Source organism: Rossellomorea sp. ABR4_012, assembly GCF_056159545.1.
Map to the genome: position 1 here is coordinate 461,373 of NZ_JBSWVK010000002.1, position 115,343 is coordinate 576,715.

Annotated in this window: 107 protein-coding genes and 2 pseudogenes (1 of these 109 only partly in view); 86 read left to right on the forward strand and 23 right to left on the reverse strand. The window is 44.5% G+C overall.

The genetic code is table 11. The features are described 5' to 3' along the window. The 6 genes from ACXAFV_RS11915 to rbsB all read left to right on the forward strand — a co-directional run. Positions 1–124, forward strand: partial view of a LacI family DNA-binding transcriptional regulator gene (locus ACXAFV_RS11915; protein ID WP_475126712.1) — the 3' portion only. The gene continues 854 nt to the left of window position 1, outside the view; only the last 124 of its 978 coding nucleotides appear in the window; the start codon falls outside the window, past its left edge; its stop codon occupies positions 122–124. A gap of 5 nt (positions 125–129) precedes the next feature. Next, positions 130–1,020, forward strand: a complete 891-nt coding sequence (gene rbsK, locus ACXAFV_RS11920) for a ribokinase (RefSeq protein WP_475126714.1) — start codon at positions 130–132, stop codon at positions 1,018–1,020. Further along, entirely contained in the window at positions 1,017–1,403 is a 387-nt protein-coding gene (rbsD, locus tag ACXAFV_RS11925; RefSeq protein WP_475126716.1) for a D-ribose pyranase, read from the forward strand. Before rbsK ends, rbsD begins: the two co-directional genes overlap by 4 nt. 80 nt (positions 1,404–1,483) lie before the next feature. Beyond that, positions 1,484–2,974, forward strand: coding sequence for a sugar ABC transporter ATP-binding protein (locus ACXAFV_RS11930; RefSeq protein ID WP_475126717.1), 1,491 nt, complete (start codon positions 1,484–1,486; stop codon positions 2,972–2,974). Further along, the gene (gene rbsC / locus ACXAFV_RS11935; RefSeq protein WP_475126718.1) at positions 2,967–3,923 is read left to right on the forward strand and encodes a ribose ABC transporter permease RbsC; all 957 of its coding nucleotides are present in this window, start codon (positions 2,967–2,969) and stop codon (positions 3,921–3,923) included. The genes ACXAFV_RS11930 and rbsC overlap by 8 nt, the downstream gene beginning before the upstream one ends. Positions 3,924–3,933: 10 nt before the next feature. Continuing rightward, positions 3,934–4,875, forward strand: coding sequence for a ribose ABC transporter substrate-binding protein RbsB (gene rbsB / locus ACXAFV_RS11940; protein ID WP_475126719.1), 942 nt, complete (start codon positions 3,934–3,936; stop codon positions 4,873–4,875). Between the two features lie 516 nt (positions 4,876–5,391). Here the strand turns inward: rbsB and ACXAFV_RS11945 are convergent. Beyond that, the gene (locus ACXAFV_RS11945) at positions 5,392–6,189 is read right to left on the reverse strand and encodes a LysM peptidoglycan-binding domain-containing protein (protein ID WP_475126720.1); all 798 of its coding nucleotides are present in this window, start codon (positions 6,187–6,189) and stop codon (positions 5,392–5,394) included. Between the two features lie 313 nt (positions 6,190–6,502). Between ACXAFV_RS11945 and ACXAFV_RS11950 the strand changes: the two genes are divergently transcribed. From ACXAFV_RS11950 to ACXAFV_RS11970, 5 genes are all read left to right on the forward strand, one after another. Next, positions 6,503–7,996 carry a spore germination protein gene (locus tag ACXAFV_RS11950; RefSeq protein WP_475126721.1) on the forward strand — a complete coding sequence of 498 codons (1,494 nt, stop codon included), beginning with the start codon at positions 6,503–6,505 and terminating at the stop codon, positions 7,994–7,996. A gap of 31 nt (positions 7,997–8,027) precedes the next feature. Then, positions 8,028–9,140, forward strand: a complete 1,113-nt coding sequence (locus ACXAFV_RS11955) for a GerAB/ArcD/ProY family transporter (RefSeq protein WP_475126722.1) — start codon at positions 8,028–8,030, stop codon at positions 9,138–9,140. Further along, positions 9,133–10,260 carry a Ger(x)C family spore germination protein gene (locus ACXAFV_RS11960; RefSeq protein WP_475126724.1) on the forward strand — a complete coding sequence of 376 codons (1,128 nt, stop codon included), beginning with the start codon at positions 9,133–9,135 and terminating at the stop codon, positions 10,258–10,260. Before ACXAFV_RS11955 ends, ACXAFV_RS11960 begins: the two co-directional genes overlap by 8 nt. Positions 10,261–10,460: 200 nt before the next feature. Continuing rightward, a complete protein-coding gene (locus tag ACXAFV_RS11965) occupies positions 10,461–10,877 on the forward strand; it encodes a YbaN family protein (protein ID WP_475126725.1) in 417 nt (138 codons plus the stop codon). Positions 10,878–11,242: 365 nt separating this feature from the next. Next, positions 11,243–12,244 (forward strand): HD domain-containing protein, encoded by a 1,002-nt coding sequence (locus tag ACXAFV_RS11970; RefSeq protein WP_475126726.1) that lies wholly within the window; start codon positions 11,243–11,245, stop codon positions 12,242–12,244. Positions 12,245–12,315: 71 nt separating this feature from the next. Here the strand turns inward: ACXAFV_RS11970 and ACXAFV_RS11975 are convergent, their stop codons facing one another. Together ACXAFV_RS11975 and ACXAFV_RS11980 are read right to left on the reverse strand one after the other, a co-directional pair. Continuing rightward, positions 12,316–12,810, reverse strand: coding sequence for a L,D-transpeptidase family protein (locus ACXAFV_RS11975; protein ID WP_475126727.1), 495 nt, complete (start codon positions 12,808–12,810; stop codon positions 12,316–12,318). 82 nt (positions 12,811–12,892) lie between these two features. Then, entirely contained in the window at positions 12,893–13,345 is a 453-nt protein-coding gene (locus ACXAFV_RS11980) for a CBO0543 family protein (RefSeq protein WP_475126729.1), read from the reverse strand. 128 nt (positions 13,346–13,473) lie between these two features. On the opposite strand from ACXAFV_RS11980, the gene ACXAFV_RS11985 reads away from it, so the two are divergent. After that, positions 13,474–14,013, forward strand: a complete 540-nt coding sequence (locus ACXAFV_RS11985; RefSeq protein WP_475126730.1) for a GNAT family N-acetyltransferase — start codon at positions 13,474–13,476, stop codon at positions 14,011–14,013. A gap of 112 nt (positions 14,014–14,125) precedes the next feature. Further along, entirely contained in the window at positions 14,126–14,725 is a 600-nt protein-coding gene (locus ACXAFV_RS11990; RefSeq protein ID WP_475126732.1) for a GNAT family N-acetyltransferase, read from the forward strand. 133 nt (positions 14,726–14,858) lie between these two features. Here the strand turns inward: ACXAFV_RS11990 and ACXAFV_RS11995 are convergent, their stop codons facing one another. Beyond that, positions 14,859–15,059, reverse strand: a complete 201-nt coding sequence (locus ACXAFV_RS11995; protein WP_475126733.1) for an IDEAL domain-containing protein — start codon at positions 15,057–15,059, stop codon at positions 14,859–14,861. A gap of 283 nt (positions 15,060–15,342) precedes the next feature. Then, on the reverse strand, positions 15,343–15,705 hold the full coding sequence (locus ACXAFV_RS12000) for a hypothetical protein (protein WP_475126734.1): 363 nt from the start codon (positions 15,703–15,705) through the stop codon (positions 15,343–15,345). Between the two features lie 285 nt (positions 15,706–15,990). Here ACXAFV_RS12000 and ACXAFV_RS12005 point away from each other — a divergent pair, with 285 nt between their 5' ends. From ACXAFV_RS12005 to ACXAFV_RS12015, 3 genes are all read left to right on the forward strand, one after another. Further along, complete coding sequence (locus ACXAFV_RS12005) at positions 15,991–16,500, forward strand: GrpB family protein (RefSeq protein WP_475126735.1); 510 nt, start codon at positions 15,991–15,993, stop codon at positions 16,498–16,500. Positions 16,501–16,532: 32 nt separating this feature from the next. Further along, positions 16,533–16,970: an NUDIX hydrolase gene (locus ACXAFV_RS12010; RefSeq protein WP_475126737.1), complete on the forward strand. Its 438-nt coding sequence runs from the start codon at positions 16,533–16,535 to the stop codon at positions 16,968–16,970. Positions 16,971–17,155: 185 nt separating this feature from the next. Further along, positions 17,156–17,461: a hypothetical protein gene (locus tag ACXAFV_RS12015; protein WP_475126738.1), complete on the forward strand. Its 306-nt coding sequence runs from the start codon at positions 17,156–17,158 to the stop codon at positions 17,459–17,461. A gap of 541 nt (positions 17,462–18,002) precedes the next feature. On the opposite strand, the gene ACXAFV_RS12020 is transcribed toward ACXAFV_RS12015, so the two are convergent. Further along, complete coding sequence (locus ACXAFV_RS12020) at positions 18,003–19,553, reverse strand: hypothetical protein (protein ID WP_475126739.1); 1,551 nt, start codon at positions 19,551–19,553, stop codon at positions 18,003–18,005. Positions 19,554–19,779: 226 nt separating this feature from the next. Here ACXAFV_RS12020 and ACXAFV_RS12025 point away from each other — a divergent pair, with 226 nt between their 5' ends. From ACXAFV_RS12025 to ACXAFV_RS12055, 7 genes are all read left to right on the forward strand, one after another. Beyond that, the gene (locus ACXAFV_RS12025; RefSeq protein ID WP_475126740.1) at positions 19,780–21,360 is read left to right on the forward strand and encodes a bifunctional metallophosphatase/5'-nucleotidase; all 1,581 of its coding nucleotides are present in this window, start codon (positions 19,780–19,782) and stop codon (positions 21,358–21,360) included. 253 nt (positions 21,361–21,613) lie between these two features. After that, positions 21,614–22,525: an alpha/beta fold hydrolase gene (locus tag ACXAFV_RS12030; RefSeq protein WP_475126741.1), complete on the forward strand. Its 912-nt coding sequence runs from the start codon at positions 21,614–21,616 to the stop codon at positions 22,523–22,525. Positions 22,526–22,552: 27 nt separating this feature from the next. Continuing rightward, a complete protein-coding gene (locus ACXAFV_RS12035; RefSeq protein WP_475126743.1) occupies positions 22,553–22,882 on the forward strand; it encodes a hypothetical protein in 330 nt (109 codons plus the stop codon). Between the two features lie 120 nt (positions 22,883–23,002). Then, a complete protein-coding gene (locus ACXAFV_RS12040) occupies positions 23,003–23,704 on the forward strand; it encodes a DUF2711 family protein (RefSeq protein WP_475126745.1) in 702 nt (233 codons plus the stop codon). A gap of 54 nt (positions 23,705–23,758) precedes the next feature. Next, positions 23,759–24,160, forward strand: coding sequence for a VOC family protein (locus ACXAFV_RS12045; protein WP_475126747.1), 402 nt, complete (start codon positions 23,759–23,761; stop codon positions 24,158–24,160). Between the two features lie 219 nt (positions 24,161–24,379). Continuing rightward, positions 24,380–26,047, forward strand: a complete 1,668-nt coding sequence (locus ACXAFV_RS12050; protein WP_475126749.1) for an FAD-binding dehydrogenase — start codon at positions 24,380–24,382, stop codon at positions 26,045–26,047. A 286-nt stretch (positions 26,048–26,333) separates the two neighbouring features. Then, a complete protein-coding gene (locus ACXAFV_RS12055; RefSeq protein WP_475126750.1) occupies positions 26,334–26,498 on the forward strand; it encodes a hypothetical protein in 165 nt (54 codons plus the stop codon). 416 nt (positions 26,499–26,914) lie between these two features. On the opposite strand, the gene ACXAFV_RS12060 is transcribed toward ACXAFV_RS12055, so the two are convergent. After that, on the reverse strand, positions 26,915–27,850 hold the full coding sequence (locus ACXAFV_RS12060) for an iron-hydroxamate ABC transporter substrate-binding protein (protein ID WP_475126752.1): 936 nt from the start codon (positions 27,848–27,850) through the stop codon (positions 26,915–26,917). Between the two features lie 229 nt (positions 27,851–28,079). On the opposite strand from ACXAFV_RS12060, the pseudogene ACXAFV_RS12065 reads away from it, so the two are divergent. From ACXAFV_RS12065 to ACXAFV_RS12100, 8 genes and pseudogenes are all read left to right on the forward strand, one after another. Beyond that, a pseudogene (locus tag ACXAFV_RS12065) lies at positions 28,080–28,505 on the forward strand (hypothetical protein). Between the two features lie 94 nt (positions 28,506–28,599). Beyond that, positions 28,600–30,051, forward strand: coding sequence for a spore germination protein (locus ACXAFV_RS12070; protein ID WP_475126753.1), 1,452 nt, complete (start codon positions 28,600–28,602; stop codon positions 30,049–30,051). A gap of 157 nt (positions 30,052–30,208) precedes the next feature. Then, a complete protein-coding gene (locus tag ACXAFV_RS12075) occupies positions 30,209–31,747 on the forward strand; it encodes an MDR family MFS transporter (RefSeq protein ID WP_475126754.1) in 1,539 nt (512 codons plus the stop codon). A 172-nt stretch (positions 31,748–31,919) separates the two neighbouring features. Beyond that, on the forward strand, positions 31,920–32,444 hold the full coding sequence (locus ACXAFV_RS12080; protein WP_475126756.1) for a phosphatase PAP2 family protein: 525 nt from the start codon (positions 31,920–31,922) through the stop codon (positions 32,442–32,444). Positions 32,445–32,511: 67 nt separating this feature from the next. Further along, a complete protein-coding gene (locus tag ACXAFV_RS12085) occupies positions 32,512–33,675 on the forward strand; it encodes a glycosyltransferase family 4 protein (RefSeq protein ID WP_475126757.1) in 1,164 nt (387 codons plus the stop codon). Between the two features lie 212 nt (positions 33,676–33,887). After that, positions 33,888–34,757, forward strand: coding sequence for a hypothetical protein (locus ACXAFV_RS12090; protein ID WP_475126758.1), 870 nt, complete (start codon positions 33,888–33,890; stop codon positions 34,755–34,757). A 150-nt stretch (positions 34,758–34,907) separates the two neighbouring features. Next, positions 34,908–35,483, forward strand: coding sequence for a DUF4256 domain-containing protein (locus ACXAFV_RS12095; RefSeq protein ID WP_475126760.1), 576 nt, complete (start codon positions 34,908–34,910; stop codon positions 35,481–35,483). Between the two features lie 389 nt (positions 35,484–35,872). Beyond that, positions 35,873–36,652, forward strand: coding sequence for a nitroreductase family protein (locus tag ACXAFV_RS12100; protein WP_475126762.1), 780 nt, complete (start codon positions 35,873–35,875; stop codon positions 36,650–36,652). A 254-nt stretch (positions 36,653–36,906) separates the two neighbouring features. Here the strand turns inward: ACXAFV_RS12100 and ACXAFV_RS12105 are convergent, their stop codons facing one another. Continuing rightward, the gene (locus ACXAFV_RS12105; protein WP_475126764.1) at positions 36,907–37,191 is read right to left on the reverse strand and encodes a 2'-5' RNA ligase family protein; all 285 of its coding nucleotides are present in this window, start codon (positions 37,189–37,191) and stop codon (positions 36,907–36,909) included. An 83-nt stretch (positions 37,192–37,274) separates the two neighbouring features. Beyond that, complete coding sequence (locus tag ACXAFV_RS12110; protein ID WP_475126939.1) at positions 37,275–38,180, reverse strand: NAD(P)-dependent oxidoreductase; 906 nt, start codon at positions 38,178–38,180, stop codon at positions 37,275–37,277. A 259-nt stretch (positions 38,181–38,439) separates the two neighbouring features. Here ACXAFV_RS12110 and ACXAFV_RS12115 point away from each other — a divergent pair, with 259 nt between their 5' ends. Continuing rightward, a complete protein-coding gene (locus tag ACXAFV_RS12115; protein ID WP_475126765.1) occupies positions 38,440–40,125 on the forward strand; it encodes a glycoside hydrolase family 13 protein in 1,686 nt (561 codons plus the stop codon). 144 nt (positions 40,126–40,269) lie between these two features. On the opposite strand, the gene ACXAFV_RS12120 is transcribed toward ACXAFV_RS12115, so the two are convergent. After that, positions 40,270–40,887, reverse strand: coding sequence for a TetR/AcrR family transcriptional regulator (locus tag ACXAFV_RS12120; protein ID WP_475126766.1), 618 nt, complete (start codon positions 40,885–40,887; stop codon positions 40,270–40,272). A 187-nt stretch (positions 40,888–41,074) separates the two neighbouring features. Between ACXAFV_RS12120 and ACXAFV_RS12125 the strand changes: the two genes are divergently transcribed. Further along, complete coding sequence (locus tag ACXAFV_RS12125) at positions 41,075–41,833, forward strand: SDR family oxidoreductase (protein WP_475126767.1); 759 nt, start codon at positions 41,075–41,077, stop codon at positions 41,831–41,833. A 153-nt stretch (positions 41,834–41,986) separates the two neighbouring features. On the opposite strand, the gene ACXAFV_RS12130 is transcribed toward ACXAFV_RS12125, so the two are convergent. After that, complete coding sequence (locus ACXAFV_RS12130) at positions 41,987–42,109, reverse strand: hypothetical protein (protein WP_475126769.1); 123 nt, start codon at positions 42,107–42,109, stop codon at positions 41,987–41,989. Positions 42,110–42,359: 250 nt separating this feature from the next. Here ACXAFV_RS12130 and ACXAFV_RS12135 point away from each other — a divergent pair, with 250 nt between their 5' ends. The 8 genes from ACXAFV_RS12135 (at position 42,360) to ACXAFV_RS12170 (ending at position 46,686) form a co-directional block, all read left to right on the forward strand. Continuing rightward, a complete protein-coding gene (locus tag ACXAFV_RS12135) occupies positions 42,360–42,737 on the forward strand; it encodes a hypothetical protein (protein ID WP_475126771.1) in 378 nt (125 codons plus the stop codon). After that, positions 42,734–43,225 (forward strand): hypothetical protein, encoded by a 492-nt coding sequence (locus ACXAFV_RS12140; RefSeq protein WP_475126772.1) that lies wholly within the window; start codon positions 42,734–42,736, stop codon positions 43,223–43,225. The genes ACXAFV_RS12135 and ACXAFV_RS12140 overlap by 4 nt, the downstream gene beginning before the upstream one ends. Before the next feature lie 99 nt (positions 43,226–43,324). After that, positions 43,325–43,531, forward strand: coding sequence for a hypothetical protein (locus tag ACXAFV_RS12145; RefSeq protein ID WP_475126773.1), 207 nt, complete (start codon positions 43,325–43,327; stop codon positions 43,529–43,531). A 37-nt stretch (positions 43,532–43,568) separates the two neighbouring features. Then, positions 43,569–43,739, forward strand: a complete 171-nt coding sequence (locus ACXAFV_RS12150; RefSeq protein ID WP_475126775.1) for a hypothetical protein — start codon at positions 43,569–43,571, stop codon at positions 43,737–43,739. Positions 43,740–43,960: 221 nt separating this feature from the next. Continuing rightward, positions 43,961–44,347 (forward strand): GntR family transcriptional regulator, encoded by a 387-nt coding sequence (locus ACXAFV_RS12155; protein ID WP_475126941.1) that lies wholly within the window; start codon positions 43,961–43,963, stop codon positions 44,345–44,347. Next, on the forward strand, positions 44,344–45,246 hold the full coding sequence (locus ACXAFV_RS12160) for an ABC transporter ATP-binding protein (RefSeq protein WP_475126777.1): 903 nt from the start codon (positions 44,344–44,346) through the stop codon (positions 45,244–45,246). Before ACXAFV_RS12155 ends, ACXAFV_RS12160 begins: the two co-directional genes overlap by 4 nt. Continuing rightward, positions 45,224–45,970 carry a hypothetical protein gene (locus ACXAFV_RS12165; RefSeq protein ID WP_475126778.1) on the forward strand — a complete coding sequence of 249 codons (747 nt, stop codon included), beginning with the start codon at positions 45,224–45,226 and terminating at the stop codon, positions 45,968–45,970. The genes ACXAFV_RS12160 and ACXAFV_RS12165 overlap by 23 nt, the downstream gene beginning before the upstream one ends. Further along, positions 45,967–46,686, forward strand: coding sequence for a hypothetical protein (locus ACXAFV_RS12170; protein ID WP_475126779.1), 720 nt, complete (start codon positions 45,967–45,969; stop codon positions 46,684–46,686). Before ACXAFV_RS12165 ends, ACXAFV_RS12170 begins: the two co-directional genes overlap by 4 nt. 168 nt (positions 46,687–46,854) lie before the next feature. On the opposite strand, the gene ACXAFV_RS12175 is transcribed toward ACXAFV_RS12170, so the two are convergent. Next, entirely contained in the window at positions 46,855–47,361 is a 507-nt protein-coding gene (locus ACXAFV_RS12175) for a GNAT family N-acetyltransferase (protein WP_475126781.1), read from the reverse strand. Between the two features lie 245 nt (positions 47,362–47,606). Between ACXAFV_RS12175 and ACXAFV_RS12180 the strand changes: the two genes are divergently transcribed. From ACXAFV_RS12180 to ACXAFV_RS12220, 9 genes are all read left to right on the forward strand, one after another. Then, positions 47,607–49,082 carry a protein adenylyltransferase SelO gene (locus tag ACXAFV_RS12180; RefSeq protein WP_475126783.1) on the forward strand — a complete coding sequence of 492 codons (1,476 nt, stop codon included), beginning with the start codon at positions 47,607–47,609 and terminating at the stop codon, positions 49,080–49,082. 166 nt (positions 49,083–49,248) lie between these two features. Further along, complete coding sequence (locus ACXAFV_RS12185) at positions 49,249–49,632, forward strand: DUF2269 family protein (protein ID WP_475126784.1); 384 nt, start codon at positions 49,249–49,251, stop codon at positions 49,630–49,632. A gap of 215 nt (positions 49,633–49,847) precedes the next feature. Further along, positions 49,848–52,910, forward strand: a complete 3,063-nt coding sequence (locus tag ACXAFV_RS12190) for an efflux RND transporter permease subunit (protein WP_475126785.1) — start codon at positions 49,848–49,850, stop codon at positions 52,908–52,910. 807 nt (positions 52,911–53,717) lie between these two features. Further along, a complete protein-coding gene (locus ACXAFV_RS12195) occupies positions 53,718–53,906 on the forward strand; it encodes a hypothetical protein (RefSeq protein ID WP_475126787.1) in 189 nt (62 codons plus the stop codon). A gap of 314 nt (positions 53,907–54,220) precedes the next feature. Further along, entirely contained in the window at positions 54,221–55,498 is a 1,278-nt protein-coding gene (locus ACXAFV_RS12200; protein WP_475126789.1) for an MFS transporter, read from the forward strand. Continuing rightward, positions 55,455–56,075 (forward strand): TetR/AcrR family transcriptional regulator, encoded by a 621-nt coding sequence (locus ACXAFV_RS12205; RefSeq protein WP_475126790.1) that lies wholly within the window; start codon positions 55,455–55,457, stop codon positions 56,073–56,075. The genes ACXAFV_RS12200 and ACXAFV_RS12205 overlap by 44 nt, the downstream gene beginning before the upstream one ends. Positions 56,076–56,227: 152 nt before the next feature. Next, positions 56,228–56,380, forward strand: a complete 153-nt coding sequence (locus ACXAFV_RS12210) for a DUF3934 family protein (RefSeq protein ID WP_475126792.1) — start codon at positions 56,228–56,230, stop codon at positions 56,378–56,380. A 200-nt stretch (positions 56,381–56,580) separates the two neighbouring features. Further along, positions 56,581–56,781 carry a cold-shock protein gene (locus ACXAFV_RS12215; protein ID WP_032086164.1) on the forward strand — a complete coding sequence of 67 codons (201 nt, stop codon included), beginning with the start codon at positions 56,581–56,583 and terminating at the stop codon, positions 56,779–56,781. 80 nt (positions 56,782–56,861) lie between these two features. Then, positions 56,862–58,307, forward strand: coding sequence for a DEAD/DEAH box helicase (locus ACXAFV_RS12220; protein ID WP_475126794.1), 1,446 nt, complete (start codon positions 56,862–56,864; stop codon positions 58,305–58,307). A 30-nt stretch (positions 58,308–58,337) separates the two neighbouring features. Here ACXAFV_RS12220 and nei read toward each other — a convergent pair whose 3' ends face one another. Then, complete coding sequence (gene nei, locus ACXAFV_RS12225) at positions 58,338–59,180, reverse strand: endonuclease VIII (protein WP_475126795.1); 843 nt, start codon at positions 59,178–59,180, stop codon at positions 58,338–58,340. A 196-nt stretch (positions 59,181–59,376) separates the two neighbouring features. On the opposite strand from nei, the gene ACXAFV_RS12230 reads away from it, so the two are divergent. From ACXAFV_RS12230 to ACXAFV_RS12250, 5 genes are all read left to right on the forward strand, one after another. After that, positions 59,377–60,321: a TRM11 family SAM-dependent methyltransferase gene (locus ACXAFV_RS12230; protein WP_475126797.1), complete on the forward strand. Its 945-nt coding sequence runs from the start codon at positions 59,377–59,379 to the stop codon at positions 60,319–60,321. A gap of 150 nt (positions 60,322–60,471) precedes the next feature. Then, on the forward strand, positions 60,472–61,137 hold the full coding sequence (locus ACXAFV_RS12235) for a serine/threonine protein kinase (protein ID WP_475126799.1): 666 nt from the start codon (positions 60,472–60,474) through the stop codon (positions 61,135–61,137). 178 nt (positions 61,138–61,315) lie between these two features. Then, positions 61,316–62,812 (forward strand): amidase family protein, encoded by a 1,497-nt coding sequence (locus ACXAFV_RS12240; protein ID WP_475126800.1) that lies wholly within the window; start codon positions 61,316–61,318, stop codon positions 62,810–62,812. A 309-nt stretch (positions 62,813–63,121) separates the two neighbouring features. Next, positions 63,122–64,147: a Delta(5) desaturase DesA gene (gene desA / locus ACXAFV_RS12245; protein ID WP_475126802.1), complete on the forward strand. Its 1,026-nt coding sequence runs from the start codon at positions 63,122–63,124 to the stop codon at positions 64,145–64,147. A gap of 68 nt (positions 64,148–64,215) precedes the next feature. After that, on the forward strand, positions 64,216–64,704 hold the full coding sequence (locus tag ACXAFV_RS12250) for a response regulator (RefSeq protein WP_475126804.1): 489 nt from the start codon (positions 64,216–64,218) through the stop codon (positions 64,702–64,704). Positions 64,705–64,753: 49 nt separating this feature from the next. Here ACXAFV_RS12250 and ACXAFV_RS12255 read toward each other — a convergent pair whose 3' ends face one another. Beyond that, entirely contained in the window at positions 64,754–65,260 is a 507-nt protein-coding gene (locus ACXAFV_RS12255; RefSeq protein ID WP_475126806.1) for a ferritin-like domain-containing protein, read from the reverse strand. Positions 65,261–65,531: 271 nt separating this feature from the next. Here ACXAFV_RS12255 and ACXAFV_RS12260 point away from each other — a divergent pair, with 271 nt between their 5' ends. Further along, positions 65,532–66,404: an AraC family transcriptional regulator gene (locus tag ACXAFV_RS12260; RefSeq protein WP_475126808.1), complete on the forward strand. Its 873-nt coding sequence runs from the start codon at positions 65,532–65,534 to the stop codon at positions 66,402–66,404. Positions 66,405–66,576: 172 nt separating this feature from the next. Here ACXAFV_RS12260 and ACXAFV_RS12265 read toward each other — a convergent pair whose 3' ends face one another. Both ACXAFV_RS12265 and ACXAFV_RS12270 read right to left on the reverse strand, forming a co-directional pair. After that, positions 66,577–67,329 (reverse strand): phosphorylase family protein, encoded by a 753-nt coding sequence (locus tag ACXAFV_RS12265; RefSeq protein ID WP_475126810.1) that lies wholly within the window; start codon positions 67,327–67,329, stop codon positions 66,577–66,579. Between the two features lie 238 nt (positions 67,330–67,567). Continuing rightward, positions 67,568–68,059, reverse strand: coding sequence for a hypothetical protein (locus ACXAFV_RS12270; protein ID WP_475126811.1), 492 nt, complete (start codon positions 68,057–68,059; stop codon positions 67,568–67,570). 98 nt (positions 68,060–68,157) lie between these two features. Here ACXAFV_RS12270 and ACXAFV_RS12275 point away from each other — a divergent pair, with 98 nt between their 5' ends. From ACXAFV_RS12275 to ACXAFV_RS12345, 15 genes are all read left to right on the forward strand, one after another. Next, positions 68,158–68,739: a vWA domain-containing protein gene (locus ACXAFV_RS12275; protein ID WP_475126812.1), complete on the forward strand. Its 582-nt coding sequence runs from the start codon at positions 68,158–68,160 to the stop codon at positions 68,737–68,739. Positions 68,740–68,891: 152 nt separating this feature from the next. After that, entirely contained in the window at positions 68,892–69,653 is a 762-nt protein-coding gene (locus ACXAFV_RS12280; protein WP_475126813.1) for a MerR family transcriptional regulator, read from the forward strand. 380 nt (positions 69,654–70,033) lie between these two features. Then, the gene (locus ACXAFV_RS12285) at positions 70,034–70,282 is read left to right on the forward strand and encodes a hypothetical protein (protein ID WP_475126815.1); all 249 of its coding nucleotides are present in this window, start codon (positions 70,034–70,036) and stop codon (positions 70,280–70,282) included. 107 nt (positions 70,283–70,389) lie between these two features. Further along, positions 70,390–71,634: a DUF418 domain-containing protein gene (locus ACXAFV_RS12290; protein WP_475126816.1), complete on the forward strand. Its 1,245-nt coding sequence runs from the start codon at positions 70,390–70,392 to the stop codon at positions 71,632–71,634. A gap of 226 nt (positions 71,635–71,860) precedes the next feature. After that, positions 71,861–72,061, forward strand: a complete 201-nt coding sequence (locus ACXAFV_RS12295; RefSeq protein ID WP_032086162.1) for a cold-shock protein — start codon at positions 71,861–71,863, stop codon at positions 72,059–72,061. Positions 72,062–72,224: 163 nt separating this feature from the next. After that, complete coding sequence (locus tag ACXAFV_RS12300; RefSeq protein ID WP_475126817.1) at positions 72,225–72,899, forward strand: response regulator transcription factor; 675 nt, start codon at positions 72,225–72,227, stop codon at positions 72,897–72,899. Further along, entirely contained in the window at positions 72,896–74,278 is a 1,383-nt protein-coding gene (locus ACXAFV_RS12305) for a sensor histidine kinase (RefSeq protein WP_475126818.1), read from the forward strand. Before ACXAFV_RS12300 ends, ACXAFV_RS12305 begins: the two co-directional genes overlap by 4 nt. A 114-nt stretch (positions 74,279–74,392) precedes the next feature. After that, complete coding sequence (locus ACXAFV_RS12310) at positions 74,393–75,475, forward strand: ABC transporter permease (RefSeq protein ID WP_475126819.1); 1,083 nt, start codon at positions 74,393–74,395, stop codon at positions 75,473–75,475. Beyond that, on the forward strand, positions 75,475–76,158 hold the full coding sequence (locus tag ACXAFV_RS12315) for an ABC transporter ATP-binding protein (RefSeq protein WP_475126820.1): 684 nt from the start codon (positions 75,475–75,477) through the stop codon (positions 76,156–76,158). The genes ACXAFV_RS12310 and ACXAFV_RS12315 overlap by 1 nt, the downstream gene beginning before the upstream one ends. A 213-nt stretch (positions 76,159–76,371) precedes the next feature. Further along, positions 76,372–76,833, forward strand: coding sequence for a CopY/TcrY family copper transport repressor (locus ACXAFV_RS12320; protein WP_475126822.1), 462 nt, complete (start codon positions 76,372–76,374; stop codon positions 76,831–76,833). A 31-nt stretch (positions 76,834–76,864) separates the two neighbouring features. Continuing rightward, positions 76,865–77,080: a heavy-metal-associated domain-containing protein gene (locus ACXAFV_RS12325; RefSeq protein ID WP_475126823.1), complete on the forward strand. Its 216-nt coding sequence runs from the start codon at positions 76,865–76,867 to the stop codon at positions 77,078–77,080. A 19-nt stretch (positions 77,081–77,099) separates the two neighbouring features. Next, the gene (locus ACXAFV_RS12330; protein WP_475126824.1) at positions 77,100–79,556 is read left to right on the forward strand and encodes a heavy metal translocating P-type ATPase; all 2,457 of its coding nucleotides are present in this window, start codon (positions 77,100–77,102) and stop codon (positions 79,554–79,556) included. 15 nt (positions 79,557–79,571) lie between these two features. Next, positions 79,572–79,856, forward strand: coding sequence for a glutaredoxin family protein (locus ACXAFV_RS12335; RefSeq protein ID WP_475126825.1), 285 nt, complete (start codon positions 79,572–79,574; stop codon positions 79,854–79,856). Positions 79,857–80,289: 433 nt separating this feature from the next. Next, complete coding sequence (locus ACXAFV_RS12340) at positions 80,290–81,114, forward strand: DUF6612 family protein (RefSeq protein ID WP_475126826.1); 825 nt, start codon at positions 80,290–80,292, stop codon at positions 81,112–81,114. Between the two features lie 195 nt (positions 81,115–81,309). Then, on the forward strand, positions 81,310–82,239 hold the full coding sequence (locus ACXAFV_RS12345; protein WP_475126828.1) for a methyl-accepting chemotaxis protein: 930 nt from the start codon (positions 81,310–81,312) through the stop codon (positions 82,237–82,239). Positions 82,240–82,326: 87 nt separating this feature from the next. Here the strand turns inward: ACXAFV_RS12345 and ACXAFV_RS12350 are convergent, their stop codons facing one another. From ACXAFV_RS12350 to ACXAFV_RS12370, 5 genes are all read right to left on the reverse strand, one after another. Further along, complete coding sequence (locus ACXAFV_RS12350) at positions 82,327–83,316, reverse strand: LacI family DNA-binding transcriptional regulator (RefSeq protein WP_475126830.1); 990 nt, start codon at positions 83,314–83,316, stop codon at positions 82,327–82,329. Positions 83,317–83,409: 93 nt separating this feature from the next. Continuing rightward, entirely contained in the window at positions 83,410–85,047 is a 1,638-nt protein-coding gene (locus ACXAFV_RS12355; RefSeq protein WP_475126832.1) for a glycoside hydrolase family 13 protein, read from the reverse strand. A gap of 314 nt (positions 85,048–85,361) precedes the next feature. After that, the gene (locus ACXAFV_RS12360; protein WP_475126834.1) at positions 85,362–86,180 is read right to left on the reverse strand and encodes a carbohydrate ABC transporter permease; all 819 of its coding nucleotides are present in this window, start codon (positions 86,178–86,180) and stop codon (positions 85,362–85,364) included. Between the two features lie 32 nt (positions 86,181–86,212). Next, on the reverse strand, positions 86,213–87,112 hold the full coding sequence (locus ACXAFV_RS12365) for a carbohydrate ABC transporter permease (protein WP_475126835.1): 900 nt from the start codon (positions 87,110–87,112) through the stop codon (positions 86,213–86,215). 257 nt (positions 87,113–87,369) lie between these two features. Next, positions 87,370–88,602, reverse strand: a complete 1,233-nt coding sequence (locus ACXAFV_RS12370) for a sugar ABC transporter substrate-binding protein (RefSeq protein WP_475126837.1) — start codon at positions 88,600–88,602, stop codon at positions 87,370–87,372. Positions 88,603–88,988: 386 nt separating this feature from the next. Between ACXAFV_RS12370 and bglX the strand changes: the two genes are divergently transcribed. The 7 genes from bglX (at position 88,989) to hflX (ending at position 101,705) form a co-directional block, all read left to right on the forward strand. Continuing rightward, the gene (bglX, locus tag ACXAFV_RS12375; RefSeq protein ID WP_475126839.1) at positions 88,989–91,154 is read left to right on the forward strand and encodes a beta-glucosidase BglX; all 2,166 of its coding nucleotides are present in this window, start codon (positions 88,989–88,991) and stop codon (positions 91,152–91,154) included. A gap of 18 nt (positions 91,155–91,172) precedes the next feature. Next, positions 91,173–94,505, forward strand: coding sequence for a GH36-type glycosyl hydrolase domain-containing protein (locus ACXAFV_RS12380; protein ID WP_475126840.1), 3,333 nt, complete (start codon positions 91,173–91,175; stop codon positions 94,503–94,505). A 275-nt stretch (positions 94,506–94,780) separates the two neighbouring features. After that, complete coding sequence (locus ACXAFV_RS12385) at positions 94,781–95,290, forward strand: mismatch-specific DNA-glycosylase (RefSeq protein ID WP_475126841.1); 510 nt, start codon at positions 94,781–94,783, stop codon at positions 95,288–95,290. A gap of 313 nt (positions 95,291–95,603) precedes the next feature. Next, positions 95,604–96,974 carry a DUF2254 domain-containing protein gene (locus tag ACXAFV_RS12390; protein ID WP_475126842.1) on the forward strand — a complete coding sequence of 457 codons (1,371 nt, stop codon included), beginning with the start codon at positions 95,604–95,606 and terminating at the stop codon, positions 96,972–96,974. A 238-nt stretch (positions 96,975–97,212) separates the two neighbouring features. Then, entirely contained in the window at positions 97,213–98,412 is a 1,200-nt protein-coding gene (locus ACXAFV_RS12395) for an iron-containing alcohol dehydrogenase (protein ID WP_475126843.1), read from the forward strand. A gap of 69 nt (positions 98,413–98,481) precedes the next feature. Continuing rightward, positions 98,482–99,939 (forward strand): CoA-acylating methylmalonate-semialdehyde dehydrogenase, encoded by a 1,458-nt coding sequence (locus ACXAFV_RS12400; protein ID WP_475126845.1) that lies wholly within the window; start codon positions 98,482–98,484, stop codon positions 99,937–99,939. Positions 99,940–100,439: 500 nt separating this feature from the next. Further along, complete coding sequence (hflX, locus tag ACXAFV_RS12405; RefSeq protein WP_475126942.1) at positions 100,440–101,705, forward strand: GTPase HflX; 1,266 nt, start codon at positions 100,440–100,442, stop codon at positions 101,703–101,705. An 81-nt stretch (positions 101,706–101,786) separates the two neighbouring features. Here the strand turns inward: hflX and ACXAFV_RS12410 are convergent, their stop codons facing one another. After that, entirely contained in the window at positions 101,787–102,167 is a 381-nt protein-coding gene (locus tag ACXAFV_RS12410) for a DUF2512 family protein (RefSeq protein WP_475126846.1), read from the reverse strand. A gap of 143 nt (positions 102,168–102,310) precedes the next feature. Here ACXAFV_RS12410 and ACXAFV_RS12415 point away from each other — a divergent pair, with 143 nt between their 5' ends. The 5 genes and pseudogenes from ACXAFV_RS12415 to ACXAFV_RS12435 all read left to right on the forward strand — a co-directional run bounded on the left by ACXAFV_RS12415 (position 102,311) and on the right by ACXAFV_RS12435 (position 107,743). Next, the gene (locus ACXAFV_RS12415) at positions 102,311–102,994 is read left to right on the forward strand and encodes a response regulator (protein WP_475126848.1); all 684 of its coding nucleotides are present in this window, start codon (positions 102,311–102,313) and stop codon (positions 102,992–102,994) included. A gap of 2 nt (positions 102,995–102,996) precedes the next feature. Further along, a complete protein-coding gene (locus ACXAFV_RS12420; RefSeq protein WP_475126849.1) occupies positions 102,997–104,001 on the forward strand; it encodes a sensor histidine kinase in 1,005 nt (334 codons plus the stop codon). Between the two features lie 104 nt (positions 104,002–104,105). Beyond that, complete coding sequence (locus ACXAFV_RS12425) at positions 104,106–104,867, forward strand: ABC transporter ATP-binding protein (protein WP_475126850.1); 762 nt, start codon at positions 104,106–104,108, stop codon at positions 104,865–104,867. Beyond that, a complete protein-coding gene (locus ACXAFV_RS12430) occupies positions 104,857–106,800 on the forward strand; it encodes an ABC transporter permease (protein WP_475126852.1) in 1,944 nt (647 codons plus the stop codon). Before ACXAFV_RS12425 ends, ACXAFV_RS12430 begins: the two co-directional genes overlap by 11 nt. Positions 106,801–106,949: 149 nt before the next feature. Continuing rightward, positions 106,950–107,743 (forward strand): annotated as a pseudogene (locus tag ACXAFV_RS12435) (SDR family oxidoreductase). 367 nt (positions 107,744–108,110) lie between these two features. Here the strand turns inward: ACXAFV_RS12435 and ACXAFV_RS12440 are convergent. Continuing rightward, a complete protein-coding gene (locus ACXAFV_RS12440; RefSeq protein WP_475126854.1) occupies positions 108,111–108,824 on the reverse strand; it encodes a Crp/Fnr family transcriptional regulator in 714 nt (237 codons plus the stop codon). Between the two features lie 293 nt (positions 108,825–109,117). On the opposite strand from ACXAFV_RS12440, the gene shc reads away from it, so the two are divergent. The 3 genes from shc (at position 109,118) to ACXAFV_RS12455 (ending at position 115,272) form a co-directional block, all read left to right on the forward strand. Further along, positions 109,118–110,992 (forward strand): squalene--hopene cyclase, encoded by a 1,875-nt coding sequence (gene shc, locus ACXAFV_RS12445; RefSeq protein WP_475126855.1) that lies wholly within the window; start codon positions 109,118–109,120, stop codon positions 110,990–110,992. Positions 110,993–111,307: 315 nt separating this feature from the next. Then, positions 111,308–114,388, forward strand: coding sequence for a GNAT family N-acetyltransferase (locus ACXAFV_RS12450; protein WP_475126856.1), 3,081 nt, complete (start codon positions 111,308–111,310; stop codon positions 114,386–114,388). A gap of 122 nt (positions 114,389–114,510) precedes the next feature. Next, positions 114,511–115,272, forward strand: coding sequence for a class I SAM-dependent methyltransferase (locus ACXAFV_RS12455; RefSeq protein ID WP_475126857.1), 762 nt, complete (start codon positions 114,511–114,513; stop codon positions 115,270–115,272). The last annotated feature ends 71 nt before the right edge of the window (positions 115,273–115,343 follow it).

Here is a 115,343-nt window from a genome sequence, read left to right on the forward strand (position 1 = left end):
CTACGAAATGGGGCGCGAGGCAGCTCAGCTGCTCATCAACATCATCAAAAAAGAAAAAGGCATTGAAAAAACGATTCAGATGCCTGTTGAACTCATAGAAAGAAACACGACCCGAAAGGAATGAAGATCATGAAAAAACCAAAGATAGCGGTCATCGGCAGTTCATCGATGGACCTGGTTGTCACATCCAAACGACGTCCGATGGCAGGGGAGACCGTGCTTGGGGAGTCCTTTGAAACGGTTCCCGGAGGTAAGGGCGCAAATCAGGCGGTGGCAGCAGCCCGCCTTGGAGCAGAAGTCCATATGATCGGGTGCGTCGGGGATGACGCCTATGGAAAGGAAATCCTCGAAAATCTGAAATTGAATGGTGTCCATACCGGTTATGTGAAACCGGTTACACATCAGAAAAGCGGAACAGCTCACATTATTTTAGCGGAAGGGGATAACAGCATCGTCGTCGTTAAAGGGGCGAACGATTTCGTCACCCCGAACTATGTGAAGGAAGCCCTGTCCCTTTTAAAAGAATGCGACCTTGTGATGATCCAGCAGGAAGTGCCGGAAGAAACGGTCATCGAGACGGCCCGTTTATGTGATGAAATCGGAGTTCCGCTTTTATTGAACCCTGCTCCTGCCAGGGAGATTCCTGATGAGGTTGTTGAAAAAGCAGCTTATTTGACTCCGAATGAACATGAAGCAGACCTATTATTTAACGGACTTGAACTCTCGAAGGCGCTCGCCAAATACCCGAACAAACTGTTCATCACGGAAGGAGCGGCAGGTGTCCGTTATCATGACGGCAAACAGGAAGTGCTTGTCCCTTCATTTCCTGTAAAAGTGGTCGATACGACAGGAGCTGGTGATACGTTCAATGCGGCATTCGGAACGGCGATCGCAGAAGGACGCGAACTGAAAGAAAGCCTTCGTTTTGCCAATCGTGCGGCTTCGATATCAGTCACCGGATTCGGTGCGCAGGGCGGTATGCCGACAAGGGATGAAGTGGAAAGGGGGCTCCAAGAATGAAACGGAACGGAATGCTGAACAGTCACATCTCGAAAGTGCTCGCAGACCTCGGCCACACCGATACCATCGTGATTGCCGATGCCGGGCTGCCGGTTCCGGCTGGGGTGAAAAAAATCGACCTGTCCTTGAAGGAGGGGGTTCCAACTTTTCTTGATGTGGTGAAGGTGTTTAAAGAAGAAATGGTCGTTGAAAGAGTGACGGCTGCCGAGGAAATCGGGCAGAACCAAACCGTTCACGAGGAACTCAAGACGTTTATGAGAAGTATTGAATACATTTCGCATGAATCATTGAAAGGTCGATTGAAGGACGCGAAAGCAGTGATCCGCACGGGCGAAGTCACGCCTTATGCGAACTGTATCCTTCACGCTGGCGTTACTTTTTAAAAAGTGGTTTGATCACCCCGCGAGTGAAATCATGCAGGGCTGATTGAACAGAGTTTTTTAATTAAAAGGGGTGACAACACATGCAGATCAACATGGAAAATATCCACAAGGCCTTTGGGAAGAATAAAGTGCTCGAAGGTGTCGGCATTCACATCAAGGATGCGGAAGTTCACGCCTTGATGGGCGAAAATGGTGCAGGTAAATCGACGCTGATGAACATCCTGACGGGACTTCATAAAAAAGATCAAGGATCCGTTCAAATCGACGGCAGGGAAAAAACATTCCAAAACCCGAAAGAGGCAGAAGAGTTCGGCATCGCGTTCATCCACCAGGAACTCAATATCTGGCCGGAGTTGACGGTGCTTGAGAACTTATTCATCAATAAGGAACCGGTTACACATTTCGGTCTCATTCAAACGAAAAAAATGAAAGCGATTGCGAATGAGCAGTTCGAGAAGCTGTCTATCTCCATTCCGTTGAATAAAGAAGCAGGGCAGTGTTCAGTCGGAGAGCAGCAGATGATCGAGATTGCCAAAGCGTTGATGACGGATGCAAAAGTCATCATCATGGACGAGCCTACCGCGGCCTTGACGGACAGGGAAATTGAGAAGCTGTTCGATGTGATTCGTTCATTGAAGGAATCGGGCGTGTCCATCGTTTACATCTCTCACCGGATGGAGGAGATTTTCACGATATGCGATACAATCACCGTGATGCGGGATGGCCGGACGGTCGACACGACGCCGATCTCTGAGACGAACTTTGATGAGGTCGTTCGCAAGATGGTCGGGCGTGCACTCACCGACCGATTCCCTGCACGGGATGCGAAGCCCGGCGACTCAATACTCGAGGTGAAAAACCTTACGAGAAAAGGAGTTTTTGAGAATGTGAGTTTCGATGTCCGTGCAGGGGAAATCGTAGGCGTATCGGGACTGATGGGCGCAGGACGGACAGAAATCATGCGAACCATCTTTGGTCTTGACGGTAAGTATGACGGAGACATTTTTGTAAATGGAAAGAACGTGAAGGTAAAGAATCCGAGCCAGGCTGTGGAGCTGGGACTCGGTTTCATCACAGAAGACCGGAAAGAAGAGGGGCTGGTACTCGACTTCCCGATAAAAGACAATATCGTCCTTCCGAGTTTATTTAGTTTTACAGAAAAAGGGATGATCCAATCGAAGCAGGAGCAGGAATTCGTAGATATGCTCATCAAACGCTTGACGATCAAAACGGAATCTTCCCACACCGCAGCAAAGAACCTGTCCGGTGGAAATCAGCAAAAGGTCGTCATCGCGAAATGGATCGGGATCGGTCCGAAGGTTCTCATCCTTGATGAACCGACCCGGGGTGTGGATGTCGGAGCGAAGCGTGAAATCTATCAATTGATGAACGAGCTGACGGACCGCGGGGTAGCGATCATCATGGTTTCTTCCGAGCTGCCTGAAGTGCTCGGGATGAGCGACAGGATCCTCGTCGTCCATGAAGGAATGGTTGCAGGTGAATTATCCAGGGAAGAAGCCGATCAAGAAAAAATTATGACACTGGCAACAGGAGGTCGAATCAATGAATAATGCACTGAAAAGTACAAACCATGTAGGAAGTGTGATGCAGAAACTTGGGCCATTCATGGGGCTGCTCGTTTTATTTGTGACGGTATCCGTGATGAATCCAAGTTTTCTTGAACCATTGAACTTATTGAATTTATTAAGACAGGTTGCCATTAACGCACTGATTGCATATGGCATGACATTTGTTATCCTGACAGGCGGGATCGATTTGTCTGTCGGATCCATCCTTGCCCTATCAAGTGCCTTGATGGCGGGAATGATGGTGTCAGGCATCGACCCGATCCTGGCAATCCTGATCGGATGTCTCTTAGGGGCAGTGATGGGTGCGATCAACGGACTGCTCATCACGAAAGGGAAAATGGCTCCCTTCATCGCCACGCTTGCGACGATGACGATGTTCCGCGGCCTGACCCTCGTGTACACGGATGGAAATCCGATAACGGGACTTGGCGAGAGCTATGCGTTCCAGCTGTTCGGTAGAGGGTATTTCCTTGGAATTCCGGTCCCGGCAGTCACAATGTTTCTTACATTTGCCGTCCTTTGGGTGATCCTGCACAAAACGCCGTTCGGGCGCAAAACATATGCAATCGGAGGAAATGAAAAAGCAGCCTTGATTTCAGGTATTAAAGTGTCGCGTGTGAAAGTGATGGTGTACTCGTTGGCCGGTCTGCTTTCAGCACTTGCCGGGGCGATCCTTACATCACGCTTGAATTCTGCGCAGCCAACGGCCGGTACATCATATGAACTTGATGCGATTGCGGCCGTTGTCCTTGGCGGGACAAGCCTTTCCGGAGGACGCGGCCTCATTGTCGGTACACTGATCGGTGCCTTGATCATCGGAACATTGAACAATGGCTTGAATTTACTGGGTGTGTCATCCTTCTTCCAAATGGTCGTCAAGGGTGTCGTCATCATCATCGCCGTTCTGATTGATCGAAAGAAAGCAGCATAGGAGGATGATCATGAGAAAATTACTCGTATTAATGATGAGCTTGTCTCTCTTATTCCTTGGCGCTTGCTCTTTGCAGCCGCCGGAATGGGCGAAACCGGACGGGAAGAAGAAAGATCCGGAAGACATTAAAATCGGTTTATCCGTTTCGACCTTAAATAACCCATTCTTCGTTTCGATTAAAAATGGTGTTGAAAAGGAAGCGGAAGCACAGGGGATGGACGTCATCGTCGTCGATGCCCAGAACGATGCGGCCAAACAAATCAATGATGTGGAAGATTTGATCCAGCAGGGGGTCGATGTCCTGCTCATCAACCCGACCGATTCTTCCGCGGTTTCAACCGCTGTCCAGTCAGCCAATAGCATCGGCATCCCAGTCATCACCCTCGACCGTTCCGCGGAAAAAGGCGAGGTCGAGACACTGGTCACATCCGATAATGAAAAAGGCGGCGAAATGGCAGGCGAGTATATTTTAGAACAGCTCGGTGAAGGTGCGAAAGTAGCTGAACTCGAAGGAGTGCCTGGGGCATCGGCTACACGTGAGCGGGGCAAAGGGTTCCACAATATCGCGGATGAAAAGCTCGATGTCGTGGCAAAACAGACCGCCAACTTCGACCGGACGGAAGGATTGAACACGATGGAAAACATTCTTCAAGGAAATCCGGATGTCAAAGCGGTGTTTGCGCATAATGACGAGATGGCGCTAGGGGCGTATCAGGCCATTCAAAGCTCCGGCCGCGATGTCCTCGTCGTCGGTTTTGACGGGAATGACGACGCACTGAACAGCATCAAAAAAGGAAACCTATCTGCAACCGTCGCTCAGCAGCCGGTCGAAATCGGTAAGCTTGCCGTCCAGGCGGGAGCGGATGTTTTGCAGGGGAAAAAGGTTGAAGAATTGATTCCGGTTCCGTTGAAGCTTGTGACGGAGGAAACGGGTGTGGAAGGTGAAGAGTGACCTTGGGCTGTGACCAGCGATACATTGAGTCGCCGATAAAGAAAATTCGACAAGTGGCACGTATTTCGGGGGAAGTGGCTTGTAAATTTCGTATTTGGCTCGTAAATCTGAAAAGTGGCTTGTATATTTTAGATTTGGCTTGTAAATCTATTAAACTCGATTGAATCCGCCAAATACACTCTCTCATTCCAAACAAAGCAAAGGGATCGGACCCCTTTGCTTTGTTTTTTTGTTATAAGATCCTTATATGTCCTTTTTCTATCTAAAATCAAAAATATGCTCAGTTTTTACGTCGGGAAAAAGTCCGGGAGCCCTGCCCCATACAGGCTATTGGTTGTCACTACTTGCCCCGGGTACGTTGGCTATTGGTTGTCTGGGCCTGCCCTCCGGAACGTTAAAGCTCCAGCGTGGCGGGAATCTGGTCCCCCAAATCGTCCTACACAAAAAAACCTCAGAGCCCATCGCCCTGAGATTTTATATTAGGCTAACCCTCACTCACTCTCACATTCTTCTCTATTAAAAATACACTCTAATTTTAACAAGATCCTGAATGCTGCCATCTTTAGCACTTCTGCTATACACCCAGAGTTCTCCTGTATCAGAGGTTGGCTGGCGGTCAAATGGAAGAGCTGCCCTGAAGAAACCATAGGCTGGCGCCCCTTCATCCGTCATAGCAAAACGTTCATTTGTCACCACTACACCATTATCATCCCGCAGCTGATAGTTAACTACAGCTTCAAACACCCTGGCATAGCCTTCCACCCGTTGTCCATTGTGAATGAAAGTGCCTGGCAATGGTTTTGTCACAAAGATGTTTCTTGAAGTCGGGATCGGAATGATCAGGTGATAATCCGGCCAGATGACATCCCTTTGGAAGCCGGGACGGTCCGCATTCGCTTGTTCAATGTCAGACACTGAAACACCAAACCGCCTGGAAATTGAATAAAGTGTGTCTCCACTCACAATCTTGTAAGAGAAAGCAGGAACAAGCAGGTGCTGGTCTACGAAAAATAAATCAGGGTTCTCAATTGCATTAATCCCTGCAAGCAGGTCGACATGAGTATCAAACGTTCGGGCAATGGCTGTGAGGGTGTCCCCATTTGCGACAATGTGACTCATAAGTGGAGTCGGTGTTGATGTCGGGATGACCAGCACATCATCCGGAAAGATCAATCCTCTATCAGTCACAGGGGGAAACAAATAGTTCGCTCTTTCAATGGCTGCGACCGTACTCCCGTATGTTGCAGCAATCGAATAGAGTGTGTTCCCCGGCTTCACCGTGTAAATGAGGCCTTTGGTTTGAATCGTCGGCATGTTAAACACCTCCTTTCGTTACCATATATCTTATGAAAAGGGGAAATGGCAGAGAACGGCAGATTCATTACTTAGAGGATATTTAATAGATGAAAGAATTGTCTTTTCTATCAACTCAAATTCTTGTACTAGATTATAACGCTACCTTTTTATCCCCAAGCCAAGGTCCAGCCCCTCCTGCTATATAAAATCATCCCTCTCGATCCCTTCAACAATCAATACTAAAAAAATTCCCCCTTCCCGTAATGAAAAAGTATATTTCTCCCCTCCCAAGACCAAGCTGATACCATTGACGATCAGAAAGGGGACCATTATGTTCTTTAAGAAAAATAAGAAGAGTCCCGGTATAAAGAAACCGAAATCCGAGGAGCGCGAAATCGAGTTGGCTGCATCCTCTGAGGAGTTCACAAAAGCGATACAAACCCGTTTAAACAATAGCTCGGATGTGGTGGTCATCAAGGTGCGTCCGGAACTCACCATCATCTATATAGAAGCGTTAATTGATACGACTATGCTGAATCGTGATATTATCGGCCAGCTCAATGAAACGTCTGTTGATCCTTCGGTAGTGGAAAGTCAGATGCACTCAGGGGACGTTCGCCAGATCATTTCATTGAAGGAAGCTGTATATTCACTGCTGAGCGGAGCTGTGCTGATTCATATTGAAGGATTTCCTTCTGTCATATCGGTGATGATTCCAACCACGGACCGGCGTTCTTTGGCAAAGCCTGAGAATGAATCCATTGTGATTGGTCCCCAGCTCGGGTTCAATGAAAGTCTTGCGACGAATATTTCGCTGGTCCGGCGATATTTAGTGAATCCCGATTTGACTACTGTATCCATGAGCCTTGGGGAACAGACCCGGACCGCCATCTCTGTCATGTACATAAATGGGATCGCCTCAGATGAAATGGTGGAAACAGTCAAACAGCGAATCGATAACATTTCCCTAGACGGTGTCATGGACAGTTCTGTCCTCATGCAGCTGATCGACGATAATTCAATGAGCATCTTTCCACTGATGGTGCTGACAGAAAGGCCGGATCGTGCTTGTTCATGGCTGCTTAATGGAAAGATCATCATCCTTGTTGACGGGAGCTCCCTGGTGATCGGATGTCCTCAAAGCTTCGTCGAGTATTTTCAAAGCATGGAGGATCAAAACGTCAAGTGGCAAGTCGCTTCTTTCTTCAGAATCTTGCGCATGATCGCGATGATGCTGTCTGTTTTTTTTACAGCGATTTATGTGGCATCTTTGACTTTTCATTATGAGATCATTCCTCAGCCGCTCCTCATTCCCTTGAGTGAGTCGCGTTCGAGGGTCCCGTTCCCGCCTATCATCGAAGCGCTGCTGTTGGAATTTATCATTGAATTACTGAGGGAAGCAGGGGCGAGGCTGCCGACTAAAGTAGGGCAGACGATGGGGATCGTGGGAGGTATTGTCATCGGGACGGCTGCGGTGCAGGCAGGGTTCACGAGCAATATTCTCATCATCATCGTAGCCCTTGGAGCGCTTGCGTCTTTCACTACCCCAAACTTCATGATGGGGAATGTCATCCGGATCCTGCGGTTTCCAATCATTATTTTAGCGGGGTTCTGGGGATTTTATGGGACAATGTTTGCCTTTTGTTTCCTGCTCATTCACCTCTTGAGGCAATCAAGCCTGGGTAGTCCATTTTTGGCTCCGTTTTATCCGGTTCGGTTAAGGGATTGGGCGAATAGTGTTGTTCGGCTGCCACTCAACTTAACGTCGAAACGTCCGTATCAGACTAGACCGCTTAATTCTAAAAAGTACGATCCAAAGAAATGATTAAAGGCAATGGAGAGGAGGGAGCAATCAAATGAATGTATCTATATACCCTAAACAGCAAAAGCTTGTCAATGCCTTGCTTGTCATGTTCATTATCCATTCTGCACAATTGGGAGTTGGCGTCCAAGGATTTCAGAGAATCATTTATGTGGAAGCGAAACATGACGCATGGGTGTCGGTCATTCTTTCCGGGGTCATCACTAGCATAATCGGTTTTATCATGGTGAAGACTCTGAATGCCTATGAAAGTGCTGATTTATATGGGATTCAAAGAGACGTTTATGGCAAATGGATAGGGACTTTCCTCAATCTTGTGTTTGTTTCATATTGCCTTGGTGCTTTTCTTGTGATCATCCGGAATTATATTGAAGTGGTTCAAGCTTGGGTCTTTCCTGAGGTCCCTACCTGGTTTATTGCCTTTACCCTTATGCTCTTGGTTTTATATGGGGCATTGGGAGGGTTCCGTATCATCGTCGGGGTCAGCTTCTTCAGTGTATTTTTGGCGCTTTGGCTATTGGGGCTTCTGGGCTACCCCCTTCAATTTATCGATTGGAAAAATATCATACCCATGTTTGAATCGAACACGAAGGAAATTTTAAAAGGTACATATGCAATGACGTTTACCGTCATCGGATTTGAACTGATTTATACCTTTTATCCGTATATAAAAGAAAAACAGAAAACAACCCGGTATATGCAAATCGGATTAGTGTACACGACCTTCCTTTATTTAACCGTCATGGTGGTCTCTCTTCTCTATTTCAGCGGGGGTCAGCTTGAGCGGACAATCTGGGCAACCTTGTCTTTATTTAAAATTGTTCGCCTTCCTTTCATCGAACGGTTTGAATATGTGGCCATTACGTTTTGGATGCTAATCATCCTTCCAAATCTCATGCTGTACCTTTGGTCTGCGTCAAGGGGGATGGCTCGCATCTTCCGGAGGAAAGAAGCAGCGTTTATTTGGATTTTTTCCTTGATCCTGTTTGTCGTCCTCCAATTTTTCGTGACAAGAGTGCAAATTAACACTCTCAGTGATTATTTTGGAAAAGTCTCGTTTTATGTTGTCTATTGTTATCCCATAGTCCTTTATATATTTGTTTTGATAAAGAAAAAAGTATCAAGGAAGGCGGGAAAGCATGTATAAAACGAATCGATTGTTATTGGGGCTTTTTGTCCTCACATTTCTTACTTCCTGCGCAGATCCGAGTACGCTTGAGAAAATCGGTATGATCACCACGGTAGGCTATGACACAACGGATGGAGAGGAGATTAATACAACGACCCTGATTCTTGAAACAGACCCGCAATCCATGGACAGTACGATTGTCATTTCCAGTAGCGCACTGACAAGTAAAGGGGCAAGATTAAAGGGGAGCCTCAAATCACAGAAAAAATTAGAGTCGGGTCAATTGAGGGTAGCCCTTTATGGTAAGGAAGTGGCTGATAAAGGGATCATCAACTTGGTGGATACCCTTAGCAGGGATCATGCAATCAGTGATCTAACCTATTTGGCTGTGGTCGATGGAAAAGCGAGTGAAATCCTGGAACAAAAATACGAACAATTTTCTGATGCTGGGCAATATGTGTATAAAGAGATTGAACAGAACATCAAAGGGGAAACGATTCCCTCACCGACTCTTCATGAAATGCTCCATGATTATTATTCCATCGGAAATGATCCACTGCTGCCGCTCATCAAGCTGGAAGACGATATGATCACGATTACGGGGATGGCCATTATGAAAGATGACAAAATGGTGGGGCGGATTTCTCCCATCGAGTCCTTCTATGTCAAACTGGTCAACGATCATTACGATGCCGGGAATTTCGAATTGACGCTTAAGACCGGAGATGACTCGAAATTAATGAAAGGCCAGGATTCTTCCAAAAAGCTTGCAGTCGCCCTGGATACCATCAAAAGCAAAAGCAAAATCAAACTTGTAGATGAGAAGGCGTTAGAGTTTGATCTGAAAATATCAATGAATGCACGATTACAGGAAATCAACCAGAAGGTTGATTTGAAGAATACTAAGAACCTTAAAATTCTCGATGAAAAAATCAGTCAGGAAATGAAAAAAGAAATCAAGAAGTTAATCGAGTATTGTCAGTCTGTTGATTCTGATGTCATTGGATTTGGAGAAGTGTATCGCAGTACGGTCCCCAATTCAAATCTTACGAAGAAAAAATGGCATTCGATGTACAAAGATATTAAAGTAAACGTCAATATCGACTTTCAAATTGTTCGAACTGGAGTGGTGGAGTGAGGTTCCATCTTCTTCTCATGAGTTAGAGGGGAAACTGAAAATCCCACCTGCTTCATTCTTGTGTTCACGTTCCAGCCATAATTAACAGAAATCCCCTAAACAAGTCAACACATATCCCTGTTATAGTTATAATACAATGAATGTTGGGTAGGTAAGGGATAAGAATGACAATTCTACAGTGAATTTAGGGGAAATGGATCATGACACTAAAAAAGATTAAAAGTATCCTGTTTATGCTGCTTGGACTCATATCACTCGCGTTCGGGATTGCCGGCACAGTGCTTCCTGTCCTTCCGGGCGGACCGTTTTATTTATTTGCAGCTTACTGCTTTGCGAAAAGCTCCAAGCGGATCGAAAACTGGTTTAAAAACACAACCATATATGAGAAGTATGTTGTAGGTTTCCTTCAAAAGAAAGGGATGACCCGGAAAGAAAAAATTCGAATCAACGTGACGGCTGATTTCTTTATCCTGATGTCCGTCGTGCTCGTTGACATCCTATTTGTCAGAATCATATTGATAGGGCTCGCCTTATACAAACATTATTATTTTATTAAAAAGATCAAGACCCTTCACCCGGAATCAGGGGGAGAAGAGTTGAATGAACACATAAATTAATTATTGGGGCCTGCCCCCGATACGTTAAAGTTTCAGCGTATCGGGGGGCAGGTCCTTTTTAATGGAAAACGCGAGATTATTGAGTAAAACTAAAAGATTAATATTAATTGGTAAAACTCTGATAAAACTAAAAGATTATTGCCTGAAACTAAAAGATTATCCGGTGTAGCTCAAAGATTAATACCTAAATTTAAAGAAAAGGAGTCAATTATTGTTCATGAATCTGTTTTCTTACCATATTTCTGCTTTTCGTACGTTAAAATGGAGTGGGAACACGTACTCTATTCAAAATTACGTTCAACGAGCAAAGTCATTATCTTGTCTGTAAAACATAGAGACGTACATAAAAGAGGAGTGGAAATGCAATGATGATTCAAGACGATCTATACGGGGAGTTTGAAGTGGAAGATGTCCTCGCTGACTTGATTAAGAGTGAAGCAGTCCAGCGGTTGAAAGGGGTCCACCAGGGAGGGGCGAGTTTTCTTGTCAATGAAGGTTGGAACGTCACACGGTATGAGCATTCAATCGGTGTGATGCTTTTGATCCGAAAGGTAGGAGGATCCATTGAAGAACAGATTGCAGGGCTGCTGCATGATGTGTCCCACACGGCTTTTTCCCATGTGATTGACGGGGTGACGGAGAATCTGGATGAAGATTATCACGAAGAAATTATGGGGGAAGTCATCGGACAATCGGATATCCCACAAATCCTCGAGCACCATCACTATGATTACAGGGAGATTCTGCTCGACGATTCAAAGTGGACACTGCTTGAACAGCCTGCACCGGATCTTTGCGCTGACAGGGTTGATTATACGCTGCGGGATATGTATCGATATGGTTATATATCACTTGAAGAGGCCCATGGTTTTCTGGGCAGCCTGATTGTTGCAGAGGGTAAAATGTGTCTGAAGACCATCGGTGCAGCCGTATGGTTTGTAGAAACGTATTATAAAGAAGTGATTGACTTCTTCCTGGATCCATTGAATATATATGCCCATCAATCTCTATCAAAGGTGCTCAAATTGGCTCTGGATAAAGGTGTGATGGGACTAGAAGATTTATTAAAAAAAGATAAAGAAGTGTTCGAACTGCTGCGAACTTCAGAAGACCATGAGATCAAGTCTTTGTTAGAAGAAATCAGCAGACCGGTCGAGCTGGATGAAAATAGGGTGAATTATGATATTCATCATAAAGGAAAAGTCAGGTTGATTGATCCGTTGGTACTGCTGAAAAACGGGATAGTGAGGGCATCAGATGTTTCGGAGGAAGTGAGGAAGAGCGGGGAGGCGGCTTTTGAAAAAAGTAACAAAGGCGTATATCTGAAGGTGAAAAGGCTGGGGAGCAGCAGTTTTCAAACAAAGTGAGATTGAGTATCTGACCCCTGGTACGTTACGATTCTGTGTGCCAGGTGTCAGACCCTATTTGAGTGAATAGATCACTGATGAATGAAAACCGGCGTACCAATCGGTATGGTCCGCGCCAATTCCTCGACATCCCTGTTATACATCCGGATGCATCCCTTTGAAACGGCCTTGCCGATCGAGCTCGGATCATTTGTCCCGTGAATGCCATACCCCTGTTTTGATAAACTCATCCACATGGTGCCATATGGTCCACCGGGGTTTGGAGCCTTATTAATGATGATGTAGTTCCCGACGGGCGTTTCCGATACCATTCTGCCGACAGCGATCGGATACTGCTTTTGCAGGGAACCGTTCCTTAGCAGCTTTAACGTGCGGTTGTTAACCGACACGTCGATCTGATAGGGAAGGGAATCGGGCGAAGGGAAACCGGGTATCACGATGGGCTGGCCGGGATAAATTATATTTGGATTGATGGAAGGGTTGGCACGGATGATGGTTGGAAGCGGAACGCGGTAATCCCGTGAAATTTGAGTGAGCGTCTCGCCGGGTTTTACAATATGATTCAACTGAAACACCACCTCCTGAATAACGCACCTTATAGTGTATGTTTGAGGTGGGATATTGGGTGCGAATCGAACTTTTACACATTCAGCCTTCTTTTATAAAATACTTATAATACACTAATAGAATGATTAAGAGAATTGGATCTAATACAGCTGAGTGCCACAAGGTCCACCATCCATTATGAAAATACCCCCATGGTTGAGGAAGCAAGGCAATGACCTCATAGAGTAATAAAGCGATTGTCCAACAGAAGATAAAGCTTATTCGTCTCCATCTTGAACGATCAAACGGATACCAATTTAAAAACATCATATTGACCGGTGGAAGCAAAATGGTATGCGCAGGTAATGCAGCCCAATCGACTTCTTGAGAAAAATACCAATACCCGTGATATTTTATATCCACATAAAGATCAAAAGACATTTGAAAGGCAATAGTAAAAGCAAAGATATGGGCAATTTGCTTAGCTGAGAATGTTTTATTTGTTTTAAATGCAACGAAATTAAAAAGGGTTACGGCGATTATCAGTCCAAACATAATAAAAGTCCTTTTCTTATTAATATGTAAGCGTACTTTACTATTTTGCCCAATATGGTGGAAAATATTTACCATTGGATATGGTCGATTGCTCTGCCTAAAAAAATAGACGATAAGGAGAAATTGCCTTGAACATCAAACACATATATGAATATGACATTGATTGTGAATTGAGAGCGGAGTTACAGCAGTTGTTAATCGAATGTTTTGAAGATGAATATCCACGGGACAGAATTTACTACAAGCAATTACCGCATGTCCGCATCATCGCCTGTGATGAACATGATCAACTTGTTGGTCAAGTGGGCTTGGATTATCGGGTAATGAACCTAAACGGGCAGCCGGCAACGGTTCTTGGACTCATTGATGTGTGCGTGGCAAAACCCCATCGCTCACAAGGAATAGGTTCATTGATGCTATCTGAAATCGATGAGTTTTGTGAAAATAGGGCTGTCGATTTTCTCTTGTTGTTTGCTGATAAGAAAGACGTGTACTTGAAAGCAGGATTCAAATCAGCCGACAGTAAGTGTAAATGGCTGCAGATAAACGATGTCGATCAAACTACGTACGGAATCGGTTATGAGAAGATCAATGAACTGATGATAAAAGAAGTGGGCGGTAGAAAATGGGAAGATGGTGAGGTCGATTTATTGGGTTATCTGTACTAAAGGCTGGATTGTAGTCTGAGGAAATGAACGTTTTTCACTGCAGACCACACTGTGTGGGGAATTACTAGAAAAATGATATCGGTCAAATCAAGTAGAAGGGAAGACTAAAGTAATGATCCGCTTTTTAGGAACACCGCAAATGGAAACGGAACGGTTACGCTTAAGAAAAATGGCACTCACAGATGCTCAGAGTGTCTTTGACCATTGGCTGTCAGACGAGCGGGTATCGGACAATCGGATCAGTCCCGCCCATAGGGATGTTTCGGAAACGAATGAAAGGATCGAAAAAATCGTCCATCATTATGGCAACAGTGAATTTTGTTACTGGGGAATCGAACTGAAATCCAGCGGGGCACTGATCGGTGAAATCGATTTGTATGATTTTGACGAAGCCACTGGGAACTGTGAGGTCAGTTATTCGCTTGGTTATGATTGGTGGAACCGGGGATACGGAACGGAAGCGTTAAGGACCGTTGTGGAATTTGGATTCATGCATATGAATCTCCACAAGATATCCGCTGCCCATAACACCGATAATCCGGCTTCCGGGAAAATCATGCGTAAAGCAGGGATGGAACAGGAAGGTGTGATCAGGCACATGATCCGGAATGCAAAGAATCAGTATAAGGACTGTGCGGTTTACGGCCTTCTTCAGGAAGATTATCTGGCAAAGGGTGCCGGCAGCAAGACCATCATTCTTACAATCGGGTAGACGGCATTCAGAGGCAAGGACTCTAAGACAAAAAATGGGACGATTCCCCCGCTGACTAAAGCGGGGGGCTCGTCCCTCTTGTTTTTAATGAAGCCACAATCAATAGATTAGATCGGCATATGATCTTATAAAATTAGTTCTTACCCATGTCCTTTAATTCCTGTGTCAGCCGCAGGAATTCTTTCTTATTTCGGTCACGTAATGATTGGTCAATTTTCTGTTCCATTTGCTCTTTACGGAATGTAAGCAGAGCCTTATCCAAAATCATTTCTGCCACTAAAGAGTCCATGCTGATCAGTTCAGGCTGTGGTGCATTTAGCAAATACTTTTTCATGAATAATCAACTCCTTGACCTTTTTTCTATTATACTAACCATTTTCTCAATATTCAAACATTTTAAGAAAATAATTTAAAATAAGAGAGTAATAAAGTAATTGGTCCCATATTTTCGAAGCATGAATCATGGGATGTCTAAAGGTCATTCACAAACATAAGGAGACACTGACTTTTTCAGCGACGGAGGGGAAGAAACATTGATTTAACGCCGTGCTGCAGATGGATTAGTGAAGAAAAAAACGCTTGGCTGCATTAGAGCTGCCAAGCGTTTTACTGTATGTTCATTTATCAAAGAAAAGCAGTGAGCGGAAAGGGTTTTTGAACGTTTTCTTGGTTGCTTCGTAATCTCGGACTGCGCTCATACTCGTTTCGACCTTGATGAAATTCATTTTCAAATCCCGGTCGAGGTTTTTGGCGTATTCCCATTCTCCCCATTTCTCGAATTGCTTCACCTGTAAGTCGTGCGCGTTCAATCTCGCCTTCAACGTTAATTTGTCGTTGTCTTCCTTTTCCTTGGTGAATTCTTCTATTTCCCCGAATTTATTCAAGATGAAATCTATCTCTTCCTGCAGCTTGTCCGGTTGTTCCCCGTATTGGGCTGACAGGTTGATTTTGGTTGTGACACTGATTTTCATTTTTCCCAATTGTATTCCTCCGTTCTCGTCTTTGTTGAGTAGGGTGTCTGCCTTATATACGGGCTGGGTGAGTGGATTGTTTCACTTTTTCTATAAGTTGTGGTCAATCCTATCGTAACACAGGACCAGAAGTTGAACGCCCGTCCCTCGATGCACTACTGCATTAACGCATCGAGGGACGGGCGTTGTTTTTCGGAAGAAGGAATTAGACCTTTTTTGTGGAAGTAATAAGGGTTAAGGGGTGCGGGTGAAGCATCCGTTGCAATGAAGTGAAGACTAACCGGGGTGAAAACATTGAGAGTGAGATTATCGGAATACCGGGAAGAATGGAATTCCATGTTTGAAGAGGAAGCTTCGTTTCTGAAGACGGTCTTCGGAGACGAGGTCGTTTCGTTTGAGCATTTCGGCAGTACGGCGGTTCCGGGCATGAAGGCGAAGCCTGTGATCGACATGATATGTATCGTGAAGGAGATCTCCACAATTGATTCGTACAATGGACAGATGGAGGAACTCGGATACGATGCTGCGGGTGAGTGGGGGATCAAGGGCAGGAGGCTGTTCCGGAAAGGCGGGGAAAAGAGGACGCATCATATACATGTCTATCAGTCCGGCAATCCGCAGATTGACCGCCATCTGGTCTTTCGGGATTATCTCATAGCCCATCCTGATGAGGCCCTGCGTTACAGCCGGTTTAAGGAAGAGCTGGCGGAGAAATATGAGTCCACTAGGGATTACAGCCCTGCTAAGAAGGCCTTTGTTTCTGAGATGGAGAGAAATGCGCTGGAGTGGAAGCGGAACAGATAAGAGCGTTTTTTAAAATAAGGGAGGAATGTTAAATGTTTATTGTGAATGTAGAAGCTGCCATCCACCGTGATGGGAAATGGCTGTTAATAAGAAGAAGTGAGAAAGAGGATCATGCTCCGGGCATGCTGTCGCTTGTCGGGGGCAAGTGCGATGCAGAAGGGGTCTCGTATGATATCCTGGAACGGACCTTGATCAGGGAAGTCGATGAGGAAGTGGGGATTAAGATCGGCGGCCTTACCTATGTGAATAGCTGCTCTTTTGTATCAGATACAGGAATCGATGTCATCGATATTATCTTTCTTTGCAAAGTGGAATCCGGGGAGCCTTACGCAAAAAGTCAGGATGAAGTGGATGAAGTGTTGTGGATGTCGACATCCGAGATTCTGAAGAGGGAAGAAATTGAGGGGTATTTAAAGGATAATATCCAACTTGCTGATAAAAGGTTGAAAGAAGGCTTTTTAGTAAAGTAGTAGAAAAAAGTGTTCATGACATCATGAACACTTCTGTTTGAATCCATGATTGTCACGCCGCCGAGCTGCGTTACGCCAATCATGGATGAAGGATGTGACGCGTTCACATCCTTTTTTAGCGTAAAGTATGAAACGCGTTTCATAGCAAGGGATTGATCTAAAAAAAATCGTCAGGGGATAGAGAGATGAAAAAATGGATCTGGCTCGTAAGTATTTTGGTACTACTATTCCTCATGCTGCACAGCACACCGCATCTGGCATTGAGGACGGAAGTGTTCATTATGGGGTATCCCGCTGCTGCCCTTACCACAAGCATTATAGAGGATGAATTTCATAATGAAGTGGATCGAGATACATTTTCCTCTATGAATGCTAAAGCTTTTACTCTTACCGAACCGCCGGTTGAAAAAGCGACTCAGGGTGAATTGAGGAACTACCTTGTGAAGAAGGTCGGGTTTCTTTATTTTGCTGAGTATTACGGGGAGGGGTGAAGGGTTGCAGTTGATTGGGAGAAATTTTTAGAATTGATTCTTTTGTTACGATGCCTATCTATTGGAGGTGGGTTTCTTTTTTTATTGTGAAAATTGGCCACTCCAAGCTGAAATTGAGGGGATGGCCTCTGTTTGATCATACCAAAGGATAATCGATTACAAACATTCCATATTGATAAAATCATTCTGCATTCGATAAGAGAAGCAGGTTCTCCCAAGGAGTTTGATAATAAAGTTCTCATTTTCGATAATAAAGTCTTCAATTTCGAAAAAAAATCTTTGAATTTCGATAATAAAGTCGTTATAGGTCCTGAGTTTAAGAGAATATTTGATTAATATGATGGCTAAAACGAGCTGCAGACCTTCTAATTCTTTTGGGAGTATAGTCAAGCCTGTCATTTCCAATGGTTTTTCACGTTTTTTTAATAAATTTCTTAAAAAAATCATTTTTCGATACGAGCCGGCCCATCTCCCAAAATGGCACTCCTCAACACCAGCAAACAAAAAAGCCTGCACCCGGGCGCCGGGTACAGGCATATGATCAATACAAATTAAAGATATAAGGACCGATAAACGTGATATAAAACATCATATATATGCCCATGTAATAGAACGCCCCACCCATGGAACCCCAGTCCGGATCCCTTCCGAATTTCCAGATGATCAGTGTGAGCACACTCAGGAATATGGTCACTGCATAGGCGCTTCCAGGGAATACGAGATAACCTGGAGCCATCAAATGAAAATAAGCATTCATCGCATCCTGTGTGTAGGAAATCGGCATGACCATAAAGATGATGATGGCGAGGTATTCAACCCAGTTGATTCCGTCTTTTTCAAATGCATTTGGTCTAAAGATGTACATGAGTATCAGTAAAAATAGTGATGGCAGTACCCAGTAGAATGAGGTCATGATGGTCACCAGACTGCTGAACATCATGAGCACGCCGTTGTTGACGGCTTCTTTTACAGAACTCTTTGACCAGTCGGTGCTATCTGCGATGACCTCAGGATTTCGGGAGTTGCCTGTCAGTTTATAGGTATCTCCATCATAGTTCATCCAGACCAGTGCTTCATCGGAAATCCTCATCGGCGGATAGGATACGTGTTTCGTCGTACTGACTGGTGCTGCACTGAAGCTTGAATCTTCCTTGAACTGCGCAGCATATATGCTGATCGAGTTGTTGTCCCCGACACGGGTACCTTCCGATGTCAGCAGGATCATTTCTTTCCCGTCTATAGTCATCAACTGGACGCCGCCGGGGCTCATCAGTTTCTGTCTGGTTTCCGAATGAACGAACTCCACTTTATTTCCAGTAAGCATGGAACTTCCGATGTCCTCTAAAAGTGTTTGTAGTGTAAATACATTGTATGCAAGTGTACCCTGTGTCCTTGATTTTTCATTATAAAAAACAAGCAGGTTCCCATCCCTAACCTTGAACGTCAGGCCGTCAATTTTCTTATTAGGTGAGTTATTGACAGTCAGGAAAGGCTCACTGATTTGTCTCTTTTCGTTCATATAGTATAAAAGGTCATGGGTATCGTCTTTCTCCACCTGAATGATGGCACTCCCATCGTCGGCCACATGCATTTCAGAAATCACATCCGGGAAGGTATTCAGTTCAGCAGAGACATTCTTTTCAATATCATACTGGCTTAAAGTACCGTCATTCCAAAAGTAGATGTCATTTTTTCCTGTCCCCAGGCCAGTAATCCCTTCTTCCAGTAGTTGATCATTTTGATCAATCGTCGATACAAGATTTCCATCTTTATAGTAGACTAATTGCTCCCCATCGGTCCAAAAAGGAAAGCCCCTTGTGATTTTTGTATTTGTGATTTTCTGATCTGCGATGGCTAACTCATCGTTCATCTTGATCGATTGAACCTGCCCGTTCGCTGCGATATGGATCTGATTTTTCGAATCAACAAAGACTTGCGGCTTTTCTTCAAATGCAGCTTGGAGCGGGATAGATCTGCTCCAACCAGGGTGCGGCAGCTCTTTTACAAGCAGCAGTTGGTGTATAAATAAAGCTGCGATAAAGATCAAAGTGATCCCGATCGGAATGCCAAAGGCCTTCAATTTCTCTTTCATAAAAATCCCCCAATGTTATCTTTGTATAATTTTGAATTTTACCACAATAACTTGTAATAAACACCATTTTTAACAAAAACATGGTGAAGATATGTGGCAGATAGAAATTTCATAGGAAAAAAGATAGGGTTTCTTCAATATCTTTACAAAACAATAATCTCTCATTAAAAATTCGTCAAAAATCGTGTGATACCTTGAAGGTGACAAAAGCACAGGGAGGTTTTCCATGTCTGTAAAGAAATTGATGCTGGCAGCGATCGTGGTAGGGGTTTACTTCATTGGATCATCATTTGCGTCATCTTCCACCGACCCTGGAGAGTATATTTCAGTGCAGCTCCTGGGGGTCAATGATTTTCATGGACAGCTGGAAACGTATCGAATAAGGGATGGAAAACAGGTCGGCGGTGCTGAGTATTTGGCTGCCTATTTAAAGAAGCACCGTCAGGAAAACGAAAATACCCTTTTAGTCCATGCCGGCGACATGGTCGGTGCAAGTTCACCCGTTTCTTCGCTGATGCAGGATGAACCTGCAATGGAGTGGATGAACGAGGTCGGGTTCGACATCGGGACATTGGGAAATCATGAGTTCGACGAGGGGACGGATGAGATGTTCAGGCTCCTTGATGGCGGCAAACATGTGAAAACTGGCCAATTTGAAGGTGCAGCTTTTCCATACACAGCTGCCAATGTAATCGATAAAAAAACAGGGGAATCCATTTTACCGCCATATGTTATAAAAAAAGTCGATGGTGTGCCGATCGGGTTTATCGGGGTTGTCACAACCGAAACGAAGGATATCGTTCTTCCAAGCGGGATTGAAGGCGTTGAATTCACGGATGAAGTCACTGCCATCAATAAAAGTGTAAAAGAATTGAAAGAAAAAGGTGTTCAGTCCATTGTCGTCCTCGGGCATGTATCTGCCTCTTCGCACACAGACGGATCAAATCCGGCTCAAGACGTCGCAGAATTTGCCCCCCGAATCGACGATGAAGTCGACATCATTTTCGGCGGCCACAGTCACGGTTTTGCCAACACGATAGTGGACGGGAAGATGATCATTCAATCGTATTCATACGGAACCGCCTTTTCAGACGTCGATCTCTACATCGATCCGAAGACAAACGAAATCGTCCATAAACAGGCAGAAATCATATCCACTTATCATAATGGGATCGAACCTGATAAAGACATCAAAGAAATGGTCGATGCTTACTCGGCAGATAAACAAATGATGCTGAGCCAAGAAATGGGCAAGGCAGAGGCTCCTATCACAAAGAAAAAGAGCGAAAGCGGCGAACGATCGATCGGGAATCTCATCGCTGATTCACACCGGCAGAACATGGGGACCGACATCGCCTTCATGAATCCGGGGGCGATAAGGGCGAACCTGGATAAAGGTGAACTTACCTGGGGAGAGCTGTATACCATGCTTCCGTTCGGCACCCATCTAGTCAAAGTATCCCTGACAGGAGCAGAGCTGAAAGAAGCACTGGAACAGCAATGGACAGGGAATTTCCAAACGGTCATGCAGACATCCGGACTGCACTACACCTGGGATAAGGAAGCCCCTCCAGGTCAAAAAGTCGTAGAAATGACCGATGCTAATGGAAACACCATTCAGCCGGAGCAAACGTATACCGTAGCCGTGACCAATTACCTTGCAACCGGAGGGGACGGTTTTGCTGCTTTCAAGAAAGGAAAGGACCCAGTAGAAGGCCCGCCGACATTGGATTCATTCATTACCTATATCATTGAATCGGGCGGAAGCGTAGCACCGCCTGAAATGGGAAGAATCAAGGTGCAGTAAAGGTTTCTTGTATAAAAGCAAATTGAGATAGAAGAAAGGTGCCCAATCTGATTTGGCATCTTTTTTGTGTTATTGATCTAAACGCGCCTAAGAGGATGTCAATATTCAAAAAAATAGATAAGTATTTGAATAGATATGGTAAAATTATCTAGAATTATCATGAAAGATAGGATTGAGGAGAACCCATACTTCATTGAGCCTTTCAGGCACTCAAAACCTCTTAAAACCCCTATCCACCTGCTGGATTAATACAATGAAACAAATAGAAGGAGCTGTCATGATGGGTCTCACAAATGGAGAGTTTACCGTTGAGTTAAATGGAATCAATCATTGGGTGAAAATTGAAGGAAGTGAAAACGACACGACTCCCATCGTCATTATTCACGGGGGGCCAGGTGGAAATCATTATGTATTTGAAAGAACAGCTGGTCACTCATTATCTAAGACAAAGACGATAGTTTACTATGAACAGCGTGGGTGCGGCAGGAGTGAAATGCCGGAATCGGAAGATGAATATACACAGAACTTGCTCATTCAAGACTTTGTAGAATTGAAGAAATGGTTAGGAGTAGAAAAAGTTGATCTTCTCGGGTATTCATTCGGGGGAGAGTTAGCACTTGAAATAGCGTATGCCATCCCTGATGAAATCAATCAGTTGATCCTGTCGGCACCGAGTTTAATAGATACAGATATTCAGAAAATGATTCAAATAACAGGTTTTATGACGATAGCGGACAAACATCTGTATCGTCAAATTTCTAAGCTTCAACAAGAGGAATTATCGATTGATGACTTGTATAACAGGATATGGAATCTTGTGCAGCCTGGGATCGTGGATCTATTATTGTTTGAGAACCAAGAGGCTGCGAGGAAAAACAGGGCGATGTGGGAAGAAAGTAAATTGACGAACACAGGTTTAATGATGAAATGCCTTCAAAATAATCCTGCTGATATTCCATTAATCTTCCGTCTGGAGGACATACATCATCGCACATTAATCATGACAGGTGTGTTTGATCGGAACACGGGGCTGCCCATTTCAAAGATCATCCTTAAAAACTTAAGAAATAGCAGTCTGGTATTATTCGAGAAGAGTGCTCACTTTCCTGACCTGGAAGAAACAGAAGGTTTTGTTAAGAGAATAAATGAATTCTTGAGAGTATAACTAACTCAAAAAAAGGAGAATTGGAGAATGTTTAGCTTACTTAATGTTGGAAGCCTCGTGCTGGGACTAATTGCTTGGATACTTCCTATTGTGAACCTGACGCGAGATAAAAAATCAGAAAATAATAATTGGGTCATTCTATCCATTATCAGCATCAGTGCTTGTAGTATTTCACTCTGCTTTCAGATTTTCTATACTTATCACAAGGTAACGGTCGAGGATTGGGGTGCTCTTTGGGACACGATGTATGCAGTTGCTTTTGTATCAGGAGTTCTTGTCATCGTTACTATTGGATTGAATGTTATTACATTATTTGTTTATCGAAGAAGAGCGGCAAGTGATTTATTATGTCAGTAATCGGTCAGTTTAACGGAATAAGCAGATAAGTAGAACTTACAAACGTCGGTCTAAAAGTAAACACAGATTTTACTGCTATGGCTTCATATGTAAATAATCCAAAGGAAGAGGGGTGGACTATTGTTTAATTCAAGGGCATTACCCCAACCGCACAAATATGCAGTGTGTTCACATGCTGATATGCCAATAAAAGAATTTTACAAAGGAGTCTTCGAAGAAGTTTTCATTTTTTTCCATCCATTTATCAAGCCTAAGACCATCGACTATGAATTATTTATGCCGGATACATATCCTGCCAGAAATGAGATTAAGGAACATTGTGAAATGGTTACGTGGAAGAAATTCTTGGAGATATCCGGCATTCCCGACTACAGCCAATTGGATATCGGACTGCGTTCAATCATCCTTGGTCTGAATAAAACATATGCTGATGAAGACACTGCGAAGGTGATTGTAGATATCTGTGAACAGCATGAAATTGTTTGGCCTACAGAGGGTCTTTTCCCCGAGTTTGTCATGGATAACTTACTGCAAAATATTAAAAAGCTTGGTCATGACTGGATCTGGTGTGGAGATGAATTTTGCACGGAAAGAAAATTAGAGTACATGGATGATTTAATTAACGATGTTAATATGCTTAATTATGAACGTAAAAATCTATTTACCCACGATCAAACCATCTTGTTAACGACGCACTGGGACAGCCATTATTCGATGTTATGTTCAAATAAGGAGACTTTGAATAAACTAGTGGATGCTTGCCAGTTGGAAGGATTCTATTGCAGCGACCGTACAGAGATTTATTGGAGTATAATAGAATAGTTCTTCCATTATCGAAGGCACTACTTAAATAAAATGCAGGAAGGAAGAGTAACATTGTCTGAAGGACTGCTTCATCATGTAGAAATATATGTATCCGACTTAAAGAAGTCTACTGAATTCTGGGGATGGTTCCTGCAAGAGTTAGGGTATCATTCCTCTCAAAAGTGGGAGAAAGGTGAAAGTTTTAAGCTTGGGGAGACGTACCTCGTGTTCGTCCAGACGGAAGAAAGGTATATGGATGAAACTTATCACAGATGCAGGACCGGTTTGAACCACTTGGCTTTTCACGCTGCTTCCCGGGAAAGAGTGGATGAGATGACCGAAAAGTTAAAGGAGAAGGGGATCAACATCCTTTACGAAAATCTGCATCCATTTGCTGGCGGAGAAGATTACTATGCAGTGTTCTTCGAAGATCCGGATCGAATAAAAGTAGAGTTTGTGGCACCACCTTTATAAATCAAAAAAGAACACACTCGAAGGCCCGTCCCAGACCGCTTTAAAGCTTTAAAGCGGTCTGGGACGGGCCTTTCTGTAGTTTGTGATGTTGACTCCTGCATAACTAATATAAATTGTATAAATTTTCAAACAATTTATTGACCCTATTTAAAAGCCCGGTTTATACTGAAACTAATTGACAAAACACTTAATTTTCAAACAACGAAACAAGAGAAAGAAGTGTGGGATGAAATGAATTATGATGTAATCGTTGTTGGTGCTGGAATTGCAGGACTTACTGCAATTGCAGAAATAGCCGATGCAGGCAAAAAAGTACTGCTGCTCGATCAAGAGCCGGAAGCTTCACTGGGCGGACAGGCCTGGTGGTCATTCGGCGGTTTATTTCTGGTGGATTCACCAGAGCAGAGAAGGCTCGGAATAAAAGATTCAAAGGAATTGGCCTGGCAGGATTGGCTCGGGACAGCTGGCTTTGACAGAGATTCAGATGAAGATTATTGGGCACGGAAATGGGCTGAAGCCTATGTCGACTTTGCAGCTGGTGAGAAGCGTGCCTGGCTGCATGCGATGGGCATACGGTTCTTTCCGGTTGTTGGATGGGCAGAAAGAGGCGGCCATTTGGCGGATGGACATGGAAACTCAGTGCCAAGGTTCCATATAGTGTGGGGAACGGGACCTGGAATTGTCGAACCATTTGAGAGGAAAGTCCGGGAGCATATGAAAAACGGACTGGTTACCTATCTTCCGCGGCATCGTGTGGACCAACTGATCAGCCAAAATGGCACCATAACTGGAGTAGCGGGATCAGTTCTTGCCCCGAGTACGGCACAAAGGGGAGAAGACAGCAATCGGGACGTGATCGGAAGCTTCGACTATTCTGCTCAAGCGGTCTTGGTGTCGAGCGGCGGCATTGGGGCTAACCACGATCTCATCAGGATGAATTGGCCGAGCAGGCTGGGGCTGCCGCCAAAGAAAATGATTTCAGGTGTCCCGGCACATGTAGACGGACGAATGCTTGCCATTACGGAAGATGCAGGCGGCAGGATTGTAAATAGGGACAGGATGTGGCATTACACGGAAGGAATACATAATTGGAACCCTGTATGGAGCAACCACGGAATCAGGATCTTGCCCGGCCCGTCTTCTATTTGGCTTGACGCGAACGGGAAGAGGTTCCAAGCCCCGAACTTTCCTGGATTTGATACATTAGGAACACTTGAGGCCATTCAGAAAACCGGCTATGACTATTCATGGTTTATCCTGACCCAGAAAATCATTGAAAAGGAATTCGCCCTCTCAGGATCCGAGCAAAACCCGGACCTCACCGGGAAAAGCATCCGTAAAGTCCTTGGCCGGGCTCTACCGGGGCCATCAGGACCTGTACAGGCCTTTATGGATAAAGGGGAAGACTTCATCATTTCGGATGGGTTAGAAGACTTGGTTAATAGAATGAACAAGTTAACGGGAGATAACCTGTTAGATTTTACAGAGGTTAAGAGACAAATAGAAGCAAGGGACCGGGAAATAGACAACAAGTTTACGAAGGATCTTCAAATCACCGCCATGCGTGGTGCACGCCATTACATTGGGGATAAATTGATCCGGGTCGCTCCGCCCCATAGGATTCTTGATCCGAAAAATGGACCACTCATTGCCGTTCGCTTAAACATTGTGAGCCGCAAAACATTAGGTGGACTGCAGACGGATCTAAGCGGCCGGGTCCTGGAAGCTTCTGGTGAAGCAATACCAGGTCTGTATGCTGCAGGTGAAGCATCCGGATTTGGGGGAGGCGGTCTGCATGGGTACCGTGCACTGGAAGGGACCTTTGTGGGTGGATGCCTGTTCAGTGGACGAGTAGCCGGAAGGGCGATTAGTGAGGATGTTAAGTGAATCGTATGACGGGGATGACTTTCCTTCTCCTATTGAAAAAGAGTCCGTAGGTGCCGAACATTGATTTCGGTACCTTTTTTTAACGTCGGGATCTTCTCTAAAACTAATAAATTGGTATACAAAAATGCAGTTTTTTACACTATTTGATTAGAATTTGTATGATATATCTAATAAATGGAATTAATGTAGCGAAATGAAAGAAGAAGTTCTTCATTGAACGAAATTGAATAAAGTTATCTAGAGGAATGGGATGGGGTAACCATTTATAAAAAGGGGATGGTTAACAATGTGGTGGTTTGTGATTCTGATTTTAGGAATTTTAGTATTTGCATTGGTCATTGATTGGAGAAGAAAAAAGAATAACAACAATAAACATACCCGAGGAATAAATCCTTCAACGAAGTCAGGAGAAAGCAGCAATTATCAATCAGGGGAAGGTAGGGATTGGTAAAAAGAATCTGTCTTAACTTAATTTATTCTTTTTCAGGCAAAAAGGAGAGTCTCTTGGTTTCAAGTAACTAGAAAATAATTGAAACTATTTCCAGGCGATTGCGTATAAATTGGTAGTTTGAACATTGGGGGAGTGAGACCAGGAAATGTATTGGCTAATAGATATCCTAGAGTCCATTGTGAATTACTTTCACACACGGGATGATGAACGGGAAGGAAAAAAATATAAGAGTAAAGAAGAGGAAATAGAAGATAATTTTATTCAGTTATCAAAAGGCTTAAAGGTTAGTGGGGGTATTTTAGTATTTTTGATTATTTGCATAGTGATTTACTCTATAATTCTATGAAAAAAATAAATCATAGAAATTAAAAAACGCATGGACTTCAAAATCCATACGTTTTTTATATTTTGTAAAATCAATTCATCTCTTCAAGAAAAGTTGTTTTAAAAATATCCAGAAGATATTCCAACGTGATCGGATCACTGTACGTAATCGCTTTTGTATCTAATTCTATTACCCTGTTGGTTTTGACAGCGGGGATGTTCTTCCACATCTGTGTTTCAAGGAAAGAACCGTCGCCTTCCTGGTTTTTGCTGAGTACGATGTAATCCCCAGCAAACTCGGGAAGAACTTCTGTACTTAGTGCATAATAGCCTGGTCCTAATGCGTTTTCTTTCACTTTATCAGGCATATTCAGTTTCATAGTTTGATATAATAATTCAGTGCCTCTCGCCCAGTTATCCCCGAATACATAGGCCGACTTTGTATCATATTCAAAGACAGATACCGTGGCATCCTCACCAATTTTTCCTTTGATCTCCTTCCCTGCTTCTTCAGCACGGGCAGTGAAATCCTCGACCCATTCTTTTGCTTCTTGCTTTTTATTAAGGAGCTTGCCGATTTCAATTTGCTGTGTTAAGTAATCTAATTTTCCCCACGTGTATGCGACCGTTGGAGCAATTTCACTCATCTTATCGATATTTTTTGAGTGAGATCCCACGATGATAAGGTCTGGTTCTAACTCTACGATTTTCTCGATGTTTTCATCGGATACCACTTCAATGCCCTCCAGTTTCTCTTGAAACAGGGGATTTGTATTTGTCCATTGATCCACGCCGACAATTTTACCATCTAAAGCAAGAACATTTGGAGCGTTCGAAAGCGCAACAATACGGGTAGGATTTGCAGGTACCTCAACAGGGCCGTTCTCTGATTGATATGTAATCATTTCTGGTTTTGACTCCTGTTTGGCGTTTGCTTCCCCTTGTTCAGTCTTTGCTGTCTCAGTGCTGCCACAAGCATGAAGGATGAACAGTGCCATGAGCAGGATTGGTAGGAATCGTTTTTTCAATTTATTTTCCTTCTTTCTAATTAATATTGATAATCATTCTCATTTCAATACTAAATATACTAAATAAGGCTTCTCGTTGTCAATAAAATTTGGCATTGGAACTAATGATTGGATGACTACGGTTTTTTTCAACATATGGGTGTACCTTTCTTAGAAGGGTTAGTGCCTTTAATTTTAGAAGTTATTGGTTTATAGATGTGAATAGTTACTATCAAAGGAAGGATTTTATATGTCTAACCATGAAAACGAAGAAACGCTGACAGGAAGGAATGTATCAAACATAGTTCGTACGGGAGATACAGTTCGACTGGAATTAAAGCCGCAGAGGACTAAAATACATAAGTTATTAAAACATCTTGAAAACAAAGGTTTCAATCATGCACCCAAGTTTCTGGGGATCGATGAAAAAGGCAGTTTTCTTGAATGCTACGGTAAGAAAGTCGAAGAGATTATGAGGTGGAGATGGTATTGCTGCGATTGGAAGGGATATGTTCAACCATTAAAAGAAAGGCCGTGGAAGGCGATATGGCTTTTCAGAAAATGATCGATGAAGGGACACCTCGAACATTATCAAAAGGATATTGAATTCATTCGTGAGCATGGAAGAGGGAAACTAAACACCGAAGTGCTTTTCCTGAAAAATCTGGCTGCATAAAAAGCAGCTTTTTTCTTTTTCGAAAGGATCAGGATATGAGAAAAAGTATAGTATTTTGACATTTCCTCATACTACCATTAAGGGAGGGTGAAGGATGTCGAACAAAGAAATTCAACAATGCCTTAAAGAGAATATCAAACATATAAAGAATACGTTTCATGATTCATCCGACCTTATTGTAAGAAATATAAGGGCGGGCTTCAACGATTCGCTAGAAATCAATGTTGTCTATCTGGACGGAATTATTGATGTAGATCTTATTCAGGAAAATGTGATTAAGCCTTTGTTAGAACCGTTCCAGACTGATAACTATGAGGAATCCCTTGTAGATCAAATAATTGAAAGAATGATTGAATCAGCAGATGTGAAAACGACTGCTGAGTTTAAAGAATTGATCGATGCGATCGTACGGGGAAATACTGTGTTACTGATAAACGGGTATCGACAAGGAGTCATTGTTCCATCCCCGAAGTGGGCGGAAAGAAGTGTTGAAGCATCAACAGGAGAGCGTTCGGTAAGAGGTCCACAAATAGGATTGACGGAAAAAATCAAAACAAATATTAATTTGATTAGGGGTTCAATAAAAACACCTGATTTTTGTGTGGAAACAGTGGATGTGGGCTCTGTTTCACCAACATCTATTTCGATCTTATATATTGAAGGTATTGTTGATAAAGGAATATTAAAAGAAGTAAAAAAAAGGGTAAAGAGTCTTAAGATAAAGTATGTCCTTACTGAAAGAGTAGTAGAGGATGCATTAGACGGAAAACCAAGGTCTTTCTTTCCACGGGTAAGACATTCTGAACGGATTGATGGGGTAGTATCCACTTTATTTGAAGGAAGAGTGGTAGTCATTGTTGATGGGTACCCTTTCGCCATCATAGCCCCTGCTTTATTTATTGATTTTACTCAGGCACCTGATGATTACCATATTTCGCTTGGCAGGTTCACTAGCAGAATCATCCGATTGATCTCTTTTTTTATAGGGGTTTATCTGCCTGGCATATATATTGCGATCGCAAATTTCCATAAAGATGATTTGCCAGACAAGATCTCAAAAGCACTCATTTCCAAGGATGAATTACTTCCAACTTTTTGGGAAATGGTTATTCTTTTATTTTTGATCAGAATGTTAGTAGATGTTTCGTTTCGTCTTCCGCAAAGTGCGGTGCTTTTGATTTCTTTAATTGGGACAATCGTGATCGGTGAAACAGCGGTTACGGCAAAGTTAATCCACCCAGTGAGTCTAATCGTTATCGGGATAACAGCTCTTTCCAGCTTCTTAGGTGTTAACAGGGGGCTTGCGGCACCTGATACCGTATTAAGAATCCTGTTTTTGCTGGTTGCTAATTTTTTTGGGTTTACTGGTATCATCATTGCTACGACCTTTCTAATCATGTATATGGTGAGTCTAAAATCAGTAGGTGTACCTTATCTATCACCTATCATTCCTTTTAAAATCCAGGAATTGAAAGATACGTTTTATAGAGAAGACTTACAGAAACTTACCAATAGCAAACATACATATACCGAAGATAATGAGTAGAATAAAAAGGAATTCCTGAAATAAGGAAGTTCCTTTTTTTAATACTATCCAATGTCTCATATCTTTTCCAAGTGGTGATTCCAACTAGACATTCCCTAACAGAAGTCTATAATGAAAAGGACAATAGCACATTTCTTACATAAAAAGGGTGACGAATATGGTAGCGAAAGAAAGCAATATGAAGCTGGCGCTTGCAGGTCTCTTGCTCGGGATCTTGATGTCGGCGATGGATAATACCATTGTGGCGACTGCGCTTGGGTCGATTGTTTCCGATCTTGGCGGTCTCGATAAGTTTGTCTGGGTGACGTCTGCTTATATGGTGGCTGTCATGGCCGGAATGCCGATTTTCGGCAAGCTGTCCGACATGTATGGAAGGAAGCGGTTTTACATATTCGGTCTTTCCATATTTCTGATTGGCTCGGCTCTTTGTGGGATCGCACAGGATATCGTGCAGCTGAGCATTTTCAGGGCGATCCAGGGAATCGGGGGAGGAGCGTTACTACCGATTGCGTTCACGATCGTATTCGATATTTTCCCTCCTGAGAAAAGAGGGAAGATGACGGGGATACTTGGTGCAGTATTCGGATCGGCTTCAGTATTCGGGCCGCTTATCGGTGCGTTCCTGACCGATAATCTCAGCTGGCACTGGGTCTTTTATGTGAATGTCCCGATTGGACTTCTTTCGTTATTCTTCATCACCACTGCGTATAAAGAATCTCCGGAGCGGTCTGATCAGCGGATCGACTGGGGCGGTGCGGTTACACTAGTCATTGCGGTTGTGAGCTTGATGTTTGCACTCGAACTGGGAGGAAAGGAATTCGCCTGGGCTTCCTGGCAGATCATTGGGTTGCTGGCGGCATTTTTTGTGTTCATCATAAGCTTCATATTCATTGAACGAAAAGCAGCAGAGCCGATCATCTCGTTCTGGATGTTCAAGAGTCCATTGTTTGCATCCTCTCAGGCACTTGCCTTTCTTTACGGTGCGGCGTTCATCATCCTGACCATCCTGATCCCGATTTACGTCCAGGCTGTGTATGGGGGATCTGCCACCAATGCAGGGATGATTCTGACACCGTTAATGCTAGGATCGGTGGTAGGAAGTGCAATTGCCGGAATGCGCATGACGAAGACAAGTTACCGGAACATCATGTGGGTGTCCATCATCGCGTTCATCACAGGGATGCTGCTGCTTACAACGATGGGACCGGATACGAGCAGAATCCTCTTGACGCTCTATATGATCCTGAGCGGTTTTGGCGTAGGGTTCTCGTTTTCGCTTCTTCCTAATGCGACGATCCATAAGCTTGATCCACGATTCAGGGGATCTGCCAATTCGACCAATGCGTTCTTCCGTTCGTTGGGGATGACGATTGGGATAACAGTATATGGAACGCTCCAGACAAAGCTTTTCACTTCCAATCTGGAAGAAGCATTCAAAGGGCAGGGAGGGGAACAATCCTTCCCTGGCGGCGGAGATCCGCGAAGCATTTTCGAACCTGAAATGCGTGAGGTGATTCCTGCCCCTGTCTTGGAAAAAATAACGACAGCCATGTCCGATTCAATCACGACGACATTTTCCTATGCTTTGATTCCCTTGATTATTGCACTGTTCTTTGTGTATCGCATGGGGAGCAGCAGGCTGGAAATTGAAAAAGAGGGTTCAAAAGGCGTCGAGATAAGTGGTGCCCAGAAATAGAAAAAGGAGAACAAGGCAGGAGGCAGCCTCGTTCTCCTTTTTGCATGTTAATTTCGATTTTTTCTCCCTTTACAATCAACACCAAAAAAATTTACACTTTTTTACCACTGCTTATAAGGGTCATAACATTTCGTAATTATAATGAAGGTGACTACTTAAAGGGGTGATATATATGGATCGAATGTTTACAGGACTTCATAAGATGGATCAGCAGCTCTTTTACAAGATTAACGGCAGTAAACAACTGTACCGCTCCTTCTTTGGTATGATCACTCACTTGGGAGGTGCCAGAATCTCCATTCTTTCCATCCTCGCATTGGCTCTTCTAAGCGGACTCTATCCTTCGATCAGACCCGCCGTCATTCAAGCATTCCTTGTTTTGAGTGTCAGTCACTTCATCATGCATTTTATCAAACGTTCAGTGAAGAGGATCAGGCCATATCTATCGCTCCCTGATGTGATGCTTCACGGTCATCCATTTGAGGATCACTCATTTCCGTCAGGTCACTCGACAGCTATCTTTTCACTCACAATCCCGTTTATGCTTCATTACCCAGCGACCATAGTGATCTTGTTCCCCATCAGTGTACTGGTTGCCTACTCGAGAGTCGTACTTGGGGTGCACTACCCTTCCGATGTGATGGCTGGAGCGTTCCTGGCTTTAGGTACAGCGGTGTTGGTTTCCTTTTTATATTAGATATTGCTTGACTAAAAGCTTTGATATCTATAGTGAAAAACGGAATCATGAAAAGGGAGGATTCAAGATGAGAATCGCTTTATTTTCCGATACGTACCACCCTCAGGTAAATGGGGTGGCAAAAACCTTGAAAAGACTCACGGACTATTTTGAAAAGAGGGGCATCGAATATAAGGTGTTCGTGCCTGAAACCGAAGACCGGAAAGAGCAATATCCCAATGTCCATTCGTTTACAAGCTTTCCTTTTTTCTTTTATCCCGAGTGTCGGACGGCCATTGCCAATCCCATCACGATTGAAAAACAGCTGAAAGAATTTTCTCCGGATCTCATCCATGTGACCACGCCATTGACGATGGGGCTGATCGGTGTCCGCTGTGCAAAGAAAATGAATATCCCGCTAGTCGCCTCCTATCATACTCATTTCGATTTTTACCTGGATTACTACAAGATGACCTGGCTGTCTCCATTGCTATGGAAATATATGAAGTGGTTTCATTCCGCCGCTCGCAGGATTTTCGTTCCTTCCATCGATACAAAAGTCCACCTGGAATCAAAAGGGTTCAACCATCTGTCCATTTGGAGCAGGGGAGTGGACTGTGAAACTTATTCACCAAGTAAACGAACAAATAGAATACGGGAAACCTATCACCTCAGTGATAAGCTTACCTTGTTGTACGTCGGTAGACTTGCGCCTGAAAAGGACCTGGAGACGTTAACGAAGATCATCAAGTTCCTGCCCCCCGCTGTCAAAGATGCCGTCCAATGGGTCATTGTCGGTGACGGCCCTATGAAAAAGGAAATGGAGAGGGAGTTAACAGAAGAAAATGTGACTTTTACCGGTTACCTGAACGGGGAGGCACTAGCAGGAATCTATGCTTCCTCCGATCTCTTCGTCTTTCCGTCCGCCTCAGAAACTTTCGGAAACGTCATATTAGAAGCATTTGCCTCGGGACTCCCAGCCATCGTCGCAGACAAAGGGGGAGTGACCACTATAGTGGAACATGGGAAAGACGGCAGAATTGCGAGAGCTCATGATTACCAATCCTTCATAGAGGCGATCGTAGAGATTGCAGAAAACGAAGATTTCCATAAATCCATGAGCCGGCAAGCGAGATTAAAAGCAGAACACCTCTCCTGGGACAGCATCTTCAAAAAGCTCGAGTTTGAATACAGGGAAGTGCAATCGCTGACTATTGAAGAAGTTGGAGATAAGAGGGTTTCATCATTATAAAGGCCCGTCCCTCGATGCGTTAATGTGGTAAAGAGTAAAGAGTAAAGAGGATTTAATATGTTATACATGTGCCTAATGATGAGAGTTTTCATTAGGTTATTTATTTTGCAGTAAGGATAATTTATCACATGTTATTCTAAAGGTTGTTAGGTGTATTTAGAGGATTTAGTCTCATACATAAAGAATTTCTATTTAACAGGGGAGGGGAAAGAATGACAATACAATATCGCTTCTATCAAGATGAACAAGATATGGACTTACAATATGATTTTTGGAAACAAGCAACTGCAAACCTGCCTTATGCTTGGAAAAGTACAAAATCACCTACTCTATTCAAGGAAGGGGATCATTTTCATCCCAAATCAAGATGCTTCGCCTTTGATGGGGAAGATTTGTTGGGATACATGAGTTTCACTGGCTCAAGTAAGTTTGTCTCACTCGGTTACCCATGGGTGAAAGAAGGCTGGCAAATGATCCGGGACGAACTATTTCAACGTGTGTTTGATTTTGCCTCCAGTGAGGAATTCGGTGCGAAAATGTTTGCTCAACGTTTCAGGGAACAATGGACGGATCAAATCGACTATTTTCAATCAAAAGGATTCGAAATCACCAGTGCATCACCAATTTTAGGGACAGCCCTTTTAGAAGAACAGACTTTATTCTCTCCGAAAATTAAAGGGTCATGGCAGATCGAGGAAGGGTTTGATTTTGAAAAATGGAGAACGGTAACAGAAAATAATGGACAGGCATCCCCTCAGCAACTTGATATGATGAAGGAGTATTACGGGTCTGTGGACTTTGATTTTTCTTTTGTCATGGAGAGTGAAGGACAACCGGCTGCAGTTGTCGGGGTGACAATCAGACCTGATACCGCGTATGCGGAAGCTTTGGCCGTTGCCATTTGTGAAAAATACATAGGGGATTTTGATACAATCTTCCGGATCATCATGAAGGAAGCATACTTGCGTGGTGGAAGGATGATCTCTGTGTATGAAAGTTATGTTCCTTCTATAAATATATCTAATTTAGATTTGGAGATCGTGACAAAGGATATAATGATGGTGAAAGAGCTTAATGACTAAGATCCCGCTGTGCCGGGGGTAGATCCAGATTTCCGTAAAGGAAATTATTTAAAGCGGATTGATATTAGCGGGAGGGTTTAAGGATCTACATCTGGAATACTACAAATGAATCGTTATTCATAAACTATTAAGTGTATGGAGGGAATTAGCATGACAAATCAAATCAGCGATAAAAAAGAGCTGTCCCAGGAACAAAGGGAAGAATTACTCAAACTACTGAAAGCTCGTTTTGAGAAAAATATGAATCGCCATGAAAATCTTGAATGGGCAGAAGTCGAAGCTAAGCTTGATGCTGATGCTGAAAAACTTTGGTCGCTAAATGAAATGGAAAGAACCGGCGGGGAACCGGATGTGATCGGGTTTGACAAAAAGAAGGACGCGTACATGTTTTGTGATTGTTCTGCGGAAAGTCCAAAAGGCCGCAGAAGTGTCTGTTACGACCGTGAAGCGCTGGAGTCACGAAAAAAGCATAAACCAGAAAATAGCGCGATTGATATGGCAGCTTCAATGGGCATAGAACTACTGACTGAGGAGCAATACCGAGCGCTTCAGAAACTTGAACATTTCGATAAGAAAACGTCGAGCTGGGTGCAGACACCCAATGACATCAGGGAACTTGGCGGTGCCCTTTTCTGCGATTACCGCTTCGGCCACGTCTTCGTGTATCACAATGGAGCAGAATCTTATTATGCTGCGAGGGGATTTCGCGGTTCGTTGATGGTCTGAACAGACAACTGAATTTGAGAAAGTACCTCTTAAGAGTGTCGGTGCCTGACCTCTGGCGGGTGAAGCTTCATTCTGGCTGAACCAGACCTGGAATTCAGTACATAAAGAGTTTAAAAGAAGCAGACCTCTTTTGGCTATACATTAATAAACGTAACTTTATATGCCTTACCTGTGCCTAATGATGAATTGTCTTCATTAGGTTTTTTTTGAGTATTAATATATTCTCTATTCCTAGATAGGCTAGATAAATGGATGAACTTTAGAGGAAAAGCATGAACCATCACGAATATATAAATCAACATCTAATTAAAAATGAATAAACGAGATATAAACAAAAAACTATTACATGCAAAGGTTCAAGCAGGTAGGTAGATTTAAGGAGTGATTCCATGGAATTAAACGATGTTATACACGGACATACATCCATTCGTGAATATGAAGAGAGGGAAGTAAGTCAAGAACTGCTAGATCAAATATTAGATGCTGGCATTCGTGCCTCTTCAAGTGGCAATATGCAATCTTATTCAATTGTCGTTACAAAAGATAAAGAGCTTAAGAAAAAATTATACACTGCACATATGGAACAATCCATGGTTGTTGATGCACCAATACTATTAACATTTTGTGCTGATTTTAATAGAATGAGAAAATGGCTTTCCCTCAATGATGCACCTGTCCATTTTGATAATTATATGAGCTTTATGATAGGTGCGATTGATGCTACTTTGGCAGCGCAAAACTGTGCCTTAGCAGCTGAAAATGCCGGGCTTGGCATTTGCTATATGGGCTCGACACTTGCGAACTGCGATCAAATTGGTGAACTGCTAAACTTACCACCCAATGTTGTACCTGTTGTGGGTTATTCATTAGGGTATCCCGCAGAAACCCCTGCGCAGCGTGATAGACTGCCAAAACGTGGTTTAGTGCACTATGACCAGTATCGTGATTATTCAGATGAAGACATTCTGGAAATTTATAAAGAGAGGGATGAAAAGGGATGGAAACGCTACATGGACGTCCCTAAGCTTAAGGAAAGGACAGAACGATTAGGGTTAAAGAATCTTGCTCAAATTTATACCGTTGCCAAATACACGAAAGAATCACACCATGAATTTTCACAAACAGTATTGAATTACTTGGAAAGGCAGAACTTTATGAATAATGAGTGATGTTTGTTCTTGAAATAAAGGAAGAAATGGCAGCTTAATGTGCCGTTAATTTAATTAAACCAAAAGGCAGAGAAAAATTAATTTGCTCTCTGCCTTTTTACATTCACTTTGTAAATTGAGTCACAAGTTTGTTTGAGATAGGCATAAGCTGAGTGAGTCAGATCTATGTTGCATAGTCACATCTAAGTTCCTATGACAAATGAGGGGCGAGCTGTCGGTTGTTGACTTGTAAGCCAGATATGGTGAAGGGACTGTTATTCAGAAATTCTATATTCATACTCAACTTTTGAAGTCCCGTCATCTGCTATTTGTTCAACGACAATCTTTCTTACTGTTGTTGTGAAAGGATTGTTGAAGCTTGCCGTTTGGTTCAATGCTTCTTTGAAAGCTGTTTCAGTTGTCAGCTTTCCGACTGTCAAATGAGGGATATAGTTGATACTCCGTACCAAGAACTTTTCAAGGATTCCTTCGTACAATCGATCCCGGAGCATTTCTTCAACGTTATTAAACTCGGGGAAAATACAAATTGAGCGATTCACCATTTACATCACCTTCGATGGAATGTTGGGGCCCGTCCCTCGACGCGTTAATACGGTAGCGCAGTCTGGGACGGGCCTTCAAATTAGTCCGCCTTACTCATGATTTCATAATACTGATACAGTGCCTGCGTCCCTTTGTTCTCTCCTCCTGATTGACTCAGCTGGTCATACAATTCTTTTGCAAGCTTCAGTCCGGGAACAGGGACCCCCATGTTTTCGGCTGATTCGATGGCGATTTTCATGTCCTTGATAAAATGTTTCACATAAAAGCCCGGTTCGAAATTCCCGTCGATCATGCGTGTCCCAAGGTTTGACAGGGACCAGCTTCCGGCTGCTCCGGCTTCGATGCTTTTCAGAACGGTTTTCGGATGGAGTCCTGCTTTTTCAGCATAGAAGATCGCCTCGCAGACGCCAAGCATCCCGGAAGCGATCGCAATCTGATTGCACATTTTCGTATGCTGTCCGGCTCCCGCGTTTCCTTGCAGCACGATGTTTTTCCCCATTGCTTCAAGGGCAGGAAGGATTCCTTCAAAGTGTTCTTTGTCACCCCCGACCATGATGGTGAGGGCAGCGGTTCTTGCGCCAACATCACCGCCGGATACAGGAGCGTCGTATGCATGGATTCCAACTTCCTTTGCTTTCTTAAAAATCCTGACAGCCAGTTCAGGCGAAGAGGTGGTCATGTCAATGACATACGAACCCGGCTTAGCATTTGCCAAGATGCCAGTCTCTCCGAAATAAACTTCTTCTACGTCGGTCGGGTAGCCTACGATCGTAATGATGATATCCGACTCTTTCGAAAGCGCTGCAACACTTTCCTGCCAGCGTGCTCCTTCTTCCAGGAGATCGGCCGCCTTTTCTTTCGTACGGGTATACACATTCAGTCCAAAGCCGGCTTTCATTAGGTTGCGAACCATGCTTTTTCCCATCACCCCGGTACCGATGAATCCAATCGTCTTCTTCTGCATTTCCTCGCCCACTTTCTGAATGAATTGGAATATATGAAACTATGAGTAAAAGTATACCAATACCTATTCAATAGGAACAGAATAAGAGAGGACAAATCTTGAAGGGTTCATGATGAAGGCCCGTCCCTCGCTGCGGTCCCGCTTTAACGTACCGAGGGACGGACCTTCGGATTTGGCCTTCGGATTTATGTCTGTTAATGCAACCGGTTTCATAGTATACTGACTTTATTGAAGAATGATTGATGATCAACTAGATTCAACAACATAAAGGAGCGATTTTATGTCAAAGCAATGGTGGAAAGAAGCGGTTGTCTATCAAATTTATCCCCGCAGCTTCAAGGATTCGAACGGCGACGGGATCGGTGATATCAACGGGATCATTTCAAAGCTCGATTATCTGAAGGAGCTCGGGATCGATGTCATCTGGCTGTCACCGGTCTATCAATCTCCCAATGACGATAACGGCTATGATATCAGTGATTACCGGGGCATCATGGATGAGTTCGGCACGATGGCCGACTGGGAACGTCTCCTTGAGGAGATGCACAACCGCGGCTTGAAACTGATCATGGATCTTGTTGTGAATCACAGCTCGGATGAGCATGCGTGGTTCGTCGAGTCCAGAAAGTCGAAGGACAATCCATACCGGGATTACTATATCTGGAGAGATGGAAAAGACGGCAGTGAGCCGAATAACTGGGAATCATGCTTCATCGGCTCAGCTTGGAAGTACGACGAGGCAACGGATCAGTACTTCCTTCACTTGTTCAGTCAAAAGCAGCCGGACTTGAACTGGGAAAATCCAAAACTGCGCCAAGAAGTGTACGACATGATGAAATTCTGGCTCGATAAAGGAATCGACGGCTTCCGCATGGACGTCATCAATTTCATTTCCAAAGTGGAGGGCCTGCCTGATGCCGAGAGGCCTGAAGGCCGCAAGTATGCGCCGGGCGGAGACTACTTCATGAACGGTCCGAAAATCCATGACTATCTTCAGGAAATGCATGAAAAGGCCCTTTCCGGTTACGACGTCATGACTGTCGGAGAAATGCCGGGGGTGAATGTAGAGGAAGCCAAGCTCTATACGGCAGATGACCGCAAAGAAGTAAATATGGTCTTCCAATTCGAACACGTAGATCTCGACGCAGGTCCAGGGGGCAAATGGGATCTCCGCCCGATGAGAATGAGCGCCCTTCGCGACAGTTTCACCAAATGGCAAAAGGGTCTTGAGCACGAAGGCTGGAACAGTCTTTACCTCAACAACCATGACCAGCCGCGCATGGTATCGCGCTTCGGCAACGACAAGGAATACCGGGTCGAATCTGCGAAAATGCTCGCAACGTTCCTTCATACGTTAAAAGGGACGCCATATATCTATCAGGGAGAAGAACTCGGCATGTCGAACGTGAGATTCGATTCCATCGATGACTATCAAGACATCGAAACCTTGAACATGTACCGGGAAAAAGTGATCGAAAACGGGGAAGATCACGACAAAGTGATGGAATCCATCTATGTGAAAGGCCGCGACAATGCCCGCACCCCGATCCAGTGGGACGACACAGAGCATGGGGGCTTCACGACCGGCGAACCTTGGCTGAAAGTGAATCCGAACTACAAAGAAATCAATGCTAAACAAGCGATGGAAGACCCGGATTCCGTTTTTCACTATTACCGCAAGCTGATCGAGCTTCGCAAAGAAAACCCGATCATGGTATACGGTTCCTATGACCTCATCATGCCGGACCACGACCAGATCTATGCGTATAGAAGGCAGTATGAAGGACAGACCATGATCGCCATGCTGAACTTCTCAGGTGACACACCTGTATTCGAGATGCCTGCTGAGTTTGGAAACAAGGGTGAATTGTTGATCAGTAATTACAAAGTGGACGCTGGCGAAGACATTCGGGAAGTGGAACTGCGTCCTTATGAAGCGCGCGTTTATCTTATAAATAAGCGGTAAAGAAAACCCGATCTTTAGAGTAACGGAATCTGTTTTCGAATACAAAACTTAAAATTACACGCCAAAAAGAGTGCCGAATCGCATTGATTTCAGCACTTTTTTTGATTTAAATATCCATAATGACTGAACTTTTATGAGCCTGGGTCAATACTTTTTTGTTATTGTTTTTGTCCTAATGACATCAGACTGTTGATTTCGATTGATGATCAATAATAATTGCTCTGCCATATAGTTGGAACTGTATTTAAAACCGCCATTGATCCATTCGATGATCATGCCGAAAATGGCGTAAGAATGATAACTGGAGAGAAGTTCTCTATTTACGGCTGAGTCCTGAACGTAATCATCAAAGTCTTGCATGGATAGGTTCTTCAGGATATCACATAGTTTATACTGGAAGCCTGGTAAAGCACTTGAATCCACCATTAATGTATAAAAGTTGGAGTGTTTTATTACATGTTCAAATACTTTGATGGCATGAGATGTGAGTTTGCTTACTTCAAACGTTTCCTTGTCCTTATAGGGATCGCGATAAGAAGCGATTAAATCGGAAACGACTTCATCAATGATTTCATTCAGTAAGTCTTCTTTATACTGATAGTGCTTGTAAAATGTCCCTCGATTCAAATCAGCTTCCTGGACAATTTCAGTGATGGAGATATCCTTGAAATCCTTCTTTCGCATTAAGGAGAGAATCGAATCTTTTAATGCCTTCTTCGATTTCACAATTCTTCTATCAACGATCTCATCTTTAGTAGACATTTCACTCCTCCTATGTGCATTATATTTCCGTTCCTCATCATTCGGCATTCATTCTGTTGATTAATAGACAATCACAGCTGTCTTTGCTGATTGATTCATCTCTCTAACAGTCATTATACTAGACTTAGAAAGAAAATAATCAACAAGTGTTCAATAAATCTATATTCCAAACAGGGGAGGAAACAGGATGAAACTGAAAGACAAGGTAGCAGTCGTAACAGGCGCGGCTTCAGGGATGGGTAAAGCCATTGCAGTTCATTATGCCAAAGAAGGAGCAAAGGTAGTCGTATCGGATATTAATGAAGAAGCAGCGAATCGTACGGTGGAAGACATTAAAGCGAATGGGGGAGACGCCATTGCTGTATTGGCAAACGTTGCGAAAGAAGACGATATACAGAATCTGATCGATTCAGCTGTTAAGACGTACGGTACCTTGGACATTTTAGTTAATAATGCAGGGATCATGGATAATTTCGAACCTGCCGGTGACATAGAAGATGATGCTTGGGAGAGAGTGTTTGCCATCAACACGACAAGTGTGATGCGCGCTACTCGAAAGGCGCTTTCAATCTTCTTAGGGAAAAAAGAGGGAGTCATCATCAACATCGCATCAGCTGGTGGTTTACAAGGGGCAAGGGCAGGTGCGGCTTACACGGCCTCCAAGCATGCGGTGGTTGGATTTACAAAGAACACCGGTTTTATGTACGCCCAGGAAGGGATCCGCTGCAACGCCATTGCTCCAGGCGGGGTGGAAACGAATATTGGTCATTCCATGACTAACATCAATCCATTCGGTATGGGACGAATCCAACCTGGATTGGGGTTGAACCCACGAACGGGGAAACCGGAAGAAATTGCATCAGTGGCATTGTTCCTTGCCTCTGATGATTCTAAATTCGTGAATGGCACAGTCATAACGGCGGATGCTGGTTGGACGGCTTATTAACCAGGGATAATAATGGCATGGAAAATGACCTATGCATCGTCATAGGTCATTTTTTTATGGATTAAAAAATTCATTTAATGAACTGTACTCCAGTTAATCGTTGTGTCTTACAATTAGGGCCAGATTTTATTGGAGGATGATTGAGTTTGGCCATCACTTACTGTTCTTCTGGTTTCCATCCGCTTGGACAGTTAACATTTCATCTTTATCGCTCATCTGCTTTTCAGCCAGCTTCTTCGCTGCTTCATGCTGCTGTTTTTGAGTAGGCTTTGACATTCGCTTCCCTCCCGTATATTTTCTTCTTCCCTAGTTTTGTTTTAATTCAAAATCTTATTCTTTTTTCTCGAGACCATGAGAGGCAACGATTGCTTATTTAAAATAGCCCCTATGTAACAAAACAGCATCCGATATTCTGTCATAAACGCAGGACTATCGTGGGGTTTTGTCGATTTAAATCGAATTCTGCTGGATATCAAGGTATAATTTAGTACGGATGATAGATTCATACATAAGGGAGGAACACATGATGGGATGGGTAATCGCCATTTTGTTTGGTACAGCCGTCGTGCTGCTCATTTTATCGTTTATTAAAACGACACAATCGAAATCACAGCTTGAACAGCAAATGGAGAATGTTTCGATTTCAGTACGGAATGAAGTCCACGAACTTGAAAAGCAGATACTGAACATGCAATTAGATGCAGAAATTACAGCACAGCAGTCAGGGGCAATGGAAGCTTCCTCTGAAGAGCGAGCATTGCTTCGCTACATGCTTGATATGCATAAACGCGGATATTCAATTGAAAGTATTGCATCACAAAAACAGCTTCCGTCAACTGAGGTGGAGCGCATGCTTACTCCATACATGACAAGAAAGGCTGAAAGGGGCATGGTTGCACAATGACACCGAATTCCCTGCGCAGTTTCGCATTAGGCCTATTACTTGCAGCGACTGTAACCGGCGCTTTCTATTTCTTCGGTCCTTCAAAAGCGGAGAGCACGGAGAAATCGACCAAAACAGTAAAAACCGAGAAACTTACAGAAGATGAGATGGTTGAACAGCTGACATCCAAAGGCTTCGTTGTACATACCAAAGAGGAATGGAACAAACAGATGGCATCTGTAAATGAAAGTAAGGAAGAAAAGTCCCAAGAAAAATCAGATAAGAAAAATGAAGACGGCGTTGTCTACCGCACCATCCTGAACGTTTCGATGGGGATGACGAGCATCGACATCGGGAATGCGTTGGAAGAAGCAAAAATCATCGACGATGGTATGAAGTTCTACAAAGAAGTAGAAAATCGCGGTCTCGAAAATGAATTAAGACCAGGTACATTCCAGATTGAAAGCGGAATGAGCATGGATGAAATCATTTCGATCATTTTCCAATAGGTAAGTCCAAAGCTCCTTTAACTAAGGGAGCTTTTTGTTTTACAAATTATTGAAACCATTTCTCCCTTAATCCGTAAATATAAGTAAGAGGTGATATAAATGACTGGAATTTTCTTGCTGATTTTAGTACCTTTTTTTATCACGTTCATCGCTATCCTCATGACCGGTTCATCCAAAGACCCAAACACTCGAGGGGGAGGTCATACGACTTATTATGGGGGTGACACTGACAGTACGGTTCACTGCGGAGGTTCTGATGGAGGTTTTAGCGGTGGAGACGGCGGCTGCGGGGGTGGAGGCGAATGAGCCTCTTTTTTTATGGAAAGGAACGGGTGACGCTAATATGAAACAAGGGTTATTCTTTTTTGGTATGGCAATAACCATCATCTTCGGAGGTGGATTCCTAATCCGGCTTGTAAGAGATGGAGATTTCTACATAGCTGAATTCGCCGGCGGCATAGTCGGGATTTCTTTGTTGATCATAACAATGTTTGTTAAAAGAAGCGGGAATTAGCCATTTGACGAATAGATTCAGGAGGGACATGGGAGACCATGTCCTTTTCTTTATGATGAGTTCCTCTTGGGGAGGGGCACTATCCAGTCGCCTAAATGATCATTTCCACTGGATTAAATTGTATTTTTTAGTGACAAAAAGTATTTTTTGTATATAATGGTAATATATAGTGCATTACATGAGTAATGTACTAATGTGGTTAGTGAAAAGGTGGTGGGATACTGGTGTTAAATCCTGATAGTATGAAGCCGATTTATGTCCAAATCGCGGAGTGGCTCGAGACGGAAATTCTGGGGGGATCCATTGAGTGCGATCAAAAGGTTTATTCACAGTATCAGTTGGCAGATATGTTTAACATCAATCCGGCAACGGCTGCAAAGGGAATCAACCTGCTGGCGGATGAACAGATCCTTTATAAAAAGAGGGGACTCGGGATGTTTGTGGCACCGGATGCCAGAGCGATCATTCTTAAAAATAGAAGGAATACGAAGCTTACCGGAATGGTGACTGATCTTGCAAAAGAGGCCGTTCAATTGAACGTCGAAGAGGAGGAACTGATCGCCATGATCAGCGAAATGCTCAGGAAGGAAAAGGGGGAAAAGTCATGAGTGTTGTAATTTGTAAAGGATTATCAAAGCAATATGGGAGTCATAAAGCCCTGAACGATCTGACTTTTACATTACCGGAAAATAAGATTACCGGTTTGATCGGAAGGAACGGAGCGGGAAAAACGACCCTGCTCAAGATCATTGCAGGATATTTGCATCATAGTTCAGGGGACATACGGGTGTTTTCACAAAGTCCTTTTAATAACTTGAAAGTATCCGCCAATACCATCTTTATCGATAATGAATTGAGTTTTTCCAGTGGATTGACGCTGTTTGATTTGCTTGAAACGGCAGGAAGCTTTTATCCAAATTGGGACAGCGAACTTGCTCACCGACTCTTTTCCTACTTTTCATTCAATCCTAATCATTATCATGGGAATCTCTCCAAAGGGATGAGGAGTACGTTCAATATGATCATCGGTCTTGCTGCCCGCTGCCCGCTTACGATTTTCGATGAGCCGACGAGCGGAATGGACGCTGCCACCCGGAAAGATTTCTATCGGGCACTATTAAAAGAATATATCGCCCATCCGAGAACGATCATTCTGTCAAGCCACCTGCTGGACGAAGTTGAAGACCTCCTGGAGGATATATTGCTGATTAAAGCGGGAGAGAAGTATCTTCATATGGGGATTGAGGAGCTAAAGGAATTTGCGATAGGAGTCCGGGGGAAAACAGAAAAGGTCTTCGGGTGGATGGGAGAGATCGAGCCGATTCATGTGCAGGACATGGGAGCAGGGATGGCCTATGCGGTTATGAAAAATGACCGTCCGCAAACAGAGCTTGATGAAGCCAGAGCGCTGGGACTGGAACTGACAGCAGTATCGGCTGAAGATACTTGCAGTTATTTGACAAGTCAATCAAAAGGGGGGATCGATGATGTATTTAGCAGAGGTTAATGCGTGGAATCTCGTGAAAAAACAATACCGCTACAAACTGAAATCCTATTTTGGTGTGTTCACTTCATTGATGGTCATTCAGCTTCTAGGGATTTTCTTCTCTTTTAACGGGACCGGGATGAGTGGCGGATCATCGGGAACCCTCGATTATGAGGTTCATTATTTTACAAGTGATATCATCCAGGTGTTCATGATGATCTGGGCTTTCATTTCGGCGATTATCATTACGACTAAGGCTTACCGGTATGATGATTATGCATTCGTGACGAACCGCAGGATCAGCCATTACTCCAATATTCTGTTTCTCTTTTCAGCAAGTGTATTTGCGGGTGTCACGGTGTATCTGTCGACCCATCTGTTCAAATGGATCACCTTCATGGTGAAAGATCAATCTACGATTATTGTTGATTCTTTGACAGGGACGGGATTAGTGGCAGGTACTGCTGCATCGATCCTGTACATTTTTCTATTTGCAAGCACAGGTTATTTTGTAGGGATGTTGGTCCAATTTAACAAGATTTTCTCCATCCTCTTGCCGGTAGTGTTTGTGGGAGCCTTGATCCTTGACGGGTTGACCGGGAACCCGACTTTACTCGTGAATGCAGGAACATTTTTTGGCTCGGAAACCTCCTTCTTTGGCTTTCTTATAAAAATCCTTGGAGTGTCGTTCCTCTTACTTCTCGGAAGCATGGGAGTTTCGAACCGAATGGAGGTAAGGAAATGAGTATGTTGTTGATGTTTTTGCCTATCTTGATCATTCTCCTCCTTGTAGCTGGAGTGGGAACGTTTGTGGTAAAGGCAAGCCGCAGGAGAAGGGTCAGTCCAAAGAAGACCAGATGGATGATCACTGGATATACACTCATCTTGCTGGTGGCTGCCATTTTATCATTAAGTGTACTCTCTGACAAAGGAGCAGAGTTCAAAATAGTGTCTGCGGAAGAGATTGAGGAGATTGAGAGTGAGCAGATGAAAGTTATGGATGCCGCTCATTCAGGAGTGCTTGAAAATGTTGAGCGTGGTTATACCAACAAAAAAAGCTGGTCGTTCAGATACATTCATCAAAACCTGGACATCACCCATTTAGATGAAGAATTGGACGGCGTCATGGTCTTTGTACAAAAGAAGGACACAAATGATGAGGTTATTGAAGCCGTACACTACACGGGGAATGTATTCGTCGATGGAATAGACATGACCGAAAAAAAATCATCAGCGAAATTGGAATTGAGAGGGAAGATTCTTTCCATTCAAGCGCCCGATATGGTTTACGTGAACGTTAACAAGTTTGCGTCGGGATTTCCTTTTCAACAATTTTCCGGTACAAAAAGCTGGTTTTATGGAGAGCGGCCGAGCATGGGATTCGGCAGGGACTTCATCCTGCTGAAAGTGCCAAAAGATATGGAAGTGGATGGCCATACCAATTATGTTAGAGCTGAATAATTATAGGGATGAGGGGACAGTTCATGTCCCTTTTTTCTTTTGGAGCGTACAGTTTTGTCTGGTTTTAAAAGGAGGGAATATGGTCAAAACCGATAAAAAATAGACGCCCGTCCCAGACTGCATTAACGCGTTAACGCAGTCTGGGACGGGCCTTTCATAATGTACAGATTACAGGACGAGTGTATACTTCTTCAATTCTTCTGTATCGTTCGGCAGTGTAACAAAACCATCAAGCTTCATTCCAATCTTTTCAAGGAGTTTGGATGAGGAGTGGTTATCCTTTGTGGTAATCGCAACGAGCCGTTTTAATCCGCGTTTCTTGGCAAACTCCAATGTGCCGTTTGCTGCCTCGTATGCATATCCGTTTGATTGATAATCGGAGAGGAACGCAAAGCCGATGTCAACGTCTTCAAGTCCTTCTCGTTTAATCAACCCGCACAAGCCGATCGGAGTATGAATTCCCTTCAATTCGGTCAAGAAAAGGCCAAAGCCTTCCTTTTCATACATCGCACGCGGGCCTGTTTGAATATAGGTCACAGCATCCTCGGGCGTATAGATCCCTTTATCTCCTATGTACTTCAGCCATCCAGGTTCATTCAGCAATGCAAAAATGAACTCGGCATCCTTTTCTTCCACCCAGCGAAGAATGAGCCGGTCTGTCTCTATTATTTTCATGTGGGCACCTCGCTTATTTTTTTCTATCCATATAATATATCATTTCTAAAAATGTGGACAGTCTCTCAATGGGTAAAATGGCGGGTGACAGCTTCTTCTTGAAGTATAACAATCCCCAGGCAGTGGAGACTATATCTTGACATCACTTATGTTAGTATGGGGATAGATAACAAGGATGACAATGAACCGGCTATTTCACAAGGAACTTACACACTATATAAGTCAAAAGCAAAGAAGGGGATTTGATGATGCAGGAAAAAAATCAAACGGAGGCTGGCTGGAATTTTGACAATAGTTATGCAGGACTTCCACAGTCATTTTTCAAAAAACAGATGCCGGCTCCTGTACGTTCGCCGGAGCTGATCATTCTCAACGGTTCTCTGGCTGAATCATTGGGCCTTGACGCGAAGATTCTTCAAACTGAATCCGGAATGGAGGTGTTTGCCGGCAACGAACCTCCAGAGGGTGCCGATCCCTTGGCTCAAGCCTACGCAGGGCATCAGTTCGGACATTTCACCATGCTCGGTGATGGACGGGCGATTCTGCTTGGTGAGCAGGTCACACCTTCAGAAGAACGGGTCGATATTCAATTGAAGGGATCGGGGCGGACTCCCTACTCCCGTGGCGGTGACGGCCGCGCGGGGTTAGGGCCGATGCTGCGCGAGTATATCATCAGTGAAGCGATGCATGCCCTGGGGATCCCGACGACGAGAAGCCTGGCGGTGGTGACGACAGGGGAATCCATCATTCGTGAAACCGAACAGACCGGAGCCATCCTTACGCGTGTGGCGGCGAGCCACCTGCGTGTCGGTACGTTTCAATATGCTTCAAAATTCGGGTCCGTCGATGACCTCCGTGCCTTGGCTGATTATGCAATCGAACGCCATTATCCGGAAGCGGCCGACGCAGAGAATCGTTATCTCTTATTTTTGCAGGGAGTGATTAAGCGCCAGGCGTCGCTGGTTGCCAAGTGGCAGCTTGCCGGATTCATCCACGGAGTGATGAACACTGACAATATGACGATCAGCGGCGAAACGATCGACTACGGCCCTTGCGCTTTCATGGATACCTTTGACCCGTCGACGGTTTTCAGCTCCATTGATCGACAGGGACGCTATGCTTACGGAAATCAGCCTCCGATTGCAGGCTGGAACCTGGCGCGTTTTGCAGAAACCCTGCTTCCGCTGCTGGATGAAGAAGAGGAGAAATCCCTTCAACTCGCCCAGGATGCGATTTCGGAGTTTCCTAAGTTGTATCATTCCAACTGGCTGAAAGGCATGCGGGCCAAACTTGGCATTTTCAATGAGGAGGAAGAAGATAAGGCTCTTATTGAAGAACTTCTCGGCTTGATGCATGAACATGAGGCCGACTATACCAACACCTTCAGCTCATTGACGTTTGACCGGAAAGAAGATTCAGCTTTATTTGCCTCAGAAACATTTACCCAGTGGAAAAAACGCTGGGAGGATAGGCTCGGGAGACAGCAGGAGTCGAAAGAAGATGTCCATGAATTGATGAAGAACAGCAACCCGGCAGTCATCCCCCGCAACCACCGGGTGGAAGAAGCGCTTGAAGCGGCAGTTGACAAAGGAGATCTCACGGTGATGGAGAGCTTGCTAAAGGTTCTTTCCAACCCCTATGAACATTCTCCGGAACAGGAGAAATACTGTGCACCGGCACCGCCGTCAGCTCTTCCTTACCGAACGTTCTGCGGAACATAATGAAATGATAAGGCCCGTCCCTCGGTGCGTTAACGCGTTACCATATCGAGGGGGGGCTTTCTTTCTGTGCAAGATGTAATAATACCTTTAGACCCAGCATAAACATTACTAGCTTAGGTACTAAGGCTTACCATATACTGCCATTGTTGGAATCGGTGCCACGTTCTTGTTCCCGTTGATTCTCGCATTCCCGAAAAAAGTGAAGGAGCTGCAGCTCGCATTGCGTGTCGTGAATAAAGGAGCGGATTATCCAAAATTCGGGGCGATCTTATTGCTCCTTACAGGTCTAGGGATGGGGACGATGAATACCGATCTGTTTCAGGAAGGCTGGTATATAACGGCCATCATCCTACTGCTGATCGCCGTTCTGATCTATGTGCTGCGTATCTTACCCCGACTCAAGACAGCAATCGATCACGTATCCGGTATAGAAGGGGACGAGATTCCCCAAACGTATTATGACATGAAAAAAGGCATCAGCCCATTTATGCTCACAGCCTCGGCCATCGATGTCGCCATCGTCTTACTCATGATCTGGAAACCGTTCTAAACCCCATCTTCGTGCAAGGCCCGTCCCTCGGTGCGTTAACGCGTTACCGGTTCGAGGGACGGGCTTATTTCTTTGTTTAGGATGAACTATGTAGACACTATGTAAATAATTTTACAATTTTTATAAATTAAGAGAATAAATGTATATAATTAGGTTTAAAGTACTATTATGATATTTGAAGAGATTTCAAATTACTTAGGATTTGGGGGAAGGAAATGAATTTACTTAAATTCATCGTAAACAGAAAGATTTTAGTAGGGTTGATGGTTTTATTAGTATTAGTCATAGGAGGATACTCTGTCTTCAAGCTGGATAAAGAATTGCTGCCGCCCATTCAATTTGATGCAGCCTATGTTGATATCAATGCTGGGGATATGTCTGCTATTGAAGTTGAAAGAACGATAACCAATCCGCTAGAACAACAGATTAATGGAATGGAGGGGGTAGAAAAGACAGAATCAACCACTTACATAGGCAGAAGTTCCATTATGGTCACGTTTGAACGTGGAAAAGGAGATGAACTCTCCAAGGAAGTTGAAGCTTTGGCAAATGCTGCAGCAGCGGATAACCCTGCAATCAAAGAAGTGGTGGCAGGGCAGGCTGGTTTGAGCCAAAGTTATGAGTTCTTCATGGATGTGTCAGGAGAGGATATGGAGAAAATCACCGCTTTCTCCCAAGACGTTTTAGAGCCGAGGCTGGAAGCACTGCCCGAAGTGAGGGACGTTTCACTATCCGGGATCGAGGAGAAAGAGGTAGCAATTGAATTTAAACGCGATAAGGTATCGGAGCTTGGTATCGATATTTCTCAAGCTGCTGCCGTGATCAGAGGGTCGAACGGGGAAGAAACCCTCGGGGAGTTGAGCGGAGAAACTGATTCACCAACGATTCGCTGGGACACAAAGCTCGAAAATACGGAAGATGTAGAAAATATTCAAATTCCTACCTCGAAAGGATTTGTCCGTTTGATAGAGGTAGCAAGTGTTTCAATCCAGCCGGTAGAAACCAGTTCTATCGTTTGGAAAAATGGAACAAAGGATTTTATTTTCGTCCAGGTCGGCCGCGTATCTGAAGTGACCCAGATTGAAATGGCAGAAGCTGTGCGGAAAGAAATCCAAGCGATCAGGGACGAGGAGCTGGTCGAAGGATTCACAGTGAATGAGGTCGTTTCCCAGGCTGACTATGTGAAGGAATCCCTTGACGGGGTAACCGGGAATATCGTGATCGGGGGCATCATAGCCATCGTCATCCTGTTTCTGTTTCTTCGTAATCTGCGGGCTACGTTCATCATCGGACTATCGATTCCGACGTCCGTGTTTTTAACATTTGCAACCATGTTCCTGTTTGATTACAGTTTCAATATGTTGACGCTGGTCGGTCTTGGATTGGGAATCGGAATGATGGTGGATTCCTCCATTGTCATCCTCGAATCAATCTATAAAAAGAAAGAGCAGGGACTCGAAAAATTCGAAGCGGTCATTGCAGGAACGAAAGAAGTCGCATCAGCTGTATTTGCGTCCATGCTGACAACCATTGTCGTCTTTTTACCTATTGGTTTGATTGGGGGAGAGATGGGACAATTCATGATCCTGCTGTCAGCGGTCGTGGCAATCACACTCATCAGTTCAGTGGTTGTTGCGTTTACGCTCATCCCGTCCCTTTCCGAAAACTTCCTGAAATTGCGTAAAAAAACGGCACAAAAGGAAGGACCGATCACCGGTCTTTACAGCAGAATGGTGTCCTGGACGGTAAAGAAAAAGCGAACCAGCCTTGCCGTAATCGGGCTATTCTTTATGATGTTCGCTGCGTCATTATTTTTAATTTCCAAGGTGCCGATGACCATCATGCCGGATATGTTCAACCGCTACGCTGAGCTTGTGGTGAAAGTCGAAACAGGTTTATCACTGCAGGAAAAAGAGGATGTAGTTGGCGAAATGACGGATGCCCTGGCTGGAGTTCCGGATGTAGAAACAAGCTATGTCCTTGATAATGGCAGCATGCTTTACACGATCATCAACATGACGAAAGGGGACGACATCACGGAGGAACAGGAGAAGGTGAATGAACAGATCTTCAGTTCTCTCCGTGATCTGGAAGAGTCGACCCCGATCGATAATGTGGCTTCTGCCATGAACGGGGGCGGGGGATACCCAGTCCAAGTGAATATTTCAGGTGACGACTTTGAAGATTTGAGAGAAACGGCGGACAATTTTACCAAAGAGCTTGAGGAAATAGAGGGGATTGTAGGAGTGAACACTTCGATCGATCGCACCTCTGTTGAACAAGTGGTTGATTTAAAAGAGGATGGAATTGAAGCTGCGGGCTTAACCCAGTCACAGATCAAACAATTCATCCAGCAAGCGTTTCTGGAAATGCCTGTTGGGGAAATGAGCTTAGACAATGATGCTGTTCCATTGCTTGTGAAATGGAATGAGAAGACGGATATGAATTCGGAGCTCTTGAATTTGAATATGTCCACTCCGAAGGGAGAAAAGAAGCTTTCGAGTTTCATTGAATTAAGAAGTGTCGATACACCTAATGAAATTTCACATGCAGACGGGGAGCGGTTCATTTCCGTTTTTGCAGATATTAAGGAAAAAGATTTAGGTGCGATCAATCGGGACGTACAAAAAGCAATAGAAGAATTTAAAGCTCCGGCAGGATATACCGTTGCCGTTGCAGGTGATCTGGAACAACAGCAGGAGCTGATCCAGGAAATGATCTTAGTGCTGGCCATTGCCATTTTCCTTGTGTACTTCGTAATGGCTGTCCAGTTCAATAACCTATCCCAGCCGATCGTCGTCATGTCTGTCATACCGATGACGATTACCGGTGTCATCCTGGGTCTATTCATCACCCAGCGTGAACTGAGCGTCATGTCAGGAATGGGGATCGTCATGCTGATCGGGATCGTTCTCAATAATGCGATTCTCCTGATTGACCGGACGAACCAGCTGAGAAAAGAAGGTCTAACCGTTGAAGAAGCCCTTATAAAAGCAGGAAAAGACCGGATACGTCCAATCTTTATGACAACACTGACGACTGCCGGCGGAATGCTTCCATTGGCATTAGCCTCGGGCACATCTGGAAATTATCAGGCGCCGATGGCCACCGTCATCATATCAGGCTTGCTCTTTGCAACCTTGATCACTCTAGTGCTGATCCCATCCGTCTACAAACTGTTCGCTTCACTTGGAGCAGGATTCAAAAAATCAGGAAGAAGAATGAAGAAGAAAAAACACCCAATCATCACAACAGAAAAATCAGAGACTCTAAACTAACATGTATTGGACTGTTCCTCAGGTGCGCTGAGGAACGGTCCTTCTTTTTTTCGATGGAATGATTAGTTGATGAGGGAAAATAAGGGGTGGAAAATGAGGAAGTTTAGGTGAAGGTACATTTATAGTGCTCGTTATCCGGATACCGAGGTTAAGGGACCACGAGCACTATTGAGGTATAGATTGATGCAAATATGTTGTCATACCAGTCTCCTTTGAATGTATAGTTCATTGGTGGGTGCTGCTTATAACTTAAAACAAATAATTGTGAAAGCTGGCACGACGGTCCAGGATCTTATCTCTGATTCGCCTCATTTCCGGGTCTGTGTCCTTTAAGAAAAACAATTTGACGATGGCTAACATAAAAATTCCTCCTTTATTATTTGAGATTAAAACAACCGATTCTTTAATTCGGCTCGGCGGTCCAGGATCTGATCATTGATACGCTTTACTCCTGGATCAGTGCTGCTGAAGAAAAACAATTTGATGATGGCTAACATAAGAACACCTCCTTTTTTATTTAAGATTAAAACAACCGATTTTTGAATTCGGCTCGACGGTTCAGGATCTGATCATTGATACGCTTTGCATCTTGATCGGTACTGCTGAAGAAAAACAATTTGATAATGGCTAACATAAGAACACCTCCTTTTTTATTTGAGATTAAAACAACCGATTTTTGAATTCGGCTCGGCGGTCCAGGATCTGATCATTGATACGCTTTGCATCTTGATCGGTACTGCTGAAGAGAAACAATTTGATAATGGCTAACATAAGAACACCTCCTTTTATTATTCGGGATTAAAACAATTGGCTTTTAAATTCGGCGTGGCGATCCAGGATCTGATCGTGAATCGCTTTTGTTTCATGATTAGAAGTGAAGATGTAACTGAACAAGATGACGAGCATCTCTCCTTTCTTCTTGTGAGTGATTTTTTGATGTTTTTTAAATCATATGTCGGTGGTTCAATAAAAGTGACACCTGTGTCGTTATTATAAACGACATTAGTGTCTTTTAGAACCCTTTTTTTAATATTTTTGAAAAAAAAGGCAAATACCCACTTGGAAACAAGGTGATTTGCCCTCTTGAAGAGAAGTTATTACTTGAACAGAAGTGGCTCGGATATTATAAAAGGAGAAAGCTGGCGGCTTTGAAGTCGAACGCTTCACCCGAGGTAGTGATCCCTTCTTGCAGCCAAGCCTAATTTTTAGATTTTTTCAAAAAATACTTGTAAAGAGACATTGGTGTCGATATAATGAATATAAGAAAACGACATTGTTGTCTATTTTGTGGAAAAGGGGGCAATATCAATATGGAGTCAGCATCATTGGGAAAGAATAAACATTTCATTACGCTGATGACGGCACAGGCCATTTCGAGCTTGGGGGACTGGTTGAGTATCGTGGCGATCATTACGCTGGTCGGGTTAAAATGGGAAGCAACACCGATGCAGATGTCATTCATCATCCTCAGCCTGGCACTGCCGATGGCTCTCCTGGGTCCAATCTCGGGAACCGTTGCAGACAGGATGGAACGGAAAACACTCATGATTGTATCCGATGTGATCAGAGGTGTGCTCATTCTACTTTTAACCATAGCCTCGAATGTATGGATGGTGTACGTCTGTTTGTTTCTCATCGGAATCTTTTCATCCGTCTTTGTCCCGGCAAAGAATGGGAAGTTGAAGGAAATCGTTCCGGATGATGCTATCAAGGGAGCGATGTCCCTGACTTCCATGATTGATTCAAGTACGAAGGTCATCGGTCCGCTTGTAAGTGGAATTCTCGTTACTACGGTAGGGACGCAAAATGTCTTTTATATCGACTCGGCCACCTTTTTCATATCAGCCCTTTTGATTCTCTTTTTACCTAAGGCAGTGAAGGCAGTTGAAACCACTGCCGTGGATGATAAGAAGAAAAAGGGATCTTCATTTAAAGACGAATTAAAAGTAGGATTTCAGTTCCTCAAGAAAAGCACCTTTTTGATGTATGGGTTGTTCCTATTGGGAATCAGCCTGCTGATTCTCCAGTTATCGGATTCCCAAATCATCGTCCTGCTTCGGCAGCTGACGGATGCATCCCCGGATTTATTCGGCTATACCGTGACCGGGTCCGGCGTCGGGATGCTTTTGACAGGGATTTATCTTTCTAAAAAAACGGATTATAACGCGTTCATCTATATGTGTATCGGAGTATTGGGGATCGGACTCGGGTTTGGGTTGATGGGGATTCTGACTTACTATGATGTGAGTCTTTCATTAGTATGGTTCCCTGCACTCGGATTGTTCGCCGGCGGTACCGCAGCCCTCGTGTTCATACCATTTCAGGCAGCGGTTCAGGAAAAAACGCCTGTCGACATGACGGGGCGGGTGTTCGGAGTCATCAACAGCACCACGACGACAGCCACGATCATCGGGCCATTGGCGGGGGGAGCACTAGCCACTCTCATCGGCATCATCCCTTCCTTTATCGTGACCGGTGCATTGTTGATTGTGCTTTTCATTGTATCGATTGCCATTCGAAAAAAAGTAGCAGAGGAGGAGAATCATGTCACCGAAAGTCAGCCAGGAACACAAGGAGCAGCGACGTAATCAACTATTAGAGGCTGCAGAGCAAGTCTTCATTGAACATGGATATGAAAATACCACGATGAAACACGTGATGGTTAAAGCCGGGGTAAGCAGGGGCGGCTTGTATCAGTATTTCGATAATAAGGAAGATCTGTTTGAAGCGCTGATCGGGGAACAGCAGCAAGAAATCATTGATGAATCCCTGCAGGCGATGATCGAGCAGCAGGGTTCCTGCTGGGAAGCGCTGTTGATGACCTTTTTAGGAGAAGAAAAAAAAGCGACCGATGATATGGATCCGCTGGCCCCTTCAAAGCTTGAGTACTTCATAACAGGAAGAAATGAAAAGAGAAGGCGGGAGCATGCTAAAGAAAGGTATCATCATGCGTATGAAGTCACCGCGAAAATCATCAAAAAAGGCATTGAGGCAGGCGAATTTGCGCCACGGTTCGATCCGGAGGTCATTGCCAGATACATCATTTCTTATGTCGACGGTCTCGCTGTCGATCACGCCATCCTGGATTCTGAAAGCATAAAATTGAAAGAACAAACCGAATTACTGATCGAATACCTCAGATGGGGTTTGAATGTGAAGGAGTAACCTTATCAAGGGCAGTTCTTCACCACGCTAAAGGCCCGTCCCTCGCTGCGCTGACGCATTAGCGCGCAGGGGGACGGGCCCTGTTTTTTCATTGGTTCTTATGGTATGATGATGAACTTAAAGACATGCAGCAGGTAAGGAGGAGGGAACGTATGAGCAAACCGAAGAAAAAAAGCGGCACGGGTCAAGGGACGGGCAAGAAAGGCTGGAATCGCTGGCAGGCGGGAGCCAATAAGGCAATGAGCAACAAACCTTATAAGAGTAAAGGTGTCAAGCACGGAAATAAATCGGATGCAGAGAAATAAGTGCGGCTCGAACAACAGGCTGCAGCCAACTATTTTCAAAATGATTTGCTTTTAGCTTCATTACCTGTTAAGGTTAGGAAGAATTATTTTTGTTCGGTCTGTAAGGAATGAAAGTATTTAAACTTTTCGCCTTTGATATCTAACTTGAGCAACAATAGTAATAACATGTGGACTAAGAATCCACGCAGGAGGAAACAATTATGCAACAAGGTACAGTAAAATGGTTTAACGCAGAAAAAGGTTTCGGTTTCATCGAAATCGAAGGTGGAGAAGATGTATTCGTACATTTCTCAGCTATCCAAGGCGAAGGATTTAAATCTTTAGACGAAGGTCAAAAAGTAACGTTTGACACTGAACAAGGTCAACGCGGACTTCAAGCGGCTAACGTAAACAAAGCGTAACAGCTTTAAACGAAGGACTCTCTCGCAGAGTCCTTTTTTTATGCAAATATTTTGTAAAAAAATGAAAATGAGGGTGTAATATGAATACGAAATTATTTTCCGATTTCGGACTTAGCGTGGAAATTACCAGGGCCCTGACGGAATTAGGGTATGAAACTCCGACAGAAGTGCAGTCCAAAGTACTGCCTGCTGCGTTGGAAAAGAAAGATCTTGTCGTAAAATCGCAAACTGGAAGTGGAAAGACGGCGTCATTCGGGATTCCGCTTTGTGAAATGGTGGAGTGGGAAGAGAACAAGCCCCAGGCACTGGTCCTCACCCCTACCCGGGAGCTTGCGGTCCAGGTGAAAGAAGACATCACCAATATAGGAAGATTTAAGCGGATCAAAGCCGCTGCCGTATACGGGAAATCACCTTTTCACCGTCAAAAGCTTGAACTCAACCAAAAAACGCACGTTGTCGCAGGTACACCCGGCCGTGTACTTGATCATATCGAAAAAGGGACATTTCCATTGGACAAGCTGCACCATCTTGTCATCGATGAAGCGGACGAGATGCTCAATATGGGCTTTATCGAACAGGTTGAAGCGATCATAAAGGAACTCCCTGCCGAAAGAGTGACATTGACATTCTCAGCCACACTGCCGGAGGATGTCGAATCGCTTTGCCACAAATACATGAAAGACCCCGTGAACATCGAGGTGAAAGCGAAGGGCATCACCACTGATAAAATTGACCACTCTGTCATACAAGTGGAGGAGAAAGATAAGTTATCACTCCTGATGGATGTGACGACCGTTGAAAATCCGGATAGCTGCATCATTTTTTGCCGGACCAAAGAGAATGTGGATAAGGTCTGTGACGAGTTGTTTGATAAAGGATTTCCTGTCGATAAGATTCATGGCGGCATGAATCAGGAAGCTCGTTTTGAGGTGATGGATGAATTTAAACGGGGAGAATTCCGTTATCTGGTCGCAACAGATGTGGCTGCAAGAGGGATTGATGTCGAACGGATTTCACACGTCATCAATTATGATCTTCCACTTGAAAAAGAAAGCTATGTCCATCGAACCGGAAGAACCGGAAGGGCAGGGAACTCTGGAAAAGCGATCACGTTCATCACTCCTTATGAAAAGAAATTCCTGGAGGAGATTGAAGCGTATATCGGTTTTACAATCGCGGAAGTTCAGGCCCCTTCAAAAGACGAGGTTGTGATGGCGGCAAGTGCTTTTGAGGAAAAACTGAACAGAATTCCGGACTTCAAATCAGATAAAAGCGAACGATTAAACAAAGAAATCATGAAGCTTTATTTCAATGGCGGGAAGAAAAAGAAGCTCAGGGCAGTGGACTTTGTCGGAACCATCGCCAAAATCGAAGGCGTGAACGCAGACGACATCGGCATCATCACCATCCAGGAAAACCTGACCTATGTCGATATCCTTAACGGAAAAGGTCCACTCGTCCTCCAAGCCATGAAAACCACCACCGTTAAAGGGAAGAAACTAAAAGTCCACGAGGCAAGAAACTAAAGAAGGCCCGTCCCTCGGCACGATGACGCATTAACGCACCGAGGGACGGGCTTCTGCATTTTGGCATTCCGGGCAGTAGTAAAGTCTCCTGGAAGCAGCTTGTGTTTTTTCGATTTCGGTGCCGCATATGAAACAGTGTGCGCCTTCCCGGTTGAAAACCCAGTGACGATAGCGGGATCGCTTGACACCTTCAGCCTTCAATTTTTCTGCGAGCTCAAGATCATTCGTGATTCCTCCTGTCCGGTAAGATTGTTCCATCAATCGGATGATGACTTCAGCAGCTTTTATAAGTTGATCTTCACTGCAGTCAATTGGCCGGAGAGAGGGATGGATGCCTGCAGAAAATAGAATTTCAGATCTCAAATAATTCCCGATCCCTGCTACGAATGCCTGGTCTAACAGAAGGATCGCCCATTTTCTTCTGAAAAACTTCCTATCTTTTATCCGCTGCAGCAGATCCCGGGGAGTAACCTTTTCACTCAAAATATCAGGGCCGACCTTCGCAATGAAAGGATGCTCGCTGACCTCCTCGTCTCGCAGCACGTCAATATCGGATGAACTGTACAAAAGTGCAGACTTCTTCTCATTATGTAACGCCAATCGAAGCTGACGATTCGTCTTGGGGTAGTTATATGCATTCCTTACATACCATTTTCCGTAAAGCTGATTATGTGAGTATATGGTGTAGCCATTGTCAAAGCGGATCAGCATGGCTTTTCCTTTCGTGTCTACCCTCGTCACAACAGCACCCTGCAAGATCTCCTCATAACCCTGCAGTTCCGGAAAAGCAAAATAAACATCCGCCACCTGTTTGTGCTGAAGGGCACGTTCTACCTGATCAGCCGCCCTTCTGATTTCTGGACCTTCCGGCATGAATTCTCCTCCTTTTTAATATAGATGTTCCCTGATTAAACCCAATGTAATCCCTGAAGGCCCGTCCCTCGATTCAGTAACGCATTAACGCATCGAGGGACGGGCCTTTAAGACGATAAGACGGCAGTTTACACTAGTGGTACAATGGAGAAATAACAGCTTTCGAGGAAATAAACGATCACACGGAGATGAAACGATGAAAACAATAGCAATCGAACCAAGTTCGTATCTATATACTTTTACCTGGGAACCAAATGAGGAAGGCTTATGTGCATTGGAGAGGCGGGCTTTATTTGGTGTGGACTCCCAATCCGATATTCTTGAAAGCTCTTCTGAAATTGATCCAAGCAGAAGCCCGTTCATAAAAGAGAGGCTCGGCGTCGTCTGCGAGGGTGCCAGTTTAGAAGAACTAATAGAAGAAGTGAAAAAACTAGAGTCATTTGATGGCTTTAAAATCGTTTTTGTACAAAATCCCGATCTCGAAAAAGTCGGCTTTAAAAAGCTGCGCAGCATCGAGAAGGAAGTCGGCCTTCATATGAAAGGCGAAGCGGAACTGGTCGACCCATCCATCTGGCTTGGCATCCTGAACACCGGTGAGAAATGGGTACTGGGGGAATACTCAAAAAACGAAGCGATCTGGTTAAAGCATCAGTGGAAGCCGAATAGTTACTCAACTGCCCTCGGCACACGCGTTGCAAGGGCAGTCGTGAACATTGCTGCCCCAAACCCGGTAGGACTAAAGCTGATCGATCCATGCTGCGGCATCGGAACGGTACTTGTCGAGGCATTATCGATGGGAATCGATATCGTGGGAAGCGACCGGAATCCGCTTATTTTATCAGGCGTACGGGAAAACATTGCCCATTTTGGCTTAGAGGGCGAAGTGACGTTGAAGGACATTCGCGATGTAACAAACCGGTATGATGCAGCCATCATCGATCTTCCTTATAACTTGTGTTCAGTCATCACACCGGAAGAGCAACTTGAAATGCTTCAAAGTGCAAGGGCCTTTTCATCAAAAGTCGTGATTGTTACGGTAGAGGATGTCGATCCAGTCATCCTTGAAGCCGGCTTCCAAATCACGGACCGATGCGTCGTCACGAAAGGGAATTTTGTCCGGGAAGTTATCGTTTGTGAGTGATTCTTCGGAAAGAGACATCCTGAAAAAGACTTTACTGATAGAAATTACAAATAGGTTCAAAGTTGAAGTCTCAGAGTAATAAATGCTATATTGATGCGAATAACATAGTAATCAATGAACCATGCTTTTATCACAAGAAGGGAGAATGACATGACGAATCATTGGGAATATGCAATTCATTCTCTATCCCATGTAACGGTTACTTCCAACCCCAACAATGAACCTGTCACCATCAGTGGAGGACATGACCGCCTTCGCTGTATCGGTGTCGGGACAGATGCGGCCGTTTTCCAGCATATAGATATCCCGCAATATGCGTTTAAACTCTATGCGGAAGAGAAAGCATCCAAAATAAAAATAGAAGAAAAAGTATACAGCATGATTGGGGATTCACCATTCTTCTCCACCTGCTATGCTGCCTATGATACATTTCTCGTCTTGAGTTATGAAGAAGGGATCACTCTTTTCGACTGCATCCTGCAAGGCGTCCACATACCGGAACAGGTTGTGAAAGACGTAGAGGATGCACGGGATTATGTGCGCGAAAAGGGCTTGAATCCCCGGGACATCCATTTGAAAAATATCCTGATGAAAGACGGCCGTGCCAAAATCATCGATGTCTCTGAATATGTGCTGCCCGGTAATGATTTTCGCTGGGAGCATCTGAAAAAGGGGTATGAGGAGTACTACCATCTGATCGATGGAAAAGCCGTTCCATTCTGGCTCGTTGAAACCGTCCGGAAATGGTACAACCAGTGGAATTCTTCCTACGATGAATTTATGAAGATTGTGCTGAAGTTTACTTCGTTCAGGTAAAAATGAATCATATTGTAAAGGCGCTTTACTGTTTTACAGTGGGGCGTCTTTTTCTTATGCCTGAATAGCCATTGAAGATGAAGAAAGGAATCAAGACAACTTGTTTTTATAGTAATTAAAGGATATTCACGCGTGATGGAGAAAGCTTTAGGTATAAAGAATCAGGGGGGATTTGGTTGTGCAGGGCTTCGATTACAAAAGCTATGACGGGTTAGGTCTAGCAGAGTTAGTAAAGAGAAAAGAGGTTCATCCAAAGGAGTTGGTGGAGGAGGCGATTAAAACCGTCGAATCTCTCAATCCGAAATTGAATGCAGTGATCCATAAAATGTATGAAAAGGCGAAAAATACTGCCGGGACGGAGCTTTCAGGAACGTTTGCAGGTGTGCCGATGCTATTGAAGGATATCACTCAGGAAATCAAAGGCGAGCCGATTACTGCAGGATCAAAAGCGTTTCAAAACTATCGTGCCAAAACGGATTCTGCATATGCGAAAAAGCTGAGGAATGCAGGAGTGATTTTTCTCGGGCAATCCAATGTGCCCGAATTTGCCCTAGTGGCTGTCACAGAGCCCTCTCATTACGGGGCGACAAAAAATCCATGGAACCACATGCATACGCCCGGAGGTTCAAGCGGAGGATCTGCTGCTGCAGTGGCTTCAGGAATGGTTCCGATTGCAGGTGCCAATGATGGAGGAGGATCCATCCGCATCCCCGCTTCTTATTGTGGTTTGTTCGGATTGAAGCCCACAAGGGGAAGAACGCCGGTCGGCCCCAGCTACGGCAGGTTTTGGCAGGGAGCCTCGGTCGAACATGTGTTGACCCGGACAGTGCGGGACAGCGCAGCTATGCTCGATGAATTAAAGACCTATGAAAAAGCTGCCGCTTATCATGCTCTGCCTTATGAGGGAAGTTATTTACAAGCTGCTAAAACACCGCTGAATAAACAAGTGAGAATTGCCTTCTCAATAGAATCGCCGATCGGTACGGAAGTGGATCCGGAGTGTAAAGCAGCAGTTCTGAATACAGCCAAATGGTTAGAGGAGATGGGACATGCAGTAGAAGAAATCAAAGCACCGGTGGACGGTCAGAAGATTGCAAATAGCTACTTAACCATGTATTTCGGAGAGACCGCGGCGATTGTTTCATCTCTTGAGGATGTACTTGGACGCAAAGCGACTTACACTGATGTCGAACCAACGACCTGGCTCCTGGGACTGCTTGGAAAAGCAACTTCTGCAGAAGAATTTGTCCTCAGCATCAGGGAATGGGACAAAGCTGCCTATCAAATGGAAACATTCCATGAAACCTATGATTTCTATCTGACTCCAACAACTGCATTCCCCCCTGCAAAAATAGGGGAACTTGAACCAAGCTCCACCGAAAAATTCATGATCAGCACCATTGGTAAATTGGGTCTTGGATGGCTTTTAAAGAAGGTCGGGATTGTTGACGGTCTCGCTGAGAAGAACTTGATGCGCACACCTTTTACACAACTTGCAAATTTGACAGGTCAACCGGCCATGTCGATACCGATGCATCTCACACCTGATGGGCTTCCGGTCGGAGTCCAAGTGACTGCGGCAAAAGGGCGTGAAGATTTGCTGCTGCAATTGGCAGGGGAGCTCGAACGGACGGAGCATTGGAAAGATATAAACCATGTTACAGTACTGCACTGAGACACTTTCATAATACACAGAAAAACGCCAATCAGATAGGATCTTTCATTTAAGTTTGATGAAGCATCTGGTTTGGTGAATTTTTAATTGTAATCAGCAATGTCACACAAATTAAATAAAATACAAATTTTTCGCCTGATTCCGGGTACGCTAAAGCATGACTACACCGGGATTCAGGCGTTTTTTTATGTGAAGTCCTATCAGAATATGACACTTGTCATATCCAAGCTATGACACCTACTACTAAAAATATGTTTTTTCTTCCTATATAGTTGTTCTTACAACCCAAAGAAAAGGGGATCTGAATAAATGTCAAAACTTAAAACTCTTAAAAAACAAGTAGCACCCTTCGAAAAAGGGACAACTAAAGAAAGTATATGGCAGCTAGTTAACACGCTGGTGCCGTTTATCACGTTATGGGTCCTTGCCTACCAAAGCCTTTCCGTTTCATATTGGTTAGCGCTGGTGCCAATGGTGATCGCAGCGGGATTCTTAACAAGGATCTTCATCATCTTCCATGATTGCACGCACTATAATTTCTTCAAAAGCCGTCGCACGAACCGGATTGTGGGGACTGCACTGGGTGTAATCACTGTATTCCCGTTCGATCAATGGGGACATGAACATACCGTTCACCATGCAACAAGCGGTAACTTGGATAAACGCGGTACCGGGGATATCTGGACGTTGACGGTGGACGAATATAAAGCTGCGCCTCTTAAATTACGCCTTGCTTATCGTTTCTACCGCAATCCGATCGTCATGTTCGTATTAGGACCGATCTGGGTCTTCCTTATTAAAAACAGATTCAATCGCAAAAATGTAAGGAAGAAAGAACGTATGAATACGTATCTGGTAAACGTGTTGATCGCTGCAGTCACTGCTCTTCTCTGTGTAACAGTAGGATGGCAGCAGTTCCTGATCGTACAGGGCTCGATCTTCATGATCTCAGGTGCAGCGGGCATTTGGCTCTTTTATGTGCAGCACACATTTGAGGATTCTTATTTTGAAGAAGATAAAGAATGGGAGTATGTGTTAGCCGCTGTAGAAGGAAGCTCCTACTACAAGCTTCCGAAAGTGCTTCAATTCCTTACCGGGAATATCGGCTATCATCATATTCACCATTTAAGTCCGAGAGTGCCGAACTACAGACTTGAAGAGACCCACAACAGCATTCCTGACCTGCAGCATGTGCCGACGATCACGCTCGCTACAAGTTTGACATCCCTTCGTTTCCGCCTATGGGACGAAGATCGAAAAAACTTTGTAAGCTTTAAAGACGTCAAGTCCTTACCGAAAACAAAGATCTCGACTGAAGCGAAGCCTGAACTATAAGATTACAATGACTCCCCTTCTCATACGGGGAGTCATCTTTGTAAACGGAGAATGAAGGAGAGACATACATGATTCGAATTGTCATTGCAGAGGATCAAGAGCTGCTTCTGGGAGCGATTGGGTCCCTTCTCGATTTAGAAGATGATATGGAAGTTGTGGGTCTTGCGAAGAATGGGGAAGAGGCGGTCAGGCTTGTGCATCAAGTGAAGCCCGATGTCTGTATCATGGACATGGATATGCCAAAGAAGACCGGTATTGAAGCAGCTGAAGAATTGATGCACCTTGAATACAAAGTGATCATCTTAACCACCTTCGCAAGGAACGGATGCTATAAGCGTGTCATCGACGCCGGCATCAGGGGGTATCTGCTGAAAGACAGTCCGAGCGAAGAGCTTGCAGGCTCGATTCGAAGCATCATGAATGGAAGCCGCATCTATACACCTGACCTCATAGATCAAGTGGACATTCCAGATGCACCGGCTCCATTGACTACAATGAAATCAGTCAAAACCTACTTCTCGACCATAAAAGACAAAATGAAATTGCCAGCCGGATAATCAAAGGCCCGCCTGCACTGCTTTAACGCACTGCGGGACGGGCCTTTGTTCATCTCTGCTTCCTGGCAAGCCCTCTTTCGAATGCAGCAAGGTGATTCACTGATGCATTGCGCAGGTTCGTAAACACGAATCTGACATCAGCGGGCAGGTCATAGGTTAAAAACCTGTCATACATAGCGATATTTTCAATTTCTCCCTGAACACCTTGGGCAAATGCTGCTTTTACCGAAGAAGGGGTTTGAATGAAAGACTGTGAAACATCCGGAGGCAAAGGGATTCCGTACATGTTAAATAGTTGTACCAGTGCAGAAATATGCCTTAGCTCCGCTTCTTTAATTCGTTCGAATGTACGAATCGATCCGAATGTTCCAAGAATTGCATTGTATCTTGATTGAGCCAAATATTCATCTTGCATGGCATAGGTAAGCATTTCAGGCAAGGTGAGGTCAGGAGCGTTCAGGGCGCCCTTTGCTCCGTAATTTTCTGCCCCTTGCCTATTCCAATAAGAAAAGGGACTTCCGGAAATAGGTCCAAACTGGTAAGGGAATCTATTCATAAACAAACATCCTCCTACTATTTCTCTTGTCACCTTATCGTATGTAAATGGTAGTCTGTTAAGTGCATATATCACAGAATACCATTCTAAAAAAATTCCTTCCGTTGTATCTGTAGATTGTTGCATCCATAATAGTATAAGAATATACTCTGCAACATGATCGATGGATTCAGGAAACACCGTGAACGTTAAGCCTGCAAAACCCGGCAGGAACTGTCGGGTACACCAATAAAATCCCTGCTATTCTAAGAGTGTAAAGGAGGTCATTCACTTGGATTCACTTCAGAAAATGAATGAGGCTTTAACCTATGTTGAAGCGAATTTGTCGGATGAAATTGACTTGAAGGAAGTCGCTAAGCGTGCGGTTTGTTCCGAATACCACTTTCAGCGGATGTTTTCTTATTTGTCCGGCATCAGCCTGTCGGAGTATATCCGGCGGAGAAGATTGACTCTGGCTGCTCAAGAGCTGAGAGATCATAATGTAAAAGTGATCGATGCTGCGGTTGCATTCGGATACCGTTCACCTGACTCATTTACGAGGGCCTTCAAAGAATTTCATGGGTGTACCCCGACAGAAGCAAGGGAAAACGGCAGTGCCCTTAAAGCCTTTCCAAAAATGACCTTCCAATTAACCATAGATGGAGGGAAAGAAATGAATTATCGTATCGTAGAAAAGGAAGCCTTTCGCATAGCTGGCATAAAGAAAAGGGTGCCGATCATATTCAACGGAGTCAACCCCGAGATTGCTTCTATGTGGAAAAGCTTGAATGAAGGGATGATCAGCGAGATGAAGAACCTTTCCAATATCGAACCTTCCGGATTGATCAGTGCCTCGGTCAACTTCTCTGAAGGCAGGATGGAGGAAAAAGGGGAACTCGATCATTTCATCGGGGCAGTCACCACAAAAGAATGCCCCGTGCACTTTGAAAAGCTTGAAGTGCCGGCATTGACGTGGGCCGTATTTGAAGCCGTCGGCCCATTCCCGGATACGCTTCAAAATGTGTGGGGACGCATTTACTCTGAATGGTTCCCGTCTTCGAATTATGAACAGGTGGAGGGCCCTGAAATCCTCTGGAATGAGCATAAGGATGTCAGTTCACCTGATTTTAGAAGTGAGATCTGGATACCGATCAGGAAAAAATGATGCATGAAAATAGAGCAGGGATTCGTCCTAAGTAGTTCAGTTGTAAAGTGGAAAAATGAAAAAAAGATGCCTATTTAACAAGTATATTAGACTCACAAAAAAACAGTAAACGACATATAAAATGGCATAAGAAAAGGTATTGGTTCAAACCAATACCTTTTAAATATTTTTATCACTTGTCTGCAATTGAAGATAAATAAAGGGCTACATCCCTTATTTTTTCATCTGTTTCTGCTTCAATTAACTCTCTTTCTCTTGTGTAGGAATATAGGGTATCCCCTGCAATTAAGTGGTCAGATAAGTTTAACAAACCAATCGCCTTCTTATTAAACTTTTTGGCTACTGCCAAAGTTGTTGCCGTTTCCATATCTACTCCAATATGACCGTTTAAAGCCCAACCACTAATCATTTCGTGGGTTTCAAGGAGCATTGCACTTGTAGAAAGTACACTGCCTACTACATAAGAATAGCCCTTTCTTTCACAATAATCTATGGTTTCATTGAGGAGTTTTTCATCAGATTTAACGGTTTTGTCATTAGGAAGATACCAATGTGATGTTCCATCTTGCATTTCTGCTTCTGAAACAATGAGAATATCGCCATATTTTGCATCAAAAGATAAACCTCCAAAATATCCAGTTTGAATAAAGTTTTCGGTTCCTACTGAAGCAAATTGGTGAGTAATCGTAGTTGCAATAGGGCTGCCATATACATTTGCAAAACCAATATTATTTCCGTTGCATTTCCCGATTATAGTGTTCCATTTAGGCAGCCACAGTTCTTCCTTTAAAATCTCTTTCCATAGATTAAGATTTTCTTCGTGGCTCCACTCACCGTGTATGATAAACGATGAAGGAATTTGATGTTCCTCTACGCCTAAAGCATCTAACCAATCTCTCTTTGTAAATTCGCCATAAAGTTTCAACTTTCCCACTCCCTTTGCCTATACAGTACTATAAAAATTATACATTTTTTACTAAAATGTGGGATTTTTATCGTAAGTAGATTCAGCGTAACTTGTGACATATAACCTATAGCCATTGTCCACTTGTCATATCAACAAAAATAGAGAATCCAATTCTCGTGTGAATTGGACTCAAAAATGTGATGTTATGTTTAGTTACCTTAAAACTGAACTATTTAGATTCGTCAACCGCTTTTTTTCATGCATTTAATGGCTTTAAGTCATAATGATCCAGTAAGTCATTAACGGTTTGGAGGTCGTAAATCCGTTTATTCAGGCAAAATTGGATGATCAAATCAAATGTCTCACTCTCGGATAGGGAATATCCTGCTGTGCTTAACAAATCTTCTGCGTCGTCCGTGTCGAGCTCAAGGGCGAGGGCAAGGGAAATCAGGGTGGATTTCTTAGGGTGATACTCAGGGTTTGAGCGGATCTTCGAGAAATGCCTGCGATCCAGCCCTGCCTTCTTGTAGATCACAGAATCGCTTACCCCCTTTTCATCAATGAATTGAAATAGTACCTGATTCAAAGTTGGTTTGCGGTTGATGTTGATAAAATCCTCCAATTCAGTTGGGACCAGTTCTTCCTCATAAATGTTCTGGGGAGCTTCAAGGCAGAAATCCATGGTGTTGTTAGTAAGATGAAAGGATACGTATTCCTCTATTTCGTCTAATAAATATTTTTGAAGCAAAGGACAGACCCCCTTCCAAAATGTCGCTTTCCAGGCGACCAAATAATGGATATATTCCATTATGATTATACCATGAACCAACAGGGAGGAAGATGAAGGTGAATAAGAATTTGACTGAAATTATTTTCTTGCTGGACAGAAGCGGGTCCATGGGAGGACTGGAAAGCGATACGATCGGCGGTTTTAATGCATTTATCGACAGGCAGTGTAAAAAAGGTGAAACACGCCTCACAGCCGTGCTATTTGATGACCAATCAGAGATCCTGTGGAATGGAATCGATGCAAACCATGCAAGATTGACAGATGAAGATTACTATGTGAGAGGATGTACGGCATTACTCGATGCAGTCGGAAAAACGATTTCGGAAGCAGGCAGAAGACTGTCCCAAACGGAGGAAGAAGGGAAGCCCGGTAATGTAATCTTTGTCATCACCACAGACGGCATGGAAAACGCCAGTCGGGAGTATACCTATGAAAAAGTGAAGAGCATGATCCAACATCAGAAGGAGAAATACAGTTGGGAATTCATCTTCATGGGTGCTAACATAGACGCAGCAGAAGAAGCAGAGTCGCTCGGTATCCAAAAGAAAGATTCTTTCTCATTCGAAGCCTCAAACGAAGGTGTCGTGAAGATGTATGATATGGTTTGTGATGCGGTATCCGAGAGAAGGATAGACTAACATTTATGAAACAGGAAGCAAGTTGAGGCTTCCTGGGTGATTGAAAGCGAAGTCTTCTACGAAAAATAATAACGGTTGAAATTTTTTTGAAAAACCCCTTTACCTTCACGCGGCGTCAAGGTGTACAGTTAAATTGTCAGGAGGTGAGATCAATGGAATATACCGTGAATAAGCTAGGGAAATTAGCGGGTGTCAGCACCAGGACCCTTCGGTATTACGATGAGATCGGTATCCTGAAGCCGGCCAGGATCAATTCATCAGGATACCGGATCTACGGGGAAGAGGAAATCGATAAGCTGCAGCAAATTCTCTTTTACAAGGAACTTGGCGTTGAACTTCAACAAATAAAGGATATTCTTGAGGATCCCACTTTTGACTTAGCAAGCGCATTGGCTGAACACCGTGAACAATTACTGGAAAAAAGAAAACAACTCGATCTTCTGATTGCCAATGTCGATAAAACCATTGCCGTAAAGGAAGGGAGAATGACGATGTCTGATAAAGAGAAATTTGAAGGATTCAAAAAAGACATGATTGATGAAAATGAACGTAAATATGGAAAAGAAATAAGAGGGAAGTATGGCGACGATACCGTTAATCAATCGAACGCAAAACTTCAAAATATGTCTCATGAAGAATATGAGCGTGCCAACAAGCTCGCTGAAGGTATCCACGAAAAGTTAGCGGAAGCCTTTAAAACCGGGGATCCATCAAGTGATGCCGCCCAGAAAGCGGCCGAGCTGCACAAACAATGGATTTCCATGTACTGGCCGGAATACAGCAAGGAAGCACACGCCGGCCTCGGAGATATGTATGTAGCAGATGAACGCTTCAAAGCCTACTATGACAAAGAACAAGACGGTGTGGCGGAATTCCTGAGAGATGCAATCTATGTTTACACTGGAATGAAATAATAGAAAGAAAGGGGGCATTCAGAGGACAGGGACTCTCTGTATTGTCCCCTATAAAAACAATATATGTTTTAATAATAAAACTTCTAACGGAAAGGGAGATCCTGTTATGGTAGGTAGCCAGGCCGATCTTGAAACTAGTCTTTAAAATAGAAACAGAATTAGAAAGATTAAACAGACAGCAAAGATCGTAATAAGACCTTTGCTGTCTGTTTTCGTCAGATTGTAACCATCAAAATATTTCATATCGATTTGACCATTCTCATATACTATTCTATTTATAACCATGTATTTTCTCTCGAAATAAAGGAAATGGAAAATAAAAACAGAACTTTTATACTTAGATATTAATGCTAGTGAACGGTTAAGAAAGGATGATTGTTTTGAAAGCAGGAAATAAGGCCGCCCTTTATACGTCATTATTCGTTTTAATCGGTTTTCCGATTATCTTTACAGTGATTTCATTAATGATTGGTGATTGGAAGTACCTTTTTTACAGTCTGCCAGGCTCTTTTACTGCAGGTTTCACAAGCCTTATCGTGACACTGAAACATATCAAGGATGAGCGTAAATCGGCAGAGAGACAGCTTCACTTTTCAAACAAAACCATTCAAAAGAATTTAAAAGAATAATAACAGCACAAAAAATAGTTGTACTCATTCACTCTTCTTTTGTTATATAATCTTATAGGAATATAATTGTAAAATATATACAAAATCAACTGAAGAGGAGAAAATCAATGAAGTCGTCACCGGTATTAGGGAAAGAACGGATGATCACCTTGGACATCATCCGCGGTTTTGCTTTATTCGGTATATTCCTTGTGAATATGCCGACGTTCCATTCACCTGATTTCATGAAATCGATGTATGGGATTTCATCTGATTACAGCGGGGTAAATCACTGGATCGATGTGTTCTTTGCTTTGTTTGTCGACATGAAATTTTTCACGATCTTCTCTTTCTTGTTCGGGCTCGGTTTTTACATTTTCATGAGCCGCGCCGAGGAAAAGGGTCTGCGCATGAACAGGCTGTACCTGAGAAGGATCTTCGCATTGCTGCTATTCGGCGCGGCACATTTGATCGGCCTATGGTTCGGGGATATCCTTCATACGTATGCCATCGCAGGTTTATTGCTTCTTTTCTTCTATAAAAGAAAGATCAAGACGATGGTCATCTGGGCATTCAGCTTGTTGTTTGCGATCAATGCATTATTCGCCTTGATGCTCTTGATTCCATCAAGTTTTCTTGAAGCGGCAGAGACAGAGGGAATAGCACGTGCTGCATACGGCAGTATGGAGGATTATCTACATGTATACGAACACGGGAGCTACGTCGAGTGGGTATCCTACCGCCTTGGAACCGAAGTACCGGCGATGCTTGCGAATTTGATTCCGGCCATGTTTCCGGTACTTGCCATGTTCCTATTCGGATTGGCTGCAGGAAAAGCCGGCATCTTCCGCGACATAGATAAGCACGTCTCGTTCATTAAGAAAATCCGCACTATGTCTCTCGTGATCAGTATCCCTTTAGTTCTTGTTCTTGCCATGTACATGACGAAGGTATGGGATTTAGGTGTGAAGCAGGAATTTGTCGTGCAGGTGTTCACGAGCTTGAGCGGGTTGTCCCTGTGTTTCTTTTACATTTCAGCCCTCACGCTTTTGTTGAGGAAAGAAAAGTGGCAGCGCAAGCTTCGTCCGCTTGGATACACAGGTCAGATGGCGCTGACTAATTACCTGATGCAAACGATCATTTCTGTCGGACTTTTTGTAGGGTTGGGCTTTTATGGGGATGTAAGCCTTTGGCTGGGCACGGCTATCTGCCTTGTCATCTTCTCCCTGCAAATAGTATTCAGTACGTGGTGGCTGGAAAAATTCAGGTTCGGCCCATTTGAATGGCTATGGAGATCGTTTACCTATCTTAAATTCCAACCGATGGTCAAAAAGGCTGAATCGGTAGATAATGGGAAAGAAACAGCTGTTTAAACTGGCCGGCTGCAGGGATTTGCTGATATTTAAGTGACTTCCTTTTTTTCGAAACGAATTTCCGTAAAATAAAGTTTGCTATTTCATTCAATACCTGTTACTCTAAGAAAGAATTATTTTTGTTCGGTCTGTAAGGAATGAAAGTATTTAAACTTTTCGCCTTTGATATCTAATTGAGCAATAATAGTAATAAATTGTGGAACGATCCACACAGGAGGAAACAATTATGCAACAAGGTACAGTAAAATGGTTTAATGCAGAAAAAGGTTTCGGTTTCATCGAAATCGAAGGTGGAGAAGATGTATTCGTACATTTCTCAGCTATCCAAGGCGAAGGTTTCAAATCTTTAGACGAAGGTCAAAAAGTTACATTTGACACTGAGCAAGGTCAACGTGGACTTCAAGCTACTAACGTAGTTAAAGCATAATAGCTTTTTGCCGAAAAAGGACTCTCTTAATTGAGGGTCCTTTTTTTATCTTAAAGAAGGAGGAGATGATCCACAATTGGAAGTGGAAGAAAAGTGACTGAAGGCGGAGGGTTATAGTAGTATAGGCAATACAGAAGAATGTCTTGTATGGAGAGTGAAATGGATGAACGTGCTAATCGTAGATGATGATCCCCGCATCTTAAATCTATTGAAGGTTCACTTAACACAGGAGGACTATGGCGTCCATCAGGCGAAAAATGGGATGGAGGCGCTCGATGTCCTGAAAAAAGAACCATGTGACATTGCAGTTGTGGACGTGATGATGCCTTATTTGGACGGGTATGACCTCACGAGGGAAATTAGGGAGAATTACGACATTCCCGTCATCCTGTTAACGGCAAAAGGGCAAATCGAAGACAAAGAGCGGGGATACCAGTCAGGAACTGATGATTATCTCGTAAAACCATTTGAGCCGAAAGAGCTGCTGTTCCGCTTAAAAGCCCTGACCCGCAGGTATGATAAAAAAGAGGACGAAAACATGATCAGGATTGGAAGGGTGACAGCGGACCGAAATAAATATGAAATCAGGATGGAAGACAGGACGTTTCTTTTTCCATTAAAAGAGTTTGAACTTCTTTATTTGTTCATGTCGCATCCAGACCAGGTGATGGCACGTGATATGCTGATCGAAAGAATTTGGGGAGTCGATTATGAAGGCGATGAACGGACGGTGGATGTCCATGTGAAACGCTTGAGGGAACGTCTTTCCGGCCGTACAAATGACTTTCGTATTAAGACGGTCCGCGGAGTGGGTTATCTGCTGGAGACGAACCGATGAAGTCTTTGTATGTAAAATTCACTGTCTATACAATCGGAATCATGCTTCTAAGCGGGATCATTGCGTTCATCTTATCAAATCTCTATTATCAGCAATATTTGAAACCGAAGAACGATCAGAAAAATACACGGATCGGGCAAGAAGTGTCCGGATTTATAGAGGATCATCCAGAAGTGGGGATTAATAAATATTTAGAACATGTATCCTCTGCTGGTTATCAATTTTATCTGGTGGATGGTGAGTCTCAAGAAAGTGCGTTCTTTGGGGCTCCTTTCCGTGACAACAGTCTGGACAGGTCTGCTGTTGAAACCGTGATGGAGGGGGAAATCTATCACGGGATACAGGATTTTCCCAGTAAAACGTTTGTGACGGGTTTTTTTGCCAATGAATTATCCAATACGATCGGGGTGCCAGTCGATCATGATGGCAAAAGATACGCACTTTTCCTCCGTCCCGACATCAAGCTGCTCTTTAATGAGATGCATCTGTTATTCGGCTGGCTGCTGGCATTGACCCTGTTTTTAAGCATTGTGCTGGTCATCATCGGGACCCGTTATCTGGTCAGGCCCATTACAAAGCTTACGAAGGCGACTCATTCGCTTGCCCAGGGGAACTACAATGTGGAAGTGGGCCGCACACGGCGGGACGAACTCGGTCAGCTTGCAGACAGCTTTCAACAGATGTCCAGGCAGCTTGAACAACTCGATGAGGTAAGGAAGGAATTTATCTCAAACATCTCCCATGATATCCAGTCGCCTTTATCGAATATAAAAGGATACTCGAACTTGTTGAAAAGTGAAGATCTTTCCGCGGTCGAAAAAGATCAGTATATTTCCATCATGAATGGAGAAATCGACAGGCTGTCAAATTTAACTAAGCAATTACTGCTCTTGGCATCTCTTGATCGAAATGATGACGTGTTGAAGATGGAAACATTCAATGTCTCGGAACAACTAAAAGAACTCATCGGACAATATCAATGGAAAATCAGCGAAAAGGGGATCATGCTGGGCTATTCCCTGCCCGATCATGAAATAAAAGGTGATAGGGTCCTTCTCAACACCGTCTGGGATAACCTGTTGTCGAATGCGATTAAATATAACCGTCCCCATGGAACGATTGATGTCAATGTAGAAAAGCATGAAGGCATGATTTCAGTCGCTTTCAGGGATACCGGCATCGGAATTTCTAAAGAGGAAAGCGACCGGATATTTGACCGGTTTTACCGTGCAGATACTTCAAGGACCCAGACGATTGAAGGGACCGGCCTCGGTTTATCCATCGTGTCAACTATCGTCAATCATCATGAAGGAAGTATTCAGTTTAGGAGCATGCCTGGAAAAGGGACCACATTTACGGTAGAGCTTCCTGTGAAGTAAATGAAGGGTCAGTCATGAGATATATGACTGATCTTTTTTTAGTTGTTCATCTTCCGTTCATAATCAAGAAGTACTCTAAGAGAGTAGTTATTACTAAGGAAGGTGAAAAAAGACATGTTTTCCTTGTCATTAAAAGAAATCCGCTTTTACAAAATGAGGTATCTGCTCATCGGTTTCATCCTATTTTTTGTTGCTTCTCTCGTGTTTATCATAAGCGGCCTTGCGAATGGTCTGTCGGCAGACAATGCTTCATCTATCCAGAATATGGACGCTTATGCTTTCTATATCGATGAGGATGCAGAAGCACGCATTGACCGGTCGCGGGTGGAAATCCCTCTTGAAACATCATCTGCGGGGCTCGAACCATTGATTGTGCAGATACGTTCATTGTTAAAAGGAGGAAGCTATCAAAGTGTGGATGTCACCGTCATGGCGGTCAAATCCGATGGCTACCTGATGCCTGAAGTGACGGAAGGAAAGTTGCTACTAAAGTCCACAAATCCCTCCGTCATTGCAGATATATCCCTTCTAAAAGAGGGGATTGAAATCGGTGACACGCTTTATGACGAGCAGTTTGGCAAAACATTTACCGTTTCAGGATTTACTGAACATCAGACATTCAGCCATACACCAGTTGTGTTCATGGATATCGATTTGTGGAACGAACTGGTACCGGTGAATGAAAAGGATACAGTGAATGCACTTGTATTAGAAAAAGAAAATCGTGAGCTTCAGAACGACATGAAATCCAATGTTTCAGGCGGTATATGGACTTCAAAAGACGAAGTAATCGGAGGTATCCCTGGTTATCAAGCTGAGCAAAACTCACTTTATATGATGCTGGTCTTTCTTATCGTGATCGCTGTCTTTGTCCTGGCTGCCTTCTTCTTTATCATGACGATCCAGAAAATGAACGAATTCGGGGTCCTGAAAGCCATCGGGGCAAAGAACGGCTTCCTGATCGGCTCCACCCTCTTTCAGGTACTGATACTATCACTCATCAGCATTGGGGCATCAATCGGGTTCACTGCTTTATTGCCTAATTGGCTTCCCGGAGACATCCCGTTTGTATTCGATTTTCAACTTATTTTGACATTTTCAGGTGTATTGCTGATCGTCTCAATGGCTGGCGCGTTACTATCTGCAGCCAATATCGTGAAAGCAGATCCGCTGATCGCCATGGGGAGGGCTGAATAATGAAGACATATCCACTGGAACTGGGAGAAATCCGAAAAACCTTCAGGGACGGAGATAAGAGAATCGATGTCCTGCACTCTGTATCGTTTAAAGCAGAGAGAGGAAAGCTGATCGCCATACTCGGGCCGTCGGGATCAGGGAAAAGCACGTTTCTTTCCATAGCGGGTGCACTGCTATCCCCTGACGAAGGAGAAATGCTTGTCAACGGTCAGAACATCCTCCCACTTTCGGATAAACAAAAGACAGAGGTAAGGCTCCATTCAATCGGCTATATCTTTCAATCATCCAACCTTGTTCCTTATCTGAAAGTAAAAGAGCAGCTCAAGCTGCCCGCAGAACTGGCAGGTAAGTGGAACAAGGAAACGCAGATTCGGGCGGAAGGTCTTTTAAAATCTGTCGGACTCGATCATCGTGCCGACCACTATTCCTTTCAGCTGTCCGGAGGGGAAAAGCAAAGGGTGGCGATTGCCCGCGCCTTCATGAATGAGGCGGACCTCATCTTGGCGGATGAACCTACAGCGAGCCTCGATTCCAGCAAAAGCATCGAAATCATCCAACTCATTTCAAAAGTGGTGAAAGAAAAGCAGAAAGCTGCCGTCATGGTCACCCACGATGAAAGCATCCTTCATTTATGTGATGCCATTTATGAGATGAATGACGGTAGGCTTAAGAAAAGAATATGAACCAAAGCTGTGCAGGCTCGTAAACTGCGCAGCTTTTTTCTATGCATTTTCTAAGCAGTTTATAACAGCATACGGCAAGTGAAATAATAAAGTTGGATGGGCAAAAGCCCTTTTTCAAAAAAATAAATCTAAATGATTGACTAAAGACGATTACAGTTGTAAACTCTAATCATAAGTTGATTACAAATGTAAACGAAAGTGAGGTGTTATCCTTTGCCCAATGAAGAAAAGCCTGAGATCACGGATTCCGAGTGGGAAGTCATGAGGGTCGTCTGGGCGCTTGAAGAAGTGACCAGCAAGGAAATTAGTAAAGTCCTTGAAGACAAAAGAGATTGGAAGCCGGCGACGACCAAGACGTTTATTGGCAGACTGGTCAAAAAAGGCATGCTTCATACAAAAAAGGTCGGCAACCGGTTTATCTACACCGCTGCCGTCAGTGAGGAAGAAAGTCTTAAAACATTGAAGGAAGGACTGTTTCATCACATCTGCAGCCGTGCAGTCGGCAAGACGATTGCCGATCTCATCGGAGATGCAACCCTTAGTCATGACGATATCGCGATGCTCGAGGAAGTTTTACAAAGCAAGAAAAAGGACGCTGTCGACGAGGTCGCATGCAACTGCGTCCCAGGCCAGTGCACCTGTAAGAAAGATCACGGCATGAACTGCCAGCATTAATCATTACAAAAATTTTAAGGAGTGTTCAAACATGGAAAAAACATTATTAAAAGTAACAGGAATGACTTGTGGAAACTGCGTGAAGAAAGTAGAAACAACGCTTAATGGACTGGATGGAGTGGAAAAAGCAAAAGTCGATCTTGAGAATGCATCCGCTAAAGTGAAGTATGACGAATCAAAGCAATCTCCTGAGAGCTTAAGCAAAGCAGTTACTGAAGCCGGATACAAATCAGAGCCGACTAAATAATAAAAGGTGGTCTCACACGATGACAGAAAAAACATTAAGCATCGAAGGGATGACATGTGCGTCGTGTTCACAGGCAGTGGAAAAAGCGACCGGGAAACTGACAGGCGTTCAGGAAGCCAGTGTAAATCTGGCAACTGAAAAATTGAAGGTTCGTTTTGATGAAAATCAAATCACGTTGGAAGAAATAAAGGATGCTGTGGATGATGCGGGATACAAGGCCGTCACGGAAATGGAAAAGAAAACATTCACCGTCTCCGGCATGACCTGCGCTTCATGTGTACAGTCTGTTGAAAAGGCGACCGGAAAACTCCCGGGAGTTAAAGAATCAAACGTCAACATGGCAACGGAAAAAATGGTCATCGAATATGATCCGTCCATGGTTACAGTGTCCGACATGAAAAAAGCGGTATCCGATGCCGGATATGAAGCCGAGGAAGATGTCGATGCAGGCGATGCGGTCGATGAGGATAGAGAAAAGAAAGAGCAGCATATCAAGCATATGTGGAAACGTTTCTGGGTATCAGCTGTCTTCACGGTTCCGCTTCTGCTAGTTTCAATGGGCCATATGTTCGGCATGCCGCTGCCGGATGCCATCGATCCGATGATGAACCCGACAGGATTTGCACTCATTCAGCTCATCCTGACGACTCCAGTGATGGTGATGGGGAAACCATTTTTCACTGTTGGATTCAAGACACTTATCAAGCGCCATCCTAATATGGATTCCCTGGTGGCACTTGGAACGAGTGCAGCATTTTTATACAGCGTTATCGCCTCCATTTTCATCGTAATAGGAAATGAAAGCTATGCGCAGGATCTCTATTATGAGTCAGCAGCGGTCATCCTGACGTTGATTACATTAGGTAAATATTTCGAAGCCCTTTCGAAAGGAAAAACGTCCGAAGCAATCAAGAAATTGATGGGGCTGGCCCCAAAAACAGCGACCGTCGTCCGGGAGGGGAAAGAAGCCGAAATTTCGATTGAAGAAGTGGAAGTCGGCGATATCATCATCGTCAAACCCGGTGAAAAGCTGCCGGTCGATGGTGTCGTAGTAGAAGGGAAAACTTCCGTGGACGAATCGATGCTGACAGGTGAAAGCATCCCGGTTGAAAAAGAAGCTGGAGCTTCTGTCATCGGGGCAAGCATCAATAAAAATGGAACGATCCGTTACGAAGCAACAAAGGTCGGAAAGGATACGGCATTATCACAAATCATTAAACTGGTAGAGGATGCACAGGGTTCTAAAGCCCCGATTGCAAAAATGGCGGACGTCATTTCCGGTTATTTTGTGCCAATCGTGATTGTGCTGGCAATCCTCTCAGGTCTCGCCTGGTACTTCGGCGGTGAATCAGGACTCTTCGCATTCACCATCGCGATCTCGATTCTGGTCATCGCCTGCCCTTGCGCCCTTGGACTCGCGACACCGACCGCCATCATGGTCGGGACCGGAAAAGGTGCTGAAAACGGCGTCTTGATCAAGAGCGGTGGAGCACTCGAAACGACTCACAAAATAGATACTATTGTGTTTGATAAAACAGGTACAATCACCCAAGGGAAGCCGGTCGTGACCGATATTGTGACGGTTGACGGCATCTCCGAAGAAGAACTCCTGATCCTAGCCGCTTCAGCTGAAAAAGGATCCGAGCATCCGCTGGGTGAAGCGATCGTCAGGGACGCAGAGGAAAAGGGGCTTTCCCTTCTAAAAACAGAATTCTTTGACGCCATCACAGGTCAGGGGCTTGAAGTAACCGTCGATGGGAAAGATCTTTTACTTGGAAACCGCAAACTCATGGAAGAAAACGATGTTGAGTTAGGGGACTTAGAAGATACTTCGAACCGACTGGCATCAGAAGGTAAAACGCCGATGTACATTGCGGTAGAAGAAGAAATCGCAGGCATCATTGCGGTTGCAGACACGGTCAAGGAAACTAGCTTCAAAGCCATCGAAAAGCTTCATAAAATGGGCATCGAAGTTGCCATGATCACAGGAGACAACAAACGGACGGCAGAAGCCATCGCGGAACAGGTCGGAATCGACCGCGTCCTCAGTGAAGTGCTGCCTGAAGATAAAGCGAATGAAGTCAAAAAACTTCAGGAAGAGGGCAGAAAAGTCGCCATGGTCGGTGACGGCATCAACGACGCACCTGCCCTTGCACAGGCCGATATCGGGATCGCCATCGGCTCCGGTACGGATGTGGCAATGGAATCAGCCGATATCGTCCTCATGAGAAGCGACCTGATGGACGTACCGACAGCCGTCCAGTTAAGTAAAGCGACCATTCGGAACATCAAACAAAACCTGTTCTGGGCATTTGCCTATAACATCCTCGGAATTCCGGTTGCGATGGGAGTACTCTACCTATTCGGAGGGCCGCTTTTGAATCCAATGATCGCAGGGGCTGCCATGAGTTTCAGTTCCGTATCGGTATTGCTCAATGCCCTCCGCCTGAAAGGATTCAAGCCATCCAGCACGTAAGGAGTGATGCAGACGATGAATAAGGACTTGATCTTGGAACTCTATACACGGCCAACCTGCTCCGACTGCCAGGCAGCAAAAGAATACCTGGCAGTGCACAACATCGATTACGTTCATAAAAACGTCGGGGCTGATGAATCATTAGAGGAAGAATTGATAGAACTTTCCGGATCCCGTATTGTCCCTTCTTTTGCTTTTTATAAAAATGGACTGCTTGGAAAGAAAAAAATGGTGAAGAATTTGATCGGGTTTGAAGAGAACAGGAAAGAGATTGAACAGTTAGTGGGGAAAATCAAATAATGTGAGATGGCCTCCAGCAGGGTTGGGGGTCATTTTTTAATGGGAAAGTTCCTTGTCCCTTTCTGGCCTTTTATGAAAAATTGGATGCTGATCATCACTGACAAAGAAAATTCGACAAGTGGCACGTATTTTTGAAAAGTGGAACGTAAATTCAAAAAGTGGCACGAATAACTGGAAATCTGGATTGAAAACCAAATGGGTGAAAAAAAATGTACTGCAAAAGCAAGCTTTAACTACGCTCAAAAGCCCTCAATGTGACCTCCTCCATGCAGAAATGTCGCTTTTCGAACCTAACTAAGCGAAAAATAGCGATTTACCTCTCATTCAGCAATGTCTTCTGCATAGGGACTCTGTAACTCTTCTTTCCTTATTATGAAACTATCTCCATGCTCATCCGTATATGTAGGTAGAACACACTTACGAGGAGGATATCATGAAGAAATTACTAGGACTTGGATCGGCTGTACTTCTGACAATCGGACTGACGGCATGCGGAACTACAACGAGCGGAAAAGATGTGGAAGAAATCATCAATTCTTCTATTTCTGCGTCAGAAAAGCTGGAAAGCTTTCACGTGAAGATGGAGATGGAGCAGGATATCATTCCTGCGGCTGAGGATGCAGGGAAGGTGACGCAGTCGTCGATGATTGAAATGGATTATGTGACAGAGCCGCTTGGGATGTATCAAACGACAGAGATGACCATGATGGGGATGCCGATCGAAGCGGAAACCTATTTTACAGAAGAAGGGCTTTACACGAAGGATTCAATGAGTAATCAATGGCAGTCTGCACCGAAGGAACTTTCCGATTCCATTGTGGAAATGAGCAAGGAACAAGCGGATGCAACGGAGCAGCTTAAGCAATTAAAGAAATATATCAAAGATGTGAAAGTGGAAGAAAAGGAAGATCATTACCTGATCTCATTCTCAGCTTCCGGTGAAGAATATCAAAGTTTAGTAGAGGAGACGGTCGAATCCACGATGCCTGAGGGAATCATGCCGAAAGAATTGCTGGAAGGCTTGAAAGTGAACAAATTGAGCTATACTTATGAAATTGACAAGAAGACGTATCACCCGATCAATTTTACAGTCGATATGGATTTCGACATGGAAATTGAAGGTGAGAAGGTGCAGTCGGTCCAGAAGATGAAGGGCAGCTACTCAAAAATAAATGAGATTGACGAAATCACGATTCCTGCAGACGTGAAAGAGAATGCTGTGGAAATTGATGAGTCAGCATTGCAGGGCGAACAATAATACCAAAAGGCGTGTGGTGATCCACACGCTATTTTAATGAAAAAATATATTTCGGAATCGAGAGTTCTAATTTGTGATACAACGATAAAGCTAGTACGATAGTCATATGAATAGGATCTATGAGAAGCTTAGATGAAGCTTTGATTGACGCTTAAAGGCATCTTTTGAGGAGTAATCTGCGAAAAGAGGATGAGGATGAATACGATGTTAAAGACTGAAAAATCAGGAAGTACACAGGGGTTTGAACCGGCTCAGGTAATGGCCGCGATTGAGCGCTCGCTTGCGATGATCCAATTCGACCCAAACGGAAACGTTTTATGGGTGAATGAGAATTTTGCCAATACCGTTGGATATAGAGTGGCTGAGATGCCAGGGATGATGCACAGGCAATTCTGCACACCGGAATTTGCAGAAAGCAGTGAGTATCAAGATCTTTGGAGAAACCTGCGGAACGGAAAAAGCTTTCAGGAAAAAATTCAGCGTGTGACAAAACAGGGGAAACTCATTTGGCTCGAAGCTACATACACACCGATTCATGACGATGGGGGCAAGGTCGTCGGCGTGGTGAAAGTAGCAACGGACATTACAGAGCGTGAGAATACCACCTTCAAAGTAGCTTCTGAATTGCAGCAGATGTCTGAGGACCTCAGCGAAAAAGCGGGAGCGGGGATCGCGAGAAGTGAAGAAGCCACCCTTGCAATCAGCAGGCTTGTGGAGGAATCCAAAGGAAACCTTGAAATCATGGAATCTCTTAAATCCCAGGCGAAATCGATTGAAAGCATTGTGAAAACAATACGTGAAATAGCCACTCAAACGAATCTCCTGGCATTAAATGCAGCTATTGAGGCAGCTCGTGCTGGTGAGCATGGAAGAGGGTTCAACGTTGTTGCCGGCGAAGTAAGGAAGCTCGCTACGCGGGTACAGGAATCTATCGGGGAAGTCAATGCCCGTATAGAAGGGATCACAGGTGAAATCAACAAAGTAAGTGAAGGAACGGTCCGCTCGCAGTCGGGAATCTCTGACAACCAGATCCTCAATGAACAGGCTGTGGAGGCATTTAAAGAAATCGGTAGTGCAGCCCGCCAGCTCGATCAGCAGGCAAGGGATTTTAAAACGATTTTATAAACATTGAAAGGCCCGTCCCTCGTCGCGTTAAAGCGTCGAGGGACGGGCCTTTAGCACGTTAATGCGGTCTGGGACGGACCTTCTAAGTCAAGATCCCTTGACGGATTTTCGTTCGATGAGTTCCGTCGTCAGCTTATAGTTCGGATCCACTTTTTCTTTAGACAGCACCTGGAAGATCAGGTGGACTGCAAGGGCACCGGCTTCGTACTTTGGCTGGCGCATGGTGGTAAGCGGGGGAGAGACGTATTCTGAAAGCTGGATATCGTCGAATCCGACGATGGAAATGTCATCAGGGACTGAGAAATTCTTTTCATTCAGTGCTTGAAGCCCGCCAATCGCCATTTCATCGTTTGCGTAGAAGATGGCTTGAGGGACATCCTTTTGGGCGATGATCATCTTGGTTGCCTGATAGCCGCCTTCTCTTGTGAATCCGCCTGATACTTTCCATTTTGAACGATATTCGATTCCATGCTTTTCAAGTGCCGCCTGATAGCCTTTAAATCGCAGTTCGTTGTCATGGGAGTTGTAAGGTCCACTGACGTAGGCGATATCACGGCTGCCTTTTTCAATCAGGTGTTCAGTCGCCATGAAGGCACCGTGCTCGTTATCGACCTCTATTTGTACGACGTGTTCACTTTGTACACTGCGGTCAAGGACGACAATCGGAAAACCTTCCCGGGCAGACTCCAGAATCGTTCTATCATCGATGTTATGAGCAAGGATGATGACGCCGTCCACACGTTTTTCCCTCAGGAATTTTACAGCAGTGGATTGAGCGCCGCCAATTGAACTGCAGGCGATGAGGTCATATCCGTTCGTTGAAGCTACGTCCTGAACACCTTTTATCAGTTCGGAGTAATAAGGACCTGACAGGTCGCTTAGAATCAAGGCAATTGTATTTGTGCTCGTTCGTTTAAGATCGGAAGCGAGTCCGTTTTTTTGGTAGTTTAATTCTTTTGCTGCGGCTAATACTTTCTGCCGGGTTTCCTCGCTGACCTTGGTACTGTTGTTCAGCGCGTAGGAAGCGGTGGAGACCGCGACTCCGGAAAGCTTTGCTACATCTTTTATGGTTGCCATGTGTTCACATCCTCTTAAAATAAGGCAGACCCTTATCATTATCGTTGTCTTATACGTTTCATTATACAATTATTGGCGTGGTTTGAAAGCGTTTTATTTGCGCATTAAATACACAACCGCCTCGTATGGGCGCAGTTTTTTGAGCTCGGAAGGACGAGTTGCTGTGTCGGAATAGTTTTGAATTAATATTTCGCTATTAGCGTCAGAGAAATCGGAAGGCAATGTGAATTCAGGTTCGTGCTCAAGAAAATTTGTGATGACAACCAACGTCTCATTCCCAAGTTTTCTCGTATAAGCGAAAATATCGGGGTGATCTTCCAAGATCATCTCATACTTTCCGTACACAATAATATCGTGTTCTTTTCTTAATCGGATCAGTTTTTTATAGTGATGGAAGATGGAATCTTCATCCCTAAGTGTATCTTCTGCGTTAATGTTCTTGTAGTTTGCATTCACTTCAAGCCATGGTGTTCCGGTTGTGAATCCGCTGTGAAGACTCGAATCCCATTGGAAAGGGGTGCGTGCATTGTCTCTTCCTTTTACTTGGATTGATTTCATGACGTCTTCGTGGGGAGTGCCTTCTGAAATCTTCTCGTTATAAAAATTGATAGTTTCGATATCACGGTAGTCCCGGATATCATTGAATATAATGTTGGTCATCCCGATTTCTTCACCTTGATAGATATAAGGGGTCCCTTGCATCATGTGAAGGAGGGTGGCGAGCATCTTCGCCGATTCCACACGATATTCGGTGTCATTCCCCCATCTTGAAACGATCCTCGGCTGATCGTGATTATTCCAGTACAAACTGTTCCATCCTTGTCCGTAAAGCTCCGTCTGCCATTTACTGAGTGTTTCTTTTAAATCAAGCAGATCGAGAGGCTTCAATGCCCACTTCCCTTTTCCTTCCACTTCATCGAGTGACATATGCTGAAAGGTGAAGACCATATCGAGCTCGTCCCGTCCTTCACCCGTGTACAGCTTTGCTGTATCAGGTGTGGCGGAAGGAGTTTCACCGACGGTTATGGTCGGAAAGTTTGAGAGGACCCCCCGATTCATTTCCCGAAGATATTCATGCAGCTTCGGTCCGTCTGTCAGGACTTTGTCATCGATTTCTTTTCCAATCAAATCGATGACATCCATCCGGAAGCCGCTCACGCCCTTATCGAGCCAGAAGTTCATCATCCTATAGAGGTGATCCCTGACTTCCTTGTTATGAAGGTTGAGGTCAGGCTGTTTTTTACTGAACAGATGGAAATAGTACTCACCGGTCGCCTCATCATGTTCCCAGGCAGGTCCGCTGAATACGGACGTGATATCACTGGGCGGACCATCGCTTCCTTCTCTCCAGACATAATAATCACGATATGGATTGTCCTTCGATTTTCGTGATTCGATGAACCATGGATGCTCATCGGAGGTATGGTTGATGACGAGGTCCATCATGATGTGGATGTCCCGTTTGCGGGCCTCTTCGATCAGCTTATCCATGTCTTCCATCGTACCGAAATCACTCATGATCTCATAATAATCACTAATATCATAGCCGTTATCGTCATTTGGTGATTGATAGACTGGACTGAGCCAAATGATGTCGATCCCTAAAAATGCGAGATAATCAAGTTTTTCTATGATACCGGGAATATCCCCGATCCCGTCTCCGTTATGGTCATTAAAACTGCGCGGGTATATTTGATACACCGTTGATTGGTGCCACCATTTATTTTTCATGTTACCTCCTGATATGCTTTGGCTTATGGTTACTTGATGGGGGAGGGGAGTGAGGGGGGATGTCAGTGTGTGCCAGGCACAAAAACCTCTGATTGTGCCTGGCACAAAAGTGACTAACTGTGCCTGGCACAATCAGGTGGAAATCGAGCCAGGCTCAAAGCCACCCGGTTGAGCCTGGCTCAGAATACACCAAATGGTGCCAGGCTCATCTCAACGAAAAGAAGCCCGCCACCATCCCAAAAGTGTGTGTACCAGGTACAAATCAAGGCTGATGTACCTGGTACACAATACCTCAAAACCCACAAACCCAATCCTTATTTAATCCCCGACATCGTAAATCCTTCCACAATATACTTCTGGAAGAAGGAGAAAATGATGATGATCGGTACGACCATAAATGCCGCCCCGGCCATCTGCAGACCAAAGTTATTCGCATACTGTCCTTGAAGAAGTGAAAGTCCGACAGACAATGTATAAAGACTCTCATCATTCGCAATGATCAGCGGCCATAAGAAGCTGTTCCAGGCCCCGATGAAGGTAAGGATTCCCTGTACGGCGAAGATGGGTTTGGCAATCGGCACGATCAACCGGAAGAAGATATAGAATTCCCCTGCCCCGTCGAGGCGTGCAGCCTCGATCAGGTCTGTCGGAATCGTCGTCATGAACTGTCTGAACAGGAAGATGCTGAAGGCAGCTGCCAGTCCAGGCAATACGATCCCTGTCATCGTATTCGTAAGACCCATTTCATTCAAAATCAAGTAAACGGGAATCATCGTTACCTGTGCAGGGATCATCATTGTCGCCAGCACGATGTAAAAGATTTTTTCTCTTCCCTTGAATTGATACTTAGCAAATCCATAGCCGGCCATGGCATTGAAAAACAAGCCGACAAAGGAGAATAGAACAATGATCAACGTGTTGCGTAAATAGACGCCGAAGTTCATGCTTTCAAAAAGATTGACGTAATTTTCGAGCGTCGGATTTTCTGGAATCAGCGTAGGCGGTATCTGAAGTACTTCGCTTTCAGGCTTGAATGAGCTTGAGATCATCCAGATGAAAGGAACGGACACGATGATTCCGCCCAGAATCAGCAAGATGATCACAAAGAGTCGTTCCATTTTAAATGTTTTCATAATTTCAACCCCGATACTGGTATATTTTAAAGTTAGTATTCTGTATCAGATTTTCTAATATTAAATTGAACCAATGTAATGACGATGATAAACACGAACAGGATAAACGAACCTGCTGCTGCATAACCGAATTCACTGAACTGGAATCCTCGCTGGTAAATGAACAGCGCCATCGAAATCGTTCCATCCAGCGGTCCTCCGTTTGTCATGACGAATGGCTCTTCGAAGAATTGCAGCCAGCCGATCAGCGTCGTGACGGTCACGAAGAAGGTAGCGTAGCGCAGTAATGGGATCGTAACATTCCAAAGGACCTGCCAGCGGTTTGCCCCATCCATTTCAGCCGCTTCATAATATGATTTAGGAATGCCCTGAAGTGCAGCGAGAAAGATAATCATGTTGATCCCGATCCCCTTCCATACAGCTAAAACAATCAACGATAGCTTGGCGATCGTTGGCTCTCCTAACCAAGGAATCTTCCCGACATCCAGTAATGATAGTAAGTAATTGAATAATCCATACTCTGTGTTATAAAGAAATCCCCAGATAACTGCCACAGCGATGATGTTCGTAATCGAAGGCATGTAATACACACCTCTGAAAACAGTGAACAGTTTGCTTGTCCCATAATTGAGAAGCAGGGCGATCCCTAAAGAGAAAACAATGACCAGGGGAACTCCGATGATGACATAGAAAAACGTATTGTAAATTGATTTATGGAACAAATCATCTGAAATCAAATTAGAATAGTTTTCAAGACCGACAAAGTTCACATTTGACCAATTGGCCAGTCCTGCCAAATCCAGATCCGTAAAACTGATCAGAAAGGCCACTATAATTGGAACGATACTAAAGACAGCTAAAATGATCACTGCAGGAGCAATAAACACATATGGATGTTTATTTGTTTTGAGGCTTTTTAATCCATTGCTCATGATATCCCACCTAACTAAAACACCGCGCAAGGGTTATTTTAAAAATGGAGTTCAGGCAACCCCCTTTTGGGAATGTGCCTGTAACTCCAACTTTCTTCCTTATTAAGAGCGAATGTTTTTCTTATTTTGAAAATTGTCCAGCTGCGGCGGCTAGCCCCTCCAGGCGTTTCAGTCCGTCCAATGAAGTCAAAGAACGACTTCACCGGTCGGACTTCCAACGCATGTCGGGGCTGATCAAGCCGCCTCCGCTTTTCGTTTTACTCAACAATCTCATTTGCTTTTTTATTGAATTGCTCTAACTCTTTATCAATATCTGCATCGCCGACAGTGATTCTTTCAATGGAAGAAAGGAATTCCTGGGCGATTTTTTCGAATTCTTTGATTTGCGGTGATGCTTTCGTGTTTTCAAGCTGCTTACCGAAAACAGATAGTAATGGATCTTCTTTCAGCTTAGGCTCTTCCCAAGCTTCTGTGCGTGAAGGAAGTGTATTAGAAACTTCCAGCCATTCCATTTGTGTTTCTACTTCATTCATGTAAGAAATAAATTTAAGGGATTCATCGACATTTTCAGAGTTGTGGAAGATCGATAGGTTCGATCCACCCATGCTTGATGCGTTTGTCTCTTTCATCGGCATTTCTGCTACTGCCCATTTGCCTTCAAGGTCAGGTGCCTGGTCGTTGATGATGTTGATCATCCATGGACCACTGAAGAACATTGGTTTAGATCCGCTCTTAAAGGCCTGTACGATATCAATTCCTTCAGCAGTAGGACTTAATCCTTCTTTGAAGAAGCTTGCATAGTACTCGATCGCTCCCTTGAATTCAGGGCTGTCGAAATTCATTTTGTCCTTGCCTTCGAACTCGTATCCATTTTGCCAAGCAAAGATGAATGGAGTGATTTGGTCATTGCGGTCGATATCAAGACCGTACATGTCGTTTCCGCGTGCGTTCAGCTTTTCAGCTGCATCTTTCAATTCATCCCATGTAGCAGGAGCTTTATCGTATCCGGCTTCTTTCAATAAATCTGTGCGATAGTATAGGACGCGTGTATCGATGTACCAAGGAACACCGACTAGTTTGTCGTCATACTTCATGGATGTTACAGAACCTTCGAAGAAATTCTCAGGTTTGAATTCAGGATAATCTTCCAGATATGGCTTCAGGTCAAGTAATGCACCGGCATCTGCAAACTCTGGCACCCAAGTTGTCCCTAATTGAAGGACGTCAGGGCCGTTTCCTGAAGCAACTGCAGTCAGAAGCTTGTCGTGAGCGTTGCCCCAAGGAATCGCTTGAACTTTAACTGTGATGTCTTTGTTTTCTTCTTCGAATTTAGAAGCCATTTCTTTTAGCTTTTTACCTTCTTCACCCATTGCCCAAACGGTGATTTCTTTTTTGCCGTCTTTTGAGTCACCGCCGCCTCCGCATGCTGCCAACACAGTGGATAATGCCATTATAGCGACTAATAGTAGTGTCCATGATTTCTTTCTCATTCTCCCATCTCCATTCTATTGTTATTATTTTTTTCAAAAATCATAAGCATTGCTTGAGGAATTTCCGCTGTTATCCATTAATAAAATGGAAACCCGAAAATCACTCAAACGTTATTGAAACGTTTCGATGACTATATTATAATCAAACATGAATCCGCTTTCAACCACTTTTTTAAAAATTGTGGATTGTTGAAATATAATACTTTTGAAATTGCGTTAGATTACACGAAAACCCTTATAAATAGATGATTTTGGTAATTTTACAGGTTGGAGTCTTTATTGACTATCAGTAGGAATACCCTTATAATTCGACTCAACTGTTAATTGAAACGTTTCACTAAAAGGAAGAACCGCACTATTTTATCCTAATCCTTGGAGGTTCCAGTATGAATGAACACAAACTTACATCTTTAGTAAACGAAATGACATTGGATGAGAAGATCGCCCAGCTGACTCAGCTTGCCACTCCATTTTTTAAAGGAGCAAGTGATGGAGGGCAGATCACAGGCCCGATGGCCGATATGGGAATAACCGATGAAATGATCGAGAACACCGGATCTGTTCTCGGTGCGTCCGGAGCAAAAGAAGTAAAGAACATCCAGAGAAAGCATTTGGAAGAGAACCGTTTAGGCATTCCTTTATTAGTGATGTCTGATATCGTGCATGGCTATAAAACGATTTTTCCCGTCCCGCTGGCAATCGGCTGCTCATGGGATATGGAACTGGCAGAGAAAAGTGCAGAAATTGCGGCAAAAGAGGCGTCGGTATCAGGTGTGCATGTCACGTTTGCTCCGATGGTAGACCTTGTACGTGACCCTCGCTGGGGAAGAGTGATGGAATCGACAGGGGAAGATCCTTTTTTAAATGGTGAGTTTGCCAGGGCATTTGTCCGCGGCTTCCAAGGAAAAGACCTGACCAAGGACACGGACCGCGTCGCTGCCTGCGTGAAGCACTTCGCAGCTTACGGGGCACCGGAAGGCGGGCGTGACTACAACACGGTCGACATGTCCGAACGGGAGCTTCGTGAAAATTACCTTCCTGCTTATAAAGCGGCGCTTGATGAAGGCTGCGAGATGGTGATGACCGCTTTTAACACGGTACTTGGCATACCCGCTACAGGAAACAAGAAGCTGATGCGATTGATCCTCCGCGAGGAAATGGGATTTGACGGCGTGCTGATTTCCGACTGGGGAGCAGTGAAGGAAATGATTCCTCACGGTGTTGCTGAAGATGAAAAGGAAGCTGCTTTGAAAGCCCTCACGGCTGGAGTCGACATCGAAATGATGACTGCAACGTACGCGAAATACTTAAAAACATTGGTCAATGAACAGTCTCTGGATGAAGGACTCATTGATGAAGCGGTGTTAAGGATATTGACGTTGAAAGAGAAGCTTGGTCTATTTGAAAACCCATATCGCGGGGCGGATGAGAAGCTTGAAGAAGAAATCGTCATGAGTGCTGCTCACCGTGAAGCAGCAAGGGAACTCGCTGCTAAATCAGCAGTGTTATTGAAAAATGAAGGCGTTTTACCTCTTAAAAGAGATCAGAAAATCGCGTTGATTGGCCCTTTTGCAGAAAACGGGGATATTCTCGGACCTTGGTCATGGCTTGGTTCAAAGGAAGACGCGGTAACGATGAAGGAAGGGTTTTTACAAAAAATCGCTCCGGCGCAGCTGACCGTTGCTAAAGGCAGTGATATCGAAACGATCATTGAGGAACAAATACAAGAAGCGTTGGAAGCGGCAAGAGACGCAGATGTGATCGTCCTTGCACTCGGCGAGGATTCTGAAATGAGCGGTGAAGCAGGATGCCGCGCGGATATCAGGCTCTTGGGGGCACAGCTCGAACTGATTCAGCACATCAAAAAACTTGGCAAGCCGATGGTATCCGTCTTATTCAACGGACGTCCGCTCGATCTTCACGGCGTGTGGGATCAAACGGATGCCGTACTCGAAGCATGGTATCCGGGAACGGAAGGCGGAGCAGCCATGGCTGACGTGTTATTCGGAGACCGCAACCCATCCGGCCGCTTAACGATGTCCTTCCCTTACAGTGCAGGCCAGATACCGGTTTATTATAATCACTTCAATACTGGAAGGCCTAAGGGAGCTCCTGATGCACAGGAACGCTATGTATCGCAATACCTGGATATTCCGAACAGTCCGCTGTTCCCATTCGGATTCGGGTTGAGTTACACGGAATTTACTTATGGCAGCATGAAGCTCTCACGTGAAAAAATGACCTGCGATGATTCACTGGAGATTTCCGTTAAAGTGACAAACAGCGGAAAGGTTTCCGGGGAAGAGGTCGTTCAGCTTTACGTTCGTGATGTGAGCGGAGAAGTGGTCCGCCCGCTGAAAGAACTGAAGGATTTTAGAAAAATCTGCTTGGAAGCAGGGGAAACGAAGGAAGTGACCTTCACCCTTTCAGAGGAACAGCTGCGTTATCACCATTCCGATCTTACTTTTACAAGCGATCCGGGAGCATTCATCGCTTATATCGGGGGGAACAGTAAAGAAGTCTTAAGGAAATCATTCACATTAGAAAAATAGAGAAATGAGGGGAAAGAAATGGATTCAAACGTAGTACTGACATCAAAAGAACTCACATTTACCTTTTTACCACGCGGCGACTTGTTTGCGGTTACACATAAAGACATCATGGTGAACGGACTGATGACCAATGTGATCGATGGATCATTGAATAATCTATATTTACGAATCCATGGGTCGGACGGAATCAAGTTCGCACCTATGGTTGGAATAAAGTCAGAAAGCACAGTCGAATGGGCGGAATCCCAGGTGAGATGGATCGGTTCTTTCGAAGGCGTTTCGTATGAAGTCATTTTCACGTTGACTGATAAAGGGGTTTGGTTCTGGGATATAGAGCTCGACGGGAAAGATGTTGAAGCCGACGTGATTTATGGACAGGACCTCGGTCTTGCAGATAAAGGCGCAGTCCGGTCCAATGAAGCCTATATGTCTCAATATATCGACCATCGTGTTTTTGAAAGTGAAGAAAAAGGCTATGTCGTCTGCTCCAGGCAAAACCAGCCTCAGTCCAGTGGATTTCCTTATCTTCAGCAGGGATCTCTCGGGAAAACGGCAGGCTATTCCACTGACGGCTTCCAATTCTTCGGTTTGTCGTATAAAGAAAGTGATGTACCGGAAATTTTAACAAAAGATGCTCTTGCGAACGAAGTGTATCAGTATGAATTCGCTTATACGGCTTTGCAATCCGCGAAGGTTGTACTGAATGGAAAAGAACGCTTTACGTTCTACGGAGTGTTTAAAAAAGACCATGCGGAAGCGATTGAGATGCTTGAATATGAAGATGAAATTGCATCAGCATGGGAAGAGGCACGCGGGATCGTTTCGGAATTCAGGGCTTCAGGTGATACCGTGCGGTTAAAACCTGATATCGGCAAGCCGCTAAACACACTTTCCATGACGGAAATTGAAGTAGAGGAACTGTTTTCAGACCGTCACAATGAGGAGCGTGAAGGCGATGTGCTGCTATCCTTCTTCACAGATACGCATGAACATGTCGTGTTGAAAGAGAAGGAATTGATGGTGGAAAGGCCTCATGGGCATATTTTGATGTCGGGTGAAAACCACCGCCTGAAGGAAAATACGATCACGACGACATCGTTCATGTACGGAATGTTTAACTCACAGCTGGTGGTCGGGAATACTTCTTTTAATAAAATGTTGACGAACCAGCGCAGCCACCTGAATGTGATGAAGACGTCAGGTCAGCGCATCTATGTAGAGGTGGATGATGAATACCGCCTATTGACAATGCCATCGATGTTCGAACTTGGCTTCAACTACGCACGCTGGTACTACAAGACAGAGGACGATATGATCGTCGTGACGAATCATACCGTGGTCGATTCGCCTGAAGTACAGCTGCATGTGAACTCGGGGAACGGCAAGGCATATCGTTATCTGGTGACAAACCAGGTGACGATGAATAACAACGAGTATGAAAGAGGCTTCCATCTGAACCAGGAAGGTGACGTCCTTACCGTGACAGCCGATCGGGAATCGGACAGCAGTTCAACTTTCCCATATTTATGTTACCGGATGAAAGTGGACGGCGCGAAGGTCGAAGTCGGTCGTGAAGAAAGGATTGCTGTGAATGTGGAGGATGGGGAAGCTTCCCTTGTCATCCTTGATGTCAGTGCATCTGCGGAGTGGGATCTTACTGTGCAGGGTCTTCTGAATGGAGAAGAGCTCGACTTTGTGAAGCGCGACGTGAATGAAGAGATCGAGAAATACCGCGATTACTATAGAGGGGTCATGAACGGATTCAAGCTTTCACAAGAAGAAGGCATGACTGCTGAGCTTGAGAAAGTAAATGCGCTCGCCTGGTGGTATACACACAATATGCTTGTCCATTATTCAGTTCCGCACGGTCTGGAGCAATATGGCGGAGCTGCATGGGGAACGCGTGATGTGTGCCAGGGACCGACAGAATACTTCATGGCGACACAGAATTATGAGTCAGTAAAGGAAATCATCAAGACCGTCTACTCCCATCAATACGAAGATGACGGCAACTGGCCGCAATGGTTCATGTTCGATAAATACTTCAAGTTCCAGCAGGATGACAGTCACGGGGATATCATCGTCTGGCCGTTGAAAGTAGTAAGCGATTATATTGCCGCAACGAATGATTATGGCATTTTACAGGAAGAAATCCCGTATACAGAGCGTGACGGCTTCGGATTCACTGAAAAGAAAGCGACACTGCTTCACCACATCCAAAAGGAACTCTCCTATATCAAGGAAAACTTTCTGCATGATACTTTCTTATCCTCCTATGGCGACGGGGATTGGGATGACACGCTGCAGCCGGCGAATGCCAATCTGAAAAAATACATGGCTAGCAGCTGGACGGTTGCATTGACCTATCAAGTGGTCGTGAAGCTGGCCTCTGTGCTCGATGGTGTCCTTGACGAGGAAGCGAAGGAATTCACTGCGCTTGCTGAAGGAATCAAAGAGGATTTCAATCAATACATCCTTCAGGATGAGGTCATCCCGGGATTTGTCTACATGGAAGAAGCGGGCAAACCGGAATTCATGGTTCACCCGACAGATACGAAAACAGGCATCCATTACCGCCTGCTGCCGATGAACCGAAGCATCATTTCCGAACTGTTCACACCTGAACAGGCTGCTTCACACTATGCGTTGGTGAAGGAGCACTTATACTGTCCGGATGGTGTGCGTCTGATGAATAGACCTGCAAAGTATGAAGGGGGAGTGAGCACACACTTCAAACGCGCTGAACAGGCTTCCAACTTCGGTCGTGAAATCGGACTGCAATACGTCCATGCCCACATCCGCTATGTGGAAGCGATGGCCAAGCTCGGCTACACGGATGAAGTGTGGAACGGATTGGAGATCATTAATCCTGTCGGCCTGAAAGATGTCGTGCCAAACGCGGAAAGACGCCAGAGCAATGCCTATTTCAGCTCTTCAGACGGAAAATTCAACACCCGCTATGAAGCGCAGGAACGATTTGGGGAATTGCGAGACGGTTCCGTTCCTGTTAAAGGCGGCTGGAGAATCTATTCAAGCGGACCTGGAATCTACATGAACCAGCTGATTTCGGCTGCTCTCGGTTTTCGCCAGGAAAGTGAGGACCTTGTGATCGATCCGGTTCTTCCTGATCACCTCGACGGCATGACATTTGACTTCATGTTCAACCACCGTCCAGTCACATTTGTCTACCATATGGGAAGCGGAGATGGAAAACGAGTTGTCGTAAACGGACAACAAGTTGATGGCGAAACAGTCTCCAACCGCTACAGAAGCGGGGGACTCCGAGTGGAAAAAGAAGAACTGGAGCAACTCCTGAAAAAAGACAACAATCAAATAGACATCTATATCTAATAGCGGACATCCGCTCACAAAAGCCTGCCCCTGTACCAACGGGCGGGCTTTCTGCTTTCTTCCACACACTAAAGCAGCGAGGGACGGGCGTTTAATGGTGCACCGCGTTAGAGTGGACTGGGACGGGCTTTCAACAGAGCAGCGCAGTAAAGTTAGTCTGGGACGGGCCTTCACCACTCCAGTTAACCAGCAGCTGGGAAACCCCTGGAATTTGATTTCACCAGCTCTTTCGATAAAATATGAGGTAACAGTATTCTATGAGAGAAGGTGAGCATTTGAATTCAATACCGGATCATTTGCAAGAAGGGCTGCATATCGTATTTATCGGTTTCAATCCAAGCATTATGTCAGGTAAAACAGGGCACCATTATGCCAACCCGACGAACCGGTTCTGGAAGATCCTCCATCAATCAGGCTTGACTCCCCGTTTATACCGGACTGAGGAGGATGGGGATTTGATAGAGCTTGGCTATGGAATGACGAATATCGTTGCAAGGCCAACTAAGGATGCTTCTGAAATCAAGAAGGATGAATATGAAAAAGGGAGAATCATCCTGAAAGAAAAACTGGAAACGTATAGACCCCGTGCAGCCTGTTTTGTCGGAAAAGGAGTCTATCAGCAGTTTGCCAAGAAGAAGAAGGTTCCCTGGGGATGGCAGGAGGAATCGGTAGTCGAAGGAGTCCGTGACTTCGTTGCCCCGTCATCCAGCGGCCTTGTACGTATGAAAGTAGAAGAAATCGCGGAAATTTATAGACAGTTGCTGATTGAAGAAAAACCTGTTTGAAGTCATCCTTTGACATGTATAGATCGATGGTAATTGCCCGGCATCTGTCGGGTTTTTTTTGACTGCAGGTCCAGCGGATAAAAATACAGGATTAGCAGAATTTAAGTTAGGGCATAATTACGCATACATAACACGGGCCCGTCTCTTCACTGCATTAAAGCACCGAGGGGCGGGCTTTAAAATCTTTAAAATCTCTTTATAATCTTCCTTTTAATCCAGGTTTAAGACAGTCCCCATAAGGGAAGAGGACGGAAAAGTTGAACATTTTCAGCTGGATACTTTAGATATACAGGGTGTGAAAGAGATGATCGACATGCTTAAAAAAATACCAAGAGCCGCGAAACGCTATGCGAGAATGACGAAGCGGGAGAAGTGGAATGAGCTGTATTCCAACTTGTGGGTGACACCGATGATATATGCGATGCTCTCCCTATTTCTGGTCTTCATCACCATTTGGACAGATTTAAAAATGAATGTCTATCAAGAGATGCCTTCTTTCCTCCGGGTCGATTACGGATTGACAAAGACGATTTTAAGTACATTGACGGCAGGAATCTTATCTCTGACCACCTTTACTTTTTACGGGGTCCTCGGTGCCTTGTCCACCTTCTCAAGCCAGTTCTCACCAAGGATCCTTAAAAATTTCATGATGAATAGAGTGACACAGAGAACACTCGGGATTTTCAGCGGCAGCTTTCTTTATGTACTATTTTGCTTATTTTTCATCAATGAAGATACGGCTCAGGCATACAGTTTGATCCCGACAGCTGCCGTATTGACCGCTCTGCTCACGATCAGTACGTTCGCTGTATTCATCAACCATATCGTCACCTGGCTGCAAGTGACCAACTTGACAGAGCAAATCAAGCTCGAATCCGTGGATATCATCGAAAGCTCGCTCGTCAATGAACTGAAGCCTCATAAAGCAAAGAATCCCGATGACGTTAAAATGCAGGTGCCGGGGGGCGAAGGGAAAACGTTGAAGGCAGAACAGTCAGGTTATCTGCAGAAAATCGACTTCGCTGAGTTGATCCGGAAAGCCACCAAAGATAACCTGGTCATCCGATTGGAAAACCGCATAGGCAGCTTTGTTTTCCGGTCGACTCCCTTATTGACGTACTGGAATCCGTCACCAGACTTTGAAATAGATGAAGGCAGCTATTTGGAGATGTTTCAGGTCGGTAAAAATCAAACCGAGCTCCAGGACATCGAATTCAGCATCAATAAATTTGTGGAAATCGCGATCCGGGCACTCGGCAATGATGATCCGAAGACAGCGACGAATATCATTTATCAAATCGGGGACCTGCTCATTCAACTTTCGGAAATGGAAGTATTCTCGCCATACCTCACAGACCGGGACGGGAATCTGCGTGTCATCATTAAAAATTTGACGTATGCCGATTATCTCTACCGCGGCTTTGCATCGATCAGGCACTATGCGAAAAAGGATGCGGTCATAACGGGTGAACTGCTTACCGTTTTAAATGCCATCGCCCATGCAATCGATGAAAAAGACCACCAGCATGTCTGGGATTTCACCCATTACACTGCCATCGGCTTCAACCATGACCTGCTCTATGACTTAGACATCAATCGATTCAACGACGTCCTGAAGGAGATTGCAGAAACAACCGGAAATATAGACAGTTTTGATGAACTGATGGAGAAAATCAAAAAATAAAGCATCATGTCAAAGGCCCGTCCCTCGTCACTTCACCGCGCTGAAGGCCCGTCCTTCAGGCGTTATTGCGTGACGGGGGACGGGCGTTTTATTTTCTGTTATACTAGACGAATAGTTTAAATATTTCGATTTTTATCTGCGGGGTGTACATTCGAGAAGCTTGGACTACATAGAGACCCCATCTGTTTTGGCATGCTTGATTTGGATAAGGCATTAAAAGCTAAAGGGGTGCAAGTCTGTGGAGAAGTTTGCATGTTTTCGTGTACCGCAATCCATTTTTTACGGTCGAAGTGCTTTTGGGAATGTAGGCAGGGAAGCGGCTGAGCGGGGCAATAAGGTACTTATCATCAGTGATAAAATCATGGAGGAACTGGGATATGTCAGTGAGTGCCGTCAGTTTTTACAGGAACAAGGGGTGGCGAGTGCTGTATATCTCGGTGTTCATTCTGAACCGACAGATCAATATGTCTCTGAATCACTGGAGATGCTTGAAAAAGAAGGGTGCGATCTAGTCGTATCCCTCGGTGGGGGAAGTTGCATCGATACGGCCAAGGCGATTGCCGTACTGGCATCGAATGGCGGTTATATCGGGGAATATATGGGAGGCAGTCGAATCGCCGATAAACGGCCGCTTCCTCATATCGCCATTCCGACAACGGCGGGAACGGGTTCGGAAGCGACCGATGTGACGGTCATCACAAATACGAAGAATGATGTGAAAATGATGATCAAACAGCCTGCTTTTATGCCGGATGTTGCCATTGTCGACCCGCTCTTGACCATTTCCTCGCCGAAAAGTGTCACGGCTGCGACGGGAGTAGATGCATTAAGCCATGCAGTTGAAGCATATTTGTCAAAAAAATCCCATCCGATGACCGATACAGCTGCTCTTTCAGCCATGGAGCTGGTCGCTGACAACCTGCTCACCGCTTATCACGATGGTGAAAACGTGGATGCACGTGAAGCGATGAGCCTTGCTGCCATGCAGGCGGGAATGGCGTTTTCAAATGCTTCGGTCTGTCTGGTGCATGGGATGTCGAGGCCGATCGGGGCGTTGTTCCATGTGCCCCACGGCTACTCGAATGCGATGCTATTGCCTGCTGTCCTCGAATTCAGCAAAGAGTACTGCATCGACCGCCTGGCGGATGTTGGGCGTATTTTTGAAAAGGAAAACAGTCACCTATCGAATGAGGAATGCGCTGAAATCGCAGTGACCTCGGTCAAAAAGCTTTGTATGGAGCTCAACATCCCGAATCTGAAGGGATGGGGAATAGATGAAGATGCGTTCAGTAAAGCTGTGAGCAAGATGACAGAGGATGCCTTCATCAGCGGCAGCCCTGCCAACAACCCGCGGGTGCCGGACAGGGAGGAGCTGGAGGCTTTGTATCATGCCTGTTATGATTATAGGTTTGCATTAGAGGAAAAGGTAGAGAAGTAGTTTTGCAGATACAAGAAAGATTTGAATCAATAACCAACTTAAAACCACTCTTGAAAGGGGAAATCATTCATGGCGACTGCAACGACGAACACATTGAAGAACTTCATTAACGGTAAGTGGGTGGACGCTAAAACCGAACACTACCAATCCGTACCGAATCCAGCTACAGGCGAAGAACTGGCACAGGTTCCGATTTCATCAAAGCAGGACGTGGATGACGCGGTCAGCACGGCAAAAGAAGCGTTCCAATCCTGGAGCAGGACGCCTGTACCTAAACGGGCCCGCATTCTATTCAAATATCAGCAGCTTCTTGTTGAAAACTGGGACGAGCTTGCAAAGCTGATCACAGAAGAAAACGGGAAGAGTTTCAAAGAGGCTTACGGAGAGGTACAGCGCGGAATCGAATGTGTCGAGTTTGCCGCTGGTGCACCTACCCTGATGATGGGGAAACAGCTCCCGGATATCGCGACGAATATTGAATCGGGCATGTACCGTTATCCTGTCGGCGTGGTCGGAGGCATCACCCCTTTCAACTTTCCGATGATGGTGCCTTGCTGGATGTTCCCGCTGGCGATTGCCTGCGGAAATACATTTGTCCTGAAGCCTTCTGAGCGGACACCTCTTCTTGCCAACCGTCTGGCAGAGCTTTTCCAGGAAGCGGGTCTTCCGGACGGCGTGCTGAATGTCGTCCATGGTGCGCATGACGTGGTGAATGGTCTACTTGAGCATAAGGATGTTCCTGCGATTTCCTTTGTAGGATCGCAGCCTGTGGCGGAGTATATTTACAAAACTGCTGCAGGGAACGGCAAACGTGTACAGGCGCTGGCCGGAGCGAAGAACCATTCCATCGTCATGCCGAATTCCGACCTTGACGCAGCAGTGAAAGAAATTATTGCTGCGGCATACGGATCGGCCGGTGAACGCTGCATGGCCTGCTCTGTTGTCGTAGCAGTCGGGGATGTTGCGGATACCCTGATCAAGAAACTGAATGAACAAGCGGATGCCATAAAAATTGGCAACGGCATGGATGATGATGTGTTCCTCGGCCCTGTCATCCGTGATGATCATAAAAAGAAAACGGAAAGCTATATTGTCAGCGGGGTGGAAGAAGGAGCAACGCTGGTGCGTGATGGCCGTAATGATGAGGCATACAAGGATAACGGCTACTTCATCGGCCCGACCATCTTTGACAATGTCACCTCATCCATGAAAATCTGGAAGGACGAGATCTTCGCACCGGTGCTGTCGGTTGTTCGCGTGGAAACCCTGGAAGACGCCATCAAGCTGACGAATGAATCAGACTTCGGAAACGGAGCCTGCCTGTTCACGAAAGATGGAAGCGACGTCCGCTATTTCCGTGAATTCATCGAAGTGGGGATGCTAGGTGTTAACATCGGCGTACCTGCACCGATGGCATTCTTCCCATTCTCCGGCTGGAAGAACTCCTTCTATGGAGACCTCCACGCGAACGGATCAGACGGAGTCGAATTTTACACAAGACGCAAGATGCTTACAGCACGCTGGTAAAAATGAAGCCCGTCTCTCATGCGAAGAGGGACGGGCTTTCAAATTGGACTTCTCAACATAGGATTTCTGTGGTAAGATATTCATAACTTACAAGAAATGGAGGTTTTCCCTTTGATCTTAATCAGACTTCGATTCCGCGCTATGAACAGCTAATTGAATATGTTCAAAGCTCTGCCTGTGTGCAGGGTAAATGGAATTGGTCTGCCTATTTTTAAGGGAAACTTCATTTGACGGTGAAGAAGAGGGGACGAAGGACTCTTCTTTTTTTATGTCTTAAAAATAGAACTGAATAGTGGACTTAAAGAGTACCCACGGTTTTACACTTGATGGAAAAGGGTATCCTAAAGTCATGCCGGCCCCATGAAAGATAAGGAAGCGGACCTCTATTTTCTTATGAAAATAGTTCTTCATGTGACCGGCTGACGGAACCATTTACAACAAAACACAGGCAGCGGCCTGTGTTTTTTCGATATTAATAGAATGGGAAGTGAATGTTTATGATGGAAGAACGTTTAAGAGCCATCGCCCTGGGTGTAAACACAAAGGAACAGGGAGAAGATTTTGAATATAGCATGCTTGAATTGAAAGGACTGGCGGAAGCCCGCCACATAGATGTTTTGGCAGAAATGACGCAGAACCTGCCGAAGAGAAATCATGTGCACTATATCGGAAAAGGGAAAATCGATGAGCTCCTGCCTTTGATCGAAGAAATGGAGGCGGATGTCCTCCTCGCAAATGATGAGCTTTCGCCGTCACAAATCAGGGTCCTTGAAGAAAAACTCGATATCAGGGTGATGGACCGGACCATGCTGATCCTCGATATTTTCGCAGAGCGCGCCAAAACGAAAGAGGCACAGCTTCAGGTAGAGGTGGCGCAGCTCCAATATATGCTGCCGCGGCTTGTCGGAAGACGGGAATCACTTGGTCGTCAAGGCGGGGGATCGGGTCTTGCGAACAGGGGTGCGGGTGAAACGAAGCTTGAGCTCGACCGCCGCCGCATCGAAGATAATATCACGGCACTCAACAAAGAACTTGAAGCGTTAGTCGAGCTGCGGAAAACACAGCGTAAACAGCGAAAAAAGAGTGGACTTCCGATCGTATCGCTCGTCGGGTACACCAATGCCGGCAAATCAACGACAATGAATGCACTGATTGGGACATTCAATCCCGGCGAAAACAAGCAGGTATTTGAAAAAGATATGCTGTTCGCCACATTGGACACATCTGTCAGGAACATTACACTCCCTGACAACAAGGCATTCCTGTTGACCGACACAGTCGGTTTCGTCAATAAGCTTCCTCATCACCTCGTGAAGGCATTCCGCTCCACGCTTGAGGAAGTAGCAGAAGCAGACCTCATCATCCACGTCGTCGATTATTCCGATCCCCATCATGAAACATTGATGAAGGTCACGAATGAAACGCTCGATGATATCGGAGTCGGGGACATCCCGGTGATCTATGCCTTCAATAAAGCCGAACTTGTAGATGAGGAGAAGCTCGGCACCGTCGTGAATGACAGAATCTATCTTTCCTCTAAACAACGAAAAGGCATTGATGAACTGACCGCTGTCATCAAAAGCCATGTTTTTAAAGATTATAAAAAATGTGACATGCTCATCCCATTCAGCCAGGGTCAGCTGATCTCCTATTTCAATGAACATGCCAATGTGCTTCATACGGAATACGAAGAGAATGGAACAAAGCTGACCGTGGAATGCAGAAGTGCGGATTATGAGAAGTACCAGGAGTATGTGGTTCAATAAACCAGACACCATGAGAAAAGGACTTTTTTTGGAAAGTCCTTTTCTTCATTGAATTATTCCATTGATACTATTAAAACACTATTAAGAAAGATCGATAGATCCATCATCCACAGCCCCAAGCTTTTCTCTGAAAATATAAAAGTGAAAGAAATATTCCTCGATTGCAATCAATAAAGCGGATATGAATGCGGAAGGAGCCGCTATACGTGCGTTCAACCCTTCAAACCACATCACCACTGTCCAGACCAGAAAAAATGCAATGACCAGATCAACTGCAGTGGTAACGACATTGTTTGTTTTATGTAAAACTGCCATATCTCCCGCACCGTAAGAAATTGCTCCAAATAGAATCACAATGATGGTCACACTTTCGCCTGAAATGCGAAACCCCATGCTGAGAACAATTGAAAAAACTGCCAGCGTCATGATTCCTTTAATGGCGAATGCCTTTGCATGCTTCATGGAAAATCTCCTCCTTAGAGGCTTGCAGCATCGTTTCATTTGTTATTCCCGGCTTGATGAAAGATAAACAATCAAGGAACCCTCCTAGAAAAATCTTCCGTTATCGGCTACACTGTAAGTAACTTACGAGCGTGGTGATACATATGTTCAAAATCTTATTGATCGAAGACGATACAACTTTATTCAACGAGGTGAAAAACCGTTTGGCGCAATGGCAATACGACGTATTCGGAATCAATGATTTCAGCAAAGTGATGCAGAAGTTCTCCGAAACAAAGCCTGACCTGGTCATCATTGATATCCAGCTCCCGAAATTCGATGGCTTTCATTGGTGCCGGATGATCAGGTCCCATTCCAATGTTCCGATTCTGTTTCTGTCTTCGCGGGACCATCCGACAGACATGGTGATGTCGATGCAGCTTGGGGCGGATGATTTCATCCAGAAGCCGTTTCACTTTGATGTTCTGATTGCTAAGGTGCAGGCGACGCTCAGACGGGTCTACAATTACAATACAGAACAAGTAAGTCTGAAGACGTGGTGCGGGGCACAAGTAGACTATGAGAGAAATACCATTTCTAATGACCGAGGGACAGTCGAATTGACAAGGAATGAAATGTTCATTCTAAAACTGCTGATCTCCCATAAAAATAAAATCGTCACGAGGGACAGTTTGATCAATGCGTTGTGGGACGATAAGCGGTTCATTAGTGATAATACGTTGACGGTAAACGTGAATCGACTGAGGAAACGCCTGGACGAGATCGAATTAGGTAAAAATATCGAAACCAAGGTGGGGCAGGGATCCATCGCCCTGGAAGAGGAATAGATATGATACGTAAATACATCTGGGAAAGAAAAGGCTGGTTCCTGCTTTTTCTCTTTATGCAGATTCTGTTGATATTCGTTGCTTTTCTTGATTCGGAGATCACTGTGTCCTCGATTCTTTATGTGGTCTATCTTTCCACTCTAATATTTATTCTGTTTATCATCGCACGTTATACTATAGAAACGAAATTTTATAAAGAACTGGAAGAATGGGACAGCAACCTTAACGTAACGGGACTACCGGAGCCTCACTATCCTTTTGAAAGAATAATTCATGAAAACCTGGTGGAACAGGCGGAGCAGCTTAGGGAAGAAATAGCGGAAAACCGGAGGATGCTTGAACAGGAGAAAGATGATCTGCTTTCTTGGATCCATGATGTAAAAACTCCGTTGACTGCCATGAGCTTAATCATCGAACGCATAGACGACCCTGAATTTAAGGCACCGTTAAAATATGAATGGCTCAGAATCCACCTGCTCCTCGATCAGCAGCTTCATCAAAAGAGGATTCATTTTATAGAGAATGATCTTTATATAGAAAAGACGGATCTCGAAGAAATCATTCACGGGGAAATCAAAACTCTGCAGTCCTGGTGCATTCAAAAAGGGATCGGATTTGATATTTATCTGGAAGCCAAAGAAGTCCTCTCTGACGGCAAGTGGCTTGCTTTTATGCTGCGGCAGCTGTTGACCAATGCGGTGAAATACAGTGAAGCAGGCGATATCCATATTATGAGCTATCGTAAAAATGGACGAACCTGCCTATCCATAAAAGATTTCGGCAAAGGCATTAATGCGAAGGATCTTCCGCGGATCTTTGATAAAGGATTTACCTCAACGGTCGATCATCAAAACACGGCTTCGACCGGGATGGGCTTATATCTGACGAAGAAAGTAGCCGGCCCCATGCATATCGATATGAGAGTCGAGTCCATACAAGAGGAAGGATCGACTTTCACTCTTATCTTTCCTAAAAAGAATGAATTCGTTCACACGATAGGCATGTGACAATAATGTCACATGCTTTTTCATATTGTTCGGATAATAAAAGGAAAAAGGTCTTCCTGCTTTTTATAATAAAGCTATCAAATCAATAAAAGGAGTTACTAAGTATGACGATTTTAGAAGCAGTAAAACTTCATAAAAGTTATGGAAATAAGTTCAATAAGCAGGAAGTGCTGAAAGGGATCGACCTCAGCATCCATAAAGGTGAATTCGTCGGAATCATGGGCGCATCCGGTTCCGGGAAGACGACTCTTCTCAATGTCCTGTCTTCCATTGATAAAGTGAGTGAGGGGTCGATTACCATTGAAAGCAATGAGATGACACGCATGAAGGAAAAGAAGCTGGCAGAATTCAGGAAGAATCACCTTGGTTTCATCTTTCAGGAATATAATTTGCTCGACACATTGACGGTAAAAGAAAATATCCTGCTGCCATTGTCGATCACCAAAACACCCAAGAAAGAAGCGGATAAGAAGTTTGATTCCTTGGCCGCACAACTCGGGATAGCGGAAATCAAGGATAAATATCCGAATGAAATTTCAGGGGGGCAAAAACAGAGAACATCTGCTGCCCGTGCGTTCATTCACAATCCAAGCATCATTTTTGCTGACGAGCCGACAGGTGCACTTGACTCGAAATCGGTTTCCGATTTGTTGAATAAACTTGGAGAATTGAACGTTCAATTAAGCTCCACGATTGTCATGGTGACGCATGATCCGGTCGCAGCCAGCTATTGCAGCAGAGTCATTTTTATAAAAGACGGACGGATCTATACGCAATTGAATAAAGGTGAACAGGATAGGCAGTCGTTTTTCAAGGACATAATGAAAACGCAAGGCGTCCTGGGCGGTGTGCAGAATGAACATTAATACGCTCATATTCAGAAACCTGAAGATAAACCTTAAGAATTATTATTTATATGTCTTTGCCCTTGTGTTCAGTGTCGCTCTTTATTTTGCCTTTGTGACCCTTCAATATGATCCGTCCATGGATGCAGCAAAGGGATCAATCAAAGGAGGAGCTGCAGTCAAGGCAGGTTCGGTCCTGCTGGTCGCCATCGTTTCGATCTTCCTGCTTTATGCCAATACGATCTTCATCAAGCGCAGAAGTAAAGAAATCGGGCTTTTTCAGTTGATCGGAATGACGAAAAATAAAATTTTCCGGATCCTGACGATAGAGAATTGCATCCTTTATTTCGGCTCAATGGTGCTTGGCATTGTGGTTGGCTTTTCCTTTTCGAAACTGATCATTATGATCCTCTTTAAAACAACAGGAGTCGATGCGATTGCAAAGCTTCATTTTTCTGAGCAGGCATTGATTCAGACACTGATTGTCTTTGGTGCCATCTATGTGTTAATCATGGTGATGAATTTCCTTTTTATCAAGAGGCAGAGTATCTTAGCGTTGTTCAGAGTCCGTTCATCCACTGAGACAAAAGGAAAGAACGTGTCAGGATGGATCATGGTGATCGGGATCCTTGGGATCATCCTCATTGCGGCAGGTTACTATATCTCTTCCAAGCTGTTTGAAGGGGATTTTCAAACCATAGAAGAGCTGTTTGCTGCGATGATCTTCATCCTCGCATCGGTCATCCTCGGAACCTATCTGTTTTATAAGGGGTCAGTCAGCTTCTTTTTTCAGATGATCCGGAAAAAGAAAGGTGGTTACCTGAATATCAATGAGGTCATGTCTCTTTCTTCGATCATGTTCAGAATGAAGTCCAATGCACTGCTTCTGACCATCATCACAACTGTTTCGGCGCTGGCCATAGGGTTGTTGTCACTGAGTTATATCTCCTATTACTCAGCAGACAAATTGGCTGTGGATAATGTCCCATCCGATTTTACATTTACTTCGAAAGAGGCTTTTAAGAGGTTCAAGGATGAATTGGAACAAAACAACATCGAATACAGTAAAGATGAAATGGAAGTCATCCAGGTTTCAGCTAATCTAGAAGACATCACCGAATCTGATTTTGCCGTGAACGGTTCACTGAAGGAAATGCCTACTTCCTTTATCAGTGAAAAGGAAATCAAGGAAGTGGAAGTGGCTGAAGACGAAGTTGTATTCAGCGGATACAGTGATATGCTGCAGAAAGTCCTGCCACTTGCGGATACAGGCGAGATAGTGCTAAAAGGGAAGTCAGAAACCTTCAACCAGACTTATATCGGGATGAGGGATGAATTTCCGATTTCATGGTACTATACTGCAGGCGGATCCCCAGTCGGCATTGTCGATGATACCATCTTCGAAAGGTTGAAACAGGACCTTGATCCTGCAATTCAGAGAGAATCCAGCCTATATATCGGAGTGGATATCGACAATGATGATAATGTGGAAGAAGCGAATGATCTGTTCCATGAGCTTGGGTTCAATGAGGAATATGGACATGATTCACAGCTTGACTTGGCGGGCAGTCAGAAACGACAGATCGGCCTTGTCATGTTCATCGTCGGTTTCCTTGGCCTTACTTTCCTGATTACGTCAGGATGCATCCTTTACTTCAAGCAAATGGATGAAAGTGAAGACGAGCAGCCCAATTATACGATTCTGAGAAAGCTTGGTTTTACACAATCCGATCTTCTTAAAGGAATCAGTGCCAAGCAGCTCTTTAACTTTGGGATTCCGCTGATGATCGGCCTCCTTCACAGCTACTTTGCCGTCAAGTCCGGATGGTTCTTATTCGGCGGGGAATTCGATACACCGATGATCATCGTTATGGTCTTATACGCGGCATTGTACTCGATTTTCGGTATACTGTCCGTTCTCTATTACAAAAAGGTAATCAGGGAAGCGCTATAAGATGAGAAAAGCTCCGGTTTATTAACGACTGGAGCTTTTTACTTTTGTCATTAGTTGGTAAGATAATCATAATACATACGAAAGCAGGGATCATGATGGCTGCAAATCAATAGATAAATCTCTATCAAACGATAAAAATAGAAGAAAAAATGGAGGGGATCTATGTGATTTCATTACAAGGGAAAACAGCCATCGTAACCGGAGCAAGCCGTTCAAACGGAATCGGGACTGCTATCTGCCTGGCACTTGCCGAGGCAGGAGCAGACGTCTTTTTCACACACTGGAAACTATTCGATGAAACGGATGGGAGTGGAATGGAGAAGGAATGGCCCAAAATTCTAGAGGAGAAGTTAATCAAGATGGGGGTCCGTGCCGCCCATATGGAGGCAGATCTTGAAGATGATCAGTCACCCAGGAGGATTCTTGGTGCCGTCAAGGAATCTCTAGGGACACCGGACATCCTGATCAACAATGCAACGTACTGTGCACCTTCCAATTTCCGTCATTGGACACAGCCATTCTGGACAAGCATTACACCGTGAACAACCGCGGTACGCTCATGCTTTCGCTGGAATTTGCCAAAGAATTTGAGAAGGCGAATCCGGAAGGGGGAGAAGGGCGGATCATCCATATGGTATCGGGTGGACCTGATCCCGACAATCTAGCCTATATCGCAACCAAAGGTGCATTGAAAGCCATCACGCCTCCGCTTGCCACTGGTCTTGCACCGCTCGGCATCACCGTTAATTCGGTCGATCCAGGTCCGACTGATTCAGGCTGGATTGATGAAGAACTTGCGAAGGCATTTCTGCCGATGTTCCCAATGGGGCGACTTGGACTGCCTGAGGATGCTGCAAAGCTGCTCCGCTTCCTTGCAAGCGGTGAATCACAGTGGGTAACAGGGCAAATCATTGAATCCAATGGGGGATTCTTAGGTAAATAGATAGAAGCAGCCTGCTGAGGATTCAGCAGGCATTTTTTAAGGGAAATGTCGAATATAGCCCGGGAAATTTGTTGAGAAAGTGTGAGCTTTGACGGTTGTTGGGTGCCGGATGGAATGAGGGAGCTTTTTTGATTAATAAATGGTAGGAAATCATATGTTCATTAGAATCATTCTTAAAGGAGCATATATCAGGAAAATGGATCGTATTTTTTGTCGAATGGATCATAAAAATGTAGAGTGGATCGTATTTCTTCAAAATTGATCATAAATCCACAAAATGGATCATATAGTCGTTCAAACTCAAAAAAGGGACAAAGATTCAACCGATCTTCATCCCAAAATTACGCTTCTCAAATTAAAATTCACCCTAATCTATATTACAAATCTCAATCGGACAGTTTTCGCACCCGATTTCTTCCCTCAGGTAGCTGAGGCCAAGAATGATGATTTTTCCACTGGGATCATATTCGATGATATTCTTTTTCTTTAAATCACTCAACATCCTGTTGACACTCTCTCTTGTTGCTGCGCAAAATTTTGCCAGATCCTGATTAGTCAGATGGATGTCGAGAAGAATGCCTCTCTCCATTTTCACTCCATACGAATTGGAGATGCGGATCAACGTGGAATAAAGAGCACCTTTCTTGCCGTGCATGACCAGATCCCTGATTTTTGATTGGTTCTTTCTCAGCTGGGTGGAAATCCATTTCATGAATTCGAAGGTCAGCGGCGCATCGTTGATCAGAGCATTTTCAAGGTTATCTCTCTGAATGGCCAGGACTTCCCCATCTTGGATGGCAACGGCGCTTAACATATAGGTAGCGTTATCGGAGAAGAGAGTCAGTTCCCCGATATAGTCGTCTTTTTTGCAAATGCGCATGTTTAATTCCTTGCCTTCAAGGCTCAACTTGCTTATTTGAAAAATACCGGATGTAATCAGGAACAATTCATCCGCTTTTTCACCTTCCTGAAACAAAAAGGAGCCCTTTTTTACCGAACGCGGGGTTCCGATTGAATGCAATAGGGAAGATAAATCCTCTGATACGGAGGAAAGATCACTTTTTCTACTCATGATATCCATCGATGCATCACCCCTTTTGAAGTTAAGTACGAGCCAATAGCATATTGAAACATGTATTTCATATATGCCTTTTCATTATAAAATTAACACTTTAGCCCTGAGTTTACAACAAGATTTTGGAAATGTCGGGCAGTAAATAGAGGGAGAAAGTCTGAGGTTTTAACGTAATTATCTGTACAAGGCTGGTTCTTTTTTTGTGTGGAAATGGACTTACTTTCAAGCTACTAACCAGCCCCCTCGAAACATATACATATCAAAGATATCAAACAACCAAGACAGCGGGAGGCTTCAGTATGAAAGGGGAAATCGAAGAAACAGCCAATTATATGGTAGAAGAACTTCGAAAGAGACAAAATCCTGACGGAAGCTGGTCGTTTTGTTTTGAAAACAGTCTGATGACGGATGCTTATATGATCATCTTGATCAGGTCATTATTTTTGAATGAAGATCAGCTTCTTTCCCAGTTAGTCAAAAGACTTTTGAACATGCAGACGGAAGAAGGAACATGGAAGGTGTTCGAGGATGAGAAAGAAGGGAATCTTTCTGCCACGATCGAGGCTTATTTTGCATTGCGGTTCAGCGGCCTCCTTGATGAAAAGGATACTCGTTTGAAAAAAGCTGAACAATTCATCAAGGGAAATGGGGGATTGGAGGAGGCTCATACACTTACAAAGCTGATGCTTGCGGTTCATGGCCAGTATGAATGGAGATATCTGATGCCCGTTCCGATTGAAGTTCTTCTTATACCAAAGACTTTTCCAATCAGTTTCTGGGATTTCAGCAGCTACGCAAGGGGACATATCGTTCCATTTATATTATTGAGGGATGAGCGGTATCATTTAAAGACATCCCGAACTCCAAACATCAGGCATCTGTTCCTGCATACAAGTCGTGATCAGGAGAGCTCCGAGAACCGGATTTTTCTCCTGGAAAAACTAAAGGAAGGTGTCAAGGGGCTTGCGGGTCTCCCGGAATCGATCCGTTCACATGCACGTCAGTTTGCACACGATTATATGCTGAAGCGGATTGAAAATGATGGAACGTACTTAAGTTATTTCAGCACTACTTTTTTTATGATTTTTGCATTGAAATCCATCGGATATAAGGAAGACTCCCCGTTCATAAGAAATGCCATAAATGGGTTAAAGGCAATGGTATGCCAAACCGATAACGGACCTCATGTCCAAAATTCCCCTTCCCGTGTCTGGGACACCGCACTGATCAGCGATACACTTCAAGAGTCAGGTGTCGCCTTTCAAGACGAAACGATAAACAGGTCTGTCGGTTACTTGTTAAAGCAGCAGCATTATAAATTCGGGGATTGGGCCATCGAAATTCCAACCGTTTCACCAGGGGGCTGGGGGTTTTCCGAAAGCAATTCGATTCACCCTGACGTCGATGATACGACTGCTGCCTTGCGCGCCATCACGTATTCAGCCAGTGAAAAGCCTGATATCCGGCAAGCATGGGAGAGGGGAGTCGAATGGGTGCTGGGGATGCAAAACCGTGATGGTGGCTGGCCGGCTTTTGAAAAGAATAAGACGAAAGGGATCCTTGCTTCATTCCCATTGGATGGGGGAGAAGCGGCAGCGATTGATCCCTCTACAGCAGACCTGACAGGGAGGACGCTTGAATTCCTCGGCGGCAGGGCAGGACTCTCTAAGGATCATCCGAAAATGAAAAGGGGCATTGCGTGGTTAAAGCTTAGTCAGGGAGAAAACGGCTCCTGGGCAGGCAGGTGGGGAATTCATTATATTTATGGGACATGGGCAGCTGTCACAGGGATGAGGGCTGCAGGGGTTCCGTCAACGGACAAAAGTATCGAGAGGGCAAAGAGATGGCTCGAAAGCATTCAAAGAAGTGACGGGGGCTGGGGAGAATCGTGCTACAGCGATCAGAAAAACAAGTATATTCCGCTCTCCTTCAGTACAGCCTCACAGACAGCGTGGGCACTAGATGCGCTCATCAGTATATCCGACCGTCCCGACGATGCCATAGAAAAAGGAATGAAAAGGCTCGTGGACCTAATCAACAATGATCAGCCCTCCCCGGCAGATTCGTACCCGACAGGAGCAGGTCTTAAGGGGAAATTCTATATCCACTACCACAGCTACAAGTGGATATGGCCGCTTGTGACATTGAGCCATTATCTGAATAAGTACGATTGAGGGCTTGAGTTCCAGGCCCTCACCGCTTCACCCCGCTAAAAGCCCGTACCTTGCTGCACCACAGTGCTAAAAGCCCGTCCCAGCCCACGTTAACGCGGTGCACAACTAAACGCCCGTCCCTCGATGCACCACCGTACTAAAGAGTTAGAATATTCTTTACTTATCAGGCATAACATCTTAAACTGTGGGTGGGAAGTAATTTTTTCCAAAATAAAAAAGGAGGAGATCAAAGATGGATAAAATTCTAGACGGAGTTACGAATAAAGGAAAAAAGTGTGAGGTTCGACATATTAAAACGTAGTGTAGGAGGAAGTTATGAAGACAACCTTAGAGAAAGTAAAAATAGTAGAATATCATGAAGGTCTCGCGAAAGGGGTCGCGAAGATGTGGAACGAAAGCCGGGAAAACTGGGGCGGGGATTCCACTGTAACGACAGAGCAGGACGTCATAGAAAAAGAGGGGAACTCTACGAATCTGCATCTATATCTCGCTATGATCGATGAAGAGGTGGTCGGATACTGCGGTTTATCACAATACTGTGAGGATGAAGGTGCGCTTTATATTCCGCTATTAAATGTCCACCCGGACTATCACGGATTGAAGATCGGGAAGCAGCTCGTACTGAAAGCCCTAGAAAAAACGATTGAATTGAAGTGGCCACGACTGGACTTATTCACGTGGCCGGGTAACACCAAAGCCGTTCCGCTTTATAAAAAGTGCGGTTTCTTCTGGGAAGACCGGGATGATACCACTCATTTGATGAATTTCATTCCTGCTGTTTTACAAATCGACTGGCTCAAGCCATTCTTTGACAAACATGACTGGTACTCTGCGAGTCAGCGTGTCATCGAGGTGAAGCCGGATGGAATAAAAGATAAGGATCATACTTATTATGAATACAAATGGGAAGCCGGGGACGAATTTGTCCGAGTCCAATTTGAACGGACAGGACGAGGGATCCGCCTGATTGAAACACAGGATCTACTCGTGGAAATGAAGCTTCCGGACTTTAAGCTTCTCGAAAAAAAAGAGCATCCCGTTACCTATCATGTTGTTAATAAAACGGATGCACCAGTGGAATTGTCCCTTTGGGGCATGTCCACGGAAGTCGTAAATCATAGTTTCATAGGGAAGGAAACGGTGGAAGACGAGTGGAGCGGTGAATATCCTGCTGTCCTCACTCTGCCCGACCGGGAGCCAAGCCAATGGAAAACACATCCGGTGGTGTCGGCAAACATTGAGGTTAACGGCAAATTATTCCCTTTGAAGATGGGTGTCTATCCAAAGCAGGCAGGCAAACTGAATTTACGCTCGGTGAAGAAATATTGGCGTCCAAATCAGAAAGCGGTTTTTCATCTGGATATCGAAAGCCAGCTTGAGGGCGATGCCCTATGGACGATCAAGCTGCCTCAAAGCGAGGTTGTGAATTGGGAACAAACTGATGTGACAGTTGAATTAAAAGGGAAAAGCAGGGTTTCCGTGCCTATGATGGCTGAGCTTTTTAAAAATGGTTTCTATTCAGAAGACGTCAAGGTCGAAGTCAAGAAACAGGACGGGGAATGCTTCGAATTCCAATCAAAGCTGACTATTGCCTTTCCTGGACTCGGCGCACGGTTCGGAGGGGAAACCGAGGAGCACTGGACAGCGTATAACGGCCCTTATTTCGTCGAAATCGAGAAAAGAAATCATTTCGTCAAAATCGGTTCGCTTCATTCCAAACAAAACCCGATGACTCTTTTTACACCAAAACTGGGTAAGCCGTTCAGCGAAGAGTTTTCAAAGAAAGAAGCTTCTTCCGTGGAGTACATTGAAACCCGAGAGGCCTTTGTCGTGAAGACCACTTTGGAATCAGAAGCTTTTTCATCGGTGATCCTGAATACGTACATGAAGATATACGGATCCGGAATCGTGGAAATCAAGCATGAAGTCGTGAATAAATCCGAAGAAACAAAAGAGCAGCTCTATCTTATCCAGCCGCTGCCGATTGAATTCAAGCGGATGGCGATCCCGCAAAAAGAGGGCGTGGTCGTTGGGGATGAAGCGATGATGCCGTTCATGGATTATATCCGTGATAAAGAAATCTCAGAACGCTGGCTGTTCACATCGGCAGCGAATGGAGAAACAAAGGGTCTTGCGTGGCCGGAAACTGCGCTGGGGAGAAAAAATGAGTGGCATTTTGCAATTGAGTATAAAGTCGACCATGTCCCATCTCAGGAGGAAGTATGCCTGGGTCCGATTCAAGTAGGGATCAATGCATCCCCATCGTGGGAAGAGTGGAGATCATTCGTACTCGGGGATGATATAGACAGTATGGAAGTATGTCCGCTTTATTGTCTTGAAGCATCTGACGGGAATCTTATTTCCCCAGCTCGCGGGAAGGTGAACTATTCATTCCGGTCAATGCTTACACCTTATCTCGAAGGCAAGCTGTTCCTGGAGAATGAAGGGGAGAGTGTGGAACAAACGGTGACGAAAAAGGATGAAGTCACAGAAGTGAATGCGGAACTGCGTCACCTTACACCGGGAGTAAAGCGCTTAACTGGCCGATTCCAATCCCGCGGTCAGCTGGCATCACTTGAATCCGCAATTCTTGTAACAGGAGAAAAAGAAATCGGGATTGTCGAGAATGATGATGGCTGGACTGTAGACAATGGCGTAATTGCCTTCAAAGCGGCAGCCGGCTATTATCCTGGAATCTATTCATTGATTTATAACAATAAAGAATTCCTTCACCATCAGTATCCGGAACCGGGACCGAAAGCCTGGTGGAATCCGTGGGGAGGAGGGGTTCGTTATACCTTCATGAATGTAAGTCCCTACTCGATGCTGAAGGAACCGACAAGCGTGGAACCTGCCACCAAGAAGGATGAGCATGGAAATAGCTGGAGAGGCCTTTCCGTTACCACGGTGTTTAAAGAGCACGAAATGATGAAGGGTGTCACCATCCGTCAATACGCCCTGACCCTTCCTGAGGTGCCCGTTCTTGCTTTCTATTGTGAGATCGAACAGGAATCCGGCCGAACGTTTGTCAAAGAATCCGTGGATCTGGAGGCATTTTTCAAGCCTGGTGAAGCATTATCCTCATGCTATGTGAAGCTGCCGTCCCCAGGGAAATTCAATACCTATTATGCGGGTGTGGAAGAATTTGTCCTAGGCGACAGTCCATTCATCCATGCCGGTTCCGATGAACGTAAAGAACAGGCCATGCTGATCCACCCAGATACTGCTAAAATGACCGAAGCGTATATCAACCAGGAAGTGCTGGTAGCTGCTTCTTCAGTAGAGTGGTCAGCTGCTTCAGGTGAAAGTGTGAAGGTAAAGCCGACCGTGATGATCTTGGGTGCGGAAGACCTTTCCCGATCGTATCAGCAAATAAGAAAAATATCGTTCAAGTAATGGGAGGTGCCCGCTCTGGATAACCGGGGCGGGCATTCTTACCTTTAAACACTTCGACAAGAGAGGAAAGGTGTGGCAGCCAGTCTGCTGCGCTTATTTATACACAGGTGGAGGATACACGTATGTCGTTTAGTTATTATGGAAAACTTTGCACAGAAGTATATGATCTTACAAAAGAGATCGGGCAATCATTCAGTGGGGATATTGAGTTTTATCAAGAAAAGTTGAAAGATTGCAAAGGCAGGATCCTTGAGGCAATGGTCGGCTCTGGGAGGGTCATCATCCCGTTACTGGAAAGCGGTCTTAAGGTGGATGGAGTGGATGATTCAACCGAAATGCTGGCTTCATGCAGACACCGTTTTGAAGAAAGGGGTCTCCAGTCAGAGCTGTACGAATCAAAATTGCAAAATCTTGATTTGCCGCATCAGTATGAAGCTATCATCATACCGGGCGGTTCCTTCTTATTGATCGATGATCGCGGCGATTCCATGCAGGCGTTAAGGAAGCTCCATGATCACCTTGAGCCGGGTGGAAGACTCATCATGGATGTTTTTCTCCCTGACGCTCAATTTGAGACCGGGAAGGTGAGTACCTCCGTCTTCCCGCTTCCGAGTGGTGACACCATCACCATGGAGAGCAAACTCGTTGAAGTGGATTTCTTCCATCAGCATAAAGTGACTCACTTGAAATACGAAAAATGGAGAAACGGGAGTCTCATCGACACGGAACTCCAGCGCTTTGCCCTTCGCTGGTACGGAGTCGAGGAGCTCAGGCTGGTCCTGAAGGAAATCGGCTTCTCAAAAATCGACATCTGTGCAGACTTCCAGGAAGACAAACAGCCGACTGCAGCCAATCAAAAGATCGTCTATCAGGCTGTAAAGTAAAATAAATGTATATGAAGGCCCGTCCCTTAACGCTTTAACGCATTAAGGGACGGGCCTTTAAAAGGGGATGA

Coding starts and splice junctions, on each gene's coding strand:
- ACXAFV_RS12220 (WP_475126794.1), top strand. CDS start 56,862: ATGAATACGAAATTATTTTCCGATTTCGGACTTAGCGTGGAAATTACC.
- ACXAFV_RS12150 (WP_475126775.1), top strand. CDS start 43,569: ATGAAACAAGGGTTATTCTTTTTTGGTATGGCAATAACCATCATCTTC.
- ACXAFV_RS11995 (WP_475126733.1), bottom strand. CDS start 15,059: ATGAAAAAGTATTTGCTAAATGCACCACAGCCTGAACTGATCAGCATG.
- ACXAFV_RS12140 (WP_475126772.1), top strand. CDS start 42,734: ATGACACCGAATTCCCTGCGCAGTTTCGCATTAGGCCTATTACTTGCA.
- ACXAFV_RS12170 (WP_475126779.1), top strand. CDS start 45,967: ATGAGTATGTTGTTGATGTTTTTGCCTATCTTGATCATTCTCCTCCTT.
- ACXAFV_RS12365 (WP_475126835.1), bottom strand. CDS start 87,112: ATGAGCAATGGATTAAAAAGCCTCAAAACAAATAAACATCCATATGTG.
- ACXAFV_RS12335 (WP_475126825.1), top strand. CDS start 79,572: ATGAATAAGGACTTGATCTTGGAACTCTATACACGGCCAACCTGCTCC.
- ACXAFV_RS11930 (WP_475126717.1), top strand. CDS start 1,484: ATGCAGATCAACATGGAAAATATCCACAAGGCCTTTGGGAAGAATAAA.
- ACXAFV_RS12165 (WP_475126778.1), top strand. CDS start 45,224: ATGATGTATTTAGCAGAGGTTAATGCGTGGAATCTCGTGAAAAAACAA.
- rbsB (WP_475126719.1), top strand. CDS start 3,934: ATGAGAAAATTACTCGTATTAATGATGAGCTTGTCTCTCTTATTCCTT.
- ACXAFV_RS12120 (WP_475126766.1), bottom strand. CDS start 40,887: ATGTCTACTAAAGATGAGATCGTTGATAGAAGAATTGTGAAATCGAAG.
- rbsC (WP_475126718.1), top strand. CDS start 2,967: ATGAATAATGCACTGAAAAGTACAAACCATGTAGGAAGTGTGATGCAG.
- rbsD (WP_475126716.1), top strand. CDS start 1,017: ATGAAACGGAACGGAATGCTGAACAGTCACATCTCGAAAGTGCTCGCA.
- ACXAFV_RS12430 (WP_475126852.1), top strand. CDS start 104,857: ATGAACATTAATACGCTCATATTCAGAAACCTGAAGATAAACCTTAAG.
- ACXAFV_RS12010 (WP_475126737.1), top strand. CDS start 16,533: ATGTTTATTGTGAATGTAGAAGCTGCCATCCACCGTGATGGGAAATGG.
- ACXAFV_RS12080 (WP_475126756.1), top strand. CDS start 31,920: ATGGATCGAATGTTTACAGGACTTCATAAGATGGATCAGCAGCTCTTT.
- ACXAFV_RS12175 (WP_475126781.1), bottom strand. CDS start 47,361: ATGAAAATAATAGAGACAGACCGGCTCATTCTTCGCTGGGTGGAAGAA.
- ACXAFV_RS12090 (WP_475126758.1), top strand. CDS start 33,888: ATGACAATACAATATCGCTTCTATCAAGATGAACAAGATATGGACTTA.
- ACXAFV_RS12345 (WP_475126828.1), top strand. CDS start 81,310: ATGAATACGATGTTAAAGACTGAAAAATCAGGAAGTACACAGGGGTTT.
- ACXAFV_RS12425 (WP_475126850.1), top strand. CDS start 104,106: ATGACGATTTTAGAAGCAGTAAAACTTCATAAAAGTTATGGAAATAAG.
- ACXAFV_RS12115 (WP_475126765.1), top strand. CDS start 38,440: ATGTCAAAGCAATGGTGGAAAGAAGCGGTTGTCTATCAAATTTATCCC.
- ACXAFV_RS12330 (WP_475126824.1), top strand. CDS start 77,100: ATGACAGAAAAAACATTAAGCATCGAAGGGATGACATGTGCGTCGTGT.
- ACXAFV_RS12300 (WP_475126817.1), top strand. CDS start 72,225: ATGAACGTGCTAATCGTAGATGATGATCCCCGCATCTTAAATCTATTG.
- ACXAFV_RS12190 (WP_475126785.1), top strand. CDS start 49,848: ATGAATTTACTTAAATTCATCGTAAACAGAAAGATTTTAGTAGGGTTG.
- ACXAFV_RS11945 (WP_475126720.1), bottom strand. CDS start 6,189: ATGCCGACGATTCAAACCAAAGGCCTCATTTACACGGTGAAGCCGGGG.
- ACXAFV_RS12310 (WP_475126819.1), top strand. CDS start 74,393: ATGTTTTCCTTGTCATTAAAAGAAATCCGCTTTTACAAAATGAGGTAT.
- ACXAFV_RS12410 (WP_475126846.1), bottom strand. CDS start 102,167: ATGAAGCATGCAAAGGCATTCGCCATTAAAGGAATCATGACGCTGGCA.
- bglX (WP_475126839.1), top strand. CDS start 88,989: ATGAATGAACACAAACTTACATCTTTAGTAAACGAAATGACATTGGAT.
- ACXAFV_RS12030 (WP_475126741.1), top strand. CDS start 21,614: ATGAAACAAATAGAAGGAGCTGTCATGATGGGTCTCACAAATGGAGAG.
- ACXAFV_RS12035 (WP_475126743.1), top strand. CDS start 22,553: ATGTTTAGCTTACTTAATGTTGGAAGCCTCGTGCTGGGACTAATTGCT.
- ACXAFV_RS11965 (WP_475126725.1), top strand. CDS start 10,461: ATGACACTAAAAAAGATTAAAAGTATCCTGTTTATGCTGCTTGGACTC.
- ACXAFV_RS12085 (WP_475126757.1), top strand. CDS start 32,512: ATGAGAATCGCTTTATTTTCCGATACGTACCACCCTCAGGTAAATGGG.
- ACXAFV_RS12355 (WP_475126832.1), bottom strand. CDS start 85,047: ATGAAAAATAAATGGTGGCACCAATCAACGGTGTATCAAATATACCCG.
- ACXAFV_RS12020 (WP_475126739.1), bottom strand. CDS start 19,553: ATGAAAGAGAAATTGAAGGCCTTTGGCATTCCGATCGGGATCACTTTG.
- ACXAFV_RS12230 (WP_475126797.1), top strand. CDS start 59,377: ATGAAAACAATAGCAATCGAACCAAGTTCGTATCTATATACTTTTACC.
- ACXAFV_RS12360 (WP_475126834.1), bottom strand. CDS start 86,180: ATGAAAACATTTAAAATGGAACGACTCTTTGTGATCATCTTGCTGATT.
- ACXAFV_RS12160 (WP_475126777.1), top strand. CDS start 44,344: ATGAGTGTTGTAATTTGTAAAGGATTATCAAAGCAATATGGGAGTCAT.
- ACXAFV_RS12420 (WP_475126849.1), top strand. CDS start 102,997: ATGATACGTAAATACATCTGGGAAAGAAAAGGCTGGTTCCTGCTTTTT.
- ACXAFV_RS12025 (WP_475126740.1), top strand. CDS start 19,780: ATGTCTGTAAAGAAATTGATGCTGGCAGCGATCGTGGTAGGGGTTTAC.
- ACXAFV_RS12100 (WP_475126762.1), top strand. CDS start 35,873: ATGGAATTAAACGATGTTATACACGGACATACATCCATTCGTGAATAT.
- ACXAFV_RS12325 (WP_475126823.1), top strand. CDS start 76,865: ATGGAAAAAACATTATTAAAAGTAACAGGAATGACTTGTGGAAACTGC.
- ACXAFV_RS12095 (WP_475126760.1), top strand. CDS start 34,908: ATGACAAATCAAATCAGCGATAAAAAAGAGCTGTCCCAGGAACAAAGG.
- ACXAFV_RS11980 (WP_475126729.1), bottom strand. CDS start 13,345: ATGTTTGGACTGATAATCGCCGTAACCCTTTTTAATTTCGTTGCATTT.
- ACXAFV_RS12215 (WP_032086164.1), top strand. CDS start 56,581: ATGCAACAAGGTACAGTAAAATGGTTTAACGCAGAAAAAGGTTTCGGT.
- ACXAFV_RS12350 (WP_475126830.1), bottom strand. CDS start 83,316: ATGGCAACCATAAAAGATGTAGCAAAGCTTTCCGGAGTCGCGGTCTCC.
- ACXAFV_RS12290 (WP_475126816.1), top strand. CDS start 70,390: ATGAAGTCGTCACCGGTATTAGGGAAAGAACGGATGATCACCTTGGAC.
- ACXAFV_RS12250 (WP_475126804.1), top strand. CDS start 64,216: ATGATTCGAATTGTCATTGCAGAGGATCAAGAGCTGCTTCTGGGAGCG.
- ACXAFV_RS12015 (WP_475126738.1), top strand. CDS start 17,156: ATGAAAAAATGGATCTGGCTCGTAAGTATTTTGGTACTACTATTCCTC.
- ACXAFV_RS12075 (WP_475126754.1), top strand. CDS start 30,209: ATGGTAGCGAAAGAAAGCAATATGAAGCTGGCGCTTGCAGGTCTCTTG.
- ACXAFV_RS12340 (WP_475126826.1), top strand. CDS start 80,290: ATGAAGAAATTACTAGGACTTGGATCGGCTGTACTTCTGACAATCGGA.
- ACXAFV_RS11970 (WP_475126726.1), top strand. CDS start 11,243: ATGATGATTCAAGACGATCTATACGGGGAGTTTGAAGTGGAAGATGTC.
- ACXAFV_RS12370 (WP_475126837.1), bottom strand. CDS start 88,602: ATGAGAAAGAAATCATGGACACTACTATTAGTCGCTATAATGGCATTA.
- ACXAFV_RS11955 (WP_475126722.1), top strand. CDS start 8,028: ATGAATGTATCTATATACCCTAAACAGCAAAAGCTTGTCAATGCCTTG.
- ACXAFV_RS12200 (WP_475126789.1), top strand. CDS start 54,221: ATGGAGTCAGCATCATTGGGAAAGAATAAACATTTCATTACGCTGATG.
- ACXAFV_RS12145 (WP_475126773.1), top strand. CDS start 43,325: ATGACTGGAATTTTCTTGCTGATTTTAGTACCTTTTTTTATCACGTTC.
- nei (WP_475126795.1), bottom strand. CDS start 59,180: ATGCCGGAAGGTCCAGAAATCAGAAGGGCGGCTGATCAGGTAGAACGT.
- ACXAFV_RS12315 (WP_475126820.1), top strand. CDS start 75,475: ATGAAGACATATCCACTGGAACTGGGAGAAATCCGAAAAACCTTCAGG.
- ACXAFV_RS12390 (WP_475126842.1), top strand. CDS start 95,604: ATGCTTAAAAAAATACCAAGAGCCGCGAAACGCTATGCGAGAATGACG.
- ACXAFV_RS12125 (WP_475126767.1), top strand. CDS start 41,075: ATGAAACTGAAAGACAAGGTAGCAGTCGTAACAGGCGCGGCTTCAGGG.
- ACXAFV_RS12450 (WP_475126856.1), top strand. CDS start 111,308: ATGAAGACAACCTTAGAGAAAGTAAAAATAGTAGAATATCATGAAGGT.
- ACXAFV_RS12255 (WP_475126806.1), bottom strand. CDS start 65,260: ATGAATAGATTCCCTTACCAGTTTGGACCTATTTCCGGAAGTCCCTTT.
- ACXAFV_RS12130 (WP_475126769.1), bottom strand. CDS start 42,109: ATGTCAAAGCCTACTCAAAAACAGCAGCATGAAGCAGCGAAGAAGCTG.
- ACXAFV_RS11960 (WP_475126724.1), top strand. CDS start 9,133: ATGTATAAAACGAATCGATTGTTATTGGGGCTTTTTGTCCTCACATTT.
- ACXAFV_RS12135 (WP_475126771.1), top strand. CDS start 42,360: ATGGGATGGGTAATCGCCATTTTGTTTGGTACAGCCGTCGTGCTGCTC.
- hflX (WP_475126942.1), top strand. CDS start 100,440: ATGGAAGAACGTTTAAGAGCCATCGCCCTGGGTGTAAACACAAAGGAA.
- shc (WP_475126855.1), top strand. CDS start 109,118: ATGAAAGGGGAAATCGAAGAAACAGCCAATTATATGGTAGAAGAACTT.
- rbsK (WP_475126714.1), top strand. CDS start 130: ATGAAAAAACCAAAGATAGCGGTCATCGGCAGTTCATCGATGGACCTG.
- ACXAFV_RS12400 (WP_475126845.1), top strand. CDS start 98,482: ATGGCGACTGCAACGACGAACACATTGAAGAACTTCATTAACGGTAAG.
- ACXAFV_RS12440 (WP_475126854.1), bottom strand. CDS start 108,824: ATGGATATCATGAGTAGAAAAAGTGATCTTTCCTCCGTATCAGAGGAT.
- ACXAFV_RS12210 (WP_475126792.1), top strand. CDS start 56,228: ATGAGCAAACCGAAGAAAAAAAGCGGCACGGGTCAAGGGACGGGCAAG.
- desA (WP_475126802.1), top strand. CDS start 63,122: ATGTCAAAACTTAAAACTCTTAAAAAACAAGTAGCACCCTTCGAAAAA.
- ACXAFV_RS12380 (WP_475126840.1), top strand. CDS start 91,173: ATGGATTCAAACGTAGTACTGACATCAAAAGAACTCACATTTACCTTT.
- ACXAFV_RS12415 (WP_475126848.1), top strand. CDS start 102,311: ATGTTCAAAATCTTATTGATCGAAGACGATACAACTTTATTCAACGAG.
- ACXAFV_RS12180 (WP_475126783.1), top strand. CDS start 47,607: ATGATGCAGGAAAAAAATCAAACGGAGGCTGGCTGGAATTTTGACAAT.
- ACXAFV_RS12455 (WP_475126857.1), top strand. CDS start 114,511: ATGTCGTTTAGTTATTATGGAAAACTTTGCACAGAAGTATATGATCTT.
- ACXAFV_RS12235 (WP_475126799.1), top strand. CDS start 60,472: ATGACGAATCATTGGGAATATGCAATTCATTCTCTATCCCATGTAACG.
- ACXAFV_RS12205 (WP_475126790.1), top strand. CDS start 55,455: ATGTCACCGAAAGTCAGCCAGGAACACAAGGAGCAGCGACGTAATCAA.
- ACXAFV_RS12295 (WP_032086162.1), top strand. CDS start 71,861: ATGCAACAAGGTACAGTAAAATGGTTTAATGCAGAAAAAGGTTTCGGT.
- ACXAFV_RS12280 (WP_475126813.1), top strand. CDS start 68,892: ATGGAATATACCGTGAATAAGCTAGGGAAATTAGCGGGTGTCAGCACC.
- ACXAFV_RS12305 (WP_475126818.1), top strand. CDS start 72,896: ATGAAGTCTTTGTATGTAAAATTCACTGTCTATACAATCGGAATCATG.
- ACXAFV_RS11990 (WP_475126732.1), top strand. CDS start 14,126: ATGATCCGCTTTTTAGGAACACCGCAAATGGAAACGGAACGGTTACGC.
- ACXAFV_RS11950 (WP_475126721.1), top strand. CDS start 6,503: ATGTTCTTTAAGAAAAATAAGAAGAGTCCCGGTATAAAGAAACCGAAA.
- ACXAFV_RS12070 (WP_475126753.1), top strand. CDS start 28,600: ATGTCGAACAAAGAAATTCAACAATGCCTTAAAGAGAATATCAAACAT.
- ACXAFV_RS12055 (WP_475126750.1), top strand. CDS start 26,334: ATGTGGTGGTTTGTGATTCTGATTTTAGGAATTTTAGTATTTGCATTG.